We start from the raw sequence: 111,303 nt of genomic DNA, 5'->3' as shown, positions 1-111,303 counted from the left end.
CGCGCTCGCGCCGGACTCGACCGTGGCGGCGCGGTACGGCGCGCTGGCGGCGCGCGTGCGTGACTGCGCGGAGTGACGGGAGAACGATGCGGCCTGGTCAGTCCTCGAGGTCCTCGTACGTCGAGCGGAGCGTCACGGGCGTGACGTCCGCGACGTCGGCGGCGTCGGCCTGCGTGAGCGGCTCCTCGAGGTCCCGGGCGGCGGTGTACAGGCAGGCGGCGGCGACGCCGCTGGGGTTGCGGCCGGCGACGAGGTTGCGGTCCTCGGCCTCGGCGACGTACTCGCGTGCGCGGGACTCGACGGCCTGGGGGACGTCGAGTTCGGTGGCGTACCGGGGCAGGTACTCTCTGGGGTCGATGGGGCCGGTCGGGAGGCCGAGTTCGCGGTTCATCGCGTCGTAGGCGGCCGAGAGCTCGTCGCCGTCGGCGCGCGCCACGGCCTCGAGTTCGCCCTGCGTGCGCGACAGCGAGTTCGTGCGGCAGACGGCGTACACCGCGGCGGCGGCGAACCCCTCGATGGAGCGCCCGCGCAGCAGGCCCTCGCTCTGCGCGGAGTCGAACAGCGCACACGCCTGGTCGCGGACGCTGCGCGGCAGGTCGAGTTTGCCGACGAGCCGCCGGATCTCCGTGAAGCCGTACACCTGGTTGCGGTCGGCCTTCGAGGGGATGGACGCGCGCTTGTGCTGGCGGCGCATCCGCGCGAGGCGGCGGCGCTTGCGGCCCTTGACGCGCGTCGACCGGCCGATCTCCGTGGAGAGGCCGCGGTCGTGGCGGGCGCGCGTGAGCGGCGCGCCGGTGCGCTCGGGGTTGGTGTCGTCGTCGCCGAACTGCCGCCACTCGGGGCCGCGGTCGATGCGGTCCTCGGAGACGACGAGGCCGCAGTCGCTGCAGACGCGTTCGGTGTCGCGTTGCCGGACGACGCCCTGGCACTCGGGGCAGGTCGCTGACTGGCTCATCACACCTGGACGTAGGCGCCGGAGCAGTATTTAAAGGCGGGGCGAACCGGCCGATTCCGGGGGCGAGCGGCCCCGAAAGCGTACCGGTTACCGGTACGTTCGACGGCCGACCGCGGGTAGATTGCCCCGGTTCGTGTCGTAATTTTAAGTGTGCGTGGGCAGAAGCGACGGGCATGGGTCTGGCGGACATCGCCGAGGGGGTGACGGTGACGACCGAGCAGCGCGAGCGCGGCGTCGCCAGCGTCGACCGGACCGGCGGCTCGCTGGCCGACCAGCTCGCGGCGCTCGAGGGGGACCTGCCGGTGCCGTCCAGTGAGGCCGCCGCGCTCGCCGAGGCGTACGCGGGCGGCGCGAGCGTCGGCGACGCCGCCGACGAGGTGGGCGTGCCGGCGACGACCGCGGCGAAGGCGCTGCACCGCCTCGGCTTCGAGGGGCTGTCGCCGTTCTCGCCGCTGCAGCGGGACGTCCTCGCGGACTGGCTCGCGGCGGAGCTCTCGCGCGCGGACGCGCTCGAACTCACGGGCGCGAGCGACCGCGAGTTCGCGCTCGCGGCGTTCGTCGCCACCCACGACCCCGTCGAGGGCGCCGCCGAGGCCGTCGACGGCGCGCTGTCGACCTCGCGGGACGCGATGGTCGAGAAGCGTGACGCCCTCGGCGCGACGCTCCCGGACCGCGACGGCTGAGGCGAGCGGTCAGGAGAGCTTCTGTTTCGCCGCGTCGAAGACGGAGTCGTCGCCGGCGTCCACGTCGACGGTCGCGTCGAACAGCGACTCGGCGACGCCCGCGACGCTCGCGGTGAACGGCCCGGCGCCGTCGAGCGCCACCACCCGCTCGGGGACGCCGGTGGCGTCGTGTTCGGGGACGGCGCAGTCCGCGTCCGGCGCGGGCTCGGTGGTCCGGTTCGCGACCGCGAGGTCGAAACTCGAGCCGACGTCCGCGAGGCGGCCGCGGGCGCGCTGGAGGCTGTCGACGCCGCGGTCGCCCGGCGGGAGGACGGCGGCGACGCGGTCGGCGGCGGTGACCGCGGCGACGGCCTGGTTGGCCGCGACGGGCGGCGCGTCCACGAGCACGTAGTCGTGGGTCGCGGCGAGGCCGTCGAGGCGGTCGCCGAGCCGTTCGGCCGCCTCTGGCGCCTTCGCGTCGGCGATGCGGGCGAACGGCGCGAACGCCGGGTACGCGGCGACGTCGCCGGGCGCGTCGGGCGCGAGGTCGTGGCGGGCGTCCGCGAGCGCGGCGTCGCCGGTCAGGAGGCGCGTGGCGTCGGCGTCGATGCGGCCGTCGACGTACTGCGCGAGGCCCTGCGTGGCGAACGCGGCGTCGAAGACGCCGACGCTGGCGCCCTCGCGGGCGAGCACGGCGGCGGTCTCCACGCAGAGCCGCGTCGTGCCGGCGCCGCCGGCGACGCCGACGAGCGCGGCGGTTGCTGGCTGCATGCCAGCAGGTTCCGCCGCTCCCGCACTAAAATTCGTGGGTTCGGGCGCGGATTATTCGTCGACCGCGTCGGCGATGTCGTCGGCGATGGCGTCGAGTTCGTCCTCGGAGAGCTCGGGCCGGTCGCCGGCGACGGCGTGGACGGGGCGGCCGCCGTCGCCGTCGAACCGCGGGATGATGTGGCCGTGGACGTGCGGGACCTCCTGGCCGGCGGCCTCGCCGTTGTTGAACGCGACGTTGCTCGCGTCCGCGTCCACGGCGTCCTCGACGACCGGCGTGAGGGAGTGCAGGGCCGCGAACAGCGACTCGCCGCCCGCCGGCGGCACGTCGCGCAGCGTCTCGTGGTGGGCTTTCGGGACGACGAGCGTGTGGCCGGGCGCGAGGGGGTTCGCGTCGAGGAACGCGAGCACGTCGGCGTCCTCGTAGACGACGCGAGCGGGGATCTCGCCGTCGACGATCCGGCAGAAGATGCAGTCCTCGGACATACGCGTGTCGTCGTGCGCCGGGAGTAAAAACCTACTCGGGACGGCGCCGGGGCACTCAGACGCGGTCGGCGACCGAGGCGCGGAACCGCTCGCGGTCGACGACCCGCAGCGTGAGGTCGCCGGTGGCGACGGCGGTGCCGTCGGCGCGCTCGGCGCGGCACGCGAACGAGAGGTCGGGGCGGTCGACGGCGACGAGGGTGGCAGTGACGTCGACGTCGCCGCCGACGCCGACGGGCGCGAGGTGGGACAGCGAGGCGCCGCGCGTGATGACGCCGTCGCCGTCGGCGAGGCGGCCGCGCAGGGACTCCCGGGCGACGACCTCGAAGTGCGCGAGCAGCCGCGGGGTGCCGAGGACGCAGGTGGCTTCCTCGCTGGCGGCGTCGGTGGCGGCGGGGTCGCCGGGCGGGTCGTACTGCGGGCCGAACGCGACGGTGGCGCTGTCGGCGTCGAGCGTGAACGTGGCCTCGCCGTGGACGTCGGCGTCGGCGAGCGCCGCGAAGGCGTCGGACATGCGTGACGGGACGCGGTAGTCGGTGTTAATCCTGTCGGCGTCCTGACCCGAGCGCGTCGCGGAGGCCGGCGACGTACGCCTCGCGCGCGAGGTCGAGCCGCGACAGCCAGACGCCCTCGTAGGAGGGGTGCAGCGCCGGGACGAGCGCCGGCCGGACGCGGCCGCCGTCGTCGGTCGGGACGCCCGCCCAGTCGAGCGGCCGGCCGTCGCGCACGCAGTCGCCGACGGTCGAGACGAAGCCGTCCAGGGCGTCGCCGGCCAGCGACAGCAGGCTCTCGGTGGCGTGCCGGCCGGTCGCGAGCACGGCGTCCGGGGCGACGGATTCGAGTTCCGTCGCGAGGTGGGTGCCACACGCCTCGCGTTCCTCGCGCGTGGGGTCGCGGTTCCCGTGCGGGTGGCACTTCACCGCGTTCGTGAAGTACGCGTCCGGAAATCCGAGGTCGGCGGCGAGCTCGCGGACCCGGCGGCCGGAGTGCCGCGTCGTGTACGCCATGCCGGTGTGGTTGCCGCCGCGCCACTCGTCGGCCCCGGGGTCGCCCGCGCCGGGGGCCTCTCCCACGACCACGAGGTCGGCGTCGCGGCCGCCCTGCCCCCACGCGATGCGGTTCCGGGACTCGACGAGCGCGGGGCACCGGCGGCAGTCCGCCTCGAGGGCGTTCCGCGAGTCCGGGTGGGGGAGCGACGGCACGCGCGAGTCTCGGGCGTCCGGCGCCAATAGCCTTGCGCGCGTGCCGCGCTGTGCGGTCCGCCGACGCGACACCGCCGCGCCGGCGGCGACTCCGTCGACTCGCGTCCAACAGAAGGACTATGAACGGCGACCCGGTAGCGGAGGTATGCTCGACAACGCGGCGGAACTGGTCGACCTCGCACTGACGCTGCTGTACGCCGTCGCGGGCGCGGGGCTCATCGGCGGCGGCCTGCTCGCGGAACTCCGGAGCGTGGCGTCGCTGTCCGGCGGCGACCTCGTGTTCGGCCTCTGGCTGGCCGGCGTCGGCGTCGTCGCCATCGCCGCCGGCGCGATGGTGTTCACGGACAAGGTGCGCGCGCGACTCGCCGCGTAGCCCGCCGACGGCCCGCGAGCCGCCCGCAAAGCGGTTCCAGGAGGCGGCTGTACAACCGATTACCCTTTTAGGTGCGAGCGAGACGACTGCCGTATGGACCGATTCGGCGACGCGCCCGACCAGTACGACCCGGACGCCGTCGAGGACCGGGTGTTCGACTACTGGGCGGACGTCGACGCCTACGAGCAGGCCAGACAGCACCGGGCCGACGGCGAGAACTACTTCTTCGTGGACGGACCGCCGTACACCTCGGGGTCCGCGCACATGGGCCACGCGTGGAACAAGAGCCTGAAGGACGCCTACATCCGGTACAAGCGGATGCGGGGCTACGACGTCACGGACCGGCCGGGCTACGACATGCACGGCCTCCCCATCGAGACGAGAGTGGAGGCGGAGATGGGCTTCGAGAACAAGCAGGACATCGAGGAGTTCGGCGTCGAGAACTTCATCGACGCCTGCCGGGAGTTCGCCGAGGACAGCCTCGAGAGCCTCCAGTCGGATTTCCAATCGTTCGGCGTCTGGATGGACTGGGCGGACCCCTACAAGACCGTCTCGCCGGAGTACATGGAGGCGGCGTGGTGGGCGTTCGACCGCGTGCACGAGCGCGGCCTCGTCGAGCGCGGCAAGCGCTCCATCAGCCAGTGTCCGCGCTGCGAGACCGCCATCGCGAACAACGAGGTCGAGTACGAGGACGTCACCGACCCCTCCATCTACGTCAAGTTCGACCTCGACGACCACGAGGGGTCGCTGGTCGTCTGGACGACGACGCCGTGGACCATCCCCGCCAACGAGTTCGTCGCCGTCGACGAGGACGACACCTACCAGAAGGTGCGCGCGTGGAAAGACGGCGAGCGCGAGGCGCAGAGCGCCTCGGACGGGTCGAGCGGGCGGAGCCCGGGGGACGGGGACGTGCTGTACGTCGCGGAGGCCTGCGTCGAGGACGTCCTCTCGGCGGGCCGCTACGACGACTACGAGGTCGAGGCGTCGCTGTCGGGCAGCGAGCTGCTCGGCTGGTCGTACACGCCGCCGCTCGTCGAGGAGGTGCCCGCGAACCCCGCGGACGCCGACGGCGTCCACGAGGTCTACCACGGCGACTGGGTGGAGGCCGACCGCACCGGCCTCGTGCACTCCGCGCCCGGGCACGGCGAGGAGGACTTCGAGCGCGGCCAGGAGCTCGGCCTGCCGGTGTTCTGTCCGGTGGGCGGCGACGGCGTGTTCACCGAGGCGGGCGGCGAGTACGAGGGCCTGTTCGTCCGCGACGCCAACGACGACATCATCGCGGACCTCGAGCGGAAGGGCGCGCTGCTCGCCGAGCAGACGGTCGAGCACAGCTACGGGCACTGCTGGCGCTGCGACACCGGCATCGTCCAGATCGTCACCGATCAGTGGTTCATCACCATCACCGACGTCAAGGACGACCTCCTCGAGAACATGGGGGACTCCGAGTGGTACCCGGAGTGGGCGCGGGACAACCGCTTCCGTGACTTCGTGGAGTCGGCGCCGGACTGGAACGTCAGCCGGCAGCGCTACTGGGGCATCCCCATCCCCATCTGGACCCCGGAAGAGTGGGACGGCGACGTGGACGACGTGCTCGTCGTCGGCACCCGGGAGGAGCTCGCCGAACTCGTCGACCAGGACGTCGACCCCGAGAGCGTCGACCTCCACAAGGACACCGTCGACGACCTCACGATCACGCGGGACGGCACGACGTACACGCGCGTCCCGGACGTCTTCGACGTCTGGCTGGACTCCTCGGTGGCGTCCTGGGGGACGCTGAACTACCCCAGCGAGCCCGAGGGCTTCGACGACCTCTGGCCGGCGGACCTCATCATCGAGGCCCACGACCAGACGCGGGGCTGGTTCTGGTCGCAGCTCGGCATGGGGACTGCGGCGGTCGGCGAGTCCCCCTACCGGAACGTCCTGATGCACGGGCACGCGCTGATGCCGGACGGCCGCGCGATGTCGAAGTCCAAGGACATCCGCATCGACCCCCAGGAGCTCATCTCGGAGTACGGCGCGGACCCGATGCGGCTGTTCGTGCTGTCCGTCTCCCCCCGGGGCGACGACATGCGCGTCTCCCACGACGAGGTCCAGAACATGCAGCGGGACCTCAACATCCTCTGGAACGTCTTCCGGTTCCCGCGGCCGTACATGGAGATGGACGGCTTCGACGCGAACGTCCCCGAGCAGTTCGGCGGCGACGGCGACGGCGTCGGCGTCGACGACGTCGACCTCGAGGTCATCGACGAGTGGCTGCTGTCGACGCTCCAGCGCGTGAAAGCCGACGCGACGAACAGCTGGGAGGACTTCGAGCAGGACCGCGCGCTCGAGGAGGTCCTGGCGTTCGTCACGGAGGACCTCTCGCGGTACTACGTGCAGGTGGTCCGCGAGCGCATGTGGGAGGAGGGCGACTCCGCGTCGAAGACCGCGGCGTACGCGACGCTGCAGCGCGCGCTCCTCGAGGTCACCGCGCTGCTGGCGCCGTACGCGCCGCTGGTCACCGAGGAGCTCTACCAGCACCTCACCGGCGGCGACGCCTACGACACCGTCCACATGTGCGACTGGCCGGCGGTCCGCGAGCGCTACCGCCGCCCCGCCCTCGAGGACGACGTCGCGGCGCTCCGGGACGTCGAGGAGGCGGGCAGCCACGCCCGCCAGCAGGCCGGCCGGAAGCTCCGCTGGCCGGTGACCAGGGTGGTCGTCGACGCCGAGGACGACCGCGTCGCCAGCGCCGTCCGCGAGCACGAGGCCCTGCTGGAAGACCGCCTGAACGCGCGCCGCGTCGAGGTCGTCGACCCCGGCGAGGACTGGGGCGAGCTCGCGTTCAGCGCGCGCGCCGACATGAGCGTGCTCGGTCCGGCGTTCGGCGACGACGCCGGCGCCGTGATGGAAGCGCTCAACGACGCGCACGTCGAGGCCGCGGACCTCGACGCGCTCGCCGACCAGGTCGGCGACGCCCTGGACCGCGACGTCGAGCTCACGCCGGAGATGGTCGAGTTCGTCGAGGAGGCGCCCGAGGGCGTCGCCGGCGCGGACTTCGACGGGGGGACGGTGTACGTCGACACGGAGCTCACCGAGGACGTCGAGAGCGAGGGGTACGCCCGCGAGGTCATCCGGCGCGTCCAGGAGATGCGCAAGGACCTCGACCTCGAGATGGACGCCGAGATCCGCCTGGACGTCGCCGTCTTCGACGAGCGCGTCGGCCGGCTGGTCGCCGAACACGAGGAACTGATCCGGGAGGAGACGCGGGCGCGCGAGCTCGGCGAACTCGAGGACGGCTACCGCGAGGAGTGGGACGTCGAGGGCGTCAGAATCGCCCTCGAGGTCGAGGCGCTGTAAGGCGGCGCGTGCTCGCGGCGTCCGGCGTCAGCCGCGCGTCGGGACGTTGCCGAGGGCGACGGTGCGCTCGGTGCGGTCGTCGCCGCCGTCGGCGTGGACGACTCCGGCGACGGCGAGCGCGTCCGGCGTCTCGCCGGTGGGCAGCACCCACTCGGCGTCGAACGACCGCGACTCGCCCGGCGGCACGCGGCCGGAGTCGGCGCCGCCGTCGACGCGCGTGCCAGCGTTCGTCGTGACCGCGCCGAGTTCGAGCGTGTACGGCGCGTCGCCCGCGTTCTCGACGGCGACCGTGGCGTGGAACACCCAGCCGTCGTCGGCGACGCGGAGTTCGGCCTCGGCGAGCGTGTCGCGCGGCTCGGTCCCGGGGAGGAGCTCGTCGCCGACGCCGGTGGTCGGCTCGCTGGTCGTCGACTGCGCCGTCGTCTCGCGGCCGCCGCCGCCCCCCGCCAGGTAGCCGGCGAGCATGTGGTACAGCGTCCGCGCCTCCACGAGCACCGGGATACCGATACCGAGGCCGACCAGCGCGCGGATCAGCCACCGGCGGCTCACGTCGTCGCCGGCGTCGGCGGTCCGCTGGCCGTCCCCGCCAGCGTCCGCTGCCTGCCGGGCGTCCTCGGCGCCGCCGCTGGCTCGCTCGCCGTCCGGTTCGGCGTCGTCGTCCTCGGGGTGGTCTCCGTCTGGCATCGGTGAGTGAAGCGAAGCGACGTGGTCGGGCTCGCGGTGCGGCTACACGGGGAACCCGGGCGACCCGGGCGCGAGCAGGCCGTCGGCGACCATGCTCCACAGCGGGAGCGCGTACGCCAGGACGACCAGCAGCACAGCGATGGCGGTCCAGAGCTTGAGGTTGTCGAGGACGCGCGGGCTGTGCGCCGGCCCCGAGAGCGGCTCGGGGATCGAGCCGTTGACGGACAGCGCCTCGACGCGCGGCCGCGACAGCGCGGTGCCCAGCATCACGACGAGGAACAGCACGAGCGCGACGAACAGCAGGCCCGCGCCGACCGCGATCTGGAACCGGATCTCCGCGACGGTGCCGAACGCCGGCTCGAACGGCGCGCCGCCCGCGTCGCCGAACAGCGGCTCGGCGGTCCGCCGCGGGATGCCGGCGAGGCCGCCGCGGTGCATCGCGTTCGACATCAGCGTCATGCCGACGAACCAGACGTACGGCTGGACGGTGGCGAGGCGGCGGTGCCGCAGGCGCTTCCCGCTGAGCTGTGGGTACAGCCAGTAGGAGACCGCCATCGCGGTGAGCGCGAACGCGGTGCCGACGGTGAGGTGGAAGTGGCCGGGCACCCAGATGGTGTTGTGGATGAGGTAGTTGATGTTCATCCCGGCGTTGATCATCCCGGAGAACCCGCCGGCGGCGAACATGAACCCCGCGAGCGCGCAGCCCGCGAACCACGGCTTCTCCCAGGGCAGGGCGCGCAGCCACCCGAGGTAGCCGTCGCCGCCGCGCTGGCGGGCGCCGTGCTCGACGGACGCGACGACGGTGAACGCCGTCAGAAGCGACGGCAACAGCAGCATCATCGTGTTCGTCATCGCGATGAACTTGAAGCCGCTCGCGATGCCGGGGTCGAGGTACTGGTGGTGGAAGCCAACGGGCGTCGACAGCAACACGAACAGCACGAAGACGACGCGCGCGAGCGGGTCGCTGAACAGCCGGCCGCCCGCGAACTTCGGCAGCAGCGTGTACCACGCGACGTAGCCGGGCAGCAGCCAGAAGTACACGACCGGGTGGCCGAAGTACCAGAACAGCGACCGCGCCAGCAGCGGGTCGACCGTCTCGATCCAGCCCAGCGACCACGGGACGAGGAACGCCACGACCTCGACGGCGACGCCGACCGAGGAGACGTACCACATGATGAACGTGGTGAGCACCATGAACGCCTGCAGGGGGATGCGGGCGTCGGGGTTGTCGGCGCGCCAGTCGCGGTACGTCAGGAAGTACGTCGCGCCGAGCACCCACGACCCGACGACCAGCAGCGCGGCGCCCACGTAGAACGCGGGGTGGCCCTGCAGCGGCGGGTAGAACGTGTAGAGGACGTTCGCGGAGTCGAACGGCAGGCCGGGCGCGAACCCGTTCATGATGGTGACCGCGGCGAGCGTCGTGCCGACGAGCATCGACGCGAACCCGACCCACGCCAGGCGCGGGGTCACGAGCGGGCGGTCGAGGCTGCGCGTGGTCGCCCACACGAACAGCCCGCAGATGAAGAACGTCGTGAACACGAGCGCGAGCAGGACGCCGTGGCCCGTGAGCACGGTGTAGTACTCGGTGGCGTTGATGGGGAGCAGCGACCGGAAGTGGCCGGTGCGGTACAGCCCCTGGAGGAGGCCGAACAGGCCGCCGACCGCGAGCGCGACGAACGCGACGCCGAAGTGCCAGCGCACCAGCTTCGCGGCGCGCGGGTAGTCGTCGACGTAGGTCACGCCTCACGCACCTCCTCGGCGTCGACGTCGCTCTCGGAGACGACCTCGATTTTGCCCTCCATGGCGTGGTGGGCGGCGCCGCAGTACTCGTTGCACTTGACGTACTCCGTGCCGGACTCGTCGAACTCGACGGCGAGCTCGGCGACCTGCCCGGGGATGACCATCGTGTTGACGTTCGTGCCGACGACCTGGAAGCCGTGCGTGACGTCCGCGCTGGCGACGTGGAACGTCACCTCGGCGCCCGCGGGCACCCGGATGGGTTCGCCTGACCCGGGCTCGAACGCGAACTGGCGCGCGACCACGTAGACGTGGTACTCGCCGTCGTCGGTCACGTAGACGCCGGGGTCCCGGAAGTCCTCGGACGCGGTCGGGTCGGTGGCGTCGACGGTGCCGCCGTCGCCGACCATGGCGACCCCGGGACCGACGGCGCCGTAGACGATGGTGCCGACGAACGCGGCGATCAGCACGAGCGACGCGACAAGCCAGACTTTCTCGAAGTCGTGAATCTCCATCGTTCACACCCCCACCGTCGGGCCGTTGCCGAGGAACTCCACGAAGTACATGAACGCCCACATCCCCGCGAGGATCAGGAAGTAGACCACGATGAGCGCGGCCGTCCCGACGGGGTCGTAGTCGTCGTGGTGGAGCGTCTCGGTCGGTTCGTGCGCCGCCGCCTCCGGGACGGCGTCGCCGTCGTACGCGGGCTCGGTCGGCTGGCCGCCGCGGTAGACGCCGGCCAGCACGGGCGCGAGCATCGCCGCGGCGAAACTGCCGGCGAGCGTCCAGCCGAGCAGCGGGCTGAACGGCGTCGTGGTGCCCGCCGGCCCGCCGCCGTCCTCGCCGCCGCCCGGTGCGGCGCCGACGACGACGGCGCCTTTCATCCCCACCGAGAGGTGGGGGTCACAGTAGTACGTGTAGACGCCCGTCGTCTCGAACGTGTGCGAGACCGAGAATCCCGTGTTCTCGATGGGCTCGTGGCCGCCCCAGTCCGCCCCGTCGGGCTGGGACTCCACGAGGACGTTGTGCGTGTCCGACGTCCACTCGAACGTGACGGTGGTGCCGGGCGACACGCGGACCGCGGCCGGCGCGAACGCGAACGACCCGCCGTTCCCGTCCGCGCCCACCTCGACGGTCACCTCGCCCTCGCCCGTCCGGTCGACGGTGTCGCCGTCGTAGTTGTCGGTGGCGCCGCCGGACGCGTCGCCCGTGAACCAGCCGTCGTACTCGGCGGGCACGGTCTCGGCGTCGCCGCCGCCGCCACCGCCGCCGTCGCCGCCGACGACGACGGCGCCTTTCATCCCCACCGAGAGGTGGGGGTCACAGTAGTACGTGTAGACGCCCTCCGTCTCGAACGTGTACTCGAAGGAAAACCCCGAGTTCTCGATGGGCTCGTGGCCGCCCCAGTCCGCCCCGTCGGGCTGGTCCTCGACGACCACGTTGTGCGTGTCCGACGTCCACTCGAAGACCACCGTCGTCCCCGGGGAGACGCGGACGGCGGGCGGCGCGAACGCGAACGTCCCGCCGTTCCCGTCCGCGCCCACCTCGACGGTCACCTCGCCCTCGCCCGTCCGGTCGGCGACGCTGCCGTCGTAGTTGTCGGTGGCGCCGCCGGACGCGTCGCCCGTGAACCAGCCGTCGAAGTCCGGCTGGGCGGCCGCCGTCCCGGACGCCGCGGTCCCCACCGCGGCGGCCGCGGTCGCGCCGGCCGCCGCGCGCAGCACGCCGCGGCGCGAGAGCCACCGCTCGGTCCCGCGTTCGGTCACAGTACACCCCTCCGTTCGCGCGCCACCGCCGGCCGGGCGCCGCGGCGCCGCCGACGGCGGCAGTCACGTGCCGTCCTCGGTTGCTCGGTGCGCATGCGCTGACACCCAGAGTGGTTCCCGTCACCGAGTTTAAAAACGAGCGCCGATTCCCACTGTCTCGGAACGAGTGGTACCGCTTAGGAGCGGTCGCGGCAACTGCCGGCCATGAACGTCCAGCCACGCCACCTCGCGGCCGGGACGGCGTTGCTCGCGCTCGTCCCGGTGGCGCTGTACGTCGCCGACAAGTCGACGACGGCGGCCGTCGCGCTCGTGAACGTCGTGCTCGTCGCCGGCTGCCTCTACTACCTGTTCGGCCCCAGCGACGGCGAGGACGGCCACGCGGCGCAGTGACCGTGCCGATGGCGACAGTCACCGGGTCGCTGGACGCCGGCGTCGCCGCGTTCTTCGTCGTCGGCCTGCTCGGGGGCGCCCACTGCCTGGGGATGTGCGGGCCGCTCGTGACGGCGTACGGCGACCGCGTCGCGAGCGACGGCCGCGGCCCGACCGCGCGCGAGCTCCGCCAGCACGCGCTGTTCAACGCCGGTCGAACCGCCAGCTACGCCGCCATCGGGGCGGTCCTCGGCGCCGTCGGCGGCGTCCTCGTCGACGCCGGTGGCGTCGTCGCCGCTGGCGAGGTCGTCCGCGGCGCCGTCGGTATCGCGGCGGGCGTCGCCGTGTTCGCCGCGGGCGTCGGCTACGCGACCGGCGGCGGGGCGCGCGCGTCGGCGGCGGCGCTCCCAGTCGTCGGCGGCGCCTTCGGCGCCGTGACAGCGCGCGTCCACGCCCGCGTCGACGACTGGGCGACGGGACCGGGCGTCGCCGCGCTCGGCGCGCTCCACGGGCTGCTGCCGTGTCCGCTGCTGTACCCGGCGTTCCTCTACGCGCTCGCGACCGGCAGTCCCGCCGACGGCGGGCTCGCGCTGTTCGCGCTCGGCGCCGGCACGTTCCCGTCGCTGTTCGCGTACGGCACCGCGCTCGGGTCGCTCGGCGCGGCCCACCGGCGCCGCCTCCACCGCGCGCTCGGCGGCGCGTTCCTGTTCGCCGCGACCGTCCCGCTCGCGAACGGCCTCGCCGCGTTCGGGTACCGCGTCCCGAAGGTGCCGCTGCCGATGCCGCCGCTCCCCTGACCATGCCCTGCACGCTCTGTGACCTCCCGACGCCGGACCCGCCCGTCACCGACAGCGGCGTCGACGGCGCGTTCTGCTGTCGCGGCTGCCTCGAGGTCGCGCGCACGCTCGACGACCCGGCGAGCGCGGACAGCGAGACCGCAGCCGACGGCCTCGACCGCGGCACCGACCCCGACGCTGCGGACGGCGAGACCGCGTTCCTCTCCGTCTCGGGGATGCACTGCGCGACCTGCGAGGCGTTCGTCGAGGCGCGCGCGACGGACCGCGACGGCGTCCGGGCGGCCGCCGCGAGCTACCCGACGGAGACGGTGAAGCTCACGTACGACCCCGGCGAACTCGACCGCGGCGACCTCCCGGACGTCGTCTCCGGCCTGGGCTACGAGGCCAGCGAGCGCGGCGACCCCGACGGGGGCGACGACCGCGACGTCGGCCGCCTGCTCGTCGGCGCCGTCTTCGGGATGCTCGTGATGGCGTGGTACGTGCTCTTCCTCTACCCCGTCTACGTCGGCGTCGCCGCCGACGACCTGCTCGTCGACCTCGCCGGGCCGGCGGGCGCGTACCTCTTCGGGAACGTCTGGCTGGCCGCGACCGTCGTGCTCGCGTACACCGGCTACCCCATCTTCAGGGGCGCGTACGTGAGCCTGCGCGCCGGCCGCCCGAACATGGACCTCCTGGTCGGCGTCGCCGCGGCCGCGGCGTACGCCTACAGCACGCTCGTCGCGCTCACCGGCGGCACGGACGTCTACTTCGACGTCGCGGTCGTCATCGTGCTCGCCGTGACGGTCGGCGACTACTACGAGGGGCGCGTGAAGCGCGCGGCGACCGGCCGCCTCGCGGACCTCACCGCCGACCGCGTCGGCGAGGCGACGCGCCGCACCGCGGACGGCACGGAGGTCGTCGCCGTCGACGACCTCGCGGCCGGCGACGAGGTGGTCGTGACCGCTGGCGACCGCGTGCCCGTCGACGGCACCGTCGTCGAGGGCGAGGGCGTCGCCGACGAGTCCCTCGTCACGGGCGAGTCCAGGCCAGTCAGGCGCGAGCGCGGCGACGACGCGGTCGGCGGCAGCGTCCTCCGGGACGGCCGGCTCGTCGTCGCGGTCGGCGCGGACGCCGCGAGCACGCTCGACCGCGTCGTGGCCGCGCTCTGGGACGTCCAGAGCGCGCGGCCCGGCGCCCAGCGGCTCGCCGACCGCGCGGCCGCCGCGTTCGTGCCCCTGGTCGCGTTGCTCGCCGCCGGCGCGACCGGCTACCACCTGCTCGCCGGCGCCGGCGCGGAGAGCGCGCTGCTCGTCGGCCTCTCGGTGCTCGTTGTGTCGTGCCCGTGCGCGCTCGGGCTGGCGACGCCGCTGGCGGTCGCGCGCGGCGTGAAGGAGGCCCTCGACCGCGGCGTCGTCGTCTCGGCCGCCGCGGTCTTCGAGGCGGCGCCCGAGGCCGACGTCGTGGCGTTCGACAAGACCGGCACGCTCACCACCGGCGAGATGCGCGTCCGCGACGCCGTCGGCGACGACCGCGCGCCCCGTCTCGCCGCCGCGGTCGAGCAGTACGCCGACCACCCGGTCGCGGACGCCGTCACCGACTTCGCCGACCCGGGCGGCGTCGACGTCGCGGACTTCGAGCGCGCGCCCGGCCGCGGCGTCGCCGCCACGGTCGCCGGCGACGGCGGCGAGCGCCGCGTGCTCGCCGGCAGCGCCGACCTCTTCGACGCGCGCGACTGGCCGGTCCCCGACGAGTACGAGCGCCGCGCCGCCGACGCGCGCGCGGCCGGCGACGTCCCCGTGCTCGTGGGCTGGGACGGCCGTGCGGAGGGCGTGCTGGTCGCCGGCGACGACCCGCGCGGCGAGTGGCGGGCGGTCGTGGCGGCCCTCGCCGAGGAGCGCCGCGTGGTCGTGCTCACCGGCGACGACGCCGCGGCCGCCCAGCGGTTCCGCGACCACCCCGGCGTCGACGACGTGTTCGCGGGCGTCCCCCCGGAGGGGAAGACCGAGGTCGTCCGCCGCCTCCGCGAGGACGGCACCGTCGCGATGGTCGGCGACGGCGTCAACGACGCGCCCGCGCTCGCCGCCGCGGACCTCGGCGTCGCGCTCGACCACACCGCGCTCGCGGCGGACGCCGCCGACGCCGTCGTCACCACGGACGACCTCACCGCCGTCCCCGAGGTCTTCGACCTCACGCGGGCGGCGAACGCGCGCATCAGGCAGAACCTCGCGTGGGCGTTCTGCTACAACGCCGTCGCCGTGCCGCTGGCGGTCACCGGCCTGCTCAACCCGCTGTTCGCCGCGGTCGCGATGGCGGCCTCCAGCCTGCTCGTCGTCGCGAACTCCACGCGCGACCTCCTCGACGCCGACGACGCGGCCGGGACAGCCGACCCGGCCGGGACAGCCGACGCCGACGCGCCGGCGTTCACCGCGGAGGTGACCGAGGCGTGACCCGGGCCGCGCGCCTGCTGGACGGCCTCCGGCCGGCGCCCGAGACCGCGGCGGCGTTCGTCGCGCTCTCGGTCGCCGAACTGGCCGTGCTGGCCGCGTACGTCGCCGCGACCCCCGGAGACGTCACCGCCGTCCGGTACCTCCTCTACCCGTTCGCGTGGCTGAACGCCGCGGCGCTCGCCGTGTGGCGCGTCGACCTCGCGCCCGCGAGCCGTCGCCGCCGCGTGCTGGCGGCCGCCGCGGGCGCCGGGTACTTCCTCGCGCTCGCGTGGGTCGGCGGCCTCGTCTCCCCCGCCCACCACGCCGGCGGCGTCACCGTCTACTGGGGGCTGCCGCCCGGCTGGGGGCCGCTCGTCGTCGCCATCGTCGGTCCCGCCCGGTTCGCGCCGACGCCGTACCAGGCGGTCGGCTACCTCGCGCTCGCGTACCTCGTCGCCGCGGCGGTCCGCGACGCCGACGCCTCGCTGACCGGGCTCGTGGTGGGCGCGTTCTCCTGCGTGAGCTGTACGCTCCCCCTGCTCGCGGCGGCGGTCTCCGCCGTCGCCGGCGGCACGGTCGGCGTCGCCGCCTCCGCCGCGTGGTCGTACGACCTCTCGACGCTGGCGTTCCTCTCGGCGGTCTGCCTGCTCGCGTGGCGGCCCGACGCCGCGCTGCTGTCGCGGCTGCGGTGACGGAGAAGGAGTCGGGGAGAAGAGGTGGAGCGGTGACGCCGCGGTCGCTTACTGGTCGCTCGCGTCGCCGGCGTCGGTCTCGTTCGTCGACACCGTCTCGACGACGATGCCGTCGACGGAGCCGGCGTCGTTCACGACCACGGACTCGAAGGTGACGGCGTCGCCGTCCAGGGTCTCGTCGTCGGACGCCGTCACGACGAACGCGTCGCCGGTGGCGTTCTCGGCGGTGATCGACTCCGCGAGGTCCACGGCCGACTCGTTCAGCGTGACCGCGTCGTCGGCCGCGTCCTCGGGCGCGGACGCCCCGACCAGTTCGACGCTGCCGTCGCCGAGGTCGACGACGGCCTCGACGCGCGGCTGCTGTTCGCTCGGCGAGCTCTCGTCGATGCCGGGCGCGGGCGTCACGACGACGTGCGCGGCGTCGGCGTCCTCCTGGAGGCTGCCGTAGACGTCCAGCGCGAGCGTCTCGTCGCCGTCGAACAGGCCGCGGAGTTCGCCGCCGGTCTCGTCGTCGGCGAGCAGCAGTTCGGCGACGCGCTCGGCGTCCGCGTCGCGGTCGGCGAGCCAGTCGTCGTGGTCGGTGGCCGCGAACTCGTAGCCGTCGACGGCAGGGTGGTCGGTGGGCTGTGCCTCGTGTTCGGGCGCGCTCGGCGCGACGGCGCCGACACCGCCGACTGCGAGGGCGGTGGCGGCGAGCGCGGCGAGCGCGACTGCGGGTAGTCTCGCGTTCATGGTGTCGGTCGCAGTCCGGCGCGCGGCGTCGACGGCGCGAGCGACCGCGACCGTCGAGGGTCGGCGCCGGACTGCTCGGTCGGCCCTTGCGTGAAAACCCACTTAGCAGCCCGTTGGAAACGGCCGCGGAACCGGTTCGGAACCGCCGCGGAACGCGGCTCTCGCCTAGCGCAGGACGACGACGTTGCCCATGCCGCGGCGCTTGCGCTCGACGAGGTCGCGGGTCTCGAGGCCGTCGAGCGCGCGGCTCACGGACGCCTTCGAGATGTCGGTCCGGTCGACGATGTCCGCCTGCGCGAGCACGCCGTCGGCGTCGAGGACGGCCTCGTAGACGACGCGTTCGTTGTTCGATAGCCGTTCGGCGGTCGCCTCCCACTGGTCGCGGCGCGCCTCGAGGAGGTCCCCGGTGCGCGCTTCGGCGGCGTCCAGGGACGGCACGCCGCCGTCCGCCTGCGATGCTGCCGGCGGCGGCGTCGGCCGGGCTGCGGTGTCGTCGTCCGCGCCGCGGAGGCGGCCGGCGAGCAGGAGGTAGGTCGCGCTCGCGCCGAGCAGCACCGCGGCCGCGAGCACGACGGCGACGTCGGTGTACGTGAAGTAGCCGCCGAGTTCGGTCACCGTCGCGCCGTCGTCGCCCGCGGAGACCAGCACCGGGGAGGGCGTGATGAGCTGGACCGCGAGGACGAGCGTGGACGCGACGGCGACGGCGGCGGCGAGGAGGTCGGTGGTCTGGAGGGCCCGCACGTCCATACGTGGAACTGTCACGTTCCGCCCTAATACCCACCGGTTTCCGGAACGCGGAACGGCCGTGAAACGCGTTTCACGGTCGTTTCACGGCCGTTTCGCGGAACACTCATGGGGCCTTTCACCGTGGGTGTGGACATGCGCGAGGAGACGCGAACGCGGGCCGCTCTCGTGGTCGGGCTCGTCGCCGCCGGCGCACTGCTCGGCGTCGCCGGAACGGCCCTCGGCGTCGGCGGCCCCGTCGCCGACGACCCCGCCGCGGAGTTCGTCGTCGCGGACGGCGTGTCCGTCGAGAGCGGCGGCGAGCGCGCGACCGTCGTCTCGAACGCGACCGAGTACGAGGCCGTCGAGATCGAACGCGAGGGCGACGGGTTCACGGTCCGGGCCACCGAGGCGGACGCACTGAACGCCAGCCAGCGCGAGCGCGCGAGAGCCGTCGCTCGCGGGAACCAGACCGTCGCCGCGCACCTCTCGTCGCTGGACGACTACGAGCTGGCGGTGGAGCCGGTCGCCGTCCTGAACGCCTCGACGGCCGTCAGCGTCGACGTCGAGGCGGCGAACGGCAGCGGCGACACCATCACCGGCACCACGTCGAACGTCTCCGTCGAGACGGCCGGCGACGACGCCGTGACCGTCGAACGCGACCGGTCGTACGCCGACGACCTCGCGACGGTCGAGGTGCGGCGGCCGGGCGGCCGCGAGCGCGAGTTCGTCGCGCACGTCGACCTCGCGAACGAGACGGTGACGTGGGTCGTCGACCGGACCGAGGACGGCCGGAGCGGCTGAGGGCGACCGCGCTCAGAGGTCCGTCTCGACGACGTACCCCCACCGGTCGTACCCCCGTCGGTCGTAGAAGTCGTGGACGCCGGTCTTCCCCAGCGGGGACGCGAGCGCGACGTACTCGCAGCCCTCGTCTGCTGCCCACGACTCCACGAAGTCGAGCATCGCGGCGCCGTGGCCGTCGCCCCGGCGCGGTTCGTCGACCACGAGGTCCAGGAGCCACGCGCCGCGGCGGTGGTGCAGCAGCGACTGCACCTGCACGCCGGCGGCGGCGACGAGGTCGCCACCGGCGAAGCGGCCGAACAGGCGGTAGTCGTCGTCGCCGGTCCACTCGAGGACGGCGTCCGGGTCGCGGTCGGTCCAGAGCTGTCGGAGGAGCGGCACCGCGTCGCGACGGGCCGCCGCGGCGGTGAGTTCGCGCGTCGTCGCCATACCGGCGGTGCGGTAGTCGGCGAGAAGAAGCTGGCGGCGCGAGCGTCAGTCCAGTTCGGCGGCGACGGCGGGCGCGGCGGACACCGTGGAGACGGCGCGCTCGATGGTGTCGGTGCCGTAGACGGCCTCGACGCCGGCGTTCGCGAGCTTCAGGCGGGCGTTCCCCGCGAGCAGGGGGTGGACGCACGCGACGAACACGCGGCGCGGGTCCTCGAGCGCGGCGATGGCCTCGCTCATCGTGGAGCCGGTGGCGATGATGTCGTCGACGACGACCACGTCCCGGCCGGAGACCGCGACGTCGCTGGGCGTGACGGTGACCTCGCTGCCGGAGTGCCGGACCTTCTCGAAGTGGTCGGTGGCGCCGGCGCCGTAGCCGTCGCGGACGGACTCGGCGATGTCGGTCGCGCCCGAGTCCGGCGCGAGGAAGACGGGGTCCGCGAGGTCGGCGGGCAGCGGCTCCGCGAGCAGGGGCGCGGCGTCGACGCCGGTCGCTGGCACGTCGAAGAAGTCCAGGACGGCGTCCTCGTGCGGGCAGACGGTGACCACGCGGTCCGTGCCCGTGGAGACGGCGCGCGCGACCGCTCGCGCGGACACGGGCTCGCCGGCCTCGAAGGCCTCGTCCTGGCGCGCGTACCCCATGTAGGGGAGGACGGTGACGACCTCGCTGGCGCCCGCCTCGCGGGCGGCGTCCTGCAGCTGGAGGACCTCGACGTGGGTGTCGCTGGACACCGTCGAGGCGACGACGACGGCGCGGCCGTCGACCGCGGGGACGCGCACCAGCTGCTCGCCGTCGGGGAACGAGTCGTACTCGACGCGCCCGAGGTCCTCGCCCAGGGCCGCCGCGAGCGCGGCGGCGAGCTGCTGGGTGGCGGACCCGCTCAGTATCATACCGGAGGCGTCGGCGGCCGGCGGCTTACGCGTTTCCTTCGGCGACGACCGCGAGCGCGCTCGCGTCCCGGAGCCCGAGGCTGCGGTGCCGGAAGCCGTCGCCGGCGTCCGCGGCGAGCGCGCCGTCCGCGGTGAGGACGACGGTGGCGTCCGTCGCGTACGCGACGTCCGCGACCGCGCCGTCCACGGGGAGGTCCCGGACCGCCCAGCCGTCGCCCGCGGCCGCGGCGGGGTCGTGCTCGTAGAGCGCGTCGGCGGTGGCGGCGTGCGCGCGCTCGAGGCCGCCGTCGCCGGTGACGGGGTCGGCGGCCGCGACCTCGAAGCCGCCGTCGAGCGTCCGCATCCAGCCGGCGCCGAGCCGGAAGAGGCCGTCCGCGGTCGCCGCGAGCGGGACGGCACCGGCGGCCACGTCGCGCGCGTCGTCCAGACCCACGCCCTCGACGCCGTCGGCGGTGACGCGGTGGACGCCGTCGGCGGCCGCGACGAGACCGCCGTCGAGCGCGCGAACCTCGTCGTCGAGCGCGCCGACGGTCGTCCAGTCGTCGCCGTCGTAGCGCGCGAGCCGGCCGTCCTCGCCGGCGGCGAGCACGCCGTCGCCGTCGCCGGTGACCGCGACCGCCGGCCCGAACCCGGTCGCGGCGAACGCGTCCCCGTCGCCGCCGTCCGCCTCGACGAGGACGTCCTCCGCGGTGGCGGCGGCGACGCCGAGCGCCGTCGCGGCGACGTCCCGGGCCGTACACCGGTGCGCGAGCGCGAACTCGCCGATCTTGTCGTCGGAGACGCGCGCGACCGCGACGCCGAGCGCGGCCGCGACGTACGCCGCCACGGTCCCGGACTGGTCCACGTAGACGCGCTTCTCGCGGATCGTCGGCATACGTGGACGCGCGCCGCGCGGCGGCGTCAGCGTTGCGGTTGCCCCGCGCGCGGTGACGAAAACCCTTTGCCGTGGCTGCCGTACGCCACTCCGTATGCGACGACGGTCGTTCCTCGCCGGCGTAGCCTCGCTCGCTGTCACCGCCGGCTGTACGGGGCTGGTCCGCGAGGACCCGGTGGACCTGCGAGTGACGCCAGTCGACGACGCCGAGGCGGGCGACCACCACTGCGAGCTGCCGGCCGGCCTCGTGGACGACCACGACGTGCTCGAGCGCTCGCTGGCGTCCGCGCGGAACGCGCCGACCGACGAGTGGGTGACCGCGGAGACCGACCGCGACACCGCCGAGTCCCTGCTCGCGGCCCTCCGGGACGCCTGCGGGGACACCGACGGCGTCTACCGCTTCGACGGCGCCGACTACCGGATCCGCGTCGAGACGGAGGACGGCGAGACGCTCGCGCCGGCGTCCGCCAGTTCGGAAGCGATTAGGGGGGCGCACGCGGAGGACGACCCATGAAGGTCTTCGGGTCGAGCGGGACTCGCGGGGTGGCGAACGAGGAGCTCACGCCGGGGTTCGTACAGGGGGTCGCGAAGGCCGCGGGGTCGGTGTGGCGCGCCGACCGCGTGGCGGTCGCCCGCGACACGCGGACGACCGGCCGGATGCTCGTGAACGCCGCGACCAGCGGCCTGCAGAGCGTCGGCGCGGACGTCGACCGGCTCGGCGTGGTGCCGACGCCGGGGGTGCAGGCGTACGCCGAGCGCGAGGGCGTGCCGGCGGTGATGGTGACCGCGAGCCACAACCCAGCGGAGTACAACGGCGTGAAGCTCGTCGGCGCGGACGGCGTCGAACTGCACGTCGACGAGCTCGAGCGCGTCGAGCGCAAGTACCTCACCGAACAGTACGAGGGCGTCGCGTGGGACGAGGTCGGCCGCGACCGCGACGTCGCGGCCGCGCGCCGCCGGTACGTCGACCAGCTGCTGGCCGCGGTCGACCGTGACGCGGTCGCGGACGCGAACCTGACGGTGGCGCTGGACCCCGGCCACGGCGCCGGCGCGCTCACCAGCCCCGAGTTCTACCGCCGGCTCGGCTGCAAGGTCGTCACCGTGAACGCCCAGCCCGACGGCCACTTCCCGGGGCGGGACCCCGAGCCGGTCGCGGAGAACCTCGACGACCTCGGGCGGCTCGTCGTGGCCGCGGACGCGGACGTCGGCGTCGCGCACGACGGCGACGCGGACCGCGCCATCTTCTTCGACGAGCGCGGCGAGTACGTCGAGGGCGACGCGACGCTCGCCGCGCTCGCGGAGGCGGAACTCGGCGAGGGCGACACCACGGTGTCGGCGGTGAACGTCAGCCAGCGGCTCGTCGACGTCTGCGAGCGCACGGGCGCGGACCTCGAGTTGACGCCCATCGGCTCGACGCACATCATGACGCGCATCCGCCAGCTCGAGTCGGAGGGCGAGACGGTGCCGGTCGCCGGCGAGGGCAACGGCGGCATCATCTTCCCGGGGTACCGGACGACGAGGGACGGCGCGTACACGGGCGCGCGGTTCCTCGAACTGCTCGCCGACCGGCCGGCCAGCGAGGTGGTCGCGCCGTACAGCGACTACCACAACGTCCGCGTGAACGTCGGCTACGACAACGACGCGGAGCGCGAGGCGCTGCTGGACGCCGCAGAGGAGCGCGCGCTCGACGCGGACGCCGACCGCACGACCATCGACGGCTACCGCCTCGACTACGGCGACGCGTGGGTGCTCGTGCGGCCGTCGGGCACGGAGCCGGTCGTCCGCATCTACGCGGAGGCCGCCGAGCGGGACCGCGCGCAGACGCTGGCCGAGGCGTACGCCGCGGCGCTGCGCGCCGCGAAGGCCGGCGTCGACGGGTAGACAGCGCGGTCGACCGCGCCGCCACGGAGACACCAGCGGTCCGCCGCGCTGACGCGCAGGCACCAGCGGTCCGCCGCGTCGCCGCGCCGTCAGTGCTCCGCGAGTGCGTCCCGGAGCCTGCGTTCGGCCGCGCGCGCCGCCGCGAGGTCGTCGCCGACGCCCGCCTCGATCTCCCGCTTCTCGGCGTCCGTGAGCTCGTGCTCGGCGACCGCGGCGTCCCGGAGGCGACGGTAGTCGTCGCGGCGGACCGCCTCGCGGACGTCGTGCAGCGCCGCGACCACGTCCTCGCCGGCGAAGCGCGCGACGACGGAGACGAGTTCGTCCAGGCGGTGGCGGAGTTCGTCGGCGGGCGCCGGCGGCCACCCCACGGTCAGCGGCGCGGCGTCCAGCCGGTCGAGGTACGTGCGGTTCCCGCCGACCGCGCGCTTCAGCGCCGACGGCTCGCCGACGTAGTGGTCGAGCTTCGACGGCGAGTAGTCGGCGTACTCCAGCAGCTGGGGGATCGGCTCGGCGCCGGCGTCGCGGGCCGCGACGAACGACGCGAGGTCGTCGGGCACCGGGTCGAAGCCCACGAGCGGGTACGCCCGCGCCGTCTCGACGAGCCCGAGGACGTCCCGGGCGGGCGCCGACGACCGGAACTCGCGGAACGCCTCGCGGACGGCGCCGTCGTAGCGCTGGATCGGGTCGCGGAGCTCGTCGGTGGGGGCGTCGAGGTCCGCGTCCCCGAGGCGCCGGAGGCGCTCGAGGCGCGCCACCTCGTCGGCGTACTCGTCGGCGCGCTCGGCGGCGCGCTTGCGGACCTCGCTGTACTCCGCTCGCGCGTCCCGGAGGTCGTCGAGGCGGCCGACGAGGTCGCGGGCGTCCGCCAGCCGGCCGCGCGCCTCCGCGAAGTCCGACTCGGAGAGCCGTCGCTTCTTGAAGAGGTCCAGCAGCGACTCGAAGGCCTCGCGCTCCGGGAGGTCGTCGTCGAGGTCCTCGACGAACGCGACGAGGTCGTCCTGGAACGCGATGTACGACTGGAAGTCGCCGGTGCCGGTGGCGTCGGCCTCGTACTGGTCGAACAGGCGGTCGAGGCCGTCCAGGGCGTCCCGGAGGGCGCGCAGTTCGGTCTCGCCGACGTCGTCGACGCGGTCGCGTGCGTCCGCGACGGCGTCCGCGGCGGCCTCGAGGTCGGCGGCGAGCGCGTCCGCGTCGGCGGCGGGGGCCGCGTCGCCGGCGTCGCTGGCGACGTGCGCGTCTGGCATCACGTCACACGACGTGGCACGCGCTGATAGGCCTTCTGTCGCGACCGCGGCGGTGCGGCGGTGCGGCGGTGCGGCGGCGCCGTCAGTAGACCTCGTCGGGGTCGAACGCGCGCTCGCCGACGACGTCGCCGTCCACCGTCCGGTGGAAACACGAGTGGTAGCCGGTGTGGCACGCGCCGCCCCGCTGGCGGACGCGGTACAGGAGCGCGTCGCCGTCGCAGTCCACGCGCACGTCCTCGACGGCCTGAGTGTGGCCGCTGGTCGCGCCCTTCTCCCAGAGCTCCTCGCGGGACCGCGAGTAGTAGTGCGCGCGGCCCGTCTCGACGGTGCGCTCGACGGCCTCCCGGGTCGCGTACGCGAGCATCACCACCTCGTCGGTGTCGACGTCCTGCGCGACGACCGGCACCAGGCCGTCGTCGCCGAAGTCGAGGTCCACGGCGAAGTCCATACCGACGCCAGGGGCGCGCGCGGGTTAGCGGTTGCGACCGCGGCACGAGCGCGGCGGCCCGAAGGCCGCCCGCCCAGCGGCTGACCGGTCCCCGCCCGCCCAGCGGCTGACCGGACGCGGCGCGCTCACGCCGGCACGAACCCGAGCGCGTCCAGGAGGACGAACAGCACGTCGCCGGCCGTGAGCGCCACCAGGAGGCCGACGAACAGCGGCACGATGAACGGCACGCCCGGCGTCACCCACACCTCGTCGCTGTCGACGACGACGTCCAGGCCCTCGCGGAGCTGGGCGGGCGTCGTGCCGTACGCCGACCCCTCGATGTCGTCGAGGAACGCCGCCGCCCCCCAGGGGTCGCCGCTCCCGTCGGTCGCCACCGCGCCGTCCGTCGGGTCGCCCGGGTCCTCGGGGAGCGTCGCCGGGTCCCGCAGTTCGGGGTCGACGCGCAGGTCCGTCAGCGTCAGGTCCCGCCACCGCAGATACATCCGGAGCGCGTCCAGGTCCAGGCCGTCGCGCGTGAACCCCGACCGCGACTCCAGGAGGCTGCCGTGGACGTCGGTGAGGTCGCCGACGGGGACGCGCCGCCCGACGAACATCACCACCGAGAGCTCGCCGTCGAGGGCGTTGCGCGCGCCGAGCACGAGCGGGTACGCCAGCCCCAGCAGCACCGTGTTCGTCAGGATGGTCAGCGAGAACACTCCGAGCGTCGTCTCCACGACCGGCAGCGAGTAGCCGGCGGCCTCGTAGGCGGGGTAGGTCGGGTACACCACGGCGAGCGTCATGAACGCGCGGGCGTCCGCGCCGCCGAACCCGCCGACGTACCAGAACCCGTACGCCAGCGGCACCACGAACAGCAGGCTGAACGCCACCCTGACGGCGAACAGCCGGAACGCGCCCGGCTCGCCGAGCGCCAGCAGTCCCTCCCAGAGGAGGAGCACGCCGCCCAGGAGGACGAGCGGCCCCCAGAGGCTGTTGGGGACGCGGCGCGTCCGCGAGTCCCGGTAGGCCGCCCAGCCGAGCGCCGGCACGACGGCCAGCCGCAGCAGGTCCGGTATCGAAGCGTCCACTACCCGGACGCGGGCACGCCGCCCGCTTAGGTGTTTTCGTTGCGGACACCCGCCGCCGGGCGAACGCCGCAGAGAGAAAGACACGCGGCCCCAGTCGTCGCCGCGCGCCGAAAAACGGGGTGGTCGGAGCCGCGCCGTCTAGATGACGCGGTTCTCCCTGCTGTTGTTAAGCATACGCTTAACACGTTCCAGCCATTAACGTGGAACACCAGTATGGTAGAACGCACCGAAACCGTCGGGGTACGACTCACACCCGACGAACGGGAACGATTCGAATCGTTCGTTGAGGACAACAACGAGTGTGGCTCCCTGAGCCAGTTCTTCCGACTCGCCGCGTACAATTTCACCACCGACGACAAGGAAGACGTCTCTATCGACCCCGAGGAGATCGTCCAAGCCGTTGATGTCGGTATATCGCCGGTGACGGAACGACTCAACGAACTGGAAGAACACGTCCTCTCCATTGACTCACGCGTCAACAATGACGACAAGATCGACAAGCTCGCCCGCGACATCTACTCCGCCCTCCCCGTCCACCAGAGCGCCTCCGACCTCCCGAACATCCGCGATCCCGATGAACTTGAGGACGCGAGCGACTTCGTCCTCGCACAGAAGATCTCCACTCCCTACCTCTGGTCACAGTACTTCAACGAGAACATCGCCGACGTCCGCCGTGCCTGCTCACGTATGCAGGAGTACTACCCCGATGTTGAGTTCGTCAGAGAGGACCTCCGTCGTGAGGACGGCGAGGACGTCCCTACGCATGACGACATTGACGTGAACACACCGCCGAGTCACACCGATCAATCCTTCAGCACCAGCGGGTCCCGAGAGACCCAGACAACGACCTCGCGTAGTGAAGGGAACCGGACCGAACGCCGCTACTACAAGACCCGCGAGTAACGATGCCGCCCCGATACAAGGACGTTGAAGAGTGCCGCCCCGAGATTGAACAGTACATCGGTCAACTTGAATCCGGGACCGACGACACCGATCCCGAACTGCGTAAATCGGGGAGCACGGTGCGATACAAGCAGGACCTCCGGTGGTACGACCACTGGTTGGACCAGAACAACATTGAATCGGTACTTGATGTCACACCGGTCGCTTCGAACCAGCTAGGGCAGGACCTCTCAAACGAGTTCAACGGCACGACCCCTCGTTATCGATGGGATCGGATCCACTCGTTCTACGAGTGGCTGCTCAGTATGGATCTCTTGGAAGACAACCCGCTCGGACGGTGGAACGACAAGAAGGGCGAGCTGTTCGGCCTGACCAAGAGCACGGAACAATCCAAGCAACTAGGAGAAGACGAGACGTACGCTGTGAGCAAATCCGAGGTCCGCCAGATGGAGGAACACGTAGGTCGGAATCGGGTGCGCGATCAGCTGATCATCAGACTGCTCTGGCAAACAGGGATGCGACGGGGTGAACTCTCGCAACTCACACTGGACGACGTTGACCGTGACTCACGAGAGATTACGATACGCGTAGCCGTCGCAAAGAACGATCAGGAACGCGTGCTTGCGTACCAACGGACAGCAGAAGGATTGCTGTCCGAGTGGCTTGATCATGGGTACCGTGACGAGATGGCCGCTACTGCAGACCACGATCGCCTACTCGTCGGTGAACGCGGTGCCCCGTTGTCGCCAGGACGGATCAACGAGATCGTGATCGACGCCGCGAAAAAAGCGGGACTTAATCGAAAGCTGTACGCCGACGCGAATGCCGCGACAGACGAGAACGGTGACAAGGTCGCTAATCGGTGGCTGATCAGCGCTCACAATGTTCGCCACGGCTATGGGACGTACATGGTCCACGAGACCGGTGCGGGGCTATGGGAGGTCTCCAAACAGATGGGACACTCATCAGTCAAAATTACTGAGGAGACCTACGTTGATCCAGACCCACGTGCAGGGCTTGAACATGCTCACCAGTACGGACCTGATTAAGTCAACGTGGCTCTGTCGAACTCCTCAGAGAATTCGAATGGGCCCACGCTTTCCTTCGATAAGACTCGAAAAGTCGTTGATGACCTCTATCGATCTGCACGGGTAGATGTCCCGTTCAAAACTGTGCTTATCGGTTATTGACTTCCAGTCCTCCCAAACCGTTCTATCAGTGGAAGGATGCCGAGCCAGTAGGATTTCAGCGGAGCCTCTTAGCTTAAGTTCGTGGGGGCGACTACGTCAAGTGAGAAACTGGGATCCGCGCTAAGCCCAGCCAGCCTCCCGACGCATCACGTCGTCACGGAGGTCCTCTATCGTCTCCACAATGTCGTCTTCCTCCATCATCTCAACACGTCGAACCGTCAGTTCCTCCCGGAGTAGTGTCGTTGTTCGGCTTACGATGTCGCTGTTTGACGGGGGATCGGCGTACGTACCCTCGTCTTTGATCTCGTTCAGTGCGTCGTGACAGAGAAGATCACCGCAAGCGTGTGTGACGGGAACGTACCGCGCGAAGTCGTGGTCCAAGATGTCGTTGGCGAGTTCTTGGAATCCGAGGACTCGTTTCGTCCTACTATAGTCTCGATCCTCAACTTCCCCTGAATCACCTTCCTCGTAGGTGAGTTCAGCACCCCACCAAATCCGGTGAAGTGCATTAGAGTAGGCGTCGGTTCCGGCCTTCAGAAACTTCTCCTCCATGTTCCCCGGGCTCTCCGGGTCGAATACGTGATCCCACCTGTAGTGAACGAACCCCGGGAACTGCAGGGTACAGAGGTAGTGCCACAGCCCGGCGTCCGCTGCCTCGTTGTGTGTCAGATCAAGTGTGCGGTGGAGTGTCGGTGCTAACTCGGCGTCGATGAGTGAAGAATGGGCGTCAATGTCGTCGTCTTCACGGATCTCCTCAATGCGCTCGTCTATTGGACTGAGGTCTATGGAACGACCTAGCGGCTGTAAGTACGGACGGAGGTCGTCCTCCGTGAGCTCCCGCTCGCCCGCAAGGAAACGATTGTCGATCATCGGGTGGGCCGCACTCTGCAGGTGGTAAAGCTCAGTCGTCACTCTGGATCGCCTCCTCAATTAGGTTCGTTGTGTCGGATGGGATGTCGTACTGCTGATGTACCGCACGTTCGATCCTCTGGACGAGGTCTGGGATATCGACGTGACTCCGAACGTCCTCGGCGAGTTGAATCGCCGCCGTGTCGTCATCAAGACCCGGATACAAATCGTCCAAGAAGATATCTAATACGTCTTCCTGCCAGCCGTACTCCGGTTCCCCTGTGTCGGGGCTCGTGTCGTGCGCAGTCTGCATCAGTAGCTGCGTCCAGACGGAGTGCTCAATGTAGTCGTAGAGTACGTCACGTAGCCGTGGTGGCCCGCCTGTGGCTCCCGTGTTTTTCAGAACCTCAACCACCTGTGGGTGTTCCCTGTTCAGGTAGAGCTGCGGGTTCCGAGGAGCCTCCAGACTGAGATAGTGGATGTGGTTCTCGTCGGGGAAGCTGTCGTAATCGCTGAAATCCTCAATGATCGGCATGAGAAGACTCCCACCGTCATCCCTCTCGTCAAGTCGAATGATCCACGAGAGCCCGTCAGCGACTCGTGCGCCAACCTTGGACGCGTGCTTAGACCCACTGGAGCCGCCTTTCTCGGTTCTGGTGAGGAACGGCTTGATCTTCACTCGCCCGCGGTGGTCGTCACGTTCGATGCTCAGCGTGAACTCGTGGGATCCACTATCCAGTGGTGAGTCGGCGAGTATCTGCCGGTCTCGGCTAATTGCGAGGGGATTCTCCTTCACCAGTGCGAGGCGACCCGGTGTCTCTTCCCATTCGTTGAACGGGAAGACGTCCTCGATAGTGTCTTGATCGACGGTAACTGTACCGTCTAACTCCAACAGCTCCCAGTTACCCTCGTCCACCAGCGACAGGTATCGGTCCTCCTCGTCAAGGTCTCCTCGATCACCGAGGGGAGCCCCGTCCAGACGGAATGACTCGACGTTGAATTCGAGCGCCTCCTCTTGGTATTCGTGTGGGAGGGACTGGCTGACTAAACTACCGGTCTGAACCTCCTCTCCGCCTTCTTCGTCCGGTTTAACTTCTTCGACTCCCTCACTCACAGTCGCCATTACTCATCCCTCCGTTCTGCCACGTCAACCGACACCTTCAATCTGGTCTCGACTTGTCTGTGGTCTTCTGTGGACACACCCTCGAAAGAGATCTTCGATGTACCAGGAGCAGGCTCCAGCCGTCCTACTTGGACACCCTTCTGTTCCGGGAGCGATATCGAAACCCCGGCTGTGTCTGACGAGATATTCTGAACGGGAAGGCGATCCGATGTCGCTCTCTCCTCTGCCATCCGGACAAGTGAGACGGTGACCGCCCGTATCTCGTTACTATCGCTCAGAGGCTCCACTTCGCCGTTGAATGACCAGTGAGTATACACTTCGTCGAACGAGATGTTCGTGTCTCCGGTGACACGTTGACTACTGGGGGACTCACGATCAGAACGGCCCCCTCGGGATTCGTTCCCGATCTTGAACCGATTTCCCAGACGTTGTGGTCCGGTCGCACCCCGATCAACGTTGGGTGCGACGAGCCTACGCAATGTCTCGGTCACGTCCGACTTGATACCCTCTACTGCGGTCCGGAATCCCCGAGAATAGGCGTTCGCTAGTGCCTCGGTTCGCACCCATTCGTCATGCTGAGGTGGCTCTGCAGCGGTCAAGAATTCCTCCACGACAGTGTCAGTCTCTCCTGGACCTTCGTCGGTTCCCCACGGCCGCGCACGCCCACCGAGGAGAACGGAATGGAAGTCCTGGTTACCTACAACGACCCGGTCCCGATCGTAGTATTCGACGACCATCCCCGCACCCCGAACGAACGCCACTTGGTTCCGATGTCGGTACTCACCTGGATCTGCATGCCGAACCAGCAAGTCAAGTTGGCCGTCTGCACCGCCACCGCCGTCGCTCTTCTCGGGGACGTCAAGGGAGATGGTCGCCTGCGCAACGTCTCCTGGTTCGTCTAGCTGGCCGACCGAGTCATTACGGTCGTTCAGGCAGCTCGTAAAGGGTTCGTACTGCGGATACTCATCGATATTCGCTTGCTTGGTCTCACCGTTCACCTCAACTGCTACCTCCAGATCACCACGATAGACCGCGGGCCAGAACCACTCTATTGCCATCCCCGTGATCTGGTCCGCTAACTCTTCGTCGTCCAGTCGCTCTTCCGCTGTAGGCACGCGGAAGTCCACGACTTGAATGCTCGTTCCTGGTGCGTCCGGACGACTCAATCGTAGGTCGTCCGCTATCGATTCGGCTTCTTCCCCCCAGACGGACTCTGGTCTCGCGCCCCCCTCGCCACCATTCAGACTACCATACCAGCCGTGACCTTGGTAGACTGTATCGCCATCCTCCGATTTGTGCGTAGGCAAGCGCGTCCGACCGATCAATCGAGGTGACTGGTCGTTCGGGGAGGGTTCACTCAGCGTTGAGTTGAACATGACGAGTGATAGACCTGAGTACAGCCAGAGGACGGCCTTTCCCAGACCGTAACTCCCGCCGGCGGTATCCCCCGACTTGCTGCTGAATAGCACGTCTCGGACCAGAGCGGTGAAGTTCGACTCGTCGGCGTTCTCCTCGCCAAGGAGACCCTCTGTGTTCTCGTCCTCGATAGTCAGGATGCGGATCTCCTCGTCGTCTTTTATACGCTTGATCGCCTCCGCGATGTGCTTGCCGCTCTCCGTGTCTGTCGCCAAGTTGGCGTGCTCGGACCACGTCTCGATATCGAGTGCTCTGAGGTACTCAATTGCCTCGTCGTCCTGTAAGGATTCCAGCTTGAACGTCACGCGTGCAGGTTGATCGTTATCCAACCGTGCGTCGTTCGAGTTCTGTAACACCTCCCGAACGAACGTCTTCAGCCCCGGTTCACCGTGCGACATCGCGTACTTGGCGACGTCGTCACCGTATCGGGCATCAGTCGGTCGAGACGTCGTGAATCCCCACTGACCACTCATCACGATACCTCACCGATACTAGCGAATGTAACCGCAGATATATCAGGAAAGGTTACGGTACGGTTCATGAATACCACAACGCTCTCCCGCTGACATAAATGTGTGCGGTCCGTTGGTGATGCGGTCTCCGAATCCTGGTCAGAATTGTGCCTCTGGGGGGTTGCCGGTGGCCAAGTAGTGTGCGCCAACAAGGTCGTAGCGGACTTCGCTGAGTTCACGCGAGCGTCGCCGATTGTCAGTACTTAGCCCCTCAAGGGTTGCGACAGAGAAACGTACATCGTCTCCATATTCGTTCTGTAGGGTGAAGAGGCGACTCGCTATCGACCCTGTTGTTCCGACCTCTTGGACTGTTCGGTCCCATCGTTCTCCCGTTTGATCCCCTCGCCACAGTCGAAACGCATGAACTCCACTACTGTCGATCACGTCTCGCTCAGAGAGCGGACGACTCTCGGTCCAGTCAAGTCCCAACCAGTGCGGGGCGGTCACGTCACGCCAAGGCCGCCAGGATGGTACGGTATACGAGGACCGTTCTGCGACGTCCATTAGCTTGTGGAGTAACTCGCCGTGAGGCCCACTCACGTGCTCCGCAGGCTCTCTGTTCAGCTGGACTATAGGAGTCCAGCCGGTCTCCCTCCGACAGATCGCCACCAGAGTCGCTTCGATCGCACGGCGATGTCTCTGGCTCGACGATATCGGTGGTGTCGTGACAGAGACCTCCATCCTTCCCCCTGCAGTCTCGGTGATTCGCCGAAGGGGACGCGCCGCACCATGTTGGTCTCCAGTCTGTCGATCTGATTCATTCAACCCAGCTGATAGGCTAAGCCCTACTCGCTGTCGAACGCCTCCCTCCGCCCCCGATTCCCCTACGTACATCAAACCCGGGAGTTCCGTGTGTCGAACTCTGTAGAGACCCGGACGACGTGGCAGTTCATCACGGAGCGTTTGCCAGTCTCGAAGGTCGAACCACCCCGACCAATTTAGTCCCATCCACTCTGGGGACTGAGGCTCCGGGTCAAGGCGAGTGAGTGGTCCAGGGACGTCGAGAGTCCGTGTCTCCGCTGCGCTCCGCCGCGTAGTGCGGTCAACTATAGCGAGTTCCGACTGAACGATTGATTCGGGGATCGAGAGTATTCGGGCAATTGCATCACTACCTGGGACGTACTGCGAGAGAACCCACGTCGTCGCCTGCCGGTTCGTTAATCTAGTCCTTTCGACCACCGCTACGATGTCGTCAATAGCGCCTGCGGGGAATTCCGAACACGAGACAACGAATCCACTACCGAATCTAACTTCCCTGTCTTCAGCCACTTTTCTGACCTGTCGGTCGTGAGCGGCTGCGGCGGCGTCGCGGCCGTCTTCTGTGAGTCCGATTCGTTCAGCAGCAGCATCCCAACACCCATCTGCCTCGACTAGCACGTACAATAGCCCACCGTCACTCCGCCCCACTGGAAGGGGGTCAAACCCAGTGAAGAGAGTCTCGACATTGATGACGGATATACTTCGTACTTCTCGCAGGGCTCTGGCGAGTGAATCGGCCTCCACGTGATACTGAGTGGCGACGGATTCGACGATGTCACGGGAGACGGGCACCCCAATGAACGGATCCCCAACATACGACGTGCCTGACTCCCGGTCCAGATACACGTAGCCCTCCTTCTTACCCATCAGACTGTACCTCCAACCGAGACCGGCGACCCACTTGTTCGTATCGGATGTCTGTTTTGTCGCGTGTCAAAACTCGTCTAACTGGCGATTGTCCTCGCTTTTACGCTTAGTGTCCATCCGCTCGTCGTAGTCGGAGTAGTCCACGCGTCCCTCCGATATCCCCTGTTCGTCCTCATACGCCATCAACCACAGCCGAACCAGGTAGTAGATGTACGGTGCGGGGATCGCGTTCTTTGCTAAGTGGCTCTTCGGATACGGTCCCGGTGGGTAGTTCTTGACCGCTGCCCACCACTCTCTGGACCGTTCAGAGAAGAAGAACGACGAAGTCTCAGCCTTCTCAGTTGATCCATCTGTCGTCAGGAACCGCCTCTCTCGGGGGGGCTGTGACACTCTGAAAGAGGTCTCGAAGGCACGCTCGTACTCAATGGGCATACCGAACATCCGCCCATTCAACACGACAGGATCGTTAAGTGGGGCGCGCGGGACGTTCTCAATGATGTAGTGGTCGCAATACTTCTCCGCCAATATCCGCGCACTCGGGATCATGTTCTCGTGCTCGTCGGGATTCCCGGAGATGCTAGTCGTCGCAGCCCACCGTGAGCAGACCGGGTGGAACAGTCCTAGATCAAACGTGACGCCATCCTTGATTGGGAGGTCCCACTCCTTGTCCTTAACGTGGGCGTCTGCTTTGATCGGCGTACTTTCGTTCGTGTCCTTGGGGTCAATTCCGACCCGGATTACGTTCCCGAAGTCGCTGAGTACCTCTGATTCCGTCCCGTAGTCCGCGAAACAGTGGAGGATAAGTGGCTCTTCACTCGGTGCGCCCTCGTTAGACGTCATCAACGATCACCCACCGTTCGCTCGTCACAGCGGTCCCTGTTGAGAGGACCGCCCCGAGACCATAGATGTACAGCAGTTGCGTAGAGAGTCACTGGCTGGCAGTAAGACACGCGAGCGAATAAAAACCACCATATAGAGACAGCCTCCCGTCGTCCCTCTATCTGATTCCGTAGGTTATTTTCGGATTTGTCGCACTACGAGGTCGTGCAGGGTCCAAGTCTTTCGCTGCGAGTCGTGGTCTCGGTTCAAGGTTTAGTACACCGCGAGGAGAACGTACCAGATCGATATAAGTTACAATAATTCTCGCTCGCCATCCACCGTCAACTCGTACCCGACACCCCGCGTTCCGACGCGCTTTCGAGAGACTAGACCGAGCTCGTTCATTCTGCCGATGAGTCCAGAACGGATTGTACTAGCCTGTGCCGAGGTCCAGTCTTCGGAGAGCTCTGCCACACGTTCGCTGAGGGGCTCTGGTCGATTGACGCCTTCTACAATCGCTTCGGCCACCACTTCCATCGCATTGTACTCCGCGTGCAGTTCACTATTTACGTGGTCAAGGTAGAATCGTCGTTCACTTTCAGAGAGCGGGTTTTCGCACCGAAGACTCTCGTCAAGGACGGGATTCTTGACTTGGGCAAAATCAAGGCCTGCATCGGAGAGGCCGAACTCACGCGTGCTTGGGGAGATGTTCACGAATTGGAGGTTGGGGAGTGAACCAGTTAGGCTGCCGGTTGAGTCAATCTGGCCCACGAAGTGTGTTTTGAACCGATTCAGGGAGCTCTCAACTTTATCACCCGTCGGAAATCCAGCCGAGAACTTTTCACCACGACCTCGTCCCGCCTCCTTATCACTCTCCTCCAGCTGGAGACCATACGCTCGTGCAACCGCTGCTGTCTCCTCACGAAACTCGTCATAGGCGATTCCCTCCGCGTCCACCTTATCTAGTTCAATAGCGAGTCTCCTTACAGAGACCTTCATCGGGAGGATGCGGTTGTACTGTCCCCATAGCGGACCAGTATCGATTCGACTCGGAGAAGGTGGATCAATGGTCAAGACGTCGAAATCACGGACGGAAAGATCTTCAAGCTCAGAACTGTCATCGTTGACATTACGCGTCTGCTCGCCAGCCAAAGTCTCTCGGAAAGAACTTGGCTCAGCCTCCTGATTCCTGGGTTGAACAGCCTCACTGAACGACGTCAGCGTCTGTTGTTCGCCGGATTCTAGTCTCAACTGTGTGTGGAGTGCTTGCTCCAGAAACTCTTCTGGACCCGCGTAGTTACCCTGCTCTATCGCGGATCGAATTTGATCGACGAGTTCTGTAGGGAGATCTACAACGACACGCATTTTATTTGCTCTCTTGATATATTTCGTCAATAATCTCCCCAAGTTGCTGATCTGTGAGGTGCTCCTCACTCGTCACCGACCATTGATGACTGACCGCTTTCGCAGTTCTTTCCACAATCTCGTTATCCGATTCGCGGTTCGCTATTCGAGAGAGAACGCGACCAGTACGAGGTCGCCTGAGATCCATCCGGTCGAATATGCGCTCGGATTTGTACGTCGTTTTGAGTATCGCCTCGGTCTCGCTGTAATCGTCGCCATCTCTGGTAAACTCGGCCATGAACCAGAGGCGTGAAAACGCGTTCGTGTAGAGGTCTTGGGTCGAGCCGAGGAACTTCTCGGTCATCGACTTCTTAGTCCGGTTGGGACCTGTGCGTGGCCAGCGGTACCGAACGAAGTCCGGACGCCACCCGATCGAAAGATAGTGCCAGATCCGTGGATCGCCCGCATCCCGGAGCGGAATGTCGATGTATTTTCGCACAGCCGGTGCGACGACCGCGTCGATAGCTTCTTCACCGGGATCCAGGTCACTCTCCGTGACGACGTAGTCGAGGACTCGACCGAGGTTGGTGAGGTTGGCAGTGTGTTCGGTGTCTGTACGATACTCTCTGAGGCGGTCCTCAGAGTAGCGAGGCGTGTCTCCGTGCATCAGATCCTCTGTGACGAGGACTGAGGCGTCGGTACCCAGTCTGTAGAGTGTGTCTTGGCTCATATGTTTAGGTCAAGGACGCGTTCGAGAGATTCGTGTGGAGCGCGGCGGCGCTGAACAGTCGTGGTGATTGAATTGAGCGTGTCCGATAGATTACCCGGCTCAAGCATCTCGCTGACTTCCTCCGAAGTCTTCCCTTCGAAAACGTCACTGCACACGTCGGTCAGCATGCGGTCTTGCCAATCGAATCTTGTTTCGCCGTCGATGGCGTACAATTCTGCTGCTTGAAGGACGAACTGTGTCAGGATCTGGGTTCCCTGAAGATCAACGACTAGCTGCCGAATCCGACCGCGAGAGTGTTGTCCTTCGTCCTCAAAAAATGACTGAAGGAACCCGTGGTCCGAGTTGATGAAGAGCTTCGGTTTGGCTGGGTCGGTTAACTGGAGGTACCACATATTCCCATCATCGGCGGGGAAGGGAGCATCAGCAAACGACCGGGGGATAGTCGGCAGATTCTTCGACCGACCGCCAAGTGGATCGTCAATATCGAGGTGCCCCGAGATCCCGTGGGCGAGTTTTCGTCCTACGCGTTCCGCGAACGGTGGTCCTGAGTGGCCAGATGGTTGTTTCTTCAGCTTCTTGGTCCGTACCAGTAGCGGTGTGAGTTCAACCCGCCCCCGGATGCTGTCGTACTCAAGATCGATTGTGTTGCTGTAGGTACCCTCGGTGAGTAGTGGACCTTCAACGACAGTCTCGAACCGATGGTGATTCGTGGGGCAGTACGCAACGACCACTAACGCTCCGTCGTAGGGGGCAGAAGAGGGGAACACCCTGTTTAGACTATGCTGGGTGACCGACACTTCGACCGTGAGTTCGCCTGTAGCCCAGGTTTCTTCTGACGCGAGATTGAGGCTCAGGGTGTCTCCGAGGGATTGGCTCGCTCCGGTGTTAAGTTCGTACTTCACAAAGTCGAAACCCAAGACTTCACCGGCGTACCGGTAGGGGTACGCGTCTACACGTTTGTGACCAGAGTTCGTGCTCATGGTTGACCACCCGGGGAGAGGTCGTACTCAAAGTCTAGACGAGTTCGTCCTGCGAGGATCTCGTCACCGATAGCGACCGATGAGAGCTCGAAAGTGGTCCGAGTTGTGTGTTTCGTGAATTCGTAAGTGATCTCTCCGTCACGCACCGCGGGTGCCGGGTCGTCGGGAGACGACCCCCTATCGATATCGATTTGGTCAATGGTCTTGTTGGACCCATCGACTTCGTCAATCGAGATCGTCAGCGTCCAGTTGTTCTCTGGTTGTGTATCGAGTTCGATCTCTCCCTGATAGCGATGTGCACCGTCGAACCAGCTGTCCAGCTGGACGACGTCGAACGGTAAGTTTCCGCCCCCGCCCCCGCCACCATTTCTTTTACCAGAAGTCCCGTGATCGTCCTCAAAGAACGGGAACTCCTCCCCCAGGTTCTTGACTCGTTCGTCATCGTCGGTTTGAGCGCCACCGAGTATCTGTTGGAGCTCCTTCTTTACTGTCGTCTTGAGGAAGGAGACGATACGTTTAGAGGGATTTTCGTCGTCGTAGGCGTTCGCCAATCTCGGTGTGGGTTCTTCCCAGGTGTCGTGGGCCTCGGGCTCGGCATCGCGGAAGAAGAACTCGATGGCCTGATCGCCTTGGTCGGGTATATCCTCCGCTTTGAGGCCCGGTGGATGTTTGGCCCCTCCCGTAAGCAGGAGTGCGTGGAAGTCTTTGCCCGTCGTGCGAGAGGCTGACCCGTAGTTCCTATACTTTACCACGTGGCGTGGACCGCGGAACATTGCCACTTTGTTCCGGTACTTTTCGAGATTGTCCTCGTCAACGAGCCTGACCACAAGGACGAGTTCTCCCGTTATCGCTGGTTCTGAATCGGTTGGGGGTACCTCAAACTCGATTTCTTCGACCGCGACAGTGCCTGGATCACCAAAGTCGTCGTCTGGGTTCTGCCAAGCGTCGTAGGCCTGGACGTAGGGGGACACGCGTGGGACAGACATCGGGTCGACCTCACGGGGTGTCGAGTCGTTCGGGCCTTCGACAGTAACCTCAATGCCGTCGTCAACGATAAGTGGCCAGTAGTAACGCGCTGCGGCTTCGTAGATGGCGTCAACGATATCTTCCGGCTCCCTCGTCGCTCGTGTCCGCTCTCTGAAACCGACGACGAGCGAAGTCGTCCCGTTTTCGCCAGTTCGATCCAGCCTAAGCGTCTCGGCGAGGTCACGTGGAACCGGCCGAAGTGCGACCGACCGGTCATGCGAACCGTCGTCAACACCGAGCCAGCCGCCGCCTTTGTACTCTTGCCCTCCGAGTACGTGGTCAGGAAGGTCTAACCGGCCAACGAGTTTCGAATCCGTTTCAGATGCGGCGAGACTATGGAAGAGAACGAGTTTGAATCCAGAGAACGCCCACAAGACCGAGGCACCGACACCGTGGATGCCACCACCTTCTTTCTTGCCAGAGCTAGCGAAGTCTTTGACGAGATCTGCGTAATTGGTGTCTCGACTATCGTCGTCTCCGTCTAAACCCACTGCGTGAGTATCTTCGATACCGAGTATGTAGAGTTCCCCTTCGTCAATCTGGTCAAGGGCTTTCTGGACGCCGAGCTTCTCGTCGTTCTCCGCGACGGCTTCGAGATGGGGCCGAAGTTGTTTCCAATCGATTGCTGTTTTAAAATCCTGCAGTTCACTTCCCTCAAGACACTCGAAAAAGAAGTTGATCTTCGGTTTCTCACCGGTCTCTCTCGCGTCGTAGGTGTTCTGGATGAGTTCCCTGGGGAGGGTTCCCAGTACCGAATTTAGTGCGAACTCGGTTTGTGGTGTCCCAACGAACGTCTCGTCCGAATCCAACCCCTTGAACGTTGCATCGAGCTTTGTGTACGCCATGTGTTTTGTGTGTATGCAGGTGTGAACCGAAGGTTTATTAATGTTTGCTCGAACTACCCGAGACCGGATCATCACCACCTTCTCTCTAAAATCGACTATAATAGGCATGTACGGGCGATTCCAGTGCCCGTGAGTTTGTCAGCGCCTCAGGGTAGTGGGTTATCCGACGGACCTAATCATCGTGGACACACACGCACACACACACACAGTTATGACGTGTTAGTCAGGGTTTTCCATGTTTAGCACGTACACCGAGACACCGTCGTCAAAGAGCTCGCAACCTGTGGGTGTGCCCACACGGTAGAACGATAGCTCACTCCTGTAATGACTGGAAATAGACGCAGTACTCGTTAGCGAAACAAGCACCACACAGTGGATCTGGCCCGCATACCATCGCTCCGAAGTCTAATAGCGCAAGGTTGTATGCTCGTGCCTCTTCGGGGACCAACCTCTCAGTAAAACTCAGTTGATCTGCTTTTGTCTCGGGCCATGCGTCTCGAAATACCCGTCTGTACACCCTCTCAACGTTCCTATCAAGTACCGACAACCGGTCACCACGGGCGAAGCACAATGTGGCGTTCGCCACGTACCGGCCCACTCGCGGGAGTTCCATCAGCGATTCTGGCTCGGTGGGTAGGTGGTCGTGTGTCGAGGCAATCTGCTTCAGCGCCCCTGCACGCATGTTATGGAACCCAAGAGGCTCAATAGCTTCGACGAGTTCGTTCTCACTAGCTTCCGCTATCGCCTCCAGCGTGGGGAATCGTTCGAGGAATCTCGGATAGACCGCTGCGACATTATCAGCTGGCGTCTGAGTCAGGAAGAACTCCGCTACGAACACCTCGTACAGTGTTCGGTCCGATTCCCGCCACGGGTACTCGCGGCGGTTCTCCTTTCCCCATTTGAGCAGGTTCGTCCGAAACCGGCGCTCTGTCTCAGATGACGTCAATCTCTTTCAGTCGTCGGCGACGGTGGACTCAACAGACGGCGCTGCCACACCGACGTGCGAGAGGATTGCCTGCCCCATGTACTCACCGAGTTTCGGGGGGACCGCGTTACCGATCAGCCGACCCAGGTTCGACACACCGACGTCTTCCCACTCGTCGTAGAAGTCGTAATCTTCAGGGAACGTCTGAAGTAGTGCTCCCTCAAGGAGCGAGAGTGCTCGGTTCTGGTCTGTATCGTAGTGTCCAAAACGACCACTGCCGTAGTTGTAGAACTGCGTCGTGATCGTCGGCGAGGGTTCGTCGGGCCGCATCCGACTGTAGGGCGCTTTGTACGAACGTCCACTCGCCTTCCGGTGGCAGTCCGCGAGGAGATGGTCGAGGCCCTCCTCTTCCCAGAGAGTCCAATCTCCGCCGGGTTCCATGTTGTCGATACGCTCCAGATTCTTTTCCGAGAGAGAACGTGCTCTATGTACGTCGTTCTCGTCACTGACTTCTCCTGCCTCAATTGGTGGCAGGTGATCAATCGTGTCTTCAACCGTCGGGTATCCGTCCTCGTTCTGAATCGGGGGGTCGGGCAGAGCGAGTGATCCCCGCTTGGACGCCATGACTACCCACCGCTTCCGCTTCTGTGGGATCCCGTATTCGGGACAGTATACGTTCTTGTTATCGTCGCTGTTGACGTGGTACCCTTGAGACTCAAGGCTCTCAATGAAAGCATCGTAGACGCCGTCCTCTTGGTTCACCTGGAGTACGTTCTCGGTGACGACCACGTCCGGTTCAACGTACTTTGCGATCCGGGATACCTCGTTCAGCAGCCCCCACTTTTGATGATCTTCGTGATTCTTCCCCTTTGAGTGTCCCATCGTAGAATACGGTTGACAAGGTGCGCACGCCGCGAGGACTTTTAGATCCGCATCCCACGGGTACATCTGTGCGATTGGTTCGGGGTCCTGTGCCAGCGCGCGAACGTCTGCTCGTACGTATTCACCGTTGATATTGTGTTCGTATGGGTACTTACAGTCCGGGTCTTGATCAATCCCTGCGACGACCGAGACGCCAGCTTGCTGGAGACCATAACTGAGTCCACCGGCCCCGCAGAACAGATCCACAGCGGCTACCTTCATAATCCTCCTTCCAGCGTATCGTCATATAAACGTTAGGCAACGACATCCTCCCGACTACTTTCCACCGCGCGAAGAGTGTGGCGACGTCCCCTGATTAGAATCTCTGTCCGTTCTGACTGACAGGCCTCATCGACTCGTAACAGTAATACTAACTAGGTGGTCTTAGTTCCGTACGAGTATATCGGTTTATAGCATGGATCAGGAACAAATTCAAATTAACGAAGCGGTCAAGTGGTTCTTCTTCAGTGGTGGGCCCGGTGCACCACGCTACGGCGACGACCCGACCAAACACGCCGTAGACCACGACTCCGAGGCGTTCGTCCGCGAGGTCCTTCAAAACGCGAACGATCAAGGCCTCCCGAACGGCGATCCAGTCGAAGTAGCGTTCCGTTTCGTCACGCTCAGGGGTGACGAGAAGGAGGAGTTCCTTGACGGACTCGGCTGGGACGGTGGACTCGGTGAGCGGATGCGAGCGGTCGCAGACACACATAATGGCCATCGATACGAACGGGTCGTTGAACGAGTCACCGACCCCGGTGCCGAACTTCGCCTCCTTGTCGTTGAAGACAGAAACACGACCGGCTTGACCGGAAGCTGGGACGATGACTCGAACTACGCCGCGTTAGTCCGAGACGAACTCTACAGCAGCAAGCAAGACGAGACTGCCGGCGGTTCGTACGGCCTCGGTAAGTCCGTACTTTGGACGTTCTCGGGTGCTTCGACGGTCGTCTTCAACTCGCACCTCGCTCACGGTGAGCGTGAGGACGACTCCCCACGACTCATCGCCCGCTCCAAGTTCCCTACACACCAACTCCCGGAGGACGATACGACGTACCAAGGTGCGGGATGGCTCTGCCACCCTATCGAGACGGACGATGGCCCTCGACCGGAGTCCTTCTGGGGAGAGCGCGCGTCGCGGATCGCAGACCAACTGCACGTTGAACGGCCCGCTGTCAGCGGAACGAGCGCTATGGTCGTTGAGTTCCAGGACCCGACGCGGGACGAGCGACCGGACATCGAAGACCTCGCACAGGAGTTCGTTGACGCCTCTGTCAAGTACTTCTGGCCAGCGATCTATCGAGGTGACCTCGAAATCACGGTCGAAACGCCCGACGAGATACTGACGGCCGACGTCAACAGCGTCCCGGCGATCCGACCGTTCGTCGAGGCTTACGACGAGAGAACTACGGACGCTCAGACGTTGGTGGACCCCGGAGACGTTGCTGGACTCGATATCCCGGTCAATCTCCCGCCTCGTGCCGATGGAGCCGAGACTCCCGATGGCTCGGTACGGTTGTCGGCTCAACTCGCATCCCCTGCGGACGACGATACGTACCTGAATAACGTCGCGCTGTTCCGGGGAGCGGGGATGGTGGTCAAGTACTACGACCAGAGTCGTGTCGCCTACGGTGACCGAAACTTCTTCGGCGTATTAGCAGCTGGCGAGGCGCGATCGGAAGGAGTCCCATCAGATAGTGATCGGGAGATTGACCGGTTCCTGCGGTTCGCCGAACCGCCTGAGCACGACGAGTGGGAATCCACTGAGAACCTCCGTGAACAGTACCAGCGTGGATTCCGGATGGCACTCGACGAGATGTTCGGAACGTTGCGTGATGGCCTCCGTCACTTGATCTCGAAGGGCAACAGCGGCGACTCCCTCTCCGATAACGTTCTGAATCGGTTTCCAATCCACGGGAGCGGGAATCCCCGATCTACGACGTCGCCCGCCGACCCTGTCTTCGAAATAGACAGTTCGTCTCGCTTCGACGGCGACGCGTGGGAGATCTCTGGTCGAATCAAAGTACTCCCAGAAGAGTTCGATGGATGGAGTGCCGACATCTCACTTACCGGTGTTGGTGAGGACGGATCCCGTTACGACGACATTCCAATCGACTACGTCGAAATTGTACAATCTAGCGTAACCGTGTCGTACGACGATGGATGTGTTCACCTCGTCGCAGATGAAGAGGTCAACGAACTCTCGTTCTCAGGTCGTTCTTTCTCCGACGAGCCTGCTGACTTAGTACACGGTGATGTCGGCGCGACACAACTAGAGATACTCGCAGAGTTACAGGCACCCGAGGAGGATCAAGCGTGACCAGACACTCTCAACGACACCGTACTACGACACTTCCGTTCAGCTACCGGGATAAGGGGGTAGATTTCGATCTGGACTCGTTCACCGTTGACGATGGTGATCGAACAGCGCTTGAACTGAATCCGTCCCAGACAGAGATCAACCTCACGTCGGCTGTGTCGTCATCTGACAGTAGTGGCGAGCCGGATTGGGACACCATCACTCTCCACGGGAAACTTCGTCTATCTGAGGAGACGGTACAGGCGGTCTTTCCAGAGGACGAACGGGCACATCCTCCGGCCAAACTCTACGTCACCATTCGCTGTCACGAGACGATCTATCGTGACCGAGAGGTCATCTCCGAAGCACCCACTGCGCCCGGTGAATACGACGTCAGAGTAGAGGTTCCGAAGGATACTGTCCGAGGAACCGTTGAGTTGCGTCCGTATCTCGTTCGCACCGAAGCTCGTTCTGGAGAGGAACCGAACGATTACGCCGACCAGGAGAACTTCCGCGTCGCCAGTGGGACGCTGTACTACGTTATCGTTGACCGCCACGAGGAAGAAGAGCGAGCCGCCATCGATGGTGAGCGAGTCCGGTTCTCACAAAATGCTCACCTCCCGGATGGGAACAAGCTATACTACCTCGACTTCCGGAACGAGAGTCGTCCTAAATTGTGGATCAACTCCGACCATCCCCGTATTGCGGAGGTACTACAGAGTAGAGGATCTGTCGGGGCCGAGGCACGGATGCGTGACGTGATACTTGACCAGGTGAGCTACGGTGTGTGGGTGCAACTGCTCGTTCGTGCTGGGAGTGCTGTAGACGTCAAGGGCGAGGTCAAACACGAGTGGCAGGAGATGGTGCTCCAAACGTTTGCTCGGAACCTCTACGATACCAGTGACGTATCAGAAGCGACTCGCCGTCTCAGGGACCACCTCTCTGATCCGCAGACCCTACCCCACGTAATGCAGCGGATCGATAGCGAACTTCAGGAGTACATAGACCCCCGAGAGCAACTGATCCATCTCATGGAGGAGGGCCTCCAGATCTAACGTGACCGAAACAGAATTACACCGACTGACCGAAGACGGACGTCGCCTCGTGGGCCAGTCGTTCATGAAAGGCAAGGCGACGTTGACCGACGAACAGCTGAACGAGTACGTAGAGCCCATGCCGGGCCATCCAACGGCCAATCTCGACAGAATTGATTCCGCGGTGAAAGAGGTTTTGGAGGAGTATCCAGAATACGAGACAGCTATAGATGGCTCACTCGCTGAGGTGATTCACCGTGCTCTCGACATCACGAGACGAACTGCCGGTGATCCCGGTCTCTGGCACTGGCTAGCAGTCGTCCGATATCCCGATCTCGTCCGGCACCGTTGGGAGTATCGCTCCGAAGAGGCGATGAGAGAGAAGTTCCTCGGTGCAGGCTCCGACTTATACTCGAACGCCATCCACCGTCTCTGGTGGATCGCGGAGCTCACGTCCCGTGGTGACGATTATTCCACAACTGACGCGGTCTTCGCCAATCAGACGATGGTCAACAAGGTGTTCGACCGCTGGTTCGCGCGCTATCAGCCTGCCGTTCGAGTTATGTGTGACGAACTTGCAGACGAACCGTCGCGTGTCATTGACGAGACGACGCGACGGTTCAACCACGCACTGACGAACGTACAGCTTGAAGGGCTGTCAGAGGATGAGGCACGTGAGATGATTCAAGAGATTATCGCTGAATCTCGATAACCCCTCAACTGGCCTCACCGACGCCGGATTCCGCTATATAGTCGTCCGTCTATGGTTAGAAGAGCTTGTAGATTGACTGCAGATAAGGTTCTCGGACGTTATCACCCCAGTAGTGCATGTATTCGTCCATCGCATCGCCTTTGTCGCCTCGCAGGTACTTCACCAACAGCTCATCGCCGGCCAGTCTGCCGAACATCGTTCGGAAGTAGTGTCGGAAGTAGTGCGGGGAGACGTTGGTTTCGAGCGTTGCGTCTGATGACCACCAGCCCTGCTCCTCAGTCCAATCGGTGACTTTGTCCCAGACGTAGTCCGACCGGAGTCGATCGCCGGGAATCGTGGTCTTGCCACCGATCGTGAGTGTGAAGAACGGTTCGGCAGGCGATCTTGACGGCGGGCGGATCGCCAGCCACAGCAGCATCACGGCCTTCAGTTCCTCGTCGATCGGGATGTAGGTACCGCGTTTGCGTTTGTTCGGATCCTTCCGCTCTTCGCCATTTACGACGTTCCCGACTTCCATCTCTGACCGAGGTGCGACGTACAACGTATCGGGTCGATTTTCGAGTTTCTCACGGCGCTCGGGGAAGTGCTCTTTGAACCAGTGGTGATCTAGATTGATGTCACGCATGTCGATGTTCACGAGTTCACTGGCTCGAATTCCCGTCTTCAGGAAGAGGACGATGATGCACAGTAACTGTGGGTGCCGAATCGACTGCACCGCCTCTCGCATCGCTTTGTGACCGATGTCTCGGCGCTCGGCGGTCCCGTCTTCCTCGAACGATTCGTCTTCAACGACGATGGCGATCGGATTGTAATCAATGTCGCTAAAGGCCTCGCTGCGCCGACGCCGGATCGCGTAGTCGTACATGTGCGAGATCCGGTTGAGATAGGCCTTTGCTGTCTCGTCGTTGATGCTGTCTTTCGCTTTCAGCCAGTCTACGAGGTCGTCTGCAGCGTCGTCATCGAGATCGCCGGGACTCAGGCCGCGCTCGTCAATGAAGTCTCTAAAGTGCCGAAGTGCGGTCCCGTGTTGCCGCCAAGACTTCGTCCGCACCGATGATTTTCGATTCAGCATGTAGGCGGCGATCTCGTCGTCACGGTCCAGCAGGTCTGTGTATCCCTGCGACTCCCACTGGTTGGCGTACCCTGTCATTCCAGGTAGTACCCCTCGTGTTGTGGACTGTACTCGATTCTGCTATTCGTCTTCAGGATCGTGTAGACCGTGTCTCGGATTGGTGTCAGGGTCTCTTCAAGGAGTTCGTCAGGATCAATCGCCTCGGATTCGTCCTCAGGAAGCCGTTCGACGATGTCAGCCTCAATTTCACCACGACCGTCCTCGTCAGCGAGGCTTTCGATGGCGACTAACTGACGTTCACCAGCGGTCACCACTGTGCGCATGTACTCACTTAGATTCATGTCGCGTTCGTCGGCGCGGTCTTCGATCCACTCCCGTTGGTATCTGTACATCGAGAGCGTCAATTTCACTTGCTCGCCTGTCCCATCTGCTGGTTCGGGGTCTGCGTTCGGTCCTATCATCTGTTTGGTTATTGTAAGCCTGGTATTGTCATTATGCGTCTATTAGGCGGTTCTTCTGAGTGAGGCAGTGAAAGTTCGTACTGTGAGCCGAGAATTATGAATTCTACAGGAATACCGAATAAGGGGAATGAGTGGATCGCATGACGGCATCGGGATGCGTGACACGATGATACGGGCATGATAATGCTTAGCAGGCTATTGTCTACACCTGCTTTCGCGGAGTCTTGAGCCGATTTGCACGGCACAAGCCTGCTGACGCACGTACATAGCCGTTTCAGCATCACAGCTCATACTTTCTACCAGAGATATATAAAACCTCGCCCCCTATGTAAGAACACTGGTAAAACATTAAGTATCTAATTCAGAGGTTTCAGCCCCCATAATACGGTCGTGCTGTAAGCAGGTAATTCGTACTGACAGTATACCATATTAAACCCTTGGATTTCGTGGATCAGTGTTGCAGCGATACAAACTATGCCATGATGAGGAAAATCTAGTTGCCTATCCACTGCACAGACTGAGTCCTTGATGTGGTGTTAGGCGTGGCAGCGGTTGCGGATCTCTCTACCCCGACAAACGCCAATCCCTGTTCGGACTGAGAATCTTCTCCCCAAGTCTCCCGATGCATCAGGTGATCCCCTGTCGGGGGTGGAAACCCTTCTGTGATGGCTCCTAACTGGCAACTGTAGTTACTCTGCGCAAGTGAGAATACAAATCTATTTTTAAGTAGGTGAGCAACGGCTACGTGGCCTGAAAGCGGCCCCCGGTGCGAGCACACCGGGAACCCATCGCTGCCACAATGACAGCACCAAATAATACTCGGTCACGGAGTGATAACTCTGTTCGTTACCCGGACGGGAACGGCGCTAGCGGCCACGCTCCAGAACGTGACCTACGACACAGACGGATCGTTAACTACGCAAACAAAACCTGTGGTTCGACCACGCGTAAGGACATAATCATCAAAAGCGGCTTGGAGCACCAGACGGTAAATCAACTCCTCGCCCAACTCGCGGACGACGACCTCGTCCACCTCATTGAAGACGAAGACTGTTGCATCGTCTTGCTGACGCTGAAAGGAGAACATCTCGCACAGGAGGTGCTCTGAGGATGCTGGAGCCACAGGAGATCCACCTGTCACCTAGTGACGCCTTCGAGGCACTGTCAAACAGTAGACGCCGACAGGTGATCCTGATGCTCTCCCGTTCGCAGGAACCGATCCCCACCAGGGACTTGGCACGCGAAATTGCAGCCACTGAGAATCAAATCGACCCCAGCCAAGTTACGGGGAAACAACGTTCGAGGGTCTACATTGGTCTCATCCAGTCGCACTTGGGCCTCCTCGACGATCTTGGTGTCATCGAATTCGACGACCGCACGAAACTAGTGACCAAGACAGACACTACACAACCCCTCGCCAACTACATCAAGATACTGAGGAGGAACTGCAACGTTGCACGAGGTGACGCATGACGGTTGATTCGTCCGCTGAGACGAGCGTCGTCACTGCCAGCGAAGAAGGGGGCAGCGAGGTGCTGCATGAGTAACAGATCCCCGCTGTGGCTCGGCTCGATCTCCACCTTCGTGGCGGCCGAGGCGAACCAGGAAGAGACGATCACGATGTGCTCTCTGTTGGCGAATCGTCGTCGCCAGCTTGTGGTCCTCTACCTCCTCGCACGGGACCAAGACGAGTGGATCTCAATGGAAGAGGTAGCACGGTGGGTTACTGCTGTCAGGTACGAGTACTCGCTCGAAGAGGCTCGCGGATCGGACTACAGAAACATTCGTGAGTCACTCCGGCATACACATCTTGAGACGCTCGCCGACGCCCGTGTCATCGAGTACGATTCTCAGCAGACACGTGTCGCACCTGGCGCTCGCTTACCAGAAGTGGGGCGAGTCCTCGTGCATCTCCTCCTATTGTCAGCAAATGTCGATGGCGTGATGTCCTGACCGGAGGCGAACCCCGTCTCTCAGGGCGAACTCCAATGTGGTCGCTAAACAGTCTCCGATTCCGGATTGGCCAGATGGCACTGACAATCTGCAGTTGCCAACCCGTACTCGCAACCGACCATTGCGTCTGACAAAGTGAGTTGTGGGTAGATCACGGCAAAGAGAGTGAATCCCGGACGATCAGACGAAAATTATACAATCGGCCATTGTTGATACGGCCACTCCTCCATCCGGTTACTGTGAAAGTACACAATCAGGGAACAGAAACCGGAAGTACCCAAGACGACCAATTATCCCGAGAGACAGATCAGGCATCATCTCGGGAAGGATCGGTGACACCGAGCGCTGATGAACCACCAGATGAGATTACCAATACTATCGAACCTGAATGGCCCGTCAAAGGGAGTGTCGTTAGCTGGCTAATCCGAAAGGAGGATGGGGCAATTGTGATGGGTGATCTCTATCCCCCTGGAAGCTACACACTCATCGCTTGTCCGAAAGGTAGCAAGCCCAGCGAATTGCAAGGTGAGATCATTACGGGTAACCACGTAGGTTGGTTTCGAGTCCCGGGGAAGATGTCGCTGTCACACTCAGTCCCTACCGCCCCTGGAGTGTACCTCTTGGTAAATCCGGTTTAACAATAATGCCACTGAAGATCACCATGGACTGTCCGTCTTGTGGCTCAAAAATCACGTGGACATATGACGAGGAGAACAGGGTTTCGCGTGACCTGAAAGGGTGTCCGGGTGCCCAATGTACGTTGACATTCCTTCTCGGCGTTCACGAAATATCCACAGAAAGAGCGAACGAAATCAGAGAAAAGCAGTCCCCCTGAGGATTGCGCCTCCCCGAGAATCAGCTCGGACGAATAACGAATACGTGAGTGAATCGAATATGACGCAAGCAACGCTTTTGATAAACTAATATCCCAGCAGGAGGCCATGTGAGCATGAATACGTGTGATATCAAGTGTGAGGTCTGCGGCGAGGATGTCGAGGTCAGCGATGGTTGTGTCTCCGGCGTGGTTATCGAATACCACCGATTCGTCGTCGAGCGCACCGAAGTTTACGGATTCTGCTCGGGGCACCGCCCCGACGATGTTGAGATGACGAAACGCCGAATCAAGCAGGGACTCGACCCCATCGTTGGGGTCGGGGAGGGTAATGGATTACAGGACATGTGGCCGGACGACCCAACTCAGAGAGTCATGCTAACGGTCGAGACCGCGCGCGGACATGTTACCACCGCGTGGATCGCTGACCGGGCTAAAGTCTCACACACAACCGCCTGCAGCGAATTAGCCAAGATGGAAGAGAAGGAGTGGGTTACCCGAACCGGTATCGCCGAGTGGCGCGTGAATCAAGACGCCCTTGATGCGGACGGTCTCTTCCACGACAATAGCGGGTAGATTGTCAATTCGTTTACCTAGCCTATAGGAGTGGTCCGAAGTTTCGACCATCACAGAAACAACCCGAAGCGGCTGGATCGATGGCGACCATCGTGATTCTCAGCTATTTGTTGACGACTCGATATATTTCAGTGGTAATCGATTTAGTAGTTGGAGTCGGGGGAGATTATATCATGGAGTCATCCAAATGGCGGTGAATCCCCAGTGGGGCGAATTGCTCATCGGAGCCTACCACCAACGCGTCACGAAGTGCGAAATCGTGAGCTACAACCACCGGTCAGAGGAACAGGGAAACCAAATGGAGGCGGACGTCATTGCGATTAAATCTGACATCGACACCAGGCAGCAAACCGTCTACGCCTGCGAAGTTGTCACCCACATGGATGGCAAGCTGTACTCAGGTTCGATGCCGGACACCGACCGTTGGGGTGAATTCGGAAACAAAGACTACCAGCACTCGCTGGACAAGCTCTGGACCAAGTTCAAAAACGACCACCGTTACGTGAAAAACACGTTCGAGGAGGCGGACGTGTACAAGTTCCAGTTTTGGTCACCAGTCGTAACCGGGTGGGAAAATGGCGGCTACCTCATTGATGGGCTCGAACATCTCAAAGCCGAATTTGAGGAGGAGACTGGCTATGAGTTGGAGTTGGTCATCAACCAGGATTATACGGATCGTATCACAACACTCAAAGAGAAGGCTAGGGGTGATACCAGCGACTATGGGTCGCCGGCGTTCCGTGTTCTTCAGATCCTTGAAAACTTAAAGTAACGACATATCGACAGAGCGTAGTCATCTTTATCGAGGCCTGGTGCTGACATCATCCCCCCAGGAAATCCTCGCCCGAACGGTGACTGTGAGCTTCGGGACGTGGTCACGCAGCACAGTAACGAGACGATCAGAGAGTTCGCTCACTCGACGAGCAGTGAAATGCGCCATCAAGAGGCAGGTGAAAACGTTTTCACCGATAGTGATGCTGGCGCACGGATAGAGATGGTAGTGGCAACGACCATTTACCGCGTTGAGTGAGCATGACGTGACCCGCGTTTTACCGAGCATCAACTCAAGAAATGATATACACTTGAATTGAGTTCTGGACACCCCCCGTTGCGGAGATCGGACCCGTGATGTATCGTCGTTCACGACTGGTCTGATTCGCCCATTCCATCGGAACATAGATGCCTGTAAATATGCGAGAGGACGCCCCTACTCATAGAATAATTCTGGACACCCCCCGTGTAGCCAAGAAAAGCAGATCCGGACACCCCCCTCGTTGTGAGTGCAGATAACCGTTGACGAACTACGAGCGTATGTTATTGAGCCTTTGACTGAAATCCAGGCTGAACCCCATTCAGTACGCTCGTTCGTACGGATTTTCGTTTGGGATACGGTATCCTGACGATACACCGGAAAACGGCAGACGAAGCGCCGTTTTCATTTGGAATCTGCGCACCCTCATCAAAAGAGACCCCCCTCGTTGTGAGTGCAGATTGCAGATTTTTCGTTTGGGATGCGGTGTCCTATGATTCGCGTTAAAAGTGCCAGACGAAGCGCCGTTTTCATTTGGTATCTGCGCACTCTTCGGAAGGCGAGACGGCAAGTCGGAAGAACAGCGATAATTCTTGTACTGTCAAATAGGTCGTTCTCGGAGGGATCTGGATCCATCAAAAACACAGGGAGCTACCAGCTCGCAGCGAAAGCTCTTAACACGGCCCGGAAGATCCAGTCCTAAATCTATCAGGACGAAGAGCGGCGACGGTGATATTTCGATACGACAGTTTGAGACGACCGTGTCGTGGAGGTACCACAAAACACCCAGTATTGCGGATTATTGAATCCGAGTCGGTGCAATTGTCAAGGTCCCAGTCACCGATTCAGTGAATCACCACGGATTGGGATAATCCCACTCGGTAAGGCAATACGTCCAAGCGAAGTCAGTCCAACCACTCATGACCAAAAACGACGAATGGAACTTAGAAGACCGCGATCACCGAGCCGTGCCACGACGAAACATCACCGTGCACTGCCGCAGCAACCGGCACGGCGAGGAAGTGGAAATGGACTCCGTCGAAGACGAGAAGTATCGGTGCCCAGAGTGCGACTTCCAGGTGCGACTCGAAACCAATTAGTTCGGTCTTCGCACGCTACCGATATTGTAAACTAGTTCGAACTGCGGACGGCAGGGACGGGCGAGGTGCGTTCATATGGCGATTGATTTTCTCGGTCGTGCGCGTCTTTTGGATAATGGCGCGGGCTGCTGGCACGCCCTTCAGAAAGTTGGACGTCCCAAGAGCTTCAATCCCGGATTCAGAAGGCCCATAGAACTTCCACGGGAGCTCTTCAGACCGGTTCGGATCGTGCGTGTACTCATTGATGATCCCGGCATCTCGTAATCGGTCGAGTTCAACAGTGAGTTCCTCTTTCGTCGTATCAGTGATGAAGTAGTCCAACTCTTCAATTGACACGAGATGCGATGGGTGCCCTAAGACGACCTGGATAATCTTATGCCGAGTGTCCTGTGACAGATCTATCATGCCCGGAGTTCTGATCCGAGTCTTCGAACCAGAGGTAAATCAGCGTTTGGGAGCGTCTGCGTAGGAAAATAAGCGGGACCACGGATGCGGTGACCCCGACGTCGATCTGTTTTGTTTAACGAGCGTTTTACGCTGTTAATTAGATGACGCGGTTCTGCAGGTAGTCGAGGTGTTTTGCGTTGTAGACGATCCTGACCTCGTCGGCGGCCGGCGAGCCGATGCAGGTCAGGCGGACGTTCTTCTCCTCGACCTCCTCGTCGCTGAGGATCTGCTGCATGTCCATGTCGATGTCGCCTTCCTTCACGATGGCCGCGCAGTTCGCGCACGCGCCGGCGCGACACGAGAACGGCCAGTCGTAGCCCTGCGCCTCGGCGGCCTCGAGGATGTACTCCCCTTCGGCGACGTCGAGGGTGCCGTAGTCCTCCTCGCCGAGGCCGGCGTCGCCGGCCTTCTCGAAGAGGTCGTCGTCGTCGATGTCCCAGCCCTGGTCGTCCAGCACTTCGTAGTTCAGGTATTCAACCGTCGGCATCGTCCGTGTCGTTCGCAGCCCGCAGGCATAGTAGTTATTGTTCGTGCTCCCGGCGGATACGGCCCGTCTGCGCCCGCTATCGGCGAGGAGGCGGCGGTACGGTCGCGTGCCGAGACGCTTTTACGGTCTCCGGGGGGAACACTCGCCATGGCGTTCGACTCCTTCGAGGTGGTGCCGGCGGTGGACGTGCAGGACGGCGAGGTCGTCCAGCTCGTGCAGGGCGAGCGCGGGACGGAGCGGCGGTACGGCGACCCCGTCGAGGCCGCGCGGCGGTGGGTGGAGGCGGGCGCGCGCACGCTCCACCTCGTCGACCTCGACGGCGCGTTCGACGGCGAGCGCGCGAACGCGGACGCGGTCGGCCGCATCCTCGACGCGACGAGCGTGGACGTCCAGCTCGGCGGCGGCATCCGCACCGTCGCGGACGCCACCGAGCTCCTCGAGCGCGGCGTCGACCGCGTCATCCTCGGCACCGCAGCCGTCGAGACGCCCGAGGTCGTCGGCGAGATCAGCGCTCACCACCCCGGGAGCGTGATGGTGAGCCTGGACGCGAAAGACGGCGAGGTCGTCGTCGAGGGCTGGACGGAGGGCACCGGCCTCGACCCCGTCGAGGCCGCCCAGCGGTACGCGGACCTCGGCGCGGGCGCCATCCTCTTCACGAACGTCGACGTCGAAGGCCGGCAGACCGGCGTCGAGACCGGGCCGGTGCGGCGGCTCGCGGACAGCGTCGACGTCCCCGTGGTCGCCAGCGGCGGCGTCGCGGACGTCGAGGACGTCGTCGAACTCAGGGACGCCGGCGCCGCGGCCGTCGTCGTCGGCACCGCGCTCTACGAGGGGAACTTCACGCTCGCGGAGGCGCAGGCGGCCGTCGACAGCGAGGGCTGACCCCGGTTCTCCCGAACTGGCCCGCCGGTGGGCGACGTTTCACTCCTCGTCGTCGGTCGCGACGTCCTGCCACGACGACTCGCCGAAGAACGTCTGGAGCGCCCCGAGAACCCCCAGGTAGGTCCCGAGGACGACGAGGACGAGCGGGACCACGAGCGCCAGCACGAGACTACCGAGTGGATTGATTCCGTACATCCGAAGGGCGTACGCCGAACCGGACACCCACACCGAATAATATTGTCGATGTCGCCCACAACTGTCCCGTGGCCGTGGCGTGAGCGGGTGGCTGCTGCGGTCGCCGTGCAGGACTCCGGAACCGTCGACGGGCTGCTCGACGAGACCCCAGCGGCCGCGAGCGAGGGGGTCTCGAAGCGGCGCCGCCAGTGGCGAATCCAGGTGCGACACTCGCGAGCAGGCGGAACGACCATGTAGCCGGCCGCCCACACTCCGGCCATGACCGACCGGACGGCCGCCGTGAACAGGGAGACGGCGGAGACGGACGTGGACGTGACGCTGGACGTGGACGGCGACGGCGACAGCACCGTCGACACCGGCATCGGCTTCTTCGACCACATGCTGGCGTCGTTCGCGAAACACGGCCTCTTCGACCTCACGGTGCGCTGCGACGGCGACCTCGAGATCGACGACCACCACACCGTCGAGGACGTCGGCATCGCGCTCGGCGAGGCGTTCGACGAGGCGCTCGGCGACAAGCGCGGCATCGAGCGGTTCGCGGACCGCCGCGTGCCCCTGGACGAGGCGGTCGCGAGCGTCGTCGTGGACGTCTCCGGGCGGCCGCTCTACGAGTTCGACGGCGAGTTCAGCCAGCCGTACGTCGGGGAGTTCACGAGCCACATGGCGGCGCACTTCTTCCGGTCGCTGGCGACGAACGGCGGCCTCACCCTGCACTGCGGCGTCGACGGGGAGAACGCCCACCACGAGATCGAGGCGCTGTTCAAGGGCGTCGCGCGGGCGCTCGACGACGCGACGCGCGTCGACGAGCGGCGCTCGGGCACGCCGTCGACGAAAGGAGCGCTCTGACTCAGGTCGTCCGCAGGCCGCCGGCCGTCTCCTCGACGTCGCCGTTCTCGATGGCCGCCTCTACGGCGGCCTCGAACTCGGCGTCGCCGAGGTCGTAGGCGTTCGTCGCGAGCGCGCGCAGGTCCTCCCGGGGCATCGCGCCGTCGCGGTTCTGGAGCAGGCGAATCAGTTGCGCGTAGCCGCTCGGCCGGCGCGCCGGCGAGCCGCCGGCGCTCGGTCCCTCGGTCTCCGCTGGGTCTGCGTCGCCGCCCGCGTCGGCGTCGTCGCGGCCGCCGACTTCGATGGTGACGCCCTCGGAGTCCGTGCCGTCGGCGTCGGCGTCGCGCGGCGACTCAGCGGACGTCGAGTCGCCGGCATCGGTCGAGTCGGCGGTCGCGGTGTCGGCGGCGTCCTCGCCGCTGGCATCGTCGCTCGCGTCCGCGGTCGCCGTCCCGGTCGCGCTCGCGGCGGCCAGCAGCGGGTCGACGACCGACTGGAGGGTGGCCCGGCAGTCCGCGCAGAGCGCGAGGCGCTTCGGCTCGCCGGCGACGCTCGCCGGCACGACCTCGTAGACGCCCTCGGCGGCGTCCCCGCAGAAGTCACACGTGTCGAGTTGGCGCATGCGCGGACGGAGGGCGCGCGCCGCCAAAAGCCTCGTGTCCCCGACCGGGCGCGACCGGCGGCGGCCACCCCCAGGGTTTTCACGGCACGCCGCCTCCCTCGGAGTATGTTCGAGGACATCATGGAGAAGTTCGCGGGCAGCCCCGGCCAGCAGGCCGTCATCCGCCTGCTGCTCGAACGGGGGTTCTCCGTGAACGACGAGGGCCGCGTGGTCTCCGGCGGCATCGAGATCCCGTACACGCAGGTCGCCGAGGAGGCGGGCGTCGACCGGCGCGTCGTCGACTCCACGACGGAGGCCATCCTCGCGGACGACGAACTGCGGCGCATCTTCCAGAACATCAGCCAGATCCCGAGCCTGATGGACCTCGCGCCCGTCCTCGACCTGACGGTGGTGACGGTGGCGGTCCAGGACGCCGACGAGTCCGGCATCGTCGCGGCGGTCGCGGGCCTGCTCGCCGACCGCGGCATCTCCATCCGCCAGACCATCAGCGAGGACCCCGAGTTCACGGACGAGCCGCGGCTCTACCTCGTGACCGACGAGGCGCTGCCCGGCGAGGTGGTGACGGAGCTGATGGAACTGCCGTTCGTGCGGTCCGTCGAGCTCTCCTGACCGCCGGTCGACGACGCCGCCGAGCCTGCTGGCCGGCGACGCCACCGGACCTGCTGACCGGCGACGCCACCGGACCTGCCGACTTGCGAGGGCGCAGCGCCTACTGGCCGACGACGCTCGCGATGACGAACAGGTAGCCGACGGTCGTGATCGCGTAGTTGACGGTGAGGAGGACGATGGGGTTCTGGAAGTCCTGGCTGAACGCGGAGACGGTGGTCGCGATCGCCGCCGCGACGATGATGGCGAACCCGACGGCGAGCAGCAGCATCTCGCGGCGCTCCGTCTGCAGGTAGGCGTTGGCGGCGATGGCGACCATCGCCAGCCCCGACAGGGAGAGCGCGATGCTGAAGAGCACGTAGACGAGTTCCAGCGTCGTCAGCGCGGCCATCGCCAGCCCTGTTCGCCGAGCGCACGCATAATCCTTTGGGAGCGGCCTGCCGGCGTCTCGCGGTTTCGGCTGGCGGGCGGCCGCCGCGCGTCCGACGCGCCCGCCGGGGTCGCGGCGGCGGCCGACCGAAACCGGGAACTCGCCGCGGCCCCGAGACTGGCGCGTGACCGACGCGTACCAGACGCTGGCGGGCCGCGGCGAGGCGTCCTTCGAGGTGCAGGGCTCGGAGTTCGTCGGGTACGCGTCGCCGGCGGCGACCGTCGAGGACGCCGAGGCGTTCGTCGAGGCGGTGCGCAGCGAGCACGCGGACGCGACGCACAACGTCCCGTGTTACCGCGTCCGCGTGGAGTCCGGCGGGCCCGGGGGCGGACACCTCCTGCGGGAGTACCAGAGCGACGACGGCGAGCCGACGGGGTCGGCGGGGAAGCCGGCGCTGAACGTCCTCCAGCAGCGCGACGTCGAGAACGCGGTGGTCGTCGTCACGCGGTACTACGGCGGCACGAACCTCGGCGTCGGCGGGCTCGCTCGCGCGTACGGGAAGGCCGTGAAGGACGCCGTGGACGCCGCCGGCGTCGTCGAGCAGCGGCCGCAGGCGCGGCTCGCGGTGACCGTCGAGTACGACGACTCGGGGACGGTCCGCGGCATCCTGGAGTCCGCGGACTGCGAGTTCGACGCCGAGTACGGCGAGGACGTCGCCTTCGAGGTGACCGTCGCGCGCGAGGACGCCGACGCGCTCCGCGAGCGCGTCCGGGACGCGACCAGCGGTAGGGCGACGATCCAGTGACGGGAGTTATCACAGCGGCCGGACGCCAGCCGGCGACGACGCGGGGTTTCTTGCCGACCGGAGCGATGATCCAGGTATGAGCGACCCGCTGCAGGCCGCCGTCCGGGCAGCGTTCCCCCGCCGGTCCGTCGCCGAGGTCGACGAGCGGGACACGCGTCCGGGCAACCGGACGGCGCGCGTCGCGTTCACGGACGGCGACGCCGCCTACGTGAAGACCGCGACGGACGGCACGCGTCGGCTCGTCCGGGAGACGGCGGCGACCAGGTACGCCGACGCGCACTGCGACGTCGAGACGCCGTCGGTGCTCGCGGCGGCGCCCGACAGCGACCCACCCTACCTCGCGACGGAGCCGGTCCGCGGCCGCGCGCTCGCCGCGTCGTGGCCGGACGCCGACACCGAGGAACGCGCCGCGATGGTCCGGCGGACCGGCGCGACAATCGCTGCAGTGCACGACGCGGGATTCGAGCGGTCGGGCCGAATCGCCGGCGGCGGCCCGGCCGGCCTCGACCTGGAGGCGGCGCCGTGGTCGGAGACGCTCGCGGCGACCGTCGAGGAGCGCGCCGCGGACCTCTTCGCCGACCGGTTCGCGGACCTGCCAGGCGAACTCGCGGCGGTCGTCCGGGACGCCGCGGACCTGCTCGACGACGCGCCCGCGGCGCTGCTGCACGGCGACCCGAGCCGGTCGAACTGCCTGCTCGACCCGCCCGGCCTGCTCGACTGGGAGCGCGCGATGGTCGGCGACCCCGCGCTGGACGTGGTCGACGCGGCGAGCCACCTCGCGGAGCAGCCTGACGTCGAGGAGGCCGACCGGGCCGTGCTCCGGGACGCGCTCCACGACGGGTACCGGTCGCGGGCCGGCGGCCTCCCCGAGGGATTCGCTGCGCGGCGACCCGTCTACCGCGCCGTCGCGTTCCTCCTGACGCCGCAGACGTTCGAGCTGTGGGCGCCGCAGGTCGACCGGCCGACCGGCGACCTCGCCGCGTGGGTGCGCGAGGAGTTCCAGCGCCGCCTCGACGACGCCCGGGCGGCCGCGGCCTCGGCGTAGGGGGTGTCGCGCCCTGCGGCAGCCGGCCGGTCGCACCCCGAGACGGCGAGGCCGGCGAGTTCCCGCCGGTTCGGACGGCTCCCGAGGTCTCCGGAGGGCTCGAAGGGTACGTTTCGTGACGAGTTCCCGCGACCGAAAACCGCGCGACTGCGCGCTCGTCGGGAGGTGAAACGAAGGGGTGCAGCGAGACGGCGACGGCGGCGGTGCCGAGGTCGGCGTCAGTCGACGATGATGTCCGTGTCGTCGTCGACGGCGGTCGGGTCCGGCGCCGGGTCCGGGTCCTCCGGCCGCATCTCGGTCTCGTAGCGGTCGATCCAGTTCGCGAAACACTCGGGGCAGAGCCGCTGGCTGTCGATCTGGGAGCGGTCGACGGTCACGCGCACTGTCCGCGAGAGGGGGGCGGCGACCGCCTCCCCGCACCACTCGCAGGGCTCCGAGTCCACGTCCTCGCTCATACCCCCGCTGTAGACGGGCAGCGCCTTCAACGTGAGGGTCCGGGCCGGGCCGCCCGGGCGCCGGTCACGGCCGGCGGTCGCGGCTGGGGTCGCGTCGGCTCACTTGGTGCGGAACGCGCGGTCGCCGGCGTCCCCGAGGCCGGGGACGATGAAGCCGTCGTCGTCGAGGCGGTCGTCGATGGCGACCGTCAGGAGCTCCGCTTCGGGGAACTGCTCGCCGACGCGCAGGAGGCCGTCGGGCGCGCTCACCGCCGAGAGCACGAACAGGTCCTCGACGCCCGGTCCGGGCATCTCCTCGGTGACGTACTCGAGGACGGTGCACATCGTCGACCCCGTCGCGAGCATCGGGTCCGCGACGATGACCGTGTCCTCCTCGCTGAACTCGGGGAGTTTCACGTAGTCGATGGTGATGGGGAACTCGCCCGCCTCGTTCATCCCGGCCTCCTCGTCGCGGCCGGCGCTGATGACGCCCTGCTTCGCGCGCGGGAACGCCTTCAGCAGCCCCTCCACGAACGGCGTCGCCGCGCGCAGGACGTTGATGATGACGACGTCGTCGAGGCCCTTCACGCGCTCGCCGGTCGTCTCCGTCAGCGGCGTCTCCAGGGAGACGAACTCCGTCTCCATCGCGCCGTCGATGATCTCGTACCCGCAGATGCGGCCGAGCTTCACGAGCCCCTTCCGGAACTCCACCTGTGCTGTCTCGACGTCCCGAATCCGGGAGAGCGTGTCCTTCGCCAGGGCGTGCGTGAGCACGTTCGCGTCGCCGCGGTCCTCGATGGGCATACGTGTGACCGGTCCCCGAACCCGCTTAAAACCCGCTATCGCGGGTTCGCGTGCGGCGTGTCCGCACGTCACCGACAAGAGGTTTAGTGGAGGACGCCCTACGTGCGCCAACGATGGAAGAGAGCGTCGCCGGGTTCAAGGAACGCGGCACGTGGGGCGACGTCGTCGAGCACGGGGAGCGCATCACGCAGGCGCTCCGCGAGGCCGGCGCTCATGACGACTACCCGGACGCCTTCGCGGAGTGGAACGAGTGGCGGCCGAAGTCCCACGAGCGCATCGAAGACGAGGTCAGCGAGAAGACCGCCGACCAGGCGAGCGTCGGCGAGGGCACCGGCGAGAAGGAGGGGCAGTCGCCGGACGACGACCTCCAGACCGCGGGCGAGCGCCTCACGGAGTCCTACGAGGAACTCGAGGAGGGCGAGGCCGACGAGGCCGTCGAGAAGTGGCAGGACTCGCTGAACCACGTCAAGCGCGCCGCCGACACCGCCGGCCGGCAGGCGCTCCGGAAGGTCGAGAACGTCGTCTACAAGAAGGTGATGACCCAGGTCGCGCCGTACTACTTCGACAACGAGCTCGTGTCCGCGAACATCCAGCGCGTGCGCAGCCAGGAGGAGTTCGTCCTCGAGGTGAACGTCAACGACGACGACCTGAAGGACGCCGTCCGCGACCACCTCGAGTCCTTCGAGGACATCGAGCGCTGGCACGTCGACACCGAACGCGAGACCGAGACCGCCGAGGCCGTCGAGGGCGTCGAACCGCCCGAGGGGAGCGCCGAGGACGAGCCGAAGTCCACGACGAACTAGGCGGCCGCCGTCGCCGCGTCGCGCGGACCGCACAGTGCGAGGTGGCGGCCGCCGCGCGGAGTCGCGACGACCACGCAGAGTGCCGGCCAACGCGAAACACGCAGAGTGCCGGCCAACGCGAAAAATACCGGCTGGCGCGCGAAGTACCGGCGAGCGAGCCGCCGGTCGGTAGTCTCTTGAAGGGGCCGCACGGAGAGGGCGCGTAATGGCAGCCGGACTCGCGGTCATGGTCGTCGCCGCGCTGGCGAGCCTGTTCATGGCGTGGGCCATCGGCGCCGGGTCCTCGGGGTCGACGCCGTTCGCGCCCGCCGTCGGCGCGAACGCCATCACCGTGATGCGCGCCGGGTTCGTCGTCGGCATCCTCGGGTTCGCCGGCGCGGTCCTCCAGGGCGCGAACGTCTCCGAGGCGGTCGGCCGCGAACTCGTCGTCGGCGCGACGCTCTCCCCGGTCGCCGCGACGACCGCGCTCATCATCGCCGCGACGCTGGTCGCCGTCGGCGTGTTCACGGGCTACCCGATCGCCACCGCGTTCACCGTCACGGGCGCGGTCGTCGGCACCGGCCTCGCGATGGGCGGCGCGCCCGCGTGGGCGAAGTACCAGGAGATTGCGGCGCTGTGGGTGCTCGTGCCGTTCGTCGGCGGCGGCATCGCGTACGCGACCGCGCGCGGCCTCCGGACGTTCGACCGCGACGCGGTCGCCGTCCCCGTGCTGGGCGCCGTCGTCGGCGCCATCGTCGCGAACATCCAGTTCGTGTTCCTCGGGCCGCCCGGCGTCAGCTGGTCGCTGGCGCGCGCGGTCGCCGCGACCGTCGGCGCGTCCGTCCTGCTCGTCCAGGGCGCCGTCACGCTCGCCGTCGCCGCGGCGACCGCCGCCGTCCTCTACTGGGACGTCGCCGGCGACCCGTACCGCGGCCAGCGGCACTTCCTGCTCGCGCTCGGCGGCCTCGTCGCGTTCTCCGCGGGCGGCAGCCAAGTGGGCCTCGCGGTCGGCCCGCTGCTCCCGCTGGTCGGCGGCGACGTCCCCCTCGCGTACGTGCTCGTCGGCGGCGGCGCCGGGCTGCTGGCGGGGTCGTGGACGGGCGCGCCGCGCATGATCAAGGCCATCGCGCAGGACTACTCGTCGCTGGGGCCGCGGCGCTCGATCGCCGCGCTCATCCCGAGTTTCGCCATCGCGCAGACCGCCGTCTTCTTCGGCATCCCCGTCTCATTCAACGAGATCATCGTCTCCGCCATCGTCGGCTCCGGCTACGCCGCCTCGACGGGCGGCGGCGTCAGCAGGCGGAAGATGGTGTTCACGGTGCTCGCGTGGGTTGCGTCGCTGGCGCTCGCGCTCGCGGTCAGCTACGCCGGGTTCCTCGCGGTGTCCGCGGTCACGTAGCCGCCGGCCGCGGCAGTTCGAGGACGTAGCCGGTCGCCCGCACGGCCACCCTGCCGGCGGGCGCGACGACGACCGCGCCGACCGCCGCGACGACGGCGCCCGCGGCCGCGACGGCGAGCGCGCCCGGCAGCGTCGTGACCGTCCACGCGCCGGGGACGCCGACGGTGACGCCCGGCGCGTCGTAGTACAGCGGCGCGCCGAGCAGCGCGCCAGACACCGACAGCCACGTGACGACGTACGTGAACCCGGCGAGGCCGACGCCGAACCGCGCGACCAGGTAGGCGGTCGCGCGGTAGCCGGCCGGCGTCGCGAGCTCCGCGACCGCGGCGTCGAAGAGGCCGTCGGTGGACCGCGGCGCGGCCAGCGAGGGCGCGGGGAGGCCGTAGACGCGCGCGCCGAACGCGGCGTCGAGCGCGGCGACGCGGCGCGCCGCCGCGGCGGTCGCGGCGAGCACGACCACGCCGACGACGAACACCAGCAGCGAGATGCCGGCGGCGACGCCGCCGACGACCAGCGCGAAGTACGCGACGCCGAGCGGGAACGAGACGAGGAGGTACAGCGTGGAGCGCGCGGCGTCCCGGAGGACGGTCGCGGCCTCCCGGCGGACCGTAGACGCGTCGAGTTGGAGGGGCATCGAGCCTGTCTGTTCGGTGCAGCGGGAAAAGCGTTCGCGTCAGTCGCCCGCTCGCCGACGCGGCAGTGCCGACGCGACGGCGGTCGCCCGCTCGCCGACGCGGCAGTGCCGACGCGACGGCGGTCGCCCGCTCGCCGACGCAGTAGTACCGACCCGACGGCGGTCGAACGTAGCCGCCTCACTCCCTAGTCGCCCGTGGCCGCCTCACTCCCTAGTCGCCGTCGACGGCGCCGTCCTCTGCGAGGCTCTCGTGTTCGGCCTCGGCGGCCTCCTCCGCCTCCTCGGGGAGCCGCCTGACGCGCGCCTTCATGATGCGCGTGTTCTCCACGCGCTCGACGGTGAGCTCGACGTTCTCGTAGCGGAACGTCTCGTCCTCCTCGACGAGCCGGCCCGCGCGGTTGAAGATGAAACCAGCGATGGTCTCGAACTCCTCGCCCTCCGGCAGGTCGATGCCGAGGGCGTCGTTGACCTCCTCGATGTTCACCTCGCCGCGGACCCGGACCGTGTCGTCGTCCACGAAGTTGATCGGGAGTTCCTCCTCGCCCTCGAGGATCTCGCCGACGATCTCCTCGGTGATGTCCTCGGCGGTGAGCAGGCCCTCCGTGGTGCCGAACTCGTCGATGACGATGACGAGCTGGACGCGCTCGTCCTGCATCTCCCGGAGCAGGTCGTCGACGTTCTTCGACTCGGGGACGTGCAGCGTCGGCTCGATGAGGTCCTCCAGGTCGAGGTCGTCGCTCTCCCCGTAGAGGTACTCGCGGACGAGGTCCTCGAGGCTGACGACGCCGATGACGTTGTCGAGTTCGCCCTCGTAGACGGGGACGCGCTCGTGGCCGGCCTGCGTGCACGTCTGGATGGCGTCCTCGATGGACGCCTCCGTGGACACCGCCGTCATGTCCAGGCGCGGCGTCATCACCTCCTTCGCGATGGTGTTGTTGAACCGGAAGATGCGCTGGAGCATCTCCCGCTCGTCCTCCTCGATGACGCCCTCGCGCTCCCCCGTCTTGATCATGTCCTGGATCTCCGAGCGCGTGACGTAGCTCGTCTCGATGGCCGCGCGGCCGCCCGTCACCTGGTTCACGATGCGCGTGAGGTAGTCGAACGTGACGACGAGGGGGTAGAGGAAGCGCTCGGACCACTTCAGGGGGCCGGCGATGGTGAGCGCCCACGACTCGGTGTTCTCGACGGCGTAGGACTTCGGCGCGCTCTCGCCGAACAACAGCACGAGCGCGGTGACGCCGAACGTCGCCGCGAGCACCGCCTGGCCCTGCGAGAGGTAGTAGCCGAGCAGGCCGGTCGCGATGGAGGACATCGCGATGTTCACGAGGTTGTTCCCGACGAGGATCGTCACGAGCAGCCGGTGGGGGTCCTCCTTGAGCGCGGCCACCGTCTCCGCGCCGGGTTTGCCGTCCTCGACGAGCGCGTCGATGCGGTGGCGCGCCAGCGAGAACATCGCGATCTCGGACGACGAGAAGAACGCCGACAGCGCCATCAGGACCGCCATCACGACGACGCCAGTGGCTACGATGACGTCCTGGCCGAGTTCGACGCCGAACAGCAGCACAGCCAGCGGGAGCGAGAGATGGCCCATTCCGTGTTCGGGGTTTTCGGGCCGTGGCTTAAACTTTGACGGTGCGCGTCGGTCGCGCAACTGCTGGCAGCCGCGTCGTCCGCCGCTGGCGAAGCGGTTATCCGGACATCGGGCGAACGGACGCACATGAGCGCGCGAGCGACTCCGCCCCGGCCCGCGCACAGCGACGCGCACGTCACCCTCTACCGGTTGCAGGCGTGCCCGTACTGCGAGCGCGTCGTCCGCAGGCTCGACGAGCTCGGCGTCGACTACCACTCGCGGTTCGTCGAGCCGATGCACGCCGAGCGCGACGCCGTCAAGCGCATCGTCGGCGCGCGCACCGTGCCCGCCATCGTCGACGACGAGACCGGCGTCGCGATGGCCGAGAGCGCGAACATCGTCGACTACCTCGACGCGACCTACGGGGGTGGCGAGTGATGGTGGACTTCGACGTCGTCGACCTGCCCGAGGCGGACCACGTCGCCGAGGGCGACGAGGCGCCCGACTTCACGCGCCCCCTGGTCACCGACGAGTACTGGGAGGACGTCGCGCTCTCGGACCTGCTCGCCGACGACCCCGTCCTGTTGGTGTTCACGCCGATGGACGGCGCGTTCCCCGCGACGTACCTCTGGAACGAGCTCCGCGACCGCGGCGTCCACGACCACCGCGTCCAGGTCGCGGGCGTCTCCATCTCCACGCCCTACGAGCACAAGACCACCATCGCCGAGCGCGGCATCGAGGCGTTCGCGGGCCTGTTCAGCGACCCCCAGAACGGCGTCGCCGACGCGTACGGCGTCAGCCACGACCTCGACGGGATGGCCGGCGTCAGCGAACCGCGGCCGGCGGTCTTCCTCGTCGACGAGGACGGCACCGTCGCGTACGCGTGGGTCGCCGACGAGTGGCCGGCGTTCCCCGACTACGACGACGTCGAGGACGCCGTCGCGAGCATCTGAGGCGCGAGACTGCAACGCTTTTTCGGCGCCGGCGACCTACCGTCGCGTATGCCCGTCAGCGACGCCGACCTCGACGCGGCCGCCGACGCCGTCCGCCGCGGCGGCCTCGTCGTCTACCCGACCGAGACGGTGTACGGCCTCGGCGCGGACGCCCTCGACGAGGACGCCGTGGAGAGCGTGTTCGCGGCGAAGGGGCGCAGCCGCGAGAAGCCGCTGTCGTTCGCGTTCCCGGACGCCGAGAGCGCCCGCGAGTACGTCGACGTCGGCGAGGCGGAGCGCGCGTTCATGGACGCGTTCCTCCCGGGGCCAGTGACCGTCGTCTGCCGGAAGCGCGACGCCGTCCCGGACGTCCTCACGGCCGGCAGCGACCGCGTCGGCGTGCGCGTCCCCGACCACGAGGTGGCGCTCGCGCTCCTGGAGCGGGTCGCGCCGGTCACGGCGACGAGCGCGAACATCAGCGGGCGACCGAGCCCCACCGACCCCGGCGACGTCGACGACGCGCTCCTGGACCGCGTCGACGTCGTGCTCGACGCGGGCGAGACGCCGGGCGGGACGGGGAGTACGGTCGTCGACGTCGCGCACGGCGAGGTGCTCCGCGAGGGCGCGAACGCGGACGCGGTCCGGGACTGGCTCGCCGAGCGCGGCTGACTCCCGGCCGCGTCAGTCGTCGCCGAACGACAGCAGCGAGCCGAGCGTGCGCGTCTTCGCGCCGCAGCGGTCGCTGTACTCGCAGGCGCCGCACTTCGCGTCGTCGTGGAGTCGCGGCGGCGGGCCGTCGAGGCCGCGGACGGTGCGGAGCGCGCGCCGGTAGGCCGCCTTCTTCCGCGTGGTGAGGTCGACGCGCCGGACGACGCCGTGCCGCGCGTACTCCACGAACGCGTGGTCGACGGGCGCCTGCTCGCGCCACGCGAGCGCGCTCGCGGCGGCGACGGCGCGCACCGCCTGGGGCCCCCACACCCCCGTTTCGGGTGGACCGCCGGGCGTCACCACGGACGCCGCCGGCGGGTCCGCGTGGACCTTCGCTGCACGGCCGTGAGCGTCCTTCCCGCGGAGGAACTGGGCGGTTTCGGCGGGGTCGCCGACCCCGGGGTGGCGGTCGAGGCTTGCGGCGAGGTTCGACCGGAACTCGGACGGTTCGACCGCGAGGTCGTAGGTCGCCAGCGCCGCGTCCGAGGCGACCGCGAGCGCGCCGTACTGGCGAGCGATCTCACGGGCGTGCTCGTGCTCGGCGGGCGGGTCGCGGTCGCCGCGGCGCGCGTAGTACAGCTGGCGCGGACAGTACGCGGCGCGAGCGAGGTCGGAGAACGCGACGGTGTCGCGACCGCAGTCGGTCCGGTCGTCCTGGTCGGGCCGATTCTCGTGGTCGGGCCGATTCTCGTGGTCGGGCCGGTCGTCCTGGTCGGCGTCGGGCACGCGGCTGGGTGGCCGCGTGCCCGCACTTGAACGTTCGCTACGCGGCGCGCTCGTGGTACCAGTCCTCGATGCGCTCGGCGACGCCGACGAGGTGGGCCTGCCCGAACACGGCGACGACGAGCGCGCCCAGCGAGTTGTACGTGAGGTCCTTGACGGTGTCCTCGAGGCCGTGCTGGGCGAGCGGCATCGTCAGCCCGGTCTCCGCGGCGGCGATGTCCAGCCCGAACTCGAACAGCTCCCAGAGGACGCCGAACGACAGCACCACCACGAAGATGTAGACGAACGCGACCTCCGGCGGGATGGAGATGTCGTCGTGGTGGATGTCGATGGCGCGCGCGGTCGTGTAGCCGGCGCCCGCGACCAGGGACGCCGACAGCGAGTGCGTGACGTGGTCCCACCACTCGATGTGGGCGTAGAGCCCGGACGACCCCAGCGTGTGCAGGAAGACGGCGGCCGTGACCCACAGCGCGAGCCAGGGGTCCAGGGGGAACTCGTAGTTGCGCTCCAGGACGGCGGGGAGGAACGTGATCGCGAGCGTGATGGAGCCGTTCACGACGGCCTTCGAGTTGCCGCGCACGAGCCCGTAGACCACGAGGGCGGCGAGCACGATCTGCATGGCGCGCGTGATGCGGCGCTGGTTCGCCCGCGACGGCCGCGGCAGCAGCGTCATCCGCGGATCACCCGGCCGAGCGCGCGGCGCAGCCAGTTGTTCCGGCGCCGGAAGTAGACGTCGAACAGCACGCCCGCCGCGACGCCCGCCAGCGTCATCCAGAGGAACTCCACCATCAGCGCCTCGTTCGTGCTGAGGTAGTTCGTGCCGAAGTACTGGTCGAGGTTCCAGCGGACGATGGCCCACGCGGCGCCCGAGGCCAGCGTCGTCATCACGACGAGCACGACCGCGAACCAGTGCGTGACCTTCAGCGACGTGAACAGGTGGAGTTCGACGACGACGGCGAGCGCGACCGCGGCGAGCGCGAAGTACGTCGAGAACGCGCCGACGCGGCCGCCGAACAGGCCGCGAACGAGAATCGGCAGCAGCGCGAGCACGAGCAGCTCCCAGGGCAACATCACGCGCCAGGACCGGTACGCGACCGGCGGCACCAGCACGACGGCGCCCGCGCCCGCGACGAACACCATCCACTGCCGGTCGAAGTCGAGGACGCTGTCGGCGAACACGCCCGCGAGCACGGCGACGAACACCCACGCGATGGCCGCGTTCACGAGGCTGTTCCGGAACAGCCGCTCGAAGACGTCCTCGGCTGAGTCGACGTCCAGCAGTTCCTCGACCGACTCGGCGTCCCCCGGCCCGTCGCGGTCGGCGTCGGCGGTCATCCGTGCGGAGTGTGTCGCGTACCGTGCATAAAACCGCCGGCGGCGGCGAGCGCGCCGGCGGGACGAGCGGTGCCGCGGGCGACCGACGCGGCCGCCGTGTCGACGCAGGTCTCCTCGGGTGTGATGCCGGTCTCCTCAGATGTCGATGTCGGTCTCCTGGCCCTCCGTGGCGCCGTCGAGGCCGTCCTCGTGGACGGAACTGGTGAGGCGTTCGGAGAGCTCGCGGTCCTGGAGGACGTTCTCGAACTCCGCGCGGTAGCGGTCGTTCACGCGACGGATCTCCTCGCGGACGTCGACGACGCGGCGGTAGTGCGCGACGTCGTCCTCGTCGGCGTCGAGGGCAGCGGCGAGGGCAGCGGGGGACTCCTCGTCGGCGTCGCGGAGGGTCGCGAGGTCGAACGGGGCGTCCGTGTCGGCCTCGCGGAGGAGGTGGAGGTCCAGGCGGGCGCGGGCGACGGTCTCCGGGTCCGCGTCGGCGTCGAGCCGGGCGGCGATCTCGGCGTCTGTGTCGCCGGCGTAGAACTGTTCGACGACCGTCGCGAGGTCGTCGACGTCGAGGTCGGTGTCGAAGTCGAGGGTGTCGCGCATGTCGGCGACGGCCTCGCGGAGGCGGGCTTCGACGTCCTCGGCCGAGGCGAGGGAACCGTGGGTGTCTTCCTGGGATTCCGTGACCGTCTCGTCGTCGGCCACGTCCATGAAGATGTCCCGGAGTTCCTCGGTCTTCTCGTCCATGTAATGTTGGTGGTCTAGTGGAACGCGCGGCTATATGTCTATTGCCTCACCACCGGCGCGTTCGTAAACCGGGCGATTAAAACGGGTTGACGAGGGTGGGTGGCACATGAGCGTCGAGACCGAGTCAGTCGACCTCGTCGGCGACGACGCCGCCGAGAACCTCGCGCGCGCCGCCGTGTTCGCCGCGCTCACGGGCGCGCTCGCGTACGTGTCGTTCCCGAACCCAGTCTCGCCCGTCCCGGTGACCGCGCAGGTGCTTGGCGTGTTCCTCGCGGGCATCTACCTCGGGCCGCTCTGGGGCGGCGTCTCCCTCGCGCTGTACGTCGCGGCCGGCGCCGTCGGCGCGCCCGTCTACGCCGGCGGCGGCGCCGGCGTCGGCGAACTGCTCGGGCCGTTCGGCGGCTACCTCTGGACGTACCCGCTCGGCGCCGTCGTCGTCGGCGCCGTCGCGCACGGCCTCCGCGGCCTCGACGAACCGCGGACGATCGGCGTCGCGCGCCTCGTCGCCGGCATGGTCGCCGCGACCGCCGTCGTCTACGCGGGCGGCACCGTCGGCTACGCCGTCGCCAACGACGTCACGCTGTCGGAGGCGTTCGCCGTCGCCGCGGTCGCGTTCGTCCCCGCGGAGGCGTTCAAGATCGCCGCGGCGGTCGGCATCACGCGCACCCAGGACCTCGGCGCCGCCTGATGCTCGAACTCAGGGACGTCACGCACCGCTACGGCGACACCGCCGCCGTCGACGGCGTCAGCCTCGCGGTCGCCGACGGCGAGTGCGTGCTGCTCGCGGGCGCGAACGGCTCCGGGAAGACCACGCTCGTCCGCCACCTGAACGGCCTGCTGGAACCCGACGAGGGCGAAGTGCTCGTGAACGGCACGCCCGTCGACGAGGACCTCGTCGCGGCGCGCGCGAACGTCGGCATGGTGTTCCAGGACCCGCGTGACGGCTTCGTCGGCGCGACCGTCGGCGCGGACGTCGCGTTCGGCCCCGAGAACCTCGGCCGCCCGCGGTCCGAGATCGACGACCGCGTCGACGAGGCGCTGGCCGCCGTCGACCTCGCCGGGCGGCGCGACGAACGCATCGACGAACTCTCCGGCGGCGAGCAGGCCAGGGTCGCGATTGCCGGCGCGCTCGCCATGCGCCCCGACCACCTCGTGCTCGACGAACCGTTCGCCGGCCTCGACTGGCCGGCGCGGCAGTCCGTCCTCGACCGCCTGCGCACGCTGCACGCCGACGGCACCAGCCTCGTCGTCGTCACCCACGACCTCCGGGACGTCTGGTCGTTCGCCGACCGCGTCGTCGCGCTCGCCGACGGCAGCATCGCGGCGAGGGGCGCGCCAGGCGAGGTGGCCGACCGCCTCCCCGACCTCGGCGTGCGCGTGCCGCCCGGCGCGCGCGCCGCCGGCCAGCCGTGACGCTCGCCTACCGGCCCGGCGGCGGCGTCCTCCACCGCCTCGACCCGCGCGCGAAGCTCGCGCTCCAGGCCGCGTTCGCCGCCGCCGCGTTCGCCCACACCACGCCCGTCGGCCTCCTGGCGCTCACGCCGCTGGCCGTCGCCGCGCCGCTGCTCGCCGGCACCACGCCGCTGGCCGCCCTCCGCGAGTTCGTCGCCGTCCTCCCGTTCCTCGCCGCAGGCCCCCTGGTCGCGGCCGTCGCGTTCGGCCCGCCGTGGGTCCGCCCTGCCGCCGCGGTCCCGCCCGCGCTCGCCTCCTACCGCGTGCTGCTCGTGTTGCTCGTCGCCGCCGGCTACGTCTACACCACGCCAGTCCGGGACTCCCGGGCGGCCGTCCGGTGGCTGCTCCCCGGCCGCGTCGGCGTGCTCGCTGCGGTCGGCGTCGGCCTCGTCTTCCGGTTCCTCCCCGTGCTGCAGGCCGACCTCGCCGGCCGTCGGGACGCCGTGCACGCGCGCCTCGGCGGCGAACGCTCGCTGACCGAGCGCATCCGCCTCGTCGGCGTCGGCGGGCTCGCGCGAGCGCTCGACCGCGCGGACGCCCTCGCCGTCGCGATGCGCGCGCGCTGTTTCGCGTACAACCCAACGCCGCCGCCGCTGGCGTTCTCGCGGCGGGACTGGCTGGCGACCGGCGTCGCCGCCGCGCTCGCCGCCGCCGCGCTCACCTGACAGTTCCCGCAGACGTTGTGGAAGGCGCGTCCCCCGGTTGCCAACCTTTATGCGCGTCCTGTCCGGGTGTTCTGGTATGATTTCGCTCGCGCTGGCCCAGACGGGCGCCCCGACGCGGCCGACGTTCTGGCGCATCGGCCACGTCGGCGAGGTGCTGTTCTACGGACTCGCCGCGATGGCCGTCGCCATCTTCCTGTACGGCGTCTACGAGCGGTTCGCGACGTACGCCCGCGGCAGCGAGGACCCGGTCGACCGACTGAGCGGCCTGCCCGGACGCGTCCTCGCCGCGACCAAGCAGGTCGCGACCAACGAGAAGCAGTTCGACCGCGACCTCTACGCCGGCGTCATGCACACGTTCGTCGTCTGGGGGTTCCTCACGCTGGTCATCGCGACGGCCATCCTCGGGTTCGACATGGACGTGTGGACGCTCGCGCTCGGCCAGCCCTCCTTCTTCGTCGGCGACTTCTACCTCGCGTACTCGTTCGTCGCGGACGCCATGGGGCTGCTGTTCGTCGTCGGCGTCGGCATGGCGCTGTACCGCCGGTACTGGCAGCGCAACGACCGCCTCTGGGGGAAGCACACGAGCGCCGAGGACGACCTGTTCGTGTGGACGCTGTTCCTGCTCGGCGTCGGCGGCTACGTCACCGAGGGCGTCCGCATCCTCGGCACGAGCGCCACGCGGGACGTCTCCTTCGAGACGGTGTCGTTCGTCGGCTGGTTCGTGAAGGACGTCCTGCAAGCGGTGGGCGTCTCCGCCGAGCTGGCCGCCGCCGCGTACCCCCTGGTGTGGTGGAGTCACGCGCTGCTCGCGCTCGCGTTCGTCGCCGCCATCCCGTACGCGAAGCCGTTCCACATGCTCTCCAGTTACGCGAACCTCGTCACGAGCGACGAGAACGCGGGCGCCCGCCTCCCCAGGGTGCCCGAGGACGCCAGCCCCGAGGAGATCGGGCCCTCGGAGATCGAGGACTTCTCGTGGAAGCAGCTGCTCGACCACGACGCCTGCACGAAGTGCGGGCGCTGTTCGTCGGTGTGCCCGGCGAAGGCCTCCGGCCGGCCGCTGGACCCCCGGGACGTCATCCTCGATTTGAAGTCCTACCGGGAGGGCCTCGAGGCCGGGACGCGCGAGGAGGTCGACATCGTCGCGGACGGCGGCACCTCCGTCGTCGACGCGGAGACGATGGAGTCCTGCATGAGCTGTATGGCGTGCATGGACGCCTGTCCCGTGGACATCGAGCACGTCACGCAGTTCACGGAGATGAACCGCCGCCTGACGGAGTCCGGCCAGATGAACAAGCACGTCGAGGACGCCGTGATGAACGCCTTCCAGAAGGGCAACACGTTCGGCGACCCGGACCGGAACCGCCCCGACTGGACCGACGACCTCGACTTCGAGGTGCCGGACGCCCGCGAGCAGTCCGTGGAGTACCTCTGGTACGTCGGGGACTACCCCAGCTACGACGACCGCAACCAGCACGTCGCGCGCTCGCTCGCGAGGGTGTTCGAGGAGGCCGGCGTCTCCTACGGCATCCTCTACGAGGACGAGCAGAACGACGGCAACGACATCCGCCGCGTCGGCGAGGAGGGCCTCTACGAGATGCTCGCCGAGGACAACATCGAGGCCTTCCAGTCCTGCGACTACGAGAAGATCGTCTGCACGGACCCCCACTCGTACAACACGTTCAGCAACGAGTACGAGCAGTTCGGGTTCGAGGACGGCGACGCCGTCTACCACTACACGCAGGTCGTCGAGCGGCTCGTCGACGAGGGCGCGCTCGGGCTCTCCGGGACGGAACTGGACGACACCGTGACCTACCACGACCCCTGCCACCTCGGCCGGTACAACGGCGAGTTCGAGGCGCCCCGGGAGGTCATCCGCGCGACGGGCGTCACGCTCGACGAGATGCCGCGGAACCGCAGCGACTCCTTCTGCTGTGGCGGCGGCGGCGGCGGCCTCTGGATGGACTTCGACGAGGACCCCAAGCCCAGCGAGGAGCGCATCCGGGAGGCCCTCGAGGACACGGACGCCGGCAGCGGCGTCGACCGGTTCGTCGTCGCGTGCCCGATGTGCATGACGATGTACGAGGACGGCCGGAAGACCGGCGGCTACGAGGACGACATCGACGTCACCGACGTCACGGAACTGCTCGTGGAAGCCATCGAGGCGAAACGGGACGCCGGCGGCGCGGGCGCGACGGCGGCGGCCGGCGACTGACCTACCGGTCCAGCCACTCGCGGTCGAGCAGGCCGTACGTGTACATGTCCTCGTACTCGCCGTCGACGACCGAGGACTCGCGGCGCGTGCCCTCGCGGACGAACCCGAGTTTCTCCAGGGTCGCCGCCGACGCCTCGTTCGACTCGAGGACGCGAGCGGTCACCTTGTGGAAGCCGCACTCGCGGAACGCGTAGTCGAGGAACAGTTCGGTCGCTTCGGTGACGTAGCCGTTGCCGCGGTGCTCGGGCGCGATCCAGTACATCAGCGCGCCGCGCTCGCCCTCCCGGGCGACGTACGCGAACGCCACCTCGCCGACGCGCACGCGGTCGCCATTCTCGTCGCTGGCACAGACGAGGAACCGGTAGTCGGCGTCCTCGACGGACTCGGCGACGTCCTCGACCGTGCGGATGCGCGAGTCGGTGAGCGGAATCCGGACGTCGGGGTGGTTGCGGTACTCGCGGACGAACTCGTAGTCCGCCTCCTCGATTGGGTGGAGGGAGACGCGGTCGGTCTCCGCGAACGCGGGTGCTGGCATACGCGGACCGAACGCCCCCGGGGCGTTATAGGTTCGCTGAAACGGCTTTCAGTCAGTCCGCCGACGCGTCCGGGCGGGCGCCGGCCGGCCGTCCGACCGGGCGCGCCACTCGTCGGCGAGCAGGCCGTACCGGTAGTTGTCGCGGCGCTCGCCGTCCACGAACGTCTCCCGCCGGTGGACGCCCTCGCGCTCGAACCCGAGTTTCTCGAGGACGCGCTGGGAGCCCTCGTTGGTCTCCAACACGATGGCCGTCGCCTTCGCGATGCGGCGCTCGTCGAACGCGTACTCCAGCAGGAGTCCGGTCGCCTCCGTGACGTAGCCGTGGCCGTGGTGGGGCGGCGCGATCCAGTACATAATCATGCCGGAGGCGTGCGGCTGGCGGATCCACGGCATGTGGACTGTCCCCACCGGCACCGGCCGGTCGTCGGCCGCGTCGCCCTCGCCGCCCTCGTCGTCACCGTACTCGAGCGCGGGCGTCGCGCCGTCGTACTCGCGGAGGCGCCGCCGGGCGGCCTCGCGGTCGCGCGCGCACACGACGAATCCGAAGCCGTCGCCGTCGCCCGAGACGCGGTTCTCGACGTACTCCGCGACCTGCTCGCCGTTCCTGGGGTCGGCGTCCGTCAGCGGCCGCCGGACGTCGGGGTGGTTCCGCCACCGCTGCAGGAACGCCACGTCCTCGGTCTCGACGGTGCGCAGGACGACCGACTCGCCGCGAGCGAACGCGGCGCCCGGCATCACTCCGCCCTCCAGTCGGCCGCAAGCAGGCCGTACCGGTAGACGTCGACGTGCTCGCCGCCGACGAACTTCTCCTCGCGCAGCACGCCCTCGCGCTCGAAGCCCGCCTTCTCGAGGACGCGCCGGGACCCCTCGTTCGAGTGCAGGACGTCCGCCCGGACCTTGTGCAGGCGGCGGTCCGCGAACGCGTGCTCGCAGACGAGGTCGGTCGCGTCCGTCGCGTAGCCGTTGCCGCGCGCGTCCGGCACCACCCAGTACGCGATGGTCGCGGTGCCGGCGGTCCGGTCCTCGTCGAACAGCGAGATCATCCCCACCGGCTCGGCGCCCGCGCTGCTCGCGGGTCGTCCCTCCCCGCTCGCCTCTTCCGTCGCCTCCCTGCGGTCGGCAACGCTGCTCACGGGTCGTCCCTCCCCGCTCGCCTCTTCCGTTGCCTCCCTGCGGTCGGCAACGCTGCTCACGGGTCGTCCCTCCCCGCTCGCCTCTTCCGTTGCCTCCCTGCGGTCGGCAACGCATATCAGGAAGTTCGCGTCTTCGTCCGCCGAGATGGCGTCCTCGAAGAACCGTTCGGTCTGCTCGCCGTTGGAGGGCTCGTTCACGGTGAGCGGGCGTCGGACGGCGGGGTCGTTGCGCCACCGCCGGAGGAACTCGAGGTCGTCGTCCTCGATGGTGTGGAGGGCCACCGACTCCCCCTCGGTGAACATCGCACCTGGCATACCGAGTCGACGAACACGCAGGGAGTTAGGTGTTCGCTGAACGCAGTTTCAGTCGGCGAGCCGAGAGTTCACCACTCGGTGAGCGCGCGACGGCCGTGCGTCCGGACGAGCACCCCGAGGAACGTCGCGACGCCGGTGAGCGCGAACGCGCCGCCGACGAAGAACGCCCACTCCATGCCGAACCGGGACATGAGCCAGCCGCCGAGCACGGGCGCGAGCACGCTCCCGGGACGCCAGACGAGTTCCCGGACGCCGAACGACGACGCGATGCCCTCGCCGTCGACGCCGACGTCGGCGAACAGCGCCATGCTCGCCGGCTCGCGGAGCGAGTCGGCGACGCCGAGCAGGCCGTTCGCCACCAGCAGCGGCAGGAACGCCGGCGAGAGGGCGCCGAGCACCGGCAGCGCCGACGGCAGCCCGAGCGCGCTCCCGACCGCCGGCGTGAACGGCACCGCGAGCGCGACGACGCCGTAGGCGGCGCCCCCGACCGCCACGAACAGCGAGCGGCCGTAGCGGTCCGAGAGGCCGCCCGTGTACGGCTGGCAGAGCATGTTCGTGAACTTCTCCGCGCTCAACACGACGGCGACGACCGCGCCGCTGTACGCCAGCCCGCCCTGCGCGACCGCCAGCCCCGCGAACACCGAGACCCACGACCGCACGAGCGTCACCGCGACGGCGTACTGCGCGCGGAAGCTCGTCAGCGTGAGGATGCGGCGGTTCACCGCCAGGTCGCTGAACGGGAACCCCCTGATGCGGGTGTCGTCGGCGTCCAGCAGCAGCCAGACGGCGGCGAACGCCGCGACGAACAGCGCCGCGAGCACGTAGAAGACGGGCTCGAAGCCGTACCGGTCGAAGAGCACCCCCGCCGCCGCGAACCCGAGCAGGGACGCCGCGAACCGCCACGCGTTGGCCTTCCCGATGTAGTTCGCGCGCGTCCCCGGCGACGCGAGTTCGCCGACCAGCGAGAGGCTCAACAGCCCCATGCCGGTCGCGAGCACGCCCTGGCCGCCGCGCACCGCGACGAGCTGCCAGGACGACTCTACGAGCGTGAACGCGACGGAGACGGCGACGCCGAACGCCAGCAAGCCGACGAAGATGGCGCGCTTGTCGTAACGGTCGCCCGCCCACGCCAGCGGCACGACGACGAGCGCCTGCGTCGCCGTGAACCCCGTGTAGAACAGCCCGAGCATCAGCCCGGAAGCGTCGAGGGCGTTGGCGTACTTCGGCAGCAGGAGCGCGAGCGCGCTGAACCCGAAGCCGCCCGCGAACCGCGAGACGTACAGCGCGTAGAACTGGAGGTCGTCGCTGTCCACAGTCGCGAAACTACGGGGTGGGCAAAGTCCGTTCCGGAACCGGGCGACGACGTGGGGCTCCGAACCCCGACAGCCGTCCGAGGGCTCGCAGTCGGTCGCGCGGGAGCGATCGGGCCGCGAGGGGGGGCGAAGCCGAACGACCGCTTCCGCGAACCCTTTTGGCGCGGAGCGCCGACGTTCGGGCATGGACCTGACGAACCGGCCGCGGCGGCTCCGGGGGGACGGCGTGCGCGGCCTCGTCTCGGAGACCAGCCTCGAGCCGACGGACCTCGTCGCGCCCGTGTTCGTGGACGCGACGGCCGACGAGCGCGTGCCGATCGAGTCGATGCCCGGCCACGAGCGCGTGCCGGTCGAGGACGCCGTCGCGCGCGTCGAGGAGGTGCTGGCGACGGGCGTGGAGGCGGTCATCGTCTTCGGCGTCCCCGAGTCGAAAGACGAGACCGGGAGCCGGGCGTACGCCGAGGACGGCGTCGTGCAGGCGGCCGTCCGCCGCATCACCGCGGAGACGGACGCGTACGTGATCACGGACGTCTGCCTCTGCGAGTACACGAGCCACGGCCACTGCGGCGTCATAGAGGACGACGCCGCGTCCGACCCCGACCTGACGGTGGAGAACGACCCGACCCTGGAGCTGCTCGCGGAGACCGCCGTCTCGCAGGCGGACGCCGGCGCGGACATGGTGGCGCCGTCGTCGATGACCGACGGGATGGTCGCCGCCATCCGCGGCGCGCTCGACGACGCCGGCCACGAGGACGTCCCGATCATGAGCTACGCCGCGAAGTACGAGTCCGCGTTCTACGGGCCGTTCCGGGACGCGGCCGACGGCGCGCCCGCGTTCGGCGACCGCCGGCACTACCAGATGGACCCCGCGAACCGCCGCGAGGCCGCGCGGGAGGTCGCCCTCGACGTCGAGCAGGGCGCGGACGTCCTGATGGTGAAGCCCGCGCTCCCCTACCTCGACGTCGTCGCGGACGTCCGCCGCGAGTTCGACCAGCCGGTCGCCGCGTACAACGTCTCCGGCGAGTACGCGATGCTGCACGCCGCCGCGGAGAACGGCTGGCTGGACCTCGAAGCGACCGCCCGGGAGAGCCTGCTGTCCGTCAAGCGCGCCGGCGCCGACCTGATCGTGACGTACTTCGCCGAGGACGTCGCCGAGTCGCTGTAGCTGACGCTCCAACCGCGGCCTCCCGCCGCTTGACCGCGCGCGCCGAACTCCGGGGCGATCCGGCGGTTTTTGCGTCGACGTTCGTCCAGTCTCGGTGGCCGGACGGCCGGATTTCTGGACAGAATACGACCTTATATCCGGTAAATTCCCTCGTAATTCGGACGGTCGTCCACCCGGGGAGCTAGAAATGCGGTATTCGTCAAGCAAAGGTTTACGTGGTGGGACGTGCTGTCACTGTACTGTCGATGCGCAGAACGAACGCGGCGGTATCGGGCGAGAGCGTGGACGGTCGTACACCAGCGTGTGGCAGTCGTCGGCCGTCCGCGCCCACGTCGGCGCGCCCGACGTCCGTCCGTCGACACCGTCACTCTCCACTGCCAGCACTCGTGGCCGCGCGCCCGCCGGCGCGCTCGACGCCGCTCGCACGTTCGCGCATCACTCACGCGAACGGAGGTGGTCCGCCGGGACAGTAGCGAGCGTGGGTCGAACATCGGACTGTGCTCACCGTGTGTGCCAGCCACCGCCCGCGGGCTGTCCCCGCGACAGCGTCCGGCGGCTGGCGACCCCGTCCGCGCCGCGGACGGTTCCGTCTTTCTCGCGACGCCGCTCTCCGAGGGCCCCGCGACCACCAGGTCGAGGGGGAACCCAGCAGGTATTTTCACCCCCACTCGCGAATACCCGGCCATGAACCGCGAGACCTCCCGCGACATCTACGACCGCGCACTCGACGTGCTCGTCGGCGGCGTCAACTCCTCGGTGCGAGCGGCCCCGCAGCCGTACCCCACGTACGTCCGCAGAGGCGACGGCGGCCACGTCGTCGACGCCGACGGCAACCGCTACGTCGACTGGGTGATGGGCCTCGGACCGCTGCTGCTCGGCCACGACCTCCCGGAGTCCGTCGAGGCCGGCGTCCAGCAGCGCGCCAGCGAGGGCCCGATGTACGGCCTCCCCACGGAACTGGAGGTCGAGCACGCCGAGTTCCTCGCGCGCCACGTCCCCAGCGTCGAGATGGTGCGGTACGTCAACTCCGGCACGGAAGCCACCACGTCCGCGGTGCGGCTCGCGCGCGGCCACACCGGCCGGGACAAGATCGTCGTGATGCAGTCCGGCTACCACGGCGCCCAGGAGTCCACGCTCGTCGAGGGCGACGCGGCGGAGCGCGGCCCGTCCAGCGCCGGCGTCCCCGCGGCGTTCGCCGAGCACACGATTCCCGTGCCGTTCAACGACGAGGACGCCGTCACCGAGGTCTTCGAGGAGCACGGCGAGGACGTCGCGTGCGTGCTCGTCGAACCGATCCTCGCGAACAAGGGCATCGTCGCGCCCGTCGACGGCTACCACGAGACGCTGCGGGACCTCACGCGCGAGCACGGCGCGCTCCTCGTCTGGGACGAGGTCATCACGGGCTTCCGCGTCGGCGGCCTCGGCTGCGCGCAGTCGAAGTACGGCGTCACGCCCGACCTCACGACGTTCGGGAAGGTCATCGGCGGCGGCTTCCCGGTCGGCGCCGTCGGCGGCCGCACCGACCTCATGGAGCAGTTCACGCCCGTCGGCGACGTCTTCCAGGCGGGGACGTTCTCCGGGCACCCCGTGACGATGGCCGCCGGCCTCGAGACCCTGGAGTTCGCCGCGGAGAACGACGTCTACGAGCACGTGAACGCCCTCGGTCGGAAGCTACGCGAGGGGCTCCGCGACGTGGTCGCCGAGCAGGCGCCCGCGTACACGGTCGTCGGCACGGACAGCCTGTTCAAGGTGCTGTTCACGCGCGGCGGCGACAGCCAGTCCGGCGCCTGCGATGACGGCTGCCGGCAGGAGCCGTCCTGCGACCGCTTCGAGTACTGCCCGAAGACCGGCGCCGACGTCGCGCGCGGCGCCGTCGAGCGCTGGAACCGCGTGTTCCGGCCGCAGATGCGCGACCGGGGCGTCCTGCTCTCCCAGAACCAGTACGAGTCCCAGTTCGTCGCCTACGCCCACACCGCCGAGGACGTCGAACGCACCATCGAGGCGTACCGCGAAGCGCTCTGAGCGGCGGGACTCGCCCGCGCGTCGCGCCTCCACCTTTTTGTCCGCGCCCGTCGAACTGCCGGCCATGCCCGACGCGCCCTCCAGCCCCGACGACGGCGTCGACCGCGCGCCGACCGACCGCGACGACGGCGAGCCAGACGGCGGCTCCGACCCCACCGAGGGCGAGGTCGACCGCAGCGACGGCGAGACCGACCAGCGGACGGCCGCGGACGCCCCGAGCGCGCCCGCGGACTCCCGGTGGTGGTACTGGGTCGCGGCGGTGCCGGCGTTCTACGTCGTCGCCACCGTCGCCGGCTTCCTGTTCGGAGCGCTGGCGTTCGCGTTCGCGCTCACCGGCGCCGAGTACGGGCCGGGAATCGGCGCGCCGGTCGGCCTGGGGTTCTTCGGCGCGTTCGTCCTGTTCGCGTTCCTGGCGGCGGTGGGCGGCCTGCTGTCCCTGGTGTTCCCGGTCGCCATCTACCTCGACGCGGACGCCGTCGCCGAGACGCCCGGCGACTGGCAGCCCGACCCGGAGCTGTACGGCGTGCTCGGCCTCGTCGGCGTCGTCGCGCAGCCCCTGCAGGCGCCGCTCGGCGTCTACTACCTCTACCGGCGCCACCAGTCCGAGGGCGTCCCCTGACCCGGCGGCGTCGCGCGCGAAGCCGACCGGGCGGCCCGCCGGGGCGTGGCGTACAAGCCCGGGCGGCCCGCCGGAGCGTGACGTACAAGCGGCCAGCGCCCTAACGCGGCGTATGAGCGAACTCCGCGTCGACTCGCGGTGGTGGTACTGGGTGGCGGCGGTGCCGGTCGTGACGGCGTTCTGGGCGGTGAGCGCGCTGTGGACCGGCGTCGTCGTCGCGCTGGTGCCGGAGGCGGTCGTGGGCTCGGCGGAGAGCGTCGTCTCGCTGCCGGCGGTGGCGCTCGGACTGCCGGCGCTGGTGGCGTTCCTCGCGCTGCCGCTCGCGCTCTGGATGGACGCGCGCGCCGTCGACGCGGCGGGCGGCGGCTGGCCGACCCCGACAGACGGGTACGCGAGGCTCGCGGTCGGCGTCGACGCCGTCGTCTTCGGCGGCGCCGTCCTGTTCTTCGACGGGTTCGGGCCGCTCGCCGCCGTCGCCGAGGTCCTGACCCTCGACGGCGTCGCGGCCGCGCTCGCGTCGAGCGCGTTCGACACGGGCGGGCTCGGACTGTTCCTCGTCGCGGTCGGCGCCGTCGCCGGGTCGTGGCTGTGCGTCGAGTACCTCCGCGAGCGCCGCGAGCGCGTCGCGATGCCGGGGTCGCTGCGCGAGTGGCGGGCGGAGCTCCGCGCCGACGAGGTCCTGCGGTGACGCCGCTGCGAGCGAGCGACGCGCCGAACGCGGGAACGCAGGGGGTTTCAACCCGGCGCGCGGACGGAGACGTATGAGCGACGACGCGATTCGCCTCGCCACGCGCGGGTCGGACCTGGCGCTCCGGCAGGCCGGCGAGGTCAAGGCGGAACTCGAGGCCCACCACCACGACGTGGAGCTCGTGGAGGTGGAGACGACGGGCGACCGCGTGACGGACGCGCTCGTCCAGGACCTCGGGAAGACGGGCGCGTTCGTGCGCGCCCTCGACGAGGAGGTCCTCGAGGGGAACGTCGACGCCGCGGTGCACTCGATGAAGGACGTGCCGACGGACGTCCCCGACGGCCTCGTGGTGGCGGCGGTGCCGCGCCGCGAGAACCCCGGGGACGTGCTCGTGACGCCGGCCGGCACGCCGCTGGAGGACCTGCCGGCCGGGAGCGTCGTTGGCACGGCGAGCCTGCGGCGCGGCGCGCAGGTCCGCGCGCACCGCCCGGACCTCGAGGTCGAGCCCATCAGGGGGAACGTCGACACGCGCGTGGAGAAGCTCCTCGCGCCGGGGCTGCAGGCCGAACACGAGCGCCGCACCGAGGCCGAGAAGGAACGCCAGAGCGCGGACGCCCGCCAGCAGAAGCGCGGCGACTACGGCGACGAGGACGCCGTCGAACGGGCGGTCGAGAACCTCGAGGACGGCGGCGGAGACGGCGGCGGCGAGGGACAGACGGAGAGCGAGCCCGGGAACCGCCAGAACGCCGAGTTCGAGCGGCCCGTCGAGGAGTGGTTCGCGTCGCTGTCGCCCCTGGAGCAGTCGGCGATGGAGCGCGACGTCGACACGGAGTACGACGCCGTGGTGCTGGCCCGCGTCGGCCTCGAACGCACCGGCCTGATCCGGCACGTGCCGACCGAGGACCTGCCGACTGACACGCACGTCCCGGCGCCCGGCCAGGGCGCGCTCGCGGTGACGGCCCGCGAGGGCAGCGACGCCGCCGCCGACCTCCGGGACGCCCTCGAGCACGTGCGGTCGCGCGTGGAGACGACCGCCGAGCGCGTCGTCCTCGAGGGGCTGGGCGGCGGCTGCATCGCGCCCATCGGCGTGTACGCGGTCGTGCAGGGACCGGTCGTGCGCACGGACGTCCAGGTGTTCAGCCGCGACGGCACCGAACAGGTCGGCGAGACCCGGGAGCTGGCCGCCGAGAACTACGCCAGCGAGGCCAGCGCGTTCGCGGCGGACCTCCGCGAGCGCGGCGCCGCCGACCTCGTCGAGCGGGCGCGGAGGGACTGATGACGGGCACCGTCTACCTCGTCGGCAGCGGCCCGGGCGACCCCGAGCTGTTGACCGTGAAGGCCCGGCGGCTCCTCGACGAAGCGGACGTGGTGTTACACGACAAGCTTCCCGGCCCCGAGATCCTCGGCGAGATCCCCGAGGAGAAGCGCGAGGACGTCGGGAAGCGCGCGGGCGGCGAGCGCACGCCCCAGTCGGAGATCAACGCCCGGATGGTCGAACTCGCCGAGGCGGGCGACGACGTGGTGCGCCTGAAGGGCGGGGACCCGTTCGTGTTCGGCAGGGGCGGCGAGGAGCTGGCCTACCTCGCCGAGCGCGGCGTGCCCTTCGAGGTCGTCCCGGGCATCACGTCCGCCGTGGCGGCGCCCGCCGCCGCGGACATCCCCGTCACGCACCGCGACCACGCGTCGTCGGTGTCGTTCGTCACGGGCCACGAGGACCCCTCGAAGGACGAGTCTGCCGTGGACTGGCAGGCGCTGGCGGACACCGGCGGCACCATCGTCGTGCTGATGGGCGTCGGCAAACTCCCCGAGTACACGCGGGCGCTGCTCGACGCCGGCATGGACCCGTCGACGCCCGTCGCGCTCGTCGAGAAGGGGACGCGGCCCGGCCAGCGGGTGGCCACCGGCACCCTCGAGACCATCGTCGACGCGCGCGACGAGGCCGGCATCGAACCGCCCGCCGTCACCGTCGTCGGCGACGTCGCCGGCGTCAGGGAGGACCTGCGATGAGCGAGCGAGCCGGGGCGGGCGCCCCCACGGGGAGCGACCGGCCGACGGTCGCGGTGTTCCGGCCGGCCGACGACCGCCTGCGGGACGCCGTCGCCCTCCTGGAGTCGCTGGGCGTCGAGCCGGTGCCGGACCCGATGCTCGCCGTCGAACCGACCGGCGAGACGCCCAGAGGCGACGCCGACTACGTCGTGCTCACGAGCAAGACGGGCGTGGAGCTGGCCGCCGATTCGGGGTGGACGCCGGGCGGCGCCGCGCTGTGCGCCATCGGCGACGCGACCGCGGCCGCCTGCCGAGACGCTGGCTGGGGGGTCGACCTCGTGCCCGAGGAGTACACGAGCAGCGGCCTCGTGGCCGCGCTCGCGGACCGCGTCGACGGCGCGCGCGTCGAGGTCGCGCGCTCGGACCACGGCTCCGCGGTGCTCACCGACGGCCTCGACGCCGCCGGCGCGTACGTCCACGAGTCCGTCCTCTACGAGCTGGTGCGGCCCGAGGACAGCGGCGACTCCGCGGCGCTGGCGGCGGACGGCGGCCTCGACGCGGCCCTGTTCTCGTCGTCGCTGACGGTCGCGAACTGGCTCGAGGCGGCCGAGGAGCGCGGCTGCCGCGCGGACGCGCTCGCCGGCCTCGAGGACGCCGTCGTGGGCGCCATCGGCCCGCCGACGCGGGACACCGCCGAAGAGTACGGCGTCGGCGTCGACGTCGTCCCCGGGGACGCGGACTTCGAGCGGCTCGCGCGCGCCGTCCGCGACGAACTCTGAACCCCTGGGGGCAGGCCGAGTACGGCGCCCGCGCAGGACCGACCGCTTGGCTCTGACCCCCTGTCACCGACCGCTTGGCTCCGGCACCGTGTCACCGACCGCTTGGCTCCGGCACCGTGTCACCGACCGCTTGGCTCCGGCCCCCGAGGCCGGAGTTTATACGCGACGGCGCAGTAGCTCACGTCGATGGACGCTCCGGTGCCGGAACTCGAGTCGCGGGCGGCGGCGTGCGCGGACGCGCTGCGGGACGCCGACAGCGTGCTGCTGGCGTCCCACATCGACGCGGACGGCCTGACGAGCGCCGGCATCGCGTCGACCGCGCTCGCGCGCGCCGGAACCCCCCACGACGTCGTCTTCTCGAAGCAACTGGACGGCGAGGAGATCGCGGGCATCGCCGCCCACGACCACGACACCGTGCTGTTCACGGACTTCGGCAGCGGCCAGCTCGAGACGATAACGGACCACGAGGCGGCGGGCGAGTTCACGCCCGTAATCGCGGACCACCACCAGCCCGCGGACGCGGACACCGAGTACCACCTGAACCCGCTGCTGGAGGGCGTCGACGGCGGGAAAGCGCTGTCCGGCGCGGGCGCGACCTACGTGCTGGCGCGCGCGCTCCTCGGCGCGGACGCGCGGGACCTCGCGGCGCTCGCGGTCGTCGGCGCGGTCGGCGACCGCCAGACCGTGAACGGCGAGCTCGTCGGCGCGAACACCAGCATCGCCGCGGAGGGGGTCGAGGCGGGCGTACTCGACACCGCGAAGGACCTCGCGCTGTACGGCACGCAGACGCGCCCGCTCCCGAAGCTCCTCGAGTACGCCAGCGAGGTGTACGTCCCCGGCATCACGAACGACGAGAACGGCGCGGTGCGGTTCCTCGACGGCCTCGACCTGGACCTCCACGACGGCGGCGACTGGCGGACGTGGGCGGACCTGGGCCACGACGAACGCCAGACGGTGGTGAGCGCGCTCGTGAAGCGCGCGGTCCGCCACGGCGTCTCCGGCGACGACGTCACGGACCTCGTCGGCACGACGTACACGCTCACCGACGAGGAGCCCGGCACCGAACTCAGGGACGCCAGCGAGTTCTCCACGCTGCTGAACGCGACGGCGCGCTACGAGCGCGCGGACGTCGGGCTCGCGGTCTGTCTCGGCGAGCGCGGCGCCCCCCTCGAGGCCGCCCGGGAACTGCTTCGCGAGCACCGCCGGAACCTCTCGGAGGGCCTCGGCTGGGTGCGACGCGAGGGCGTCGAGGTGGAAGACAACCTCCAGTGGTTCCACGCCGAAGACCGCATCCGGGAGACCATCGTCGGCATCGTCGCCGGCATGGCGCTGGGCAGCGACGCCGCGGAGAGCGACCGCCCTATCGTCGGGTTCGGCGACAAGAACGACGACGAGGTGAAGGTCTCCGCGCGCGGAACCTCGCGGCTCGTCGACCGCGGTCTCGACCTCTCGGTGGTGGTACGGGAGGCCTCGCAGGCGGTGGGCGGCGACGGCGGCGGCCACGTCGTGGCGGCCGGCGCGACGGTCCCGAAGGGCCGCGAGCGCGAGTTCCTCGACGAGGCCGCCGCGCGCGTCCGCGAGCAGCTCGGGTAGCTGTGGCGGCCGGGCGGCGGCGCCCCTACCAGGACGCCTCGCAGACGCGCAGCCAGTTCCCGTGGGCGAGCTTCCGCAGGTCGCGGTCGCCGTAGCCCGCGTCCCGGAGCGCGTCGAAAATCCGGGGGACGCCGCTGGCGTCGCCGACGCCGTCGAGAATCGCCGCGCCGTCGAAGTCCGATCCGAGCGCGACGTGGTCGACGCCGACGCGGTCGACGACGTGGTCGACGTGCCGCAGGAGTTCGTCGACGGGCGCGTCCGGCTCGCGGCTGCCGTCCGCGCGCAGCGCGCCCGCCGCGAACGTCAGCCCGACGAGGCCGCCGGTGTCCGCGACGGCGTCCAGTTGCTCGTCGGTGAGGTTCCGCGAGGAGTGACACTGCTCGTGGGCGCCCGCGTGCGAGACGACCAGGGGGTCCCGGGAGGCGTCGTGGACGTCCCAGAACCCGGCTTCGGGGAGGTGCGCGCAGTCGACGAGCACGCCGGCGTCGTTGCAGCGCGCGACCAGGCGGCGGCCGCGGTCGGTGAGGCCGCCGCCGACGTCCGGCCCGCTCGGGTACCGGAACGGCACGCCGTCGGCGAACGCCGTCGGGCGGCTCCACGCCAGCCCCAGCGACCGCACGCCGCGGTCGTAGTAGTCGTCGAAGTTCGACAGCGACGGGTGAACGGGTTCGGCGCCCTCCAGGTGGACGAGGACGCCGAAGTCCTCGCCGTCGACGCACGCGCGGAGGTCGGCGGCGGTCTCGACGCGCCGCACGCCCTCGGTGGCGACGAGGTCGTCGAGGACGGCGAGCATCTCGTCGGCCGCGTCGGCGGCGAACGGCGGCGCGAGCGGCGGCGGCCGCCGAATCCGGTAGCCGTCGGGCGTCTCCACGCGGTTCTCGTCGCGGCCCGCGGCGAACTGCTCCCCGGAGGGGACGAACACCGCGAACGCGCCGCCGGCGAGGCCGCCGGCGCGCGCCCGCGGCAGGTCGAGGTGGCCGTCCTCGCGGCCGTCCCGGAGCGCGTCCAACGTCGTCTCGCCGCGCCAGACCGCGAGCGCGGCGTCGTTGTGACCGTCGAAGACGGGCGGCGTCTCGGACATCTGGTGACCCCAGACCGACTCGCGGCGAACACCTTCAGCCTTTGTGCCGCGGCACGCGGTCGGCGGCGGGCGCGCGGCGCTACAGCGGCCCCTCGCCGGACGCGCGCTCGCCGACCCGGCGGTCGAAGGCCGCCGACAGGTCGGCGCCGTGCTGGACCGCGAGCGCGCCGAGGAAGCTCATCGCGAACACGTACCCCACGGCGAACGCCGGCACCGCCTCGCGGACGACCGGGTTCGCGCTCGTCGCCGCGATTGTCGCGATGATCAGCGAGAACTCGCCGCGCGCGACCAGCCCGAGGCCGACGCGCGCGGACCGCCGCTGGTCGAGGCCGTACACGCGGCCGCTCAGGTAGCCACTGGAGAGCTTCGACAGCGTCGTCGCGGCCACCGCGGCGGCGAGCAGCGGCCACACGTCCGCGACCACCGTGAGGTCGGTCGCCAGCCCCACGGAGAAGAAGAACACCGCGGCGAAGACGTCCCGCAGGGGCACCACCTGCTCCTCGATGCGGCCCGCGAGGTCGGTGCCGTGGAACGCGGTCCCGACGAAGAACGCGGCGACCGCCTCGCTCGCGCCGACGAGCAGCGCCGCGCCGCCGACGAGCACGGTGACGCCGACGACCCGCAGCACGAACAGTTCGTCGACGCTGGTGGCGAACACGCGCTCCACGGAGTCCGTCGCGTAGTGGGCGACCGCGGCGAGCACGCCGAGGAAGACGAACGACTGTGCGGCCGTCGTCGCCGCGGACGCGAGGTCGCCGCCGCCGCCGACGAGCGCCGCGACCACCGCGAGGTAGACCGCGATGACGAGGTCCTCGACGACGAGCGTGCCGAGGATGACCTCGCTCTCGGGGTTCGCGAGCCAGCCGGCGTCCGTCAGCGCCTTCGTGACGATGGCGCTAGAGGAGATGTAGACGACGCCAGCCACCAGCACCACGCCGACCGGTCCGAACCCGAAGGCGAGACCGAGCGCGACGCCGACGGCGCCGTTGACGGCGAGGTCGACGGCGCCGACCGTCGAGAGCCGGCCGCGGTTCCGCACGAGCGTGCCGACGCTGAACTCCAGGCCGAGGAAGAACAACAGCAGGACGATCCCGATCTCGGCGACGGTGCCGATGACCGCGCTGTCCGCGACCAGCTGCAGGGAGACGCCGCCGACGTTCGTCGGCACGTTCGGGCCGACGAGGACGCCGGCGGCGATGTACGCGGGGATGACGGGCTGGTCGACCCACCGCGCGACTGTCCCGAGGGCGGCGAGCGCGACGAGCGCGACGCCGACCTCGAACAGGAGCGGGTCCGCCATCCGTCAGTCGCCGCCCCCGTCGCCGCCGGTCTCCAGCAGGGACGCGAGCGCGTCCTGTTCGTCGCGGGACCCGATGACGACGAGGATGTCACCGGGTTCGAGCGTGGTGTCCGCGCCCGGGTTGCCGATCGTCTCGTCGCCGCGCTGGATGGCGGCGACCGTCACGCCGGTGTGCCGGCCGATGTTCGCGTCGGCGAAGGTCTCGCCGGCGAGCGGCGACCCGTCCGGGACCTCCACCCACTCGATGATGGCGCCGCCGAGCGGCACGTCGACGGCGTCGAGGTCGAGCGGCTGGAAGTCCGTCCCCTCGAGGGACGTCGCGACCTCGCGGGCCTGCTCGCTGGTGAACTCGAAGAGCTTCTCCGCGTCGGCGTCCGGGTCGGGCCGGCGGAACAGCTCCCGTTTGCCGTCGTGGTGGACGATGACGACGGCGCGCTCCCCGTCGTCGACTTCGACCTCGTAGCGCTTCCCGACGCCCGGAACGTCCGCCTCGTAGATGACCATAGGTGCAATCCCGGCCGAGAACCGTATAAATCCGCGTGCCGGCGGCGCGGTCCGGCGGACGCGCCGGTCGCCGGAGCGGAGGCGTACACGCGTATTCTATATCGTATTATGGGGTTTATCGTCGAGTGGTCGGCGGTGACGACCCCGACGCGGCCGCACACAGATCCGGCGCCGGAGTCGCCTCCGCGATGGCCCACGCGGGTTCGGCGGGAGCGACGACCGCACGAGTGCCGAGCGCGGACGGAGGGAGTAGGCAGTTCGCACGCGACGGAGACGGCCGTGGCTGCGGCCGGCCGGGCGCAGTCGCTCGGCCGCGGCGGACGCGCCGTCTCACGTCGGCGACAGCACTGCCGGGACGAGGGCGCACCCACCGACGACTGGGCACCCGATTCGACTGCGCTCTACGGCGAGCCCTCTGGCTACTGGCCGAGGAGTTCTACGCAACTGACCGAACGGGGCCGAGGACGAACGGCACGTGATCGGAGTTACGCGCACTCGCGCGCGTGCGCTAATGACCCCCGGGTTCGGCAGCCCAGTGTGCCCCGGGCCCGGCAGCCCAGTCGTCGCGGCGGTGGCCGCGCCTGGCTCGTCACCGGAGATCGGGAGCGCGGAGTCGGCCGGAGCACGGCAGGCCCGTAGTGCTCGACCCAGGAGAGGGGACGAACGGACGCGCCGGACAGCGCCACCGAGACCTATTTAAAAGCCGGGCCGGCGGGGAGTTGTAAACTGCATTCTACGATATAGAATCCACCTGGTGGCTCGAGACGGGGAACTCGATCGGGTGGCTCGAGACGGTCCGGCAGCGCCGGCGAGTGCGTCGGACCGACGCGCACTTCAACGAGTCACGCGAACGCCCGGACAATGAGCGAGCTCACGCCCGAGGAGTTCGAGGAGGAGAAGTACGTCGACTACTTCCCGCAGCTCCAGACCGCGTACAAGCGCGCGTTCGAGGAGATGAACGAGACGTACGACTCCGACCTCGTGCACGGCATCGACCAGACCGTGCTCGCGGAGAGCGAACCCCACTACGAGGGCGACGGCGAGTTCACCGTCGACCTCCCGGAGGACCCACTCGACCGGCTCCAGGGCGTCGTCGCCAGCGAGGAGAAGGTCCGGCAGGTCCTCGACCGGTACGTCGAGGAGCTGGAAGCACAGCTCCGGGAGACGTTCGGCGTCGGCGAGGACGCCTGAGGCGGCCGTCGGCCGGCGGGACGCCGCCGCGAACACGTGCACCGCAGAGCCTAAGCCGCAGGGGCACCAACCCAGAGCCATGAGCACCGAGAGTCAGGGCGGCGACGACCTGGAGGAGCGCGTCAACAACTTCCTCCGGCGGAACTTCCCCCAGATCCAGATGCACGGCGGCACCGCGGCCATCCAGAACATCGACCGCGAGGAGGGCGTCGTCGACCTCCAGCTCGGCGGCGCGTGTTCGGGCTGTGGCATCTCCCCGATGACGATTCAGGCGATCAAGTCCCGGATGACCAAGGAGATCCCCGAGATCGACACCGTCCACGCCGACACGGGCATGGGCGGCGAGAGCGGCGGCATGAGTCCGTCGTTCCCCGGCGAGGAGTCCGACGACGACGGCGAGGACGACGAAGGCCCGCAGGCGCCCTTCTAGGCAGACGTTTCCCGTCTCCGCTCGCTCCCGCACTCGACAGCGACTGCGTTCGCGGCGCGGACCGGACGGCACGCGGGCCAGCCGACTCGCCGCGGAGCAGTCCAACGACTGCGCCCGGCCCGTCAATCCTTCGCCCGCCGGTCCTCGACCCGCAGTCCCCACCCCGTCAGTCCTCGGCTCCTGGTCCCGGGCCGCCAGTCCTGGTCCCGGGCCGCCAGTCCTGGTCCCGGGCCGCCAGACCGCTCCCCGGCCCGTCAGTCCTCGGTCCAGTAGTAGATCGCTTCCTTCTCGACGCCGCAGTTCGGGCACTCGTCGGGGAACGACTCCTGGAGGTCGCCGAGCTCGCCGCACTCCGAGCACCGCCACATCAGTTCCGCCTCCCCGAACTCGTGGCCGGCGCGCTCGTGCTCGATGGACAGCTCGCTCACGCCGTCGCGGGTCGTCACAAAGAAGCCGTCGTCGTCGAACCCGCGGACCGTCCCGAGTTCGTTGCCGTCGTCGTCGTACACGGTCGCGCCGAGAGCGACGCTGGTGGCGTCCTCGCTCATACCCGGGAGTTCGACGGCGGCAGCAATAAAAGCAACCGCCGGCGGCACGCCGACGCGGACGGACGCCCGACCGCCAGTCCGACGCGGCGAGCCCGGGGTGGTGTAACCTGTGGCTACCTAAGGTGTCGTCCGCGGTACTCGGCGTCGATGGCGCAGGCAGACGCGACGAGCGACGGGGAGGACTACTCGATACGCGCCGGCGGGGCCGACGACTGCGAGGCGTTCCGCTCGCTGTACGAGGCCGTCTGGGGGCGCTCGAAGAGCGCGGCGTGGTTCGACTGGCGGTTCGCGGACAACCCCTTCACGGACCGCGTCGAGCTGGTGGTCGCCGAGCGCGCGGGCCGCGTGGTCGGCGCCGAGCCGCTGCTGGCGCTCCCGCTCGCGACACCCGCCGGGACCGTCGCCGCCCGGCAGCCCGTGGACTGGATCGTCCACCCCGAGCACCGGCGCCGCGGGCTCTTCACGCGGATGACCGAGCGACTGCTGGCGAGGACGGCCAACCGCGCGGCGCTGCTGTTCAACTTCCCCACCGACGCGCTCCGGCCCGGCCTCCATCGGTTCGACTGGACGGAAGTGGGGGCGGTGCCGACGCGGTACCGCGTCCAGCACCCGTCCGGCCTCGCCGCGTGGCGGCGTCCGGGCGACCGCGGAGGCACCTCGCTGCTCGCGCGTGCGGCGACGCCCCCGGTCCGGGCCGGTCTCGCCGTCGCCGACCGGCTCACCTCGTCGCCACCGGACGTCGACGTCGAGCGCGTGGCCGGCACCGCCACGCGAGCGATCCGGACCGTCTACTCCGAGACGCGGCCGGACGGCGTCCACGTCCCGCGGACGGAGGCGTACCTCGACTGGCGGTTCGCGAACCCCCACTGGGACGTCGCCACGTACGTCGCGCGCCGCGACGACCGCCCCGCGGCGACGCTCGCGGTCGGCCGCGAGACCGTCGACGGCACCGCGAAGGCGCTGCTGCTCGACGTGCAGCCGATGACCACGATTCCGTCGCGCGCGCCGGCGTTCGCGGCGGCGCTCGACGCCGCGCTCGCCGACCTCGCCGACGTCGACGTCGTCTCGGCGGCCGCGCGGCCGTTCCCCGGCGTCCTCGGCCGCCGCGGCTTCCTCCGGGACGACCGCTTCCCGCTCTCGCGGTGTGCGACCACGACGACCCACGTCGTCCGCCCGCTGCCCGACCCGGAAGCGGGCCGCGTCGGCGCGGACGTCTTCGACGCCGACGGTTGGACGCTCGCGCTCGCCGACCGCGACGTCGAGTAACCGGCGCCGTGGCCGGTCGGAGACCCGTTCTGTTCGGGCTCGACCTGTCGGCGTGGGTCGTCGCGTCGGAACGCCACCGTGCCGGAGACCGGTTTGCCGGTTCGACGTCGGCGAGAACCGTGCGCCCGGCTCGCGGTAGTGGCCGGTTTCCCGTCGGAGCTACAGCTATATACGACCATAGTCAGTTGGTAACGTATGCCATCTAGTGGGGGTTCCGGCGTGTACCGGCTGTCCGAGATGACCTGGCCGGAAGTCGAGGCGGCCATCGAGGAGACACAGACGATGCTGCTCGCGGTCGGGAACACGGAACAGCACGGCCACCACCTCCCGCTCGGGGTGGACGTCTTCATGCCGGACGGAATCGCCGAACGAGTGGCGGAACGCACCGGCTGTCTGCTCGCACCCCCGGTCTGGTACGGCGTCAGCCCCCACCACACCTTCAAGCCGGGCACTTTCACCGTCGAGTCGGAGACGTTCCAGCACTACGTCCGGGACGTCTGTGCGTCGGCGGGCGACTGGGGCGTGGAGAACGTCCTGCTGTTGAACGGCCACTACCTCGCCCAGGACCCGGAGCTAGAGATCGTGGTTCGGGAGCTGAAAAACGACCACGGAATGGAGGCGTTTCACGTTCCGCTCGTGTCTGTGTTCCGGGACGCCGCCGAGCGCGTCCGCACGTCGGCGGTCGCGTTCCACGCTGCCGAGTTCGAGACGGCGTGCATGCTGGAACTCGAGCCCGACACCGTCCACATGGACCGGGCGGAGGCGGTCGACCCGTCCGTCGACCTGCCGCCGCTGCTCGGATACGACGCGTACGCCGACAACCGGGTCGGAACGGCGTTCACTCCCGAGGAGATGGCGGCGTTGACCGACGCCGGGAACGTCGGTGACCCGACCGCGGCGACCAGTGAGGCTGGACGCGAGCTCGTCGACGACGCAGTCGAGAACGTCTCGATGCTCGTCGAAGCACTCGACGGGTCCTGACGCGCCGTCGCTTTCCCGTGCGGCGGCTCTACCGCGGGGCGTGCCAGAACACGCCGTGGCCCGGGCGAGTCGCGGAGACGAACTCCCCGGCCCCGTTAGCCTCGCCCGTAGCGGTCGACCACGTCCCCGAGGGCGGGCTCGATCGAGACGACGTCGTCTGTCACACTCCGTACGCTCTCGGGGTCCTTGAGCCCGTTCCCGGTGACGACCATCAGGACCGACTCGCCGTCGCCGATAACTCCCTCCGCCCGGGCCGTCCGGACGCCAGCGATCGGAGCGGCGCCGGCCGGTTCGGCGAACAGCCCCTCGGTACGGCCGAGCAGTGCTTCCGCGCGAAGGATCTCCTCGTCCGAGACCGTGACCGCGGTCCCGCCGCTCTCCTCGAGGGCCCGACACGCCTTGACCGTGTTTCGCGGGCGAGAGACCTCGATACTGTCTGCGACCGTCTCCGCGACAGCAGTCGCGTCCTCGTGGCCGTGGAACGCGTCGTGGATCGCGCTCGCGCCCGCGGACTGCACGCCGAGCAGCTTCGGCGTCTCCTCGACGAGGCCGAGGTCGGCGAACTCGCGGAGTCCCTTCCACGCGCCGGCGACCGTGCAGCCGTCCCCCATCGCGAACACCACCCAGTCCGGTAGATCGCCGCTGGTCTGTTCGGCGATCTCGTGCCCGACGGTCCGCTTGCCCTCGACCTGGAACGGGTTGATCGCCGCATTGCGGTTGTACCACCCGAACTCGTCGGTCACGTCCAGGCTGAGGTCGTAGGCCTCGTCGTAGCTCCCTCGAACACCCAGGACGTCTGCACCGTACACGAGGGGCTGGGTGAGCTTGCCGGCCGGGGCGTCCTCCGGAACGAAGATCCGACAGCTCAGTCCGCCGCGCGCCGCGTAGCCCGCGAGGGAGGCCGCGGCGTTGCCAGTCGAGGCACAGGTGACGACGTCGCGACCGGCGTGTTTCGCTTTCGTCACTGCGACGCTCGTCGCCCGGTCTTTGAGGACGCCTGTCGGGTTCTCGCCGTCATCCTTGACTGACGCGGTGACACCGAGCTCAGCACCGAGCGTCGGCGTCTCGTGGACGGCTGTCCCGCCTTCCTGGAGCGTGACGACGTCGGCGTCCTCGGAGACTGGCAGGAACGCCTCGTACTTCCACTGGCTGGCGACGTTGCCGTCGAGGGCGGCGTCGAAGCGGTCGAGGACGACGTCGTAGTCGTAGTGGACGTCCAGGATGCCCTTCACGCCCTCGTGGTTCGGGCAGGTGTAGATGACCTGCTCCGGGTCGTACGTCGCCCCGCAGAGCACGCACTCCAAGTGCGTCACGTGGTCCATGCGTCCGCATCGTGCGGAACTGTAATGAACGCTCCCGCGTGTGGCGCGAAACGGAGTCGCTCGGTCGCGCGTGGGTTGGCCACCCGCGAGCGCGTCGCGTGCGCGCGACGAGTTACATGAAGTCCGCGATGCCGCTCTGTTTGTTCTTGTCGTTCTCGAACACGGACTCGAGGCTGTTCTGGAGGACCTCGAGGCGCTGTTTCGTGTACTCGCGGCAGTCGTACTCCTCGGCGACCGTGATGGCGGTGTCCATGTACTTGTTCACGGAGCCCTCGTGGACGGTGAGGTTCACCTGGCCGCCGCACTCCCGGCAGTCCCCCGTCAGGGGCATCCGCCGGTACTTCTCGCCGCAGTCCAGACACCGCGTCTCCTGGCGGCTGAACGCCCGGAGGTTCCCGATGAGGTCCGGGAGGAAGTGGTACTCGATGACGCGCTCGGCGACGTCCGTCTCGTCGACCGCGCGCAGCTTCCGCGCGAGCTCCAGCTGGGCGTCCATCTTCTCCATCATCGACCCGAGGGTCTTGTACGCCGACAGCTCCGGTCCGAGGTGGATGTTCGACGTGTCGTGGGTGTGCGCGAAGTCCGTGTACTCGCGGTCCGTGCCGAGGTTCGCCTCCGCGATGGTGACCTCGTTTTCCCACTCCCCGGGGTCCTCCATGCGCCGCGTCGCCTCGTAGAACTCCCGTGGGTACCGTTCGACGACGTCCATGTTGTGCGCCTCGTCGTCGATCTCCGTGGGGTCGATCCGGGAGGACATCACCAGCGGCGCGTCCATTCGCCCGCCCCTCTTGTCGGGCAGGTACGACTTCGAGAAGTTGATGAGACCGTCCATCAGCAACATCACGCAGTCCTCGTCGCCGTCGCACTGCTTCGCGGCGATTCCGTTCGCGAACAGCGAGTGCGTGTCGGCGACCGTGAGACAGTACGTGTGGTCGGTGTCGGCGGGCACGTATTCGATGTCCGAGACGTCGTCGTGAACTGTCGACCCGCCGTCGGCGGCCGCGGTCGTGCCGGGTTCGGTCGGCGATTCGAGGCGGGTGTTCGACAGCAGGGTCTCGTCGCCGTCGAGTTCGCGTGCCTCGGCGCTGTCGACGCCGGTCCCGGTCCAGTACTGGATTTCGTGGTCGGGCGTCACGGTGAGTTCACGGCCGGAGTCGGTCTCGATGCGAACCACGTGGTCGGGCGCCGGGTGTTTCGAGACGGCCTCGACTGGCTTGCACACCACGTCGCCGTTCTCGTCCACCGACGGCACGAACACGTCGCCGTCCAGTTCCTGCACGAGCGCGCCGAATTCGTCCTCGTCGGCGGTCTCGGGGTCGAGGCGGTCCTCGACGAACGGCTCGATCTCGTCGTAGTGCCACTCGCCGTCCTCGTCCTCGAACCACACCTTCGTCTCGGGGTGGAAGCAGTTCCGGCGCTTCGCCGCGTGGAAGTACGGGTGCGCGTACCCGACGGACGCCGACGTGAACCCGACGATTCTGCCGACGACGGCGGCGGAGGTGTGGGGCGCCATGCCGAAGACGAGCTCGCCGACGAGGTCCTCGCGGTCCTCGAGCTCGTAGAAGGCGTCGAGGCCGTAGTACTGGGTGAGGAGGTCGTCGACGAAGGCCGCGGTCTTGAGCATGTGGTCGGCGGCGCCGTCCGAGAGGACGACGTCCTGCACGCGGAGTTCGACCAGCTGGTCGTCGTGCTCGAGGGGGTCGCCGCGGACGTCCTCCTCGTAGCCGAGCTCGCGGAAGTGCTCGACGGTGACGTCGAGTTCGCTCGGGCGGACCGACGTGACGGGGAGGTCGGTCATGTCGTAGCGGACGGTGCCGTCCTTGAACGACGTGACGCCGTGTTTCGCGCGGAGGACGCCCTTCTCCATGGGCTCGGGGACCTTCTCCGCGGAGGACAGCCCCTTGACGCCCTTGAGGACGTCGAAGGCGTTCTCGCGCTCGCCGACCGCGCGGAGGGCGTCCCGGTACTCGGCGCCGACGTCGACGGTCTGGACCGCGACGTTGTCGAGGTCGCGCTCGCAGCGCGGGCACTCGACGCGCCCGGACTCGTCGGGTTCGCCCTCGATGCCGCAGTCGGGGCACTCGTAGTGGGGGTCGGTCCACGCGCCGCAGTCCTCGCAGCGCGCGTCGTAGGTCTGGTCGCCGCAGTCCGGGCACTCGCGGACGCCGAGCTGGACGTCGACCTCGCCGGGCGTGTCGCTCATCTCGGGGGCGTGCCGGGCGGCCTCGCTGACGTCGCGCTGGCTGCCGCCGGCCTCGCCGATGGGGAAGAGCGTGTGAACGGCCGGCGAGAGGTCCCGGGACTCGGACTTCTCCGGGCGGCCCATGCGGTTGCCGATGCGCGTGGGGGCGCGCTCGCGGACCTCGAAGGGCGCGACCTCGTTGACTGCGGCGAGGGCGTTCGGCCACTCGCGGGCGTCCGCGCTCAGCTCCGTCCACGTGCGCCGGAGGTCGTCGTCGACGCCGAGCGAGCGCGCGAGCGGCCGCCAGTCCGGGATCCGGAGTTCGTCGTCGCCCTGGTGGTGTTCGACGAGCAGGGCTTCGAGGGACTGCCGGACGGCGGCCGCGTGCTCCACGACGAGCGTGCCGTCGGCCCCGTCGTCCTCGAGGCGGCCGGCCGCGACCGCGTCCGCGAGCGCCACGAAGTCCGCGACGTCGACGTCGTGCCAGAGGTACGTGTACGCCGGGTGGAGGGGGGCGTCGTAGTCGGTCGCCCACTCCAGGGCCTGGTCGGCCGCGGGCGCCTCGAGGTCGACGTACGGCGAGTCCCGGAGCGCCTGCACGTCCGCGCCGGCGGCGTCGAGGTCCTGCACCCACCACTCGGGCGCGTAGCTCGCGGGCGCCAGATCGTGGTTGTTCTCGACGAACTCGCCGAAGTTCACGAGGTACTCGCCGACGTCCAGGATCTCCTCGACGCCGTTGCGCACCTCGAGGGCCTCCTCGGGGTCGTCGATGCGGCGGACGTCGCCGTTCGCGAGCTTCACGGTCGGCCCCTCGATGGAGTCGACGGGGACGATGCCCGCCGCCTTCCCGGGGCGCTCGGTCTTGATCTGGGTGCCGGTCGCGAGGAAGTCGTCGACGAGGTGCATCGTCGCGGGGTGGATGCCCGCGGTCGCGAACCCGTGGTTGCGCGCGCGGCCGTACCGCAGGCGGAATCCGCCCTCCTTCGAGGGGTGACCGAAGACGGGCCGGCCGGCGATGAGGTCCCGCAGGAACTTCTTCGAGGGGTCGACGCGCGGCGGGCCGTCCGGGTCGTCGGCGTCGGCGTCGGCCCGGGTGGCGTCCGCTTCGTCGCTCGCGGCGCCGCCGCTCGCGTTCTCCGAGTCCTCCCCCTGGTCGGCCTCGCCGTCCTCGCCGACGGTGCCGTCGATGAGGTCCTGGAGCCACGGCCACTCGACCTCCTCGAGGTCGCGGGTGTACCGCTGGATCTTCGGCGCCTTCAGCGCGATGCCCTCCGCGAGCACGAGACACATGCCGCCCCTCGGCGAGTTCGTGGCGACGCGCTCGAGGTCGCGGAAGCCGTCGACCTCCTCGTCGCCGGTCGCCTCGCCGTCCAGCATCACGGGGCAGTGCTCGGTGATGAACTTCGTCTCCGCGTCCTTCGGCGAGTACTGGAGGCCGGTCTCGCTGTCGTACAGCGCGACCTCCTCGGCGTACCGCTCGATCTCCTCGTCCCTGGGCTCGAACTCGTCGATGTCCAGCAGCGAGCGCGCGTAGTCGGCGACGAGCACCGAGAGGGCCTGCGCGGTGCCGCCCGCCGAGCGGATGGGGCCGGCGTAGTAGACGGCGACGTACTCGGTGCCGTCGTCGTTGGCGTTGACCTCCACGCGGTCGATGCCCTCGATCGGCGCGGCGACCACGCCCTCGGTGAGGAGCGCGACCGCGGTGCGGACCGCGCCCTCGACCTTCCCGGCCTTCGTCTCGTAGTCGCCGACGGTGCCCTCGACGAAGTCCTCGACGAGCTCGAGGGCCGCCTCCTCGCGGGCCATCTCGCCCTCGAGTTCGCGGACGCGCTCGGCGACGCCGTCGATGCCGAGGATGTTCTCCACGCGGTCGGCCATGTCCCGGGCGGTCGGAATCTCCACCTCGGGCTCCGGGTCCTCGCCGCGCTGCTTGGCGGCCTCGGCGACCGCCGTCGCCTCCTCGAGGCCGGCCTCCAGGGACTCGAAGTACGCCTCGTCCTCCGGCCGCATTACAGCCAGAGGTCGAGGTCGGTGGCGTCGTCGTGCTCGCGCACGAGCTCGGTGTCGAGTTCGCGGACGTACACCTCGCCGGCGAAGACGGTCGCGCGGTCGAGGTGGCCGGCCAGCGCCTGCCCCGACCGTCTAGACAGTGTCACGTGCGTGTGCGCGAACGGCTCGCCGTCGAGTAGGGCGAGGTTACCGACGCAGCCAGCCACCTCGAGGGGTTCCTCGAAGCGCGCGGGCCGGTACTCGAAGTCGTCCTGGTCGTAGTACCAGAGTTCGGCGTCCTGGACCGCGCCCATCCCGACGAACCAGGCGGCGTCGAGGTCCCGGTCGTCGGCCAGCGACTCCAGTTCCTCGCGCCAGTCGGCGCCGTGGTCGAGTCGCGCGACGAACTCGCGGCCGCCGCTGACTTCGCGGACGTTCATGGGAGCGCCAAGGACGCGAGCGAGCAAAAGTCCTGCCGTCTCCGCGGAGCGCGCGGTGCGCCGCGGGGCGGGGCGTCGGTAGTGCCGCGTTACCGCCAGGCGGACAGCGGCGTCGCCGCCGCCTCGGTGACCGATACCCAGGCCTCGTCGCGGGAGATGTCCGCGATGACGAGTCGGGACTCGGGGCCCTCGTCGTCCAGTGAGGCCATCACGTCAGTCCCGTCGGGCGTCGGCCGAGCGGCGTCAGTCGACATGACGTGTGATACAACGTCACACCCTGTACTTAAGCGCGTCGGATTGACAGGAACGGCGCCCCACGCTCCGCACTTAAGCGCGTCGGGCTGACAGGGGCGGGGGCCAGACGCCGCGCCGTCTGGCGTCGAATCAGATATTTCTACTTGCCGTAACCCGAAATTTATCCCGACCCTACCCGAAGAAGCGGTAAGTTTATCACTATAGATTAGTAATCCGTGCTTGGATGACAGACACTGACAATCTTTCCCGTCGACGGTTCCTCCAGGGGACCGGTGCCGCTGCGACCGCAGCCGCCCTGGCTGGCTGTACCGGTGGCGACGGAGACGGCGACGGCGACGGAACGACCGAGGCGCCCGACGACACCGACGACGGTGGCGACGGGACGACCGAGGAGACCACGGAGATGGACTTCGACCCGAGCAAGACGGTCCGCTCGACGAACTCCACGATGGACACGCTGGACCCCATCAAGGCCACCGACACGGCCTCCGGGGCCCTCATCCAGAACATCTTCGACACCCTGACCAACTACCCGAACGGGCAGACGAACGTCGAGAACCTCCTGGCCGACTCGCTGGACATCAGCGAGGACCAGACGACGATGACGTTCACCCTGAAGGAGGGCGTGACGTTCAGCAACGGCGACGAGGTCACCGCCCAGGACGTCGTGTACTCCTGGGAGCGGCTCGCCGCCTCCGACAACTCCCGGCGGTCGAGTTTCCTCCTGGGCGACCTCGGCGTCGTCCACGAGACCGAGACCGAGACCCAGGACGGCGAGGAGACCGAGGTCTACGTCCCGGGCAGCATCGAGGTGAGCGCCGCCGACGACTACACGGTCGAGATCGAACTCCAGCGGCCGTTCTACGCGGCGACGTCGATGATCGCGTACTCCTCGTTCGCGGTGGTTCCCGAGGGCATCGTCGGCGACATCGAGGGCTACGACGGCCAGATGGACTACGAGGAGTTCGCGACGGCGAACCCCATCGGCGCCGGCCCGTACACCCTCGAGACCTGGGAGCAGTCGACCGAGGCCGAGATCGTCGCCCGCGACGACTACCACGGCGGCGAGATCAACAACGCCGGCATCCACTACGAGATCTTCCAGGAGACCAACCCCTCGTACACGTACGCGACGGTCAACGTCAACGCCGACGGTCCGGTCATCCCGAGCGACCAGTACGACCCCCAGCTCAAGGAGATCGAGGGGACTGACGACCGCGGCCGCGACTACGGGACGTACGGCCCGATGGAGGAGAACGACCTCACCGCGGACTACTACGAGGTCGCGAGCCTGACCACGCGGTACCTGGCGTTCAACTGCAAGCAGGTGCCGAAGCCGGTCCGCGAGGCCATCGGCTACGCGCTGAACCAGCAGATCGTCAACGAGCAGCTCATCACGACTCCGACCAAGGAGGGGTACTTCTTCACGCCGCCGTCCATCTTCCCGGGCGGCCCCGAGGCGTACACCGAGCGCCAGGAGGAGTACAAGTACGGCTACCAGTCCTCGGACATGGAGTCGGCCATCCAGGTGCTCGAGGAGGCCGGGTACACCGAGGACGACCCGTTCGAGCTATCCTTCGACATGTCGAACGGCTACGCCCAGAACGCGGCCGGCGAGGCCATCTACTCGCTGCTCCGCGACCAGTTCTCGGGCTCCGGGCTCGAACTCGAGATGAACACCGCCGACTGGTCGACGTTCCTCAATCGCGCGCGGAACGGCCAGGTCGGCATGTTCTACCTCGGCTGGCTCGCCGACTACCCGGGCCTGGACAACTTCCTGAAGCTGCTGAACCCGCCGGCGACCATCACCGACTCCGACGACAACGTCGGCTACGTCAACTGGACCTCGGACAACGGCGACTACGCCGACAAGGCCGAGGAGGGCTGGCAGATGATCCGCGACAACTACGGCATCGGCGACGACCAGGCCGAGGGCCGCGCGGAAGGCGGCTGGATGATCGAGGAGGCCGCCATGCAGGACGCCGTCATGCTGCCGATCCTGCACGCCATCGACCAGTACTACTCGTACGAGTGGATGGACGCGCCGCGCGCCGGCGCGATGGGCGGCTCCCGGAAGAAGAATCACACGACGAAGATCGGCGACCGCGGCGACTTCGAGTAACCGCCCAGTCGCCCCGCCCGCCGCACCGCCCTGTATTTTTGAATACAGAACGACCGCTTTGCGTACTACGAGTTGCGGCCAAAGTCCGCCCCCGCAAAACTTGCGAAACGCAAGACCTAAACGCGCACAATAGACAGATGCAAGCGAGTATCACAACTCGAGGCCCGCACCTATGAGCCGGTGGAGTTACTTCGCGAAACGACTCGTACTGTCGATCCCAGTCATCCTGTTCGGCACGACGATCACGTTCTTCGTCATCTACGCCGGTCCGATCGACCCGGCGTACGCCATCCTGGGACAGCAAGCAACCCCCGCGCGAGTCGAGGAGATCCACCGGCAGCTGGGCATGAACCAGCCGCTGTGGCAGCAGTACTTCGACTTCGTCGTGGACATGTTCACGTTCAACCTCGGGAACTCCTGGGTGATCCGTCCCGACTACACGGCCTACCAGGTCATCATGGACTACGCGCCCCGGACCATCCTGATGGGCGCGTGGGCCATCCTGCTGCCGCTGTTCATCGGCATCCCGCTCGGGTTCTACGCGGGCCTCAACCCGAACACGCTCGGCGACTACACCGCGTCGTTCAGCGGCATCGTCTGGCGGGCGATGCCGAACTTCTGGCTCGCGGTCATCATGCTGATGGTGCTCTCGCAGTCCGAGGAGTTCCTGTTCGGCTTCAACTGGGAGGAGTTCCTCGTCTCGACGCAGGTCGCGGGCGCGCCGGAGATGAACGAGCTCTGGAACTTCGATAACTTCCTCGCTGCGTCGAAGATGGTGCTGCCGGGCGCGCTCGTGCTCGGGTCGGCGTCGATGGGCAACGAGATGCGTATCGGCCGCACGGCGTTCCTCGAGTCGAAGAACTCCAACTACGTCGAGATGGCGCGCGCGAAGGGGCTGCCGGGCCGCACCATCGTCTGGAAGCACATCTTCCGGAACGCGCTCATCCCCCTGGTGCCCGTCATCACGGCGGAGGCCGGCCTGCTCGTCGGCGGGTCGGTGCTCGTCGAGACCGTCTTCGGCATCAACGGCATCGGGTGGCTGTTCTTCACCTCGATGACGTCCGGCGACATGCCGCTAGCGGGCGCGCTGATGTTCTTCTTCATCATCCTGCTCGTGGGCATCAACATCCTCCAGGACTTCCTGTACACGGTCATCGACCCCCGCGTCGGCTTCGAGAGTGAGTGACAATGGCTACTGAAGACTCCAAAAGCGACAGTATCGTTGTCCGGATTCGACGGAACCCGGGTCCGGCCGCCCGCTGGGGGGCGGTGATGGCCGTCCTCCTCGCCGTGGAGTTCGGCGCGCTCTGGGGCGGCATCATGGCCCTCCCCTGGGACACCCCCATCAACGCCATCGCGGGCGTGCTCCCCGGCGCCATCGGCGGCGCCATCAAGGGCTTCACGGGCGCGTTCGCCGACGTCGGCAGGTGGCTGGCCGACCTCCCGACGCTGCTCGACCGCGAACTCGTCCCCAACCAGGGGTACAACCACCCCGAGCGCGGCTGGGTCGGCACGTTCATGGGCCTCGAGCCCGCGTACGCGTGGCTGATCCGCGTCGGCCTCGTGTACGTGTACGCGTTCTTCTTCGCGTACTGGACGTGGCGCGGCTACTTCATGTTCCGGCGGCACTACCGGTACGCCGACTGGACGCCCGCCGACGACATGCTCGACCGGTTCCGCGGCCACAACTGGGGGAAGTTCGGGCTGGTGCTCGTGCTCCTGCTCGTGACGATGGCGGTGTTCGCGCCGACGGTGAGCCCGACCACCGCCGAGAAGAACCTCAAGGACCCGAGCGGCAACTACGTCGAGTACTGGGACGAGGACCTCGGCGAGGTCGGGAACGTCAGCGTGACGAACGCGAACCTGTTCTCCGCCTCGAAGGGCACCACCCAGAACGTCGGCATCTGGGAGTACGACAACTACGACCGGTTCCACCCCGTGGGGACGATGAGTCAGGCGTCGAACGGGAAGGACCTGTTCACGTTCATGGCGTACGGCGCGCGCGTCTCCATTTTCATCGGCGTGTTCGCGTCGGTCATCGCCGGCGGCATCGCGCTGTCGCTGGCGCTGCTGACCGCGTACTACCGCGGGCTCGTGGACCTCGTCGCCGTCCTGACCAGCGACGCGTTCCAGGCGATGCCCCAGCTGCTCGTACTCATCATGCTCGTGACGGTGCTGGCCGACCACTGGCTGTCCAGCATCTACAGCGGCGGGTTCCTCATCGCGTTGCTGTTCGGCATCTGGGGGTGGATGGGGCTGTGGCGCGCGGTCCGCGGTCCCGCGTTCCAGATCGTGCAGAACGAGTGGGTGATGGCCTCCCAGGGCTTCGGTGAGCGCCCGTGGAACATCGTCCGCAAGCACGTCGCGCCGTACGTCATCGGGTACCTGCTCATCTACCTCTCGATGTCGGTGGGCGGGTACATGATCGGCGCGGCGAGCCTCTCGTACCTGGGGCTGGGCGTGGAGGCGCCGACCCCGGAGATGGGGCGGGCCATCGCCCGCGGCCAGTCGCTGATCACGACGCAGTCCTGGCACATCTCCGTCGTGCCCGGGCTGGCCATCACGCTGCTCGTCCTCGGGTTCAACGCGCTCGGCGACGGCATCCGCGACGCCATCGACCCGAAGACCAGCGGCGACGACGCCGCCGGCGAGACGGCGGCCGCCGGGGGTGGTGCGTGATGAGCCAGCAGGCCTACGACGCGGGCCGGGACGCCGACGAGGACGTCCTGTTGCGCGTCGACGACCTCCAGACGGCGTTCTTCACGGACAAGGAGACGATCCGCGCCGTCGACGGCGTCACCTTCGACATCCGCCGCGGGGAGTCCGTCGGCGTCGTCGGCGAGTCCGGCTCCGGGAAGTCCGTGACCGCGCGCTCGATCATGGGGCTCGTGGAGTCCCCGGGCCGCATCGTCGGCGGCTCCATCGAGTACAAGGGCGAGGACCTCGTCGGGAAGTCCGACGACGAGTGGCGGCAGTACCGCGGCGGCGAGATCGCGATGGTGTTCCAGGACCCGCTGTCGTCGCTGAACCCCGTGTACACGGTCGGCAACCAGATCAAGGAGTCGCTGCGGCTCCACCAGGGCCTGCGCGGCCGCGACGCCACGAGGGCGGCCGTCGAGCTCCTGGAGGACGTCGGCATCCCGGACGCCAAGCGGCGCCTCAAGGAGTACCCCCACCAGTTCTCCGGCGGGATGCGCCAGCGCGCGGTCATCGCGGTGGCGCTGGCCTGCGACCCCGACCTCCTCATCTGCGACGAGCCGACGACGGCCCTGGACGTCACCATCCAGGCGCAGATCCTGGAGCTCCTGGAGGAGCTGAAGGTCGAACACGACATCGGCATCATGTTCATCACCCACGACATGGGCGTCATCGCGGAGATCACCGACCGCGTGAACGTGATGTACGCCGGCGAGATGATCGAGTCAGCGCCCGTCGAGGAGCTGTTCGAGAACCCCAAGCACCCGTACACGCGCGGGCTGCTGGAGTCCATCCCGAGCCGCAACGAGCGCGGCGCGGAGCTGTCGACCATCGAGGGCGACGTCCCGACACCGAACGAGCCGGCGACGTACTGCCGGTTCGCGCCGCGGTGCCCGAAGGCCTTCGACGACTGCGAGCAGGTCCACCCCGTGCAGGTCGACGTCGACGAGTCGACCGACGACCACCAGGCGGCGTGCCTGCTGTACCCCGAGGACGTCTCGCAGAACGAGGCCGTGGAGCTACACCGGTCGCGTGAGGACCGCACGGGATCGGAGGTGAGCGAATGACCTCTCTCTACCAGGAGCAACGAGAAGCCGACGGACGCACGGAGACCGGCGAGACGCTCGTCGAGGTGAACGACCTGAAGACGTACTACGAGGACGGCGGGCTGCTCGGCGGCGACCCCGTGAAGGCCGTCGACGGCGTCACCTTCGACATCCAGCGCGGGGAGACCCTCGGGCTGGTCGGCGAGTCCGGCTGCGGGAAGTCGACGCTCGGCCGGACGCTGATGCAACTGGAGACCGCGACCGGCGGCGAGGTCCGCTACGAGGGCACCGACATCACGTCGCTGTCGGGCTCGGACCTGAAGGACTGGCGGCGGAACGTCCAGATGGTGTTCCAGGACCCGGACGGCAGCCTCAACGACCGGATGACGGTCGGCGAGATCGTCATGGAGCCGCTGAACGTCCACAACTGGAAGACGCCCGAACAGCGCCGGGCGCGCGTGCGCGAGCTCCTGGAGACGGTCGGGCTGAGCGAGGAGCACTACTACCGCTACCCGTTCCAGTTCTCCGGCGGGCAGCGCCAGCGCGTCGGCATCGCGCGGGCGCTCGCGCTCGAGCCGGACTTCCTGGTGCTCGACGAGCCCGTCTCGGCGCTGGACGTCTCCGTGCAGGCGAAGATCCTGAACCTCCTCGAGGACCTCCAGGAGGAGTTCGGGCTGACGTACCTGCTCATCGCCCACGACCTCGCGGTCGTCGAGCACATCTGCGACCGCGTCGCCGTGATGTACCTCGGGAACATCATGGAGATCGGGCCGACGGACGCCATCTTCGACGACCCGGCGAACCCGTACACGAACTCGCTGCTGTCGGCGATCCCCGAGCCGGACCCGACCCTGGAGAAGAACCGCATCACGCTTCGCGGGACGCCGCCGAGCCCGCGGGACCCGCCGAGCGGCTGCGTGTTCAGCACGCGGTGTCCGCTGAAGATCCGGCCGCCGGCGTACCGCGACCTCGACGAGGACGTCTGGCAGGGCATCGAGATCTTCCGGGAGGTGCTGCGGGAGCGCGAGGACGTCGCGAAGAGCGTCCGCGAGCGGTTCCGCGACCTCCTCGGGATGGAGACCGAGGGCCTGGACGCCGAGGAGGTCGTCGAGGAGGCGTTCGGCGACCTCGACGTACCGAGCGACGTCCAGCAGCACGTCGACAGCGCCATCGAACACGTGCGCCGCGACGACCTGCAGTCCGCCCGCGAGGAGCTGCGCGAGGAGTTCGGGAGCGTCTGCGAGCGCGAGGAGCCCGAACTGCTGACCGTCGGGGACGCCGGCCGGCAGAGCCACTGCCACCGGCACCGCGAGGACTACCAGGGCACGCAGTCGTACATCGCCGAGCACGGCTACGAGCGCTGACGATGTCCGGCCGCCCGCCCGGGGAGTCCGACCGGTCGACGGCGCGCGCGGTTCGCGCGCGCGAGACCGCGGGCGGGTCCGGGGAGTCGGGGGCGACCGACGAGGACCCCGACCGGGTCGGCCAGGCGCTGGACGCGGTGACGTACGCGGCGGCGACCACGGTCGCGTTCGGCGTGCTGTCGGGCGTCACGTCCGTCGCCGTCGGCGGCCGGTTCGCGCCGGGCGTGAAGTACGGCCTGTTCGTGTTCGGGTGGCTGGCGTTCGGGTACGGGACGCTGCTGCTGTGGCCGCAAGCGCCGTACAAGGACGACGACGACGGCGGGCCCTTCGAGTTGCTGGACGCGGGGAGCGGCCCGCCGGACACGGCCTTCCAGCGGCTCGTCCAGCGGCTGCCGCCGGCGCGGTTCCGGCCGGTCCCGCACTCGATGCGGCTGCCGACCGGCGCGCGGGTGTTCGCGGCGGCGGTGGCGATGATGGCGGCGTCGTTCCTGCTGGAGACGGCGCTCGGCGTCGGCCCGTAGGCGGCCGCACGGAACACTCTTGAGTGTCACTGGACAACGCGGAGACATGGAAGACGAACCCACGGAGGAGGTCGCGGCCGGCGGCGAGGAGCACCGACAGCGCATCGAGCAGTACGCGGGCGCCACCGAGTCGCTGAAGCGCGCGTGGGAGCAGACGCTCGCGGACCTGTCTGCCATCGCCGAGGAGTACCGCGCGGACGGCTACGACGTCGCCGAGATTCCGGCGGTTGACGCCGGCCCCATCGGCCGGGACACGAACGACCCGGACGGGGAGTACGGCGTGGAGTTCGTCATCGCGGACAACTACGTCGACCGCTTCACGGACGCCTTCGAGGCCGGGGAGTTCCCCCAGTACGACGTCTACCGCGCCGAGGAGGGCGAGGACGCGTTCGTGGTCGTCGAGCTCGCGGACCCGGACGCCGAGGTGGTGATCCTGCTGGCTGGCGCGTACCCCATCCGCGACGAGACGATGTGCGCGTTCGCGGCGCGCGAGGAGGGCGAGATGTTCACGTTCGTGCGGACCCTCGACGGGACGCGGCACGGCGCGTTCCGCCACGAGGGCTACCGGAAGTTCTTCCCGCGCGCGGACGACCTGCCCGAGGACCCGGCGGAGCTCGGGCACTTCTGAGCGCGTCGCTCCCGGCGCCGGAACCCGCGTGTGGACGGCTGTCGCAGTGTCGTAGCGTACAAATGCGTGGGGAGAGAACGACGCGTACATGAACGTCGCTGACGCGATGACGCCCCGGGCAGACGTGGTGTCGGTCGAGCTGCCGGGGACGCGGGACGACATCCTCGAGTACATCCAGGAGCGGGCGTTCTCCTCCGTGCCCGTCGTGAAGCCGTCCGCCGACGGCGAGCAGTACCGCGGTCTCATCTCCCGGGACGACCTCATCGAGCACCCCGAGGAGGACCAGCTGGCGATGCTGATGCGGGACGTCCCGACGACGACGACCGACGCGTCCGTCCGCGAGGTGGCCGCGCTGATGCGCCGCGAGGGAACGCGGCGCGTGCCGGTCGTCGAGGACGGCCGCCTGGAGGGCATCGTCACGGTGACGGACGTGGTGCGGGCCATCGCCGACGGCGAGGAGGACGGCGACACCGAGGTCGGCGAGCTGGCCCAGCCGGACGTGAACACGACGTACGTGGGGACGCCGCTGCCGGTCGCGGAGCGCGAGATCTCGTTCGCGAACGTGCCGTACGCGGTCGTGCTCGGCGACGACGCGGAGATGGCGGGCATCCTCACCGAGGTGGACGTCATCGACGTGGCCCGCGTCGTCGAGGGCGAGGACGACACCGGCGACTCCATCGCCGACGAGGACGACGACTGGAAGTGGGAGTCCATCAAGGCGGTGGGGTCGCGGTACTTCCCGACGCGGAACGTCGAGATCCCGGCCGCGCCCGTCCGGGAGTTCATGACCACGGACGTGGTGACGGTGACGAAGCGCCGCACGGCCCGCGAGGTGGCACAGACGATGCTGACGAACGACGTCGAGCAGGTGCCGCTCGTCTCCGGCGACAGCCTCGACGGCATCGTCCGCGACGTCGACCTGCTGGCGGGGCTGAGCGATGAGTGACCGGCTGGGCGAGCTGGCGCGCCGCCGCGGGTTCTTCTTCCAGGCGAACGAGGCCTACGGCGGCGTCTCCGGGTTCTACACGTACGGCCCGGAGGGCGCGGCGCTGAAGCGCAACGTCGAGGACGCGTGGCGCGACCGGTTCGTCACCCGCGAGGGGAACATGGAGATCGACTCGCCGACCGTGACGCCCGAGCCCGTGTTCGTGGCCTCGGGCCACCTGGACGGCTTCGACGACATGCTCGTGGAGTGCGGCGAGTGCGGCGAGAGCCACCGCGCCGACCACGTCGTCGAGGACGAGACGGACATCGAGGACGCCGAGACGTACTCGACGGAGAAGGTCGAGGCCATCATCGCCGAGCACGACCTCGGCTGTCCGTCCTGTGGCGCGCCGCTGGCGGGCCGGCCCGTCGAGGAGTTCAACCTCATGTTCGAGACGTCCATCGGGCCGGGCTCGGGTCAGCCGGGCTACCTGCGGCCGGAGACCGCCCAGGGGATGTTCACGGAGTTCCCGCGGCTGAAGGAGTACGCCCGCGAGCGGCTGCCGTTCGGCGTCGCGCAGGTCGGCGCCGGCTACCGGAACGAGATCAGTCCGCGGAACGCCCTGGTGCGGGCGCGGGAGTTCACGATGGCGGAACTGGAGTACTTCGTGGACCCCGAGGGCGACGGCCCGGACCTCTCGCGGGTCGCGGACGTCGAACTGCCGCTGTACCCGTCGGACGCCCAGCAGGCCGACGGCGAGGAGTACGTCCGCCTGACGCCGCGGGACGCCGTCGACGAGGGCGTCGTCCGGGGCGAGTGGGTGGCGTACTTCCTCGCGCGCTCGAAGCAGTGGTTCGAGCGCGTCGGCGTGGACATGGACCGGTTCCGGTTCCGCCAGCACCTCCCCGGCGAGCTCGCCCACTACGCGACCGACTGCTGGGACGCCGAGGGCGAGGTCGACGGCGACTGGATCGAACTGGAGGGCGTGGCGTCCCGGACGGACTACGACCTCTCGAAGCACGCCGAGCACGCCGACGACAGCTTCACCGTCTTCAAGCAGTACGACGAGCCGAAGACCGTCGAGCGCGCGGCCGTCGACCCGGAGATGTCCTACCTGGGGCCGGAGTTCGGCGGCGACGCCGGCGCCGTCGCGGACGCCCTGCAGGCGCTGGCCGAGCGCGACCGCGCGGCGTTCGAGGGCGACGAGGTGACCGTCGAGGTCGGCGGCGAGACGTACACCGTCCCGACCGAGCAGACGGGGTTCGCCGTCGAGGAGGTCACGGAGTCGGGCCGCCACGTCGTCCCGCACGTCGTCGAGCCGGCGTTCGGCGTCGGCCGCGCGGTGTACACGGTGCTGGCGCACAACTACGACACCGACGAGGTCGAGGGCGAACAGCGCGACGTGCTGCGGCTGCCCGCGGCGGTCGCGCCGACGACCGTGGGCGTGTTCCCGCTGATGGACAAGGACGGCCTCGGCGAGCGCGCCCGCGACGTCGCGGCGGCCCTCCGGGAGGCCGGCCTCGCCGTGACCTACGACGACTCCGGGAACATCGGCCGGCGGTACCGCCGGCAGGACGAGGTCGGGACGCCGTACTGCGTCACCGTCGACTACGACACGCTCGAGGACGACACCGCGACGCTGCGCGACCGCGACACGACCGACCAGGTGCGCGTGCCGGTCGCGGACCTCCCCGACGTGCTCGCCGGGCTCCGCGACGGCGAACGCGCGTTCGGCGACCTGTAACGGTGAGCGAACTCAGCCGGCGGCTCGTGCACGCCAGCGGGTCGATCCCCGTGTTCGCGTACCTCGCGGGCGTGCTGCCGTGGCGGTGGTTCCAGTGGCTGGTCGTCGCCGGGAGCGGCATCGTCGTCGCCCTGGAGGCGCTGCGGCTCTCGGGGCACGTGTCCTGGCGGATCTACGACCGCCTCACGCGCGAGTACGAGCAGAACAACCCCGCCGGCTACGCGCTGTACGTGCTCTCCAGCGCCGCGACCGCGTGGCTGTTCGCGCCCGAGGTCGCGGTGCCGGCCATCCTGATGCTGGCGCTCGCGGACCCGTTCAGCGGCCTGCTGTCCTCGGACGGGCTCGGCCGGAAGCGGGGCTGGGTGCTGCTGGCGACGTTCGGCGTCTGCGTCGGCATCGCGACGGCGACCGGCGTGGGCCCGTCGGCCGCCGTCGCGGGCGCGCTCGCGGCGACGCTCGCCGACGGCGCGACGCCCGTAGTCCGCGGCTACGTCGTCGACGACAACGCGACGATTCCGCTCGGCGCGGCGGCGGCGATGTGGCTGGTCGGCGCGGTCGCGTAGCTCCACTTCCACCCCGGTACGCGAAGCCTTAACCGCGAGAGCGCCGTACGACTCGCCGAATGTCGGAGTCCGCGCACGTCGACCACTCGATGCTGGCCGACGGCGTCATCGAGGCGCGCCAGTACCAGCTCCAGCTGGCGGCCGCCGCGCGCCGCGACCACACCCTGGTCTGTCTGCCCACCGGCCTGGGGAAGACGACCGTCTCCCTGCTGGTGACCGCTTACCGCCTGGACGGCGACGCGGGCGGGACGTCGCTGCTGCTCGCGCCGACGAAGCCGCTGGTCGAACAGCACGCCGCGTTCTACCGGGAGGCCCTCGCGGTGCCGGACGAGGAGGTGGTCGTGTTCACGGGCGAGACCCGGCCCGACGACCGCGCGGCGCTGTGGTCGGACGCCCGGGTCGTGGTCGCGACGCCGCAGGTCGTGGAGAACGACCTCGTGGGCGGTCGGGTCTCGCTGCGGGACGTCGTCCACTGCACGTTCGACGAGTGCCACCGCGCGACCGGCGACTACGCGTACACGTACATCGCGGAGCGCTACCACGCGGACGCCGCCGACCCCCTCGTGACGGCGATGTCGGCCTCGCCGGGCGGCAACGAGGAGGACATCCGGACGGTCTGCGAGAACCTGGGCGTCCGCGACGTCGAGGTGATGACCGAGGACGACGCGGACGTCGGCGAGCACACCTACGACACGGACGTCCAGTGGGAGCGCGTCGAGCTTCCCGAGGAGGTCCTCGAGGTCAGGGACGCGTTGAACGACGTCATCGAGGACCGCCTGGAGACGCTCCGCGAGCTGGGCGTGACGCGGGCGTCCAGCCCGGACGTCTCCCAGAAGGACCTGAACAGGATCCGCTCGAAGCTCCAGGAGCTCATCGACAACGACCAGAGCGAGGGCTACGAGGGGATGAGCGTCCACGCGGAGGTGATGAAGCTGCGGCGCGCCGTCGAGCTCGTCGAGACCCAGAGCGTGGAGTCCGTGCGGCGGTACTTCGAGCGGCAGCGCAACGCCGCGCGGTCCTCGGGCGCGTCGAAGGCCAGCCAGCGCCTCGTCAGCGAGCCGAAAGTGAAGGAGGCGATGCGGCGCGCGGAGGACTTCGACGGCCTCCACCCGAAGTTCCGACGCGCCAGAATGTTGCTGGCGGAGACGCTTGGCATCGAGGGCGGCGACCGCGTCATCGTGTTCACCGAGTCCAGGGACACCGCCGAAGCGCTGACCGAGTTCCTCGGCGGGCACTTCGACGCGCGGCGGTTCGTCGGCCAGGGCGACGCCGACGGCAGCGAGGGGATGACCCAGACCGAGCAGCGCGAGACCCTCGAGGAGTTCCGCGACGGCGACTTCGAGGTGCTCGTCTCCACGAGCGTCGCCGAGGAGGGCCTGGACGTCCCCGAGGTCGACCTCGTCCTCTTCTTCGAGCCGGTGCCGACGGCGATCCGGTCCGTCCAGCGGAAGGGCCGGACCGGCCGCCAGACAGAGGGGCGGGTCGTCGTGTTGATGGCCGAGGACACCCGCGACGAGGCGTACTTCTGGATCAGTCGGCGCCGCGAGCAGGAGATGCAGGCGGAGCTGCAGGCGCTGAAGGACGTCGCCGACGACCTGGAGACCGACCTCGGGAGCAGCCAGCAGGCACTCGACGAGTACGGCGAGGGCGACGGGCGGGAGGCCGCGAACGAGGCGAGCGGCGAAGCCGAGAGCAGCGTCGCCGAGCGGAGCGAGGCGAGCGGCGAAGCCGAGAGCAGCGTCGCCGAGCGGAGCGAGGCGAGCGGCGAAGCCGAGAGCAGCGTCGCCGAGCGGAGC

112 protein-coding genes (1 of these 112 only partly in view) are annotated in these 111,303 nt (G+C 68.3%); 57 read left to right on the top strand and 55 right to left on the bottom strand.

The features are described 5' to 3' along the window. Positions 1-76 carry the final stretch of an AAA family ATPase gene (locus U5911_RS05715; RefSeq protein ID WP_336035991.1) on the top strand. The gene continues 581 nt to the left of window position 1, outside the view, so 76 of the gene's 657 nt are visible here — the last part of the coding sequence; its start codon lies off the left edge, out of view; its stop codon occupies positions 74-76. Between the two features lie 21 nt (positions 77-97). On the opposite strand, the gene U5911_RS05710 is transcribed toward U5911_RS05715, so the two are convergent. Then, positions 98-955 carry a transcription initiation factor IIB gene (locus tag U5911_RS05710; RefSeq protein ID WP_336035990.1) on the bottom strand — a complete coding sequence of 286 codons (858 nt, stop codon included), beginning with the start codon at positions 953-955 and terminating at the stop codon, positions 98-100. 173 nt (positions 956-1,128) lie between these two features. Here U5911_RS05710 and U5911_RS05705 point away from each other — a divergent pair, with 173 nt between their 5' ends. Beyond that, complete coding sequence (locus U5911_RS05705) at positions 1,129-1,638, top strand: DUF7858 family protein (protein ID WP_336035989.1); 510 nt, start codon at positions 1,129-1,131, stop codon at positions 1,636-1,638. A 9-nt stretch (positions 1,639-1,647) separates the two neighbouring features. Here U5911_RS05705 and U5911_RS05700 read toward each other — a convergent pair whose 3' ends face one another. From U5911_RS05700 to U5911_RS05685, 4 genes are read right to left on the bottom strand one after another with little or no spacing between them, the layout of a single operon-like run. Beyond that, on the bottom strand, positions 1,648-2,388 hold the full coding sequence (locus U5911_RS05700) for a ParA family protein (RefSeq protein WP_336035988.1): 741 nt from the start codon (positions 2,386-2,388) through the stop codon (positions 1,648-1,650). 51 nt (positions 2,389-2,439) lie between these two features. Continuing rightward, complete coding sequence (locus U5911_RS05695; protein WP_336035987.1) at positions 2,440-2,871, bottom strand: HIT family protein; 432 nt, start codon at positions 2,869-2,871, stop codon at positions 2,440-2,442. 55 nt (positions 2,872-2,926) lie between these two features. After that, on the bottom strand, positions 2,927-3,382 hold the full coding sequence (locus U5911_RS05690; protein WP_336035986.1) for a thioesterase family protein: 456 nt from the start codon (positions 3,380-3,382) through the stop codon (positions 2,927-2,929). Positions 3,383-3,407: 25 nt separating this feature from the next. Beyond that, positions 3,408-4,070 carry a uracil-DNA glycosylase gene (locus tag U5911_RS05685; protein ID WP_336035985.1) on the bottom strand — a complete coding sequence of 221 codons (663 nt, stop codon included), beginning with the start codon at positions 4,068-4,070 and terminating at the stop codon, positions 3,408-3,410. Between the two features lie 145 nt (positions 4,071-4,215). Between U5911_RS05685 and U5911_RS05680 the strand changes: the two genes are divergently transcribed. Both U5911_RS05680 and ileS read left to right on the top strand, forming a co-directional pair. Then, positions 4,216-4,443 carry a DUF8151 family protein gene (locus tag U5911_RS05680; RefSeq protein WP_336035984.1) on the top strand — a complete coding sequence of 76 codons (228 nt, stop codon included), beginning with the start codon at positions 4,216-4,218 and terminating at the stop codon, positions 4,441-4,443. Positions 4,444-4,536: 93 nt separating this feature from the next. Continuing rightward, a complete protein-coding gene (gene ileS / locus U5911_RS05675) occupies positions 4,537-7,782 on the top strand; it encodes an isoleucine--tRNA ligase (RefSeq protein WP_336035983.1) in 3,246 nt (1,081 codons plus the stop codon). A 27-nt stretch (positions 7,783-7,809) separates the two neighbouring features. Here the strand turns inward: ileS and U5911_RS05670 are convergent, their stop codons facing one another. From U5911_RS05670 to U5911_RS05655, 4 genes are read right to left on the bottom strand one after another with little or no spacing between them, the layout of a single operon-like run. Beyond that, entirely contained in the window at positions 7,810-8,466 is a 657-nt protein-coding gene (locus U5911_RS05670; protein ID WP_336035982.1) for a hypothetical protein, read from the bottom strand. Positions 8,467-8,508: 42 nt separating this feature from the next. Then, positions 8,509-10,206, bottom strand: coding sequence for a b(o/a)3-type cytochrome-c oxidase subunit 1 (locus U5911_RS05665; protein ID WP_336035981.1), 1,698 nt, complete (start codon positions 10,204-10,206; stop codon positions 8,509-8,511). Next, the gene (locus tag U5911_RS05660) at positions 10,203-10,718 is read right to left on the bottom strand and encodes a cytochrome c oxidase subunit II (RefSeq protein ID WP_336035980.1); all 516 of its coding nucleotides are present in this window, start codon (positions 10,716-10,718) and stop codon (positions 10,203-10,205) included. The genes U5911_RS05665 and U5911_RS05660 overlap by 4 nt, the downstream gene beginning before the upstream one ends. A 3-nt stretch (positions 10,719-10,721) precedes the next feature. Beyond that, on the bottom strand, positions 10,722-11,969 hold the full coding sequence (locus U5911_RS05655) for a halocyanin domain-containing protein (RefSeq protein ID WP_336035979.1): 1,248 nt from the start codon (positions 11,967-11,969) through the stop codon (positions 10,722-10,724). Between the two features lie 204 nt (positions 11,970-12,173). On the opposite strand from U5911_RS05655, the gene U5911_RS05650 reads away from it, so the two are divergent. From U5911_RS05650 to U5911_RS05635, 4 genes are read left to right on the top strand one after another with little or no spacing between them, the layout of a single operon-like run. Further along, positions 12,174-12,359, top strand: coding sequence for a DUF8131 family protein (locus tag U5911_RS05650; RefSeq protein WP_336035978.1), 186 nt, complete (start codon positions 12,174-12,176; stop codon positions 12,357-12,359). Positions 12,360-12,367: 8 nt separating this feature from the next. After that, entirely contained in the window at positions 12,368-13,135 is a 768-nt protein-coding gene (locus tag U5911_RS05645) for a sulfite exporter TauE/SafE family protein (RefSeq protein ID WP_336035977.1), read from the top strand. Positions 13,136-13,137: 2 nt separating this feature from the next. Then, complete coding sequence (locus tag U5911_RS05640) at positions 13,138-15,561, top strand: heavy metal translocating P-type ATPase (RefSeq protein ID WP_336035976.1); 2,424 nt, start codon at positions 13,138-13,140, stop codon at positions 15,559-15,561. Further along, on the top strand, positions 15,558-16,232 hold the full coding sequence (locus tag U5911_RS05635) for a DUF7546 family protein (RefSeq protein ID WP_336035975.1): 675 nt from the start codon (positions 15,558-15,560) through the stop codon (positions 16,230-16,232). Before U5911_RS05640 ends, U5911_RS05635 begins: the two co-directional genes overlap by 4 nt. Before the next feature lie 48 nt (positions 16,233-16,280). On the opposite strand, the gene U5911_RS05630 is transcribed toward U5911_RS05635, so the two are convergent. Further along, positions 16,281-16,964, bottom strand: coding sequence for a hypothetical protein (locus tag U5911_RS05630; protein WP_336035974.1), 684 nt, complete (start codon positions 16,962-16,964; stop codon positions 16,281-16,283). Between the two features lie 165 nt (positions 16,965-17,129). Further along, positions 17,130-17,711 (bottom strand): helix-turn-helix transcriptional regulator, encoded by a 582-nt coding sequence (locus U5911_RS05625; RefSeq protein WP_336035973.1) that lies wholly within the window; start codon positions 17,709-17,711, stop codon positions 17,130-17,132. 132 nt (positions 17,712-17,843) lie between these two features. Between U5911_RS05625 and U5911_RS05620 the strand changes: the two genes are divergently transcribed. Then, positions 17,844-18,491, top strand: coding sequence for a hypothetical protein (locus U5911_RS05620; RefSeq protein WP_336035972.1), 648 nt, complete (start codon positions 17,844-17,846; stop codon positions 18,489-18,491). 12 nt (positions 18,492-18,503) lie between these two features. Here U5911_RS05620 and U5911_RS05615 read toward each other — a convergent pair whose 3' ends face one another. The 3 genes from U5911_RS05615 to U5911_RS05605 are packed head-to-tail and all read right to left on the bottom strand — an operon-like array spanning position 18,504 to position 20,679. Further along, on the bottom strand, positions 18,504-18,917 hold the full coding sequence (locus U5911_RS05615) for a GNAT family N-acetyltransferase (protein ID WP_336035971.1): 414 nt from the start codon (positions 18,915-18,917) through the stop codon (positions 18,504-18,506). 45 nt (positions 18,918-18,962) lie between these two features. Continuing rightward, positions 18,963-19,805, bottom strand: coding sequence for a ribose-phosphate diphosphokinase (gene prs / locus U5911_RS05610; RefSeq protein ID WP_336035970.1), 843 nt, complete (start codon positions 19,803-19,805; stop codon positions 18,963-18,965). A 25-nt stretch (positions 19,806-19,830) separates the two neighbouring features. Then, the gene (locus tag U5911_RS05605) at positions 19,831-20,679 is read right to left on the bottom strand and encodes an HVO_0234 family beta-propeller protein (protein WP_336035969.1); all 849 of its coding nucleotides are present in this window, start codon (positions 20,677-20,679) and stop codon (positions 19,831-19,833) included. 94 nt (positions 20,680-20,773) lie between these two features. Here U5911_RS05605 and U5911_RS05600 point away from each other — a divergent pair, with 94 nt between their 5' ends. Continuing rightward, entirely contained in the window at positions 20,774-21,193 is a 420-nt protein-coding gene (locus U5911_RS05600; RefSeq protein ID WP_336035968.1) for a hypothetical protein, read from the top strand. Continuing rightward, entirely contained in the window at positions 21,190-22,560 is a 1,371-nt protein-coding gene (gene glmM / locus U5911_RS05595; protein ID WP_336035967.1) for a phosphoglucosamine mutase, read from the top strand. The genes U5911_RS05600 and glmM overlap by 4 nt, the downstream gene beginning before the upstream one ends. 89 nt (positions 22,561-22,649) lie before the next feature. Here the strand turns inward: glmM and U5911_RS05590 are convergent, their stop codons facing one another. The 3 genes from U5911_RS05590 to U5911_RS05580 all read right to left on the bottom strand — a co-directional run bounded on the left by U5911_RS05590 (position 22,650) and on the right by U5911_RS05580 (position 25,316). Then, a complete protein-coding gene (locus U5911_RS05590) occupies positions 22,650-23,804 on the bottom strand; it encodes a DUF7118 family protein (protein ID WP_336035966.1) in 1,155 nt (384 codons plus the stop codon). Positions 23,805-23,886: 82 nt separating this feature from the next. Further along, positions 23,887-24,252: a phosphoribosyl-AMP cyclohydrolase gene (gene hisI / locus U5911_RS05585; protein ID WP_336035965.1), complete on the bottom strand. Its 366-nt coding sequence runs from the start codon at positions 24,250-24,252 to the stop codon at positions 23,887-23,889. A 125-nt stretch (positions 24,253-24,377) separates the two neighbouring features. After that, the gene (locus U5911_RS05580) at positions 24,378-25,316 is read right to left on the bottom strand and encodes an A24 family peptidase (protein ID WP_336035964.1); all 939 of its coding nucleotides are present in this window, start codon (positions 25,314-25,316) and stop codon (positions 24,378-24,380) included. A 213-nt stretch (positions 25,317-25,529) separates the two neighbouring features. On the opposite strand from U5911_RS05580, the gene U5911_RS05575 reads away from it, so the two are divergent. Next, positions 25,530-26,219: a hypothetical protein gene (locus U5911_RS05575; RefSeq protein WP_336035963.1), complete on the top strand. Its 690-nt coding sequence runs from the start codon at positions 25,530-25,532 to the stop codon at positions 26,217-26,219. Positions 26,220-26,221: 2 nt separating this feature from the next. Further along, entirely contained in the window at positions 26,222-27,268 is a 1,047-nt protein-coding gene (locus U5911_RS05570) for a tyrosine-type recombinase/integrase (RefSeq protein ID WP_336035962.1), read from the top strand. Between the two features lie 261 nt (positions 27,269-27,529). On the opposite strand, the gene U5911_RS05565 is transcribed toward U5911_RS05570, so the two are convergent. From U5911_RS05565 to U5911_RS05515, 11 genes are all read right to left on the bottom strand, one after another. Continuing rightward, positions 27,530-28,279 carry a DUF6339 family protein gene (locus tag U5911_RS05565; protein WP_336035961.1) on the bottom strand — a complete coding sequence of 250 codons (750 nt, stop codon included), beginning with the start codon at positions 28,277-28,279 and terminating at the stop codon, positions 27,530-27,532. A gap of 31 nt (positions 28,280-28,310) precedes the next feature. Continuing rightward, complete coding sequence (locus U5911_RS05560; protein ID WP_336035960.1) at positions 28,311-29,381, bottom strand: hypothetical protein; 1,071 nt, start codon at positions 29,379-29,381, stop codon at positions 28,311-28,313. Next, positions 29,381-31,270, bottom strand: a complete 1,890-nt coding sequence (locus U5911_RS05555; RefSeq protein WP_336035959.1) for a hypothetical protein — start codon at positions 31,268-31,270, stop codon at positions 29,381-29,383. Before U5911_RS05555 ends, U5911_RS05560 begins: the two co-directional genes overlap by 1 nt. 138 nt (positions 31,271-31,408) lie before the next feature. Then, positions 31,409-32,935 carry a DUF8048 family protein gene (locus U5911_RS05550; RefSeq protein ID WP_336035958.1) on the bottom strand — a complete coding sequence of 509 codons (1,527 nt, stop codon included), beginning with the start codon at positions 32,933-32,935 and terminating at the stop codon, positions 31,409-31,411. A gap of 66 nt (positions 32,936-33,001) precedes the next feature. Next, positions 33,002-33,775 (bottom strand): hypothetical protein, encoded by a 774-nt coding sequence (locus tag U5911_RS05545; RefSeq protein WP_336035957.1) that lies wholly within the window; start codon positions 33,773-33,775, stop codon positions 33,002-33,004. A 291-nt stretch (positions 33,776-34,066) separates the two neighbouring features. Continuing rightward, positions 34,067-35,119 (bottom strand): hypothetical protein, encoded by a 1,053-nt coding sequence (locus tag U5911_RS05540; RefSeq protein ID WP_336035956.1) that lies wholly within the window; start codon positions 35,117-35,119, stop codon positions 34,067-34,069. Position 35,120: 1 nt separating this feature from the next. Continuing rightward, the gene (locus U5911_RS05535; RefSeq protein ID WP_336035955.1) at positions 35,121-35,828 is read right to left on the bottom strand and encodes a DUF6339 family protein; all 708 of its coding nucleotides are present in this window, start codon (positions 35,826-35,828) and stop codon (positions 35,121-35,123) included. After that, on the bottom strand, positions 35,825-36,808 hold the full coding sequence (locus tag U5911_RS05530; RefSeq protein WP_336035954.1) for a hypothetical protein: 984 nt from the start codon (positions 36,806-36,808) through the stop codon (positions 35,825-35,827). The genes U5911_RS05535 and U5911_RS05530 overlap by 4 nt, the downstream gene beginning before the upstream one ends. Further along, the gene (locus U5911_RS05525) at positions 36,805-38,679 is read right to left on the bottom strand and encodes a hypothetical protein (protein ID WP_336035953.1); all 1,875 of its coding nucleotides are present in this window, start codon (positions 38,677-38,679) and stop codon (positions 36,805-36,807) included. The genes U5911_RS05530 and U5911_RS05525 overlap by 4 nt, the downstream gene beginning before the upstream one ends. Positions 38,680-38,992: 313 nt before the next feature. Then, positions 38,993-39,517: an HhH-GPD family protein gene (locus U5911_RS05520; RefSeq protein ID WP_336035952.1), complete on the bottom strand. Its 525-nt coding sequence runs from the start codon at positions 39,515-39,517 to the stop codon at positions 38,993-38,995. 114 nt (positions 39,518-39,631) lie between these two features. Then, a complete protein-coding gene (locus U5911_RS05515) occupies positions 39,632-40,747 on the bottom strand; it encodes a DNA cytosine methyltransferase (RefSeq protein ID WP_336035951.1) in 1,116 nt (371 codons plus the stop codon). 193 nt (positions 40,748-40,940) lie between these two features. On the opposite strand from U5911_RS05515, the gene U5911_RS05510 reads away from it, so the two are divergent. The 3 genes from U5911_RS05510 to U5911_RS05500 are packed head-to-tail and all read left to right on the top strand — an operon-like array spanning position 40,941 to position 44,570. Beyond that, complete coding sequence (locus tag U5911_RS05510) at positions 40,941-42,845, top strand: hypothetical protein (protein WP_336035950.1); 1,905 nt, start codon at positions 40,941-40,943, stop codon at positions 42,843-42,845. Beyond that, positions 42,842-43,879, top strand: a complete 1,038-nt coding sequence (locus U5911_RS05505) for a hypothetical protein (RefSeq protein ID WP_336035949.1) — start codon at positions 42,842-42,844, stop codon at positions 43,877-43,879. Before U5911_RS05510 ends, U5911_RS05505 begins: the two co-directional genes overlap by 4 nt. A 49-nt stretch (positions 43,880-43,928) precedes the next feature. Further along, positions 43,929-44,570: a DUF6339 family protein gene (locus tag U5911_RS05500; RefSeq protein ID WP_336035948.1), complete on the top strand. Its 642-nt coding sequence runs from the start codon at positions 43,929-43,931 to the stop codon at positions 44,568-44,570. Between the two features lie 55 nt (positions 44,571-44,625). Here the strand turns inward: U5911_RS05500 and U5911_RS05495 are convergent, their stop codons facing one another. Both U5911_RS05495 and U5911_RS05490 read right to left on the bottom strand, forming a co-directional pair. Then, positions 44,626-45,720 carry a tyrosine-type recombinase/integrase gene (locus U5911_RS05495; protein ID WP_336035947.1) on the bottom strand — a complete coding sequence of 365 codons (1,095 nt, stop codon included), beginning with the start codon at positions 45,718-45,720 and terminating at the stop codon, positions 44,626-44,628. Beyond that, on the bottom strand, positions 45,717-46,103 hold the full coding sequence (locus U5911_RS05490; protein ID WP_336035946.1) for a transcription initiation factor IIE subunit beta family protein: 387 nt from the start codon (positions 46,101-46,103) through the stop codon (positions 45,717-45,719). The genes U5911_RS05495 and U5911_RS05490 overlap by 4 nt, the downstream gene beginning before the upstream one ends. Positions 46,104-47,213: 1,110 nt before the next feature. On the opposite strand from U5911_RS05490, the gene U5911_RS05485 reads away from it, so the two are divergent. From U5911_RS05485 to U5911_RS05470, 4 genes are all read left to right on the top strand, one after another. Then, positions 47,214-47,576 carry a DUF7344 domain-containing protein gene (locus U5911_RS05485; RefSeq protein WP_336035945.1) on the top strand — a complete coding sequence of 121 codons (363 nt, stop codon included), beginning with the start codon at positions 47,214-47,216 and terminating at the stop codon, positions 47,574-47,576. A 66-nt stretch (positions 47,577-47,642) separates the two neighbouring features. Next, complete coding sequence (locus tag U5911_RS05480) at positions 47,643-48,056, top strand: DUF7344 domain-containing protein (protein WP_336035944.1); 414 nt, start codon at positions 47,643-47,645, stop codon at positions 48,054-48,056. 943 nt (positions 48,057-48,999) lie between these two features. Next, the gene (locus tag U5911_RS05475) at positions 49,000-49,464 is read left to right on the top strand and encodes a MarR family transcriptional regulator (RefSeq protein WP_336035943.1); all 465 of its coding nucleotides are present in this window, start codon (positions 49,000-49,002) and stop codon (positions 49,462-49,464) included. 187 nt (positions 49,465-49,651) lie between these two features. Beyond that, positions 49,652-50,236 carry a hypothetical protein gene (locus U5911_RS05470; RefSeq protein ID WP_336035942.1) on the top strand — a complete coding sequence of 195 codons (585 nt, stop codon included), beginning with the start codon at positions 49,652-49,654 and terminating at the stop codon, positions 50,234-50,236. 1,373 nt (positions 50,237-51,609) lie between these two features. Here the strand turns inward: U5911_RS05470 and U5911_RS05465 are convergent. Both U5911_RS05465 and fer read right to left on the bottom strand, forming a co-directional pair. Continuing rightward, positions 51,610-51,930 carry a hypothetical protein gene (locus U5911_RS05465; RefSeq protein WP_336035941.1) on the bottom strand — a complete coding sequence of 107 codons (321 nt, stop codon included), beginning with the start codon at positions 51,928-51,930 and terminating at the stop codon, positions 51,610-51,612. A gap of 208 nt (positions 51,931-52,138) precedes the next feature. Further along, entirely contained in the window at positions 52,139-52,528 is a 390-nt protein-coding gene (gene fer, locus U5911_RS05460) for a ferredoxin Fer (RefSeq protein ID WP_336035940.1), read from the bottom strand. A 147-nt stretch (positions 52,529-52,675) separates the two neighbouring features. On the opposite strand from fer, the gene hisA reads away from it, so the two are divergent. Next, positions 52,676-53,410, top strand: coding sequence for a 1-(5-phosphoribosyl)-5-[(5-phosphoribosylamino)methylideneamino]imidazole-4-carboxamide isomerase (gene hisA / locus U5911_RS05455; RefSeq protein WP_336035939.1), 735 nt, complete (start codon positions 52,676-52,678; stop codon positions 53,408-53,410). Positions 53,411-53,449: 39 nt separating this feature from the next. Here the strand turns inward: hisA and U5911_RS05450 are convergent, their stop codons facing one another. Continuing rightward, a complete protein-coding gene (locus tag U5911_RS05450; protein ID WP_336035938.1) occupies positions 53,450-53,605 on the bottom strand; it encodes a hypothetical protein in 156 nt (51 codons plus the stop codon). 258 nt (positions 53,606-53,863) lie between these two features. On the opposite strand from U5911_RS05450, the gene hisB reads away from it, so the two are divergent. Then, on the top strand, positions 53,864-54,451 hold the full coding sequence (gene hisB, locus U5911_RS05445; RefSeq protein WP_336035937.1) for an imidazoleglycerol-phosphate dehydratase HisB: 588 nt from the start codon (positions 53,864-53,866) through the stop codon (positions 54,449-54,451). A 1-nt stretch (position 54,452) separates the two neighbouring features. On the opposite strand, the gene U5911_RS05440 is transcribed toward hisB, so the two are convergent. Continuing rightward, positions 54,453-55,052 carry a hypothetical protein gene (locus U5911_RS05440; protein WP_336035936.1) on the bottom strand — a complete coding sequence of 200 codons (600 nt, stop codon included), beginning with the start codon at positions 55,050-55,052 and terminating at the stop codon, positions 54,453-54,455. Positions 55,053-55,157: 105 nt separating this feature from the next. Between U5911_RS05440 and U5911_RS05435 the strand changes: the two genes are divergently transcribed. After that, positions 55,158-55,661 carry an amino acid-binding protein gene (locus tag U5911_RS05435; RefSeq protein WP_336035935.1) on the top strand — a complete coding sequence of 168 codons (504 nt, stop codon included), beginning with the start codon at positions 55,158-55,160 and terminating at the stop codon, positions 55,659-55,661. A 100-nt stretch (positions 55,662-55,761) separates the two neighbouring features. Here the strand turns inward: U5911_RS05435 and U5911_RS05430 are convergent, their stop codons facing one another. Beyond that, positions 55,762-56,049 carry a hypothetical protein gene (locus U5911_RS05430; protein ID WP_336035934.1) on the bottom strand — a complete coding sequence of 96 codons (288 nt, stop codon included), beginning with the start codon at positions 56,047-56,049 and terminating at the stop codon, positions 55,762-55,764. A gap of 163 nt (positions 56,050-56,212) precedes the next feature. On the opposite strand from U5911_RS05430, the gene U5911_RS05425 reads away from it, so the two are divergent. Then, a complete protein-coding gene (locus U5911_RS05425) occupies positions 56,213-56,833 on the top strand; it encodes an IMPACT family protein (protein WP_336035933.1) in 621 nt (206 codons plus the stop codon). A gap of 76 nt (positions 56,834-56,909) precedes the next feature. Continuing rightward, on the top strand, positions 56,910-57,878 hold the full coding sequence (locus U5911_RS05420) for a phosphotransferase family protein (RefSeq protein ID WP_336035932.1): 969 nt from the start codon (positions 56,910-56,912) through the stop codon (positions 57,876-57,878). A 218-nt stretch (positions 57,879-58,096) separates the two neighbouring features. Here the strand turns inward: U5911_RS05420 and U5911_RS05415 are convergent, their stop codons facing one another. Together U5911_RS05415 and upp are read right to left on the bottom strand one after the other, a co-directional pair. Beyond that, positions 58,097-58,333: a DUF7569 family protein gene (locus tag U5911_RS05415; RefSeq protein ID WP_336035931.1), complete on the bottom strand. Its 237-nt coding sequence runs from the start codon at positions 58,331-58,333 to the stop codon at positions 58,097-58,099. Between the two features lie 99 nt (positions 58,334-58,432). After that, positions 58,433-59,116 carry a uracil phosphoribosyltransferase gene (gene upp, locus U5911_RS05410; RefSeq protein WP_336035930.1) on the bottom strand — a complete coding sequence of 228 codons (684 nt, stop codon included), beginning with the start codon at positions 59,114-59,116 and terminating at the stop codon, positions 58,433-58,435. Between the two features lie 113 nt (positions 59,117-59,229). Between upp and U5911_RS05405 the strand changes: the two genes are divergently transcribed. Continuing rightward, positions 59,230-59,919 (top strand): DUF5828 family protein, encoded by a 690-nt coding sequence (locus U5911_RS05405; RefSeq protein WP_336035929.1) that lies wholly within the window; start codon positions 59,230-59,232, stop codon positions 59,917-59,919. Positions 59,920-60,124: 205 nt separating this feature from the next. Beyond that, a complete protein-coding gene (locus U5911_RS05400) occupies positions 60,125-61,297 on the top strand; it encodes an inorganic phosphate transporter (RefSeq protein ID WP_336035928.1) in 1,173 nt (390 codons plus the stop codon). Here U5911_RS05400 and U5911_RS05395 read toward each other — a convergent pair. Both U5911_RS05395 and U5911_RS05390 read right to left on the bottom strand, forming a co-directional pair. After that, positions 61,290-61,931, bottom strand: a complete 642-nt coding sequence (locus U5911_RS05395) for a sensor domain-containing protein (protein WP_336035927.1) — start codon at positions 61,929-61,931, stop codon at positions 61,290-61,292. The genes U5911_RS05400 and U5911_RS05395 overlap by 8 nt on opposite strands. 211 nt (positions 61,932-62,142) lie before the next feature. Beyond that, a complete protein-coding gene (locus U5911_RS05390) occupies positions 62,143-63,522 on the bottom strand; it encodes a hemolysin family protein (RefSeq protein ID WP_336035926.1) in 1,380 nt (459 codons plus the stop codon). Positions 63,523-63,648: 126 nt separating this feature from the next. Here U5911_RS05390 and U5911_RS05385 point away from each other — a divergent pair, with 126 nt between their 5' ends. From U5911_RS05385 to U5911_RS05375, 3 genes are read left to right on the top strand one after another with little or no spacing between them, the layout of a single operon-like run. After that, positions 63,649-63,939, top strand: coding sequence for a glutaredoxin family protein (locus U5911_RS05385; RefSeq protein ID WP_336035925.1), 291 nt, complete (start codon positions 63,649-63,651; stop codon positions 63,937-63,939). Beyond that, on the top strand, positions 63,939-64,454 hold the full coding sequence (locus U5911_RS05380) for a redoxin domain-containing protein (RefSeq protein WP_418771522.1): 516 nt from the start codon (positions 63,939-63,941) through the stop codon (positions 64,452-64,454). Before U5911_RS05385 ends, U5911_RS05380 begins: the two co-directional genes overlap by 1 nt. Positions 64,455-64,502: 48 nt before the next feature. Beyond that, a complete protein-coding gene (locus U5911_RS05375; protein ID WP_336035923.1) occupies positions 64,503-65,102 on the top strand; it encodes an L-threonylcarbamoyladenylate synthase in 600 nt (199 codons plus the stop codon). Between the two features lie 12 nt (positions 65,103-65,114). Here U5911_RS05375 and U5911_RS05370 read toward each other — a convergent pair whose 3' ends face one another. The 4 genes from U5911_RS05370 to U5911_RS05355 form a co-directional block, all read right to left on the bottom strand. Beyond that, positions 65,115-65,720 (bottom strand): CRISPR-associated protein Cas4, encoded by a 606-nt coding sequence (locus U5911_RS05370; protein WP_336036711.1) that lies wholly within the window; start codon positions 65,718-65,720, stop codon positions 65,115-65,117. A 184-nt stretch (positions 65,721-65,904) separates the two neighbouring features. Further along, positions 65,905-66,537: a DUF2238 domain-containing protein gene (locus U5911_RS05365; protein ID WP_336035922.1), complete on the bottom strand. Its 633-nt coding sequence runs from the start codon at positions 66,535-66,537 to the stop codon at positions 65,905-65,907. Continuing rightward, positions 66,534-67,199 carry a hypothetical protein gene (locus tag U5911_RS05360; RefSeq protein ID WP_336035921.1) on the bottom strand — a complete coding sequence of 222 codons (666 nt, stop codon included), beginning with the start codon at positions 67,197-67,199 and terminating at the stop codon, positions 66,534-66,536. Before U5911_RS05360 ends, U5911_RS05365 begins: the two co-directional genes overlap by 4 nt. A 135-nt stretch (positions 67,200-67,334) precedes the next feature. After that, positions 67,335-67,931 (bottom strand): conditioned medium-induced protein 4, encoded by a 597-nt coding sequence (locus U5911_RS05355; protein ID WP_336035920.1) that lies wholly within the window; start codon positions 67,929-67,931, stop codon positions 67,335-67,337. Between the two features lie 106 nt (positions 67,932-68,037). Between U5911_RS05355 and U5911_RS05350 the strand changes: the two genes are divergently transcribed. The 4 genes from U5911_RS05350 to U5911_RS05335 all read left to right on the top strand — a co-directional run bounded on the left by U5911_RS05350 (position 68,038) and on the right by U5911_RS05335 (position 72,260). Next, a complete protein-coding gene (locus U5911_RS05350) occupies positions 68,038-68,619 on the top strand; it encodes a biotin transporter BioY (protein ID WP_336035919.1) in 582 nt (193 codons plus the stop codon). Further along, positions 68,619-69,344, top strand: coding sequence for an energy-coupling factor ABC transporter ATP-binding protein (locus tag U5911_RS05345; protein ID WP_336035918.1), 726 nt, complete (start codon positions 68,619-68,621; stop codon positions 69,342-69,344). Before U5911_RS05350 ends, U5911_RS05345 begins: the two co-directional genes overlap by 1 nt. Further along, positions 69,341-70,048 carry an energy-coupling factor transporter transmembrane component T family protein gene (locus tag U5911_RS05340; RefSeq protein ID WP_336035917.1) on the top strand — a complete coding sequence of 236 codons (708 nt, stop codon included), beginning with the start codon at positions 69,341-69,343 and terminating at the stop codon, positions 70,046-70,048. Before U5911_RS05345 ends, U5911_RS05340 begins: the two co-directional genes overlap by 4 nt. A gap of 76 nt (positions 70,049-70,124) precedes the next feature. Further along, positions 70,125-72,260, top strand: a complete 2,136-nt coding sequence (locus U5911_RS05335; protein WP_336035916.1) for a (Fe-S)-binding protein — start codon at positions 70,125-70,127, stop codon at positions 72,258-72,260. A 1-nt stretch (position 72,261) separates the two neighbouring features. On the opposite strand, the gene U5911_RS05330 is transcribed toward U5911_RS05335, so the two are convergent. The 4 genes from U5911_RS05330 to U5911_RS05315 form a co-directional block, all read right to left on the bottom strand. Beyond that, positions 72,262-72,795 carry a GNAT family N-acetyltransferase gene (locus U5911_RS05330; protein ID WP_336035915.1) on the bottom strand — a complete coding sequence of 178 codons (534 nt, stop codon included), beginning with the start codon at positions 72,793-72,795 and terminating at the stop codon, positions 72,262-72,264. A gap of 48 nt (positions 72,796-72,843) precedes the next feature. Further along, positions 72,844-73,530, bottom strand: a complete 687-nt coding sequence (locus U5911_RS05325; RefSeq protein ID WP_336035914.1) for a GNAT family N-acetyltransferase — start codon at positions 73,528-73,530, stop codon at positions 72,844-72,846. Next, positions 73,530-74,243: a GNAT family N-acetyltransferase gene (locus U5911_RS05320; protein ID WP_336035913.1), complete on the bottom strand. Its 714-nt coding sequence runs from the start codon at positions 74,241-74,243 to the stop codon at positions 73,530-73,532. Before U5911_RS05320 ends, U5911_RS05325 begins: the two co-directional genes overlap by 1 nt. Positions 74,244-74,311: 68 nt before the next feature. After that, the gene (locus tag U5911_RS05315; RefSeq protein WP_336035912.1) at positions 74,312-75,556 is read right to left on the bottom strand and encodes an MFS transporter; all 1,245 of its coding nucleotides are present in this window, start codon (positions 75,554-75,556) and stop codon (positions 74,312-74,314) included. Between the two features lie 184 nt (positions 75,557-75,740). Here U5911_RS05315 and hemB point away from each other — a divergent pair, with 184 nt between their 5' ends. The 8 genes from hemB (at position 75,741) to U5911_RS05275 (ending at position 84,408) form a co-directional block, all read left to right on the top strand. Further along, entirely contained in the window at positions 75,741-76,721 is a 981-nt protein-coding gene (gene hemB, locus U5911_RS05310) for a porphobilinogen synthase (RefSeq protein WP_336035911.1), read from the top strand. A 684-nt stretch (positions 76,722-77,405) separates the two neighbouring features. Continuing rightward, positions 77,406-78,743: a glutamate-1-semialdehyde 2,1-aminomutase gene (gene hemL / locus U5911_RS05305; protein WP_336035910.1), complete on the top strand. Its 1,338-nt coding sequence runs from the start codon at positions 77,406-77,408 to the stop codon at positions 78,741-78,743. 64 nt (positions 78,744-78,807) lie between these two features. After that, on the top strand, positions 78,808-79,362 hold the full coding sequence (locus U5911_RS05300; RefSeq protein WP_336035909.1) for a hypothetical protein: 555 nt from the start codon (positions 78,808-78,810) through the stop codon (positions 79,360-79,362). Positions 79,363-79,474: 112 nt separating this feature from the next. Further along, positions 79,475-80,050, top strand: coding sequence for a hypothetical protein (locus U5911_RS05295; protein ID WP_336035908.1), 576 nt, complete (start codon positions 79,475-79,477; stop codon positions 80,048-80,050). Between the two features lie 73 nt (positions 80,051-80,123). Beyond that, the gene (gene hemC / locus U5911_RS05290) at positions 80,124-81,326 is read left to right on the top strand and encodes a hydroxymethylbilane synthase (RefSeq protein WP_336035907.1); all 1,203 of its coding nucleotides are present in this window, start codon (positions 80,124-80,126) and stop codon (positions 81,324-81,326) included. After that, positions 81,326-82,057, top strand: coding sequence for a uroporphyrinogen-III C-methyltransferase (cobA, locus tag U5911_RS05285; RefSeq protein ID WP_336035906.1), 732 nt, complete (start codon positions 81,326-81,328; stop codon positions 82,055-82,057). The genes hemC and cobA overlap by 1 nt, the downstream gene beginning before the upstream one ends. Further along, positions 82,054-82,815 (top strand): uroporphyrinogen-III synthase, encoded by a 762-nt coding sequence (locus U5911_RS05280; RefSeq protein WP_336035905.1) that lies wholly within the window; start codon positions 82,054-82,056, stop codon positions 82,813-82,815. The genes cobA and U5911_RS05280 overlap by 4 nt, the downstream gene beginning before the upstream one ends. Before the next feature lie 186 nt (positions 82,816-83,001). Beyond that, positions 83,002-84,408 (top strand): DHH family phosphoesterase, encoded by a 1,407-nt coding sequence (locus U5911_RS05275; RefSeq protein WP_336035904.1) that lies wholly within the window; start codon positions 83,002-83,004, stop codon positions 84,406-84,408. Positions 84,409-84,433: 25 nt separating this feature from the next. Here the strand turns inward: U5911_RS05275 and U5911_RS05270 are convergent, their stop codons facing one another. The 3 genes from U5911_RS05270 to U5911_RS05260 all read right to left on the bottom strand — a co-directional run bounded on the left by U5911_RS05270 (position 84,434) and on the right by U5911_RS05260 (position 87,293). Then, positions 84,434-85,489: a dipeptidase gene (locus U5911_RS05270; protein WP_336035903.1), complete on the bottom strand. Its 1,056-nt coding sequence runs from the start codon at positions 85,487-85,489 to the stop codon at positions 84,434-84,436. 79 nt (positions 85,490-85,568) lie between these two features. After that, complete coding sequence (locus U5911_RS05265; protein WP_336035902.1) at positions 85,569-86,789, bottom strand: cation:proton antiporter; 1,221 nt, start codon at positions 86,787-86,789, stop codon at positions 85,569-85,571. A 3-nt stretch (positions 86,790-86,792) separates the two neighbouring features. After that, entirely contained in the window at positions 86,793-87,293 is a 501-nt protein-coding gene (locus U5911_RS05260) for a cation:proton antiporter regulatory subunit (protein ID WP_336035901.1), read from the bottom strand. An 861-nt stretch (positions 87,294-88,154) separates the two neighbouring features. On the opposite strand from U5911_RS05260, the gene U5911_RS05255 reads away from it, so the two are divergent. Then, a complete protein-coding gene (locus U5911_RS05255) occupies positions 88,155-88,484 on the top strand; it encodes a DUF5783 family protein (RefSeq protein ID WP_336035900.1) in 330 nt (109 codons plus the stop codon). Between the two features lie 79 nt (positions 88,485-88,563). Further along, a complete protein-coding gene (locus U5911_RS05250) occupies positions 88,564-88,914 on the top strand; it encodes a NifU family protein (RefSeq protein WP_336035899.1) in 351 nt (116 codons plus the stop codon). A 254-nt stretch (positions 88,915-89,168) separates the two neighbouring features. Here the strand turns inward: U5911_RS05250 and U5911_RS05245 are convergent, their stop codons facing one another. Next, the gene (locus tag U5911_RS05245; RefSeq protein WP_336035898.1) at positions 89,169-89,462 is read right to left on the bottom strand and encodes a DUF7130 family rubredoxin-like protein; all 294 of its coding nucleotides are present in this window, start codon (positions 89,460-89,462) and stop codon (positions 89,169-89,171) included. A gap of 147 nt (positions 89,463-89,609) precedes the next feature. On the opposite strand from U5911_RS05245, the gene U5911_RS05240 reads away from it, so the two are divergent. After that, complete coding sequence (locus U5911_RS05240) at positions 89,610-90,728, top strand: GNAT family N-acetyltransferase (protein ID WP_336035897.1); 1,119 nt, start codon at positions 89,610-89,612, stop codon at positions 90,726-90,728. Between the two features lie 195 nt (positions 90,729-90,923). Beyond that, positions 90,924-91,709, top strand: coding sequence for a creatininase family protein (locus U5911_RS05235; RefSeq protein ID WP_336035896.1), 786 nt, complete (start codon positions 90,924-90,926; stop codon positions 91,707-91,709). A 95-nt stretch (positions 91,710-91,804) separates the two neighbouring features. Here U5911_RS05235 and thrC read toward each other — a convergent pair whose 3' ends face one another. From thrC to U5911_RS05215, 4 genes are all read right to left on the bottom strand, one after another. Further along, positions 91,805-93,031 (bottom strand): threonine synthase, encoded by a 1,227-nt coding sequence (gene thrC / locus U5911_RS05230; RefSeq protein WP_336035895.1) that lies wholly within the window; start codon positions 93,029-93,031, stop codon positions 91,805-91,807. 112 nt (positions 93,032-93,143) lie between these two features. After that, positions 93,144-97,223, bottom strand: coding sequence for a DNA-directed DNA polymerase II large subunit (locus U5911_RS05225; RefSeq protein WP_336035894.1), 4,080 nt, complete (start codon positions 97,221-97,223; stop codon positions 93,144-93,146). Further along, the gene (locus U5911_RS05220; RefSeq protein ID WP_336035893.1) at positions 97,223-97,642 is read right to left on the bottom strand and encodes a PPC domain-containing DNA-binding protein; all 420 of its coding nucleotides are present in this window, start codon (positions 97,640-97,642) and stop codon (positions 97,223-97,225) included. The genes U5911_RS05225 and U5911_RS05220 overlap by 1 nt, the downstream gene beginning before the upstream one ends. Before the next feature lie 89 nt (positions 97,643-97,731). Then, positions 97,732-97,896 carry a DUF7556 family protein gene (locus tag U5911_RS05215; protein ID WP_336035892.1) on the bottom strand — a complete coding sequence of 55 codons (165 nt, stop codon included), beginning with the start codon at positions 97,894-97,896 and terminating at the stop codon, positions 97,732-97,734. 224 nt (positions 97,897-98,120) lie between these two features. On the opposite strand from U5911_RS05215, the gene U5911_RS05210 reads away from it, so the two are divergent. The 11 genes from U5911_RS05210 to U5911_RS05160 form a co-directional block, all read left to right on the top strand. Then, the gene (locus U5911_RS05210) at positions 98,121-100,019 is read left to right on the top strand and encodes an ABC transporter substrate-binding protein (protein WP_336035891.1); all 1,899 of its coding nucleotides are present in this window, start codon (positions 98,121-98,123) and stop codon (positions 100,017-100,019) included. Between the two features lie 172 nt (positions 100,020-100,191). Further along, complete coding sequence (locus tag U5911_RS05205) at positions 100,192-101,205, top strand: ABC transporter permease (protein WP_336035890.1); 1,014 nt, start codon at positions 100,192-100,194, stop codon at positions 101,203-101,205. A 2-nt stretch (positions 101,206-101,207) separates the two neighbouring features. After that, positions 101,208-102,698: an ABC transporter permease gene (locus tag U5911_RS05200; RefSeq protein ID WP_336035889.1), complete on the top strand. Its 1,491-nt coding sequence runs from the start codon at positions 101,208-101,210 to the stop codon at positions 102,696-102,698. Next, positions 102,698-103,783 carry an ABC transporter ATP-binding protein gene (locus U5911_RS05195; RefSeq protein ID WP_336035888.1) on the top strand — a complete coding sequence of 362 codons (1,086 nt, stop codon included), beginning with the start codon at positions 102,698-102,700 and terminating at the stop codon, positions 103,781-103,783. The genes U5911_RS05200 and U5911_RS05195 overlap by 1 nt, the downstream gene beginning before the upstream one ends. Next, entirely contained in the window at positions 103,780-105,126 is a 1,347-nt protein-coding gene (locus tag U5911_RS05190) for an ABC transporter ATP-binding protein (protein ID WP_336035887.1), read from the top strand. Before U5911_RS05195 ends, U5911_RS05190 begins: the two co-directional genes overlap by 4 nt. Positions 105,127-105,128: 2 nt before the next feature. Beyond that, positions 105,129-105,647, top strand: a complete 519-nt coding sequence (locus tag U5911_RS05185) for a DUF7555 family protein (RefSeq protein WP_336035886.1) — start codon at positions 105,129-105,131, stop codon at positions 105,645-105,647. Between the two features lie 46 nt (positions 105,648-105,693). Next, on the top strand, positions 105,694-106,275 hold the full coding sequence (locus U5911_RS05180) for a DUF7529 family protein (protein WP_336035885.1): 582 nt from the start codon (positions 105,694-105,696) through the stop codon (positions 106,273-106,275). An 88-nt stretch (positions 106,276-106,363) separates the two neighbouring features. Beyond that, complete coding sequence (locus U5911_RS05175) at positions 106,364-107,221, top strand: CBS domain-containing protein (protein ID WP_336035884.1); 858 nt, start codon at positions 106,364-106,366, stop codon at positions 107,219-107,221. Beyond that, the gene (gene glyS, locus U5911_RS05170; protein WP_336035883.1) at positions 107,214-108,944 is read left to right on the top strand and encodes a glycine--tRNA ligase; all 1,731 of its coding nucleotides are present in this window, start codon (positions 107,214-107,216) and stop codon (positions 108,942-108,944) included. Before U5911_RS05175 ends, glyS begins: the two co-directional genes overlap by 8 nt. 2 nt (positions 108,945-108,946) lie before the next feature. After that, the gene (locus U5911_RS05165) at positions 108,947-109,507 is read left to right on the top strand and encodes a dolichol kinase (RefSeq protein WP_336035882.1); all 561 of its coding nucleotides are present in this window, start codon (positions 108,947-108,949) and stop codon (positions 109,505-109,507) included. A 59-nt stretch (positions 109,508-109,566) separates the two neighbouring features. After that, the coding region (locus tag U5911_RS05160) for a DEAD/DEAH box helicase (protein ID WP_336035881.1) at positions 109,567-111,303 on the top strand (1,737 nt) is incomplete at its 3' end.

Source organism: Halobacterium yunchengense (genome assembly GCF_037031165.1).
In the GTDB taxonomy this organism is placed as follows: Archaea; Halobacteriota; Halobacteria; order Halobacteriales; family Halobacteriaceae; genus Halobacterium; species Halobacterium yunchengense.
This window is presented reverse-complemented; position numbering and strand designations above follow the sequence as displayed.

Coding starts and splice junctions, on each gene's coding strand:
- U5911_RS05260 (WP_336035901.1), bottom strand. CDS start 87,293: ATGGTCATCTACGAGGCGGACGTTCCGGGCGTCGGGAAGCGCTACGAG.
- U5911_RS05515 (WP_336035951.1), bottom strand. CDS start 40,747: ATGAAGGTAGCCGCTGTGGATCTGTTCTGCGGGGCCGGTGGACTCAGT.
- U5911_RS05670 (WP_336035982.1), bottom strand. CDS start 8,466: ATGCCAGACGGAGACCACCCCGAGGACGACGACGCCGAACCGGACGGC.
- U5911_RS05380 (WP_418771522.1), top strand. CDS start 63,939: ATGGTGGACTTCGACGTCGTCGACCTGCCCGAGGCGGACCACGTCGCC.
- U5911_RS05485 (WP_336035945.1), top strand. CDS start 47,214: ATGCTGGAGCCACAGGAGATCCACCTGTCACCTAGTGACGCCTTCGAG.
- U5911_RS05220 (WP_336035893.1), bottom strand. CDS start 97,642: ATGAACGTCCGCGAAGTCAGCGGCGGCCGCGAGTTCGTCGCGCGACTC.
- U5911_RS05225 (WP_336035894.1), bottom strand. CDS start 97,223: ATGCGGCCGGAGGACGAGGCGTACTTCGAGTCCCTGGAGGCCGGCCTC.
- U5911_RS05240 (WP_336035897.1), top strand. CDS start 89,610: ATGGCGCAGGCAGACGCGACGAGCGACGGGGAGGACTACTCGATACGC.
- U5911_RS05405 (WP_336035929.1), top strand. CDS start 59,230: ATGGAAGAGAGCGTCGCCGGGTTCAAGGAACGCGGCACGTGGGGCGAC.
- U5911_RS05680 (WP_336035984.1), top strand. CDS start 4,216: ATGCTCGACAACGCGGCGGAACTGGTCGACCTCGCACTGACGCTGCTG.
- U5911_RS05275 (WP_336035904.1), top strand. CDS start 83,002: ATGGACGCTCCGGTGCCGGAACTCGAGTCGCGGGCGGCGGCGTGCGCG.
- hemB (WP_336035911.1), top strand. CDS start 75,741: ATGGACCTGACGAACCGGCCGCGGCGGCTCCGGGGGGACGGCGTGCGC.
- U5911_RS05245 (WP_336035898.1), bottom strand. CDS start 89,462: ATGAGCGAGGACGCCACCAGCGTCGCTCTCGGCGCGACCGTGTACGAC.
- U5911_RS05565 (WP_336035961.1), bottom strand. CDS start 28,279: ATGATCGACAATCGTTTCCTTGCGGGCGAGCGGGAGCTCACGGAGGAC.
- U5911_RS05180 (WP_336035885.1), top strand. CDS start 105,694: ATGGAAGACGAACCCACGGAGGAGGTCGCGGCCGGCGGCGAGGAGCAC.
- U5911_RS05350 (WP_336035919.1), top strand. CDS start 68,038: ATGAGCGTCGAGACCGAGTCAGTCGACCTCGTCGGCGACGACGCCGCC.
- cobA (WP_336035906.1), top strand. CDS start 81,326: ATGACGGGCACCGTCTACCTCGTCGGCAGCGGCCCGGGCGACCCCGAG.
- U5911_RS05195 (WP_336035888.1), top strand. CDS start 102,698: ATGAGCCAGCAGGCCTACGACGCGGGCCGGGACGCCGACGAGGACGTC.
- U5911_RS05185 (WP_336035886.1), top strand. CDS start 105,129: ATGTCCGGCCGCCCGCCCGGGGAGTCCGACCGGTCGACGGCGCGCGCG.
- U5911_RS05360 (WP_336035921.1), bottom strand. CDS start 67,199: ATGACCGCCGACGCCGACCGCGACGGGCCGGGGGACGCCGAGTCGGTC.
- U5911_RS05430 (WP_336035934.1), bottom strand. CDS start 56,049: ATGGCCGCGCTGACGACGCTGGAACTCGTCTACGTGCTCTTCAGCATC.
- U5911_RS05555 (WP_336035959.1), bottom strand. CDS start 31,270: ATGAGTGGTCAGTGGGGATTCACGACGTCTCGACCGACTGATGCCCGA.
- U5911_RS05300 (WP_336035909.1), top strand. CDS start 78,808: ATGCCCGACGCGCCCTCCAGCCCCGACGACGGCGTCGACCGCGCGCCG.
- U5911_RS05395 (WP_336035927.1), bottom strand. CDS start 61,931: ATGCCCCTCCAACTCGACGCGTCTACGGTCCGCCGGGAGGCCGCGACC.
- U5911_RS05235 (WP_336035896.1), top strand. CDS start 90,924: ATGCCATCTAGTGGGGGTTCCGGCGTGTACCGGCTGTCCGAGATGACC.
- ileS (WP_336035983.1), top strand. CDS start 4,537: ATGGACCGATTCGGCGACGCGCCCGACCAGTACGACCCGGACGCCGTC.
- U5911_RS05640 (WP_336035976.1), top strand. CDS start 13,138: ATGCCCTGCACGCTCTGTGACCTCCCGACGCCGGACCCGCCCGTCACC.
- hisB (WP_336035937.1), top strand. CDS start 53,864: ATGACCGACCGGACGGCCGCCGTGAACAGGGAGACGGCGGAGACGGAC.
- U5911_RS05390 (WP_336035926.1), bottom strand. CDS start 63,522: ATGGGCCATCTCTCGCTCCCGCTGGCTGTGCTGCTGTTCGGCGTCGAA.
- U5911_RS05550 (WP_336035958.1), bottom strand. CDS start 32,935: ATGGGTAAGAAGGAGGGCTACGTGTATCTGGACCGGGAGTCAGGCACG.
- hemL (WP_336035910.1), top strand. CDS start 77,406: ATGAACCGCGAGACCTCCCGCGACATCTACGACCGCGCACTCGACGTG.
- U5911_RS05385 (WP_336035925.1), top strand. CDS start 63,649: ATGAGCGCGCGAGCGACTCCGCCCCGGCCCGCGCACAGCGACGCGCAC.
- U5911_RS05470 (WP_336035942.1), top strand. CDS start 49,652: ATGGCGGTGAATCCCCAGTGGGGCGAATTGCTCATCGGAGCCTACCAC.
- hisA (WP_336035939.1), top strand. CDS start 52,676: ATGGCGTTCGACTCCTTCGAGGTGGTGCCGGCGGTGGACGTGCAGGAC.
- U5911_RS05255 (WP_336035900.1), top strand. CDS start 88,155: ATGAGCGAGCTCACGCCCGAGGAGTTCGAGGAGGAGAAGTACGTCGAC.
- U5911_RS05325 (WP_336035914.1), bottom strand. CDS start 73,530: ATGCCGGGCGCCGCGTTCGCTCGCGGCGAGTCGGTCGTCCTGCGCACC.
- U5911_RS05710 (WP_336035990.1), bottom strand. CDS start 955: ATGAGCCAGTCAGCGACCTGCCCCGAGTGCCAGGGCGTCGTCCGGCAA.
- U5911_RS05510 (WP_336035950.1), top strand. CDS start 40,941: ATGGATCAGGAACAAATTCAAATTAACGAAGCGGTCAAGTGGTTCTTC.
- U5911_RS05265 (WP_336035902.1), bottom strand. CDS start 86,789: ATGGCGGACCCGCTCCTGTTCGAGGTCGGCGTCGCGCTCGTCGCGCTC.
- U5911_RS05210 (WP_336035891.1), top strand. CDS start 98,121: ATGACAGACACTGACAATCTTTCCCGTCGACGGTTCCTCCAGGGGACC.
- U5911_RS05205 (WP_336035890.1), top strand. CDS start 100,192: ATGAGCCGGTGGAGTTACTTCGCGAAACGACTCGTACTGTCGATCCCA.
- U5911_RS05415 (WP_336035931.1), bottom strand. CDS start 58,333: ATGAGCGAGGACGTGGACTCGGAGCCCTGCGAGTGGTGCGGGGAGGCG.
- U5911_RS05440 (WP_336035936.1), bottom strand. CDS start 55,052: ATGCGCCAACTCGACACGTGTGACTTCTGCGGGGACGCCGCCGAGGGC.
- U5911_RS05700 (WP_336035988.1), bottom strand. CDS start 2,388: ATGCAGCCAGCAACCGCCGCGCTCGTCGGCGTCGCCGGCGGCGCCGGC.
- U5911_RS05355 (WP_336035920.1), bottom strand. CDS start 67,931: ATGGACGAGAAGACCGAGGAACTCCGGGACATCTTCATGGACGTGGCC.
- U5911_RS05420 (WP_336035932.1), top strand. CDS start 56,910: ATGAGCGACCCGCTGCAGGCCGCCGTCCGGGCAGCGTTCCCCCGCCGG.
- U5911_RS05630 (WP_336035974.1), bottom strand. CDS start 16,964: ATGAACGCGAGACTACCCGCAGTCGCGCTCGCCGCGCTCGCCGCCACC.
- U5911_RS05175 (WP_336035884.1), top strand. CDS start 106,364: ATGAACGTCGCTGACGCGATGACGCCCCGGGCAGACGTGGTGTCGGTC.
- U5911_RS05540 (WP_336035956.1), bottom strand. CDS start 35,119: ATGCGTGTCGTTGTAGATCTCCCTACAGAACTCGTCGATCAAATTCGA.
- U5911_RS05690 (WP_336035986.1), bottom strand. CDS start 3,382: ATGTCCGACGCCTTCGCGGCGCTCGCCGACGCCGACGTCCACGGCGAG.
- U5911_RS05435 (WP_336035935.1), top strand. CDS start 55,158: ATGTTCGAGGACATCATGGAGAAGTTCGCGGGCAGCCCCGGCCAGCAG.
- U5911_RS05335 (WP_336035916.1), top strand. CDS start 70,125: ATGATTTCGCTCGCGCTGGCCCAGACGGGCGCCCCGACGCGGCCGACG.
- prs (WP_336035970.1), bottom strand. CDS start 19,805: ATGATACTGAGCGGGTCCGCCACCCAGCAGCTCGCCGCCGCGCTCGCG.
- U5911_RS05270 (WP_336035903.1), bottom strand. CDS start 85,489: ATGTCCGAGACGCCGCCCGTCTTCGACGGTCACAACGACGCCGCGCTC.
- U5911_RS05450 (WP_336035938.1), bottom strand. CDS start 53,605: ATGTACGGAATCAATCCACTCGGTAGTCTCGTGCTGGCGCTCGTGGTC.
- U5911_RS05575 (WP_336035963.1), top strand. CDS start 25,530: ATGGTAGAACGCACCGAAACCGTCGGGGTACGACTCACACCCGACGAA.
- fer (WP_336035940.1), bottom strand. CDS start 52,528: ATGCCGACGGTTGAATACCTGAACTACGAAGTGCTGGACGACCAGGGC.
- U5911_RS05495 (WP_336035947.1), bottom strand. CDS start 45,720: ATGACAGGGTACGCCAACCAGTGGGAGTCGCAGGGATACACAGACCTG.
- glyS (WP_336035883.1), top strand. CDS start 107,214: ATGAGTGACCGGCTGGGCGAGCTGGCGCGCCGCCGCGGGTTCTTCTTC.
- U5911_RS05535 (WP_336035955.1), bottom strand. CDS start 35,828: ATGAGCCAAGACACACTCTACAGACTGGGTACCGACGCCTCAGTCCTC.
- U5911_RS05365 (WP_336035922.1), bottom strand. CDS start 66,537: ATGACGCTGCTGCCGCGGCCGTCGCGGGCGAACCAGCGCCGCATCACG.
- U5911_RS05695 (WP_336035987.1), bottom strand. CDS start 2,871: ATGTCCGAGGACTGCATCTTCTGCCGGATCGTCGACGGCGAGATCCCC.
- U5911_RS05400 (WP_336035928.1), top strand. CDS start 60,125: ATGGCAGCCGGACTCGCGGTCATGGTCGTCGCCGCGCTGGCGAGCCTG.
- hemC (WP_336035907.1), top strand. CDS start 80,124: ATGAGCGACGACGCGATTCGCCTCGCCACGCGCGGGTCGGACCTGGCG.
- U5911_RS05570 (WP_336035962.1), top strand. CDS start 26,222: ATGCCGCCCCGATACAAGGACGTTGAAGAGTGCCGCCCCGAGATTGAA.
- U5911_RS05490 (WP_336035946.1), bottom strand. CDS start 46,103: ATGATAGGACCGAACGCAGACCCCGAACCAGCAGATGGGACAGGCGAG.
- glmM (WP_336035967.1), top strand. CDS start 21,190: ATGAAGGTCTTCGGGTCGAGCGGGACTCGCGGGGTGGCGAACGAGGAG.
- U5911_RS05480 (WP_336035944.1), top strand. CDS start 47,643: ATGAGTAACAGATCCCCGCTGTGGCTCGGCTCGATCTCCACCTTCGTG.
- U5911_RS05525 (WP_336035953.1), bottom strand. CDS start 38,679: ATGGCGTACACAAAGCTCGATGCAACGTTCAAGGGGTTGGATTCGGAC.
- U5911_RS05530 (WP_336035954.1), bottom strand. CDS start 36,808: ATGAGCACGAACTCTGGTCACAAACGTGTAGACGCGTACCCCTACCGG.
- U5911_RS05320 (WP_336035913.1), bottom strand. CDS start 74,243: ATGCCAGGTGCGATGTTCACCGAGGGGGAGTCGGTGGCCCTCCACACC.
- U5911_RS05650 (WP_336035978.1), top strand. CDS start 12,174: ATGAACGTCCAGCCACGCCACCTCGCGGCCGGGACGGCGTTGCTCGCG.
- upp (WP_336035930.1), bottom strand. CDS start 59,116: ATGCCCATCGAGGACCGCGGCGACGCGAACGTGCTCACGCACGCCCTG.
- U5911_RS05560 (WP_336035960.1), bottom strand. CDS start 29,381: ATGGCGACTGTGAGTGAGGGAGTCGAAGAAGTTAAACCGGACGAAGAA.
- U5911_RS05705 (WP_336035989.1), top strand. CDS start 1,129: ATGGGTCTGGCGGACATCGCCGAGGGGGTGACGGTGACGACCGAGCAG.
- U5911_RS05345 (WP_336035918.1), top strand. CDS start 68,619: ATGCTCGAACTCAGGGACGTCACGCACCGCTACGGCGACACCGCCGCC.
- U5911_RS05625 (WP_336035973.1), bottom strand. CDS start 17,711: ATGGACGTGCGGGCCCTCCAGACCACCGACCTCCTCGCCGCCGCCGTC.
- U5911_RS05600 (WP_336035968.1), top strand. CDS start 20,774: ATGCGACGACGGTCGTTCCTCGCCGGCGTAGCCTCGCTCGCTGTCACC.
- U5911_RS05250 (WP_336035899.1), top strand. CDS start 88,564: ATGAGCACCGAGAGTCAGGGCGGCGACGACCTGGAGGAGCGCGTCAAC.
- U5911_RS05620 (WP_336035972.1), top strand. CDS start 17,844: ATGCGCGAGGAGACGCGAACGCGGGCCGCTCTCGTGGTCGGGCTCGTC.
- hisI (WP_336035965.1), bottom strand. CDS start 24,252: ATGGACTTCGCCGTGGACCTCGACTTCGGCGACGACGGCCTGGTGCCG.
- U5911_RS05590 (WP_336035966.1), bottom strand. CDS start 23,804: ATGCCAGACGCGCACGTCGCCAGCGACGCCGGCGACGCGGCCCCCGCC.
- U5911_RS05280 (WP_336035905.1), top strand. CDS start 82,054: ATGAGCGAGCGAGCCGGGGCGGGCGCCCCCACGGGGAGCGACCGGCCG.
- U5911_RS05375 (WP_336035923.1), top strand. CDS start 64,503: ATGCCCGTCAGCGACGCCGACCTCGACGCGGCCGCCGACGCCGTCCGC.
- U5911_RS05605 (WP_336035969.1), bottom strand. CDS start 20,679: ATGCCGACGATCCGCGAGAAGCGCGTCTACGTGGACCAGTCCGGGACC.
- U5911_RS05330 (WP_336035915.1), bottom strand. CDS start 72,795: ATGCCAGCACCCGCGTTCGCGGAGACCGACCGCGTCTCCCTCCACCCA.
- U5911_RS05215 (WP_336035892.1), bottom strand. CDS start 97,896: ATGTCGACTGACGCCGCTCGGCCGACGCCCGACGGGACTGACGTGATG.
- U5911_RS05645 (WP_336035977.1), top strand. CDS start 12,368: ATGGCGACAGTCACCGGGTCGCTGGACGCCGGCGTCGCCGCGTTCTTC.
- U5911_RS05545 (WP_336035957.1), bottom strand. CDS start 33,775: ATGACGTCTAACGAGGGCGCACCGAGTGAAGAGCCACTTATCCTCCAC.
- U5911_RS05615 (WP_336035971.1), bottom strand. CDS start 18,917: ATGGCGACGACGCGCGAACTCACCGCCGCGGCGGCCCGTCGCGACGCG.
- thrC (WP_336035895.1), bottom strand. CDS start 93,031: ATGGACCACGTGACGCACTTGGAGTGCGTGCTCTGCGGGGCGACGTAC.
- U5911_RS05190 (WP_336035887.1), top strand. CDS start 103,780: ATGACCTCTCTCTACCAGGAGCAACGAGAAGCCGACGGACGCACGGAG.
- U5911_RS05295 (WP_336035908.1), top strand. CDS start 79,475: ATGAGCGAACTCCGCGTCGACTCGCGGTGGTGGTACTGGGTGGCGGCG.
- U5911_RS05200 (WP_336035889.1), top strand. CDS start 101,208: ATGGCTACTGAAGACTCCAAAAGCGACAGTATCGTTGTCCGGATTCGA.
- U5911_RS05660 (WP_336035980.1), bottom strand. CDS start 10,718: ATGGAGATTCACGACTTCGAGAAAGTCTGGCTTGTCGCGTCGCTCGTG.